Annotated in this window: 91 protein-coding genes (2 of these 91 only partly in view); 39 read left to right on the top strand and 52 right to left on the bottom strand. The window is 71.8% G+C overall.

Translation table 11 applies throughout. From position 1 onward, the window contains the following. The 4 genes in view from J5X86_RS06775 to J5X86_RS06760 are tightly spaced (at most 19 nt apart) and all read left to right on the top strand, a layout consistent with a single transcriptional unit that may run on beyond the window. Positions 1 to 1184, top strand: the final stretch of a protein-coding gene (locus tag J5X86_RS06775; protein ID WP_208515864.1) for a serine/threonine-protein kinase. The gene continues 1372 nt to the left of window position 1, outside the view; only the last 1184 of its 2556 coding nucleotides appear in the window; the start codon falls outside the window, past its left edge; the stop codon is at positions 1182 to 1184. Positions 1185 to 1203: 19 nt separating this feature from the next. After that, positions 1204 to 2688, top strand: coding sequence for a VWA domain-containing protein (locus tag J5X86_RS06770; RefSeq protein WP_208515863.1), 1485 nt, complete (start codon positions 1204 to 1206; stop codon positions 2686 to 2688). Next, on the top strand, positions 2685 to 3617 hold the full coding sequence (locus tag J5X86_RS06765) for a hypothetical protein (RefSeq protein WP_208515862.1): 933 nt from the start codon (positions 2685 to 2687) through the stop codon (positions 3615 to 3617). Before J5X86_RS06770 ends, J5X86_RS06765 begins: the two co-directional genes overlap by 4 nt. After that, positions 3614 to 4900, top strand: coding sequence for an ABC transporter substrate-binding protein (locus tag J5X86_RS06760; protein ID WP_208515861.1), 1287 nt, complete (start codon positions 3614 to 3616; stop codon positions 4898 to 4900). Before J5X86_RS06765 ends, J5X86_RS06760 begins: the two co-directional genes overlap by 4 nt. Before the next feature lie 6 nt (positions 4901 to 4906). On the opposite strand, the gene J5X86_RS06755 is transcribed toward J5X86_RS06760, so the two are convergent. Together J5X86_RS06755 and J5X86_RS06750 are read right to left on the bottom strand one after the other, a co-directional pair. Next, positions 4907 to 6808, bottom strand: coding sequence for an MFS transporter (locus tag J5X86_RS06755; protein WP_208515860.1), 1902 nt, complete (start codon positions 6806 to 6808; stop codon positions 4907 to 4909). Between the two features lie 201 nt (positions 6809 to 7009). Continuing rightward, complete coding sequence (locus J5X86_RS06750; protein WP_208515859.1) at positions 7010 to 9673, bottom strand: D-alanyl-D-alanine carboxypeptidase; 2664 nt, start codon at positions 9671 to 9673, stop codon at positions 7010 to 7012. A 255-nt stretch (positions 9674 to 9928) separates the two neighbouring features. Here J5X86_RS06750 and J5X86_RS06745 point away from each other — a divergent pair, with 255 nt between their 5' ends. From J5X86_RS06745 to J5X86_RS06735, 3 genes are all read left to right on the top strand, one after another. Then, positions 9929 to 10678 (top strand): GPP34 family phosphoprotein, encoded by a 750-nt coding sequence (locus tag J5X86_RS06745; protein ID WP_078643030.1) that lies wholly within the window; start codon positions 9929 to 9931, stop codon positions 10676 to 10678. 386 nt (positions 10679 to 11064) lie between these two features. Next, on the top strand, positions 11065 to 11958 hold the full coding sequence (locus J5X86_RS06740) for a helix-turn-helix transcriptional regulator (protein WP_014054303.1): 894 nt from the start codon (positions 11065 to 11067) through the stop codon (positions 11956 to 11958). A gap of 193 nt (positions 11959 to 12151) precedes the next feature. Continuing rightward, the gene (locus J5X86_RS06735) at positions 12152 to 12361 is read left to right on the top strand and encodes a DUF397 domain-containing protein (protein WP_078643029.1); all 210 of its coding nucleotides are present in this window, start codon (positions 12152 to 12154) and stop codon (positions 12359 to 12361) included. A gap of 133 nt (positions 12362 to 12494) precedes the next feature. On the opposite strand, the gene J5X86_RS06730 is transcribed toward J5X86_RS06735, so the two are convergent. Next, on the bottom strand, positions 12495 to 13322 hold the full coding sequence (locus J5X86_RS06730) for a hypothetical protein (protein WP_208515858.1): 828 nt from the start codon (positions 13320 to 13322) through the stop codon (positions 12495 to 12497). Positions 13323 to 13507: 185 nt separating this feature from the next. Between J5X86_RS06730 and J5X86_RS06725 the strand changes: the two genes are divergently transcribed. Both J5X86_RS06725 and J5X86_RS06720 read left to right on the top strand, forming a co-directional pair. After that, positions 13508 to 14290, top strand: coding sequence for an SDR family oxidoreductase (locus J5X86_RS06725; protein ID WP_208515857.1), 783 nt, complete (start codon positions 13508 to 13510; stop codon positions 14288 to 14290). Between the two features lie 313 nt (positions 14291 to 14603). Next, positions 14604 to 16175, top strand: coding sequence for a sodium:solute symporter family protein (locus J5X86_RS06720; RefSeq protein WP_208515856.1), 1572 nt, complete (start codon positions 14604 to 14606; stop codon positions 16173 to 16175). A 36-nt stretch (positions 16176 to 16211) separates the two neighbouring features. On the opposite strand, the gene J5X86_RS06715 is transcribed toward J5X86_RS06720, so the two are convergent. Then, positions 16212 to 16787: a GNAT family N-acetyltransferase gene (locus J5X86_RS06715; RefSeq protein ID WP_208515855.1), complete on the bottom strand. Its 576-nt coding sequence runs from the start codon at positions 16785 to 16787 to the stop codon at positions 16212 to 16214. A gap of 292 nt (positions 16788 to 17079) precedes the next feature. Here J5X86_RS06715 and J5X86_RS06710 point away from each other — a divergent pair, with 292 nt between their 5' ends. Continuing rightward, entirely contained in the window at positions 17080 to 18504 is a 1425-nt protein-coding gene (locus J5X86_RS06710; protein ID WP_208515854.1) for a glycosyltransferase 87 family protein, read from the top strand. Here the strand turns inward: J5X86_RS06710 and J5X86_RS06705 are convergent. From J5X86_RS06705 to J5X86_RS06695, 3 genes are all read right to left on the bottom strand, one after another. Further along, positions 18489 to 19613: an ADP-ribosylglycohydrolase family protein gene (locus J5X86_RS06705; protein WP_208515853.1), complete on the bottom strand. Its 1125-nt coding sequence runs from the start codon at positions 19611 to 19613 to the stop codon at positions 18489 to 18491. The genes J5X86_RS06710 and J5X86_RS06705 overlap by 16 nt on opposite strands. A 153-nt stretch (positions 19614 to 19766) precedes the next feature. Further along, on the bottom strand, positions 19767 to 22817 hold the full coding sequence (locus J5X86_RS06700; protein WP_208515852.1) for a tetratricopeptide repeat protein: 3051 nt from the start codon (positions 22815 to 22817) through the stop codon (positions 19767 to 19769). A gap of 92 nt (positions 22818 to 22909) precedes the next feature. Beyond that, positions 22910 to 25522 (bottom strand): bifunctional FO biosynthesis protein CofGH, encoded by a 2613-nt coding sequence (locus J5X86_RS06695; protein ID WP_208515851.1) that lies wholly within the window; start codon positions 25520 to 25522, stop codon positions 22910 to 22912. A gap of 325 nt (positions 25523 to 25847) precedes the next feature. Between J5X86_RS06695 and J5X86_RS06690 the strand changes: the two genes are divergently transcribed. Beyond that, on the top strand, positions 25848 to 27368 hold the full coding sequence (locus J5X86_RS06690; RefSeq protein ID WP_208515850.1) for a CehA/McbA family metallohydrolase: 1521 nt from the start codon (positions 25848 to 25850) through the stop codon (positions 27366 to 27368). A 136-nt stretch (positions 27369 to 27504) separates the two neighbouring features. On the opposite strand, the gene J5X86_RS06685 is transcribed toward J5X86_RS06690, so the two are convergent. Then, on the bottom strand, positions 27505 to 28401 hold the full coding sequence (locus J5X86_RS06685; protein WP_208515849.1) for an SDR family oxidoreductase: 897 nt from the start codon (positions 28399 to 28401) through the stop codon (positions 27505 to 27507). 130 nt (positions 28402 to 28531) lie between these two features. Next, positions 28532 to 29191: an O-methyltransferase gene (locus J5X86_RS06680; protein ID WP_208515848.1), complete on the bottom strand. Its 660-nt coding sequence runs from the start codon at positions 29189 to 29191 to the stop codon at positions 28532 to 28534. Positions 29192 to 29277: 86 nt separating this feature from the next. Between J5X86_RS06680 and J5X86_RS06675 the strand changes: the two genes are divergently transcribed. Continuing rightward, on the top strand, positions 29278 to 29928 hold the full coding sequence (locus J5X86_RS06675) for a TetR/AcrR family transcriptional regulator (protein ID WP_208515847.1): 651 nt from the start codon (positions 29278 to 29280) through the stop codon (positions 29926 to 29928). Positions 29929 to 30011: 83 nt separating this feature from the next. Here J5X86_RS06675 and J5X86_RS06670 read toward each other — a convergent pair whose 3' ends face one another. The 5 genes from J5X86_RS06670 to J5X86_RS06650 form a co-directional block, all read right to left on the bottom strand. Next, positions 30012 to 30755, bottom strand: coding sequence for an SDR family oxidoreductase (locus tag J5X86_RS06670; protein ID WP_208515846.1), 744 nt, complete (start codon positions 30753 to 30755; stop codon positions 30012 to 30014). 4 nt (positions 30756 to 30759) lie between these two features. Continuing rightward, complete coding sequence (locus J5X86_RS06665) at positions 30760 to 32502, bottom strand: amidohydrolase family protein (protein ID WP_208515845.1); 1743 nt, start codon at positions 32500 to 32502, stop codon at positions 30760 to 30762. A 141-nt stretch (positions 32503 to 32643) separates the two neighbouring features. After that, the gene (locus J5X86_RS06660) at positions 32644 to 33771 is read right to left on the bottom strand and encodes an LLM class flavin-dependent oxidoreductase (protein ID WP_208515844.1); all 1128 of its coding nucleotides are present in this window, start codon (positions 33769 to 33771) and stop codon (positions 32644 to 32646) included. Between the two features lie 113 nt (positions 33772 to 33884). Beyond that, the gene (locus J5X86_RS06655; protein WP_208515843.1) at positions 33885 to 34667 is read right to left on the bottom strand and encodes an SDR family NAD(P)-dependent oxidoreductase; all 783 of its coding nucleotides are present in this window, start codon (positions 34665 to 34667) and stop codon (positions 33885 to 33887) included. Between the two features lie 10 nt (positions 34668 to 34677). Beyond that, a complete protein-coding gene (locus tag J5X86_RS06650) occupies positions 34678 to 35625 on the bottom strand; it encodes an LLM class F420-dependent oxidoreductase (protein WP_208515842.1) in 948 nt (315 codons plus the stop codon). A 211-nt stretch (positions 35626 to 35836) separates the two neighbouring features. On the opposite strand from J5X86_RS06650, the gene J5X86_RS06645 reads away from it, so the two are divergent. Further along, complete coding sequence (locus J5X86_RS06645; protein ID WP_208515841.1) at positions 35837 to 36883, top strand: AraC family transcriptional regulator; 1047 nt, start codon at positions 35837 to 35839, stop codon at positions 36881 to 36883. A 141-nt stretch (positions 36884 to 37024) separates the two neighbouring features. Here the strand turns inward: J5X86_RS06645 and J5X86_RS06640 are convergent, their stop codons facing one another. After that, positions 37025 to 38254, bottom strand: coding sequence for an amidohydrolase family protein (locus tag J5X86_RS06640; protein WP_208515840.1), 1230 nt, complete (start codon positions 38252 to 38254; stop codon positions 37025 to 37027). A gap of 157 nt (positions 38255 to 38411) precedes the next feature. On the opposite strand from J5X86_RS06640, the gene J5X86_RS06635 reads away from it, so the two are divergent. The 3 genes from J5X86_RS06635 to J5X86_RS06625 all read left to right on the top strand — a co-directional run bounded on the left by J5X86_RS06635 (position 38412) and on the right by J5X86_RS06625 (position 44504). After that, a complete protein-coding gene (locus J5X86_RS06635; RefSeq protein WP_208515839.1) occupies positions 38412 to 40874 on the top strand; it encodes a tetratricopeptide repeat protein in 2463 nt (820 codons plus the stop codon). Positions 40875 to 41002: 128 nt separating this feature from the next. Continuing rightward, complete coding sequence (locus J5X86_RS06630; protein ID WP_208515838.1) at positions 41003 to 43927, top strand: BTAD domain-containing putative transcriptional regulator; 2925 nt, start codon at positions 41003 to 41005, stop codon at positions 43925 to 43927. Positions 43928 to 44141: 214 nt separating this feature from the next. After that, positions 44142 to 44504 (top strand): hypothetical protein, encoded by a 363-nt coding sequence (locus J5X86_RS06625; protein WP_208515837.1) that lies wholly within the window; start codon positions 44142 to 44144, stop codon positions 44502 to 44504. A 586-nt stretch (positions 44505 to 45090) separates the two neighbouring features. Here the strand turns inward: J5X86_RS06625 and J5X86_RS06620 are convergent. Next, entirely contained in the window at positions 45091 to 46701 is a 1611-nt protein-coding gene (locus J5X86_RS06620) for a FadD3 family acyl-CoA ligase (protein WP_208515836.1), read from the bottom strand. A gap of 158 nt (positions 46702 to 46859) precedes the next feature. On the opposite strand from J5X86_RS06620, the gene J5X86_RS06615 reads away from it, so the two are divergent. From J5X86_RS06615 to J5X86_RS06605, 3 genes are read left to right on the top strand one after another with little or no spacing between them, the layout of a single operon-like run. Further along, positions 46860 to 47990 carry a lipid-transfer protein gene (locus J5X86_RS06615; RefSeq protein WP_308124454.1) on the top strand — a complete coding sequence of 377 codons (1131 nt, stop codon included), beginning with the start codon at positions 46860 to 46862 and terminating at the stop codon, positions 47988 to 47990. An 8-nt stretch (positions 47991 to 47998) separates the two neighbouring features. After that, positions 47999 to 48532, top strand: coding sequence for a Zn-ribbon domain-containing OB-fold protein (locus J5X86_RS06610; protein WP_243979628.1), 534 nt, complete (start codon positions 47999 to 48001; stop codon positions 48530 to 48532). Then, positions 48529 to 49296, top strand: a complete 768-nt coding sequence (locus J5X86_RS06605; protein WP_208515834.1) for an enoyl-CoA hydratase/isomerase family protein — start codon at positions 48529 to 48531, stop codon at positions 49294 to 49296. Before J5X86_RS06610 ends, J5X86_RS06605 begins: the two co-directional genes overlap by 4 nt. A gap of 29 nt (positions 49297 to 49325) precedes the next feature. On the opposite strand, the gene J5X86_RS06600 is transcribed toward J5X86_RS06605, so the two are convergent. The 4 genes from J5X86_RS06600 to J5X86_RS06585 form a co-directional block, all read right to left on the bottom strand. Next, positions 49326 to 49874, bottom strand: coding sequence for a hypothetical protein (locus J5X86_RS06600; protein ID WP_243979626.1), 549 nt, complete (start codon positions 49872 to 49874; stop codon positions 49326 to 49328). A 135-nt stretch (positions 49875 to 50009) separates the two neighbouring features. Then, complete coding sequence (locus J5X86_RS06595; RefSeq protein ID WP_208515832.1) at positions 50010 to 50579, bottom strand: hypothetical protein; 570 nt, start codon at positions 50577 to 50579, stop codon at positions 50010 to 50012. Between the two features lie 156 nt (positions 50580 to 50735). After that, a complete protein-coding gene (locus J5X86_RS06590) occupies positions 50736 to 53360 on the bottom strand; it encodes a serine/threonine-protein kinase (protein ID WP_208515831.1) in 2625 nt (874 codons plus the stop codon). 230 nt (positions 53361 to 53590) lie between these two features. Further along, entirely contained in the window at positions 53591 to 54376 is a 786-nt protein-coding gene (locus J5X86_RS06585; RefSeq protein WP_208515830.1) for a VOC family protein, read from the bottom strand. 431 nt (positions 54377 to 54807) lie between these two features. Here J5X86_RS06585 and J5X86_RS06580 point away from each other — a divergent pair, with 431 nt between their 5' ends. After that, positions 54808 to 55455: a TetR family transcriptional regulator gene (locus J5X86_RS06580; protein ID WP_078643001.1), complete on the top strand. Its 648-nt coding sequence runs from the start codon at positions 54808 to 54810 to the stop codon at positions 55453 to 55455. A 154-nt stretch (positions 55456 to 55609) separates the two neighbouring features. Here J5X86_RS06580 and J5X86_RS06575 read toward each other — a convergent pair whose 3' ends face one another. Both J5X86_RS06575 and J5X86_RS06570 read right to left on the bottom strand, forming a co-directional pair. Then, positions 55610 to 56092: a nitroreductase family deazaflavin-dependent oxidoreductase gene (locus J5X86_RS06575; protein WP_208515829.1), complete on the bottom strand. Its 483-nt coding sequence runs from the start codon at positions 56090 to 56092 to the stop codon at positions 55610 to 55612. Beyond that, complete coding sequence (locus J5X86_RS06570; protein WP_208515828.1) at positions 56092 to 57501, bottom strand: acyl-CoA dehydrogenase family protein; 1410 nt, start codon at positions 57499 to 57501, stop codon at positions 56092 to 56094. Before J5X86_RS06570 ends, J5X86_RS06575 begins: the two co-directional genes overlap by 1 nt. Positions 57502 to 57687: 186 nt before the next feature. Here J5X86_RS06570 and J5X86_RS51910 point away from each other — a divergent pair, with 186 nt between their 5' ends. The 3 genes from J5X86_RS51910 to J5X86_RS06560 all read left to right on the top strand — a co-directional run bounded on the left by J5X86_RS51910 (position 57688) and on the right by J5X86_RS06560 (position 60062). After that, entirely contained in the window at positions 57688 to 57816 is a 129-nt protein-coding gene (locus J5X86_RS51910) for a hypothetical protein (protein WP_014054266.1), read from the top strand. A 184-nt stretch (positions 57817 to 58000) separates the two neighbouring features. After that, complete coding sequence (locus J5X86_RS06565; protein ID WP_208515827.1) at positions 58001 to 59179, top strand: acetyl-CoA acetyltransferase; 1179 nt, start codon at positions 58001 to 58003, stop codon at positions 59177 to 59179. 190 nt (positions 59180 to 59369) lie between these two features. Next, positions 59370 to 60062, top strand: coding sequence for a pyridoxal 5'-phosphate synthase (locus J5X86_RS06560; protein WP_208515826.1), 693 nt, complete (start codon positions 59370 to 59372; stop codon positions 60060 to 60062). Between the two features lie 129 nt (positions 60063 to 60191). On the opposite strand, the gene J5X86_RS06555 is transcribed toward J5X86_RS06560, so the two are convergent. Both J5X86_RS06555 and J5X86_RS06550 read right to left on the bottom strand, forming a co-directional pair. Next, positions 60192 to 60635, bottom strand: a complete 444-nt coding sequence (locus tag J5X86_RS06555; RefSeq protein ID WP_374229226.1) for a Zn-ribbon domain-containing OB-fold protein — start codon at positions 60633 to 60635, stop codon at positions 60192 to 60194. Then, positions 60632 to 61084, bottom strand: a complete 453-nt coding sequence (locus J5X86_RS06550) for a DoxX family protein (protein ID WP_208515824.1) — start codon at positions 61082 to 61084, stop codon at positions 60632 to 60634. Before J5X86_RS06550 ends, J5X86_RS06555 begins: the two co-directional genes overlap by 4 nt. A 241-nt stretch (positions 61085 to 61325) precedes the next feature. Here J5X86_RS06550 and J5X86_RS06545 point away from each other — a divergent pair, with 241 nt between their 5' ends. From J5X86_RS06545 to J5X86_RS06530, 4 genes are all read left to right on the top strand, one after another. After that, positions 61326 to 62480, top strand: a complete 1155-nt coding sequence (locus J5X86_RS06545; RefSeq protein ID WP_208515823.1) for an NAD(P)/FAD-dependent oxidoreductase — start codon at positions 61326 to 61328, stop codon at positions 62478 to 62480. Positions 62481 to 62690: 210 nt separating this feature from the next. Further along, positions 62691 to 64940, top strand: coding sequence for an acetate--CoA ligase family protein (locus J5X86_RS06540; protein ID WP_208515822.1), 2250 nt, complete (start codon positions 62691 to 62693; stop codon positions 64938 to 64940). A gap of 16 nt (positions 64941 to 64956) precedes the next feature. Further along, positions 64957 to 65772, top strand: a complete 816-nt coding sequence (locus tag J5X86_RS06535; RefSeq protein WP_208515821.1) for an enoyl-CoA hydratase/isomerase family protein — start codon at positions 64957 to 64959, stop codon at positions 65770 to 65772. 84 nt (positions 65773 to 65856) lie between these two features. Next, on the top strand, positions 65857 to 66492 hold the full coding sequence (locus J5X86_RS06530) for a flavin reductase family protein (protein WP_243979622.1): 636 nt from the start codon (positions 65857 to 65859) through the stop codon (positions 66490 to 66492). An 81-nt stretch (positions 66493 to 66573) separates the two neighbouring features. Here J5X86_RS06530 and J5X86_RS06525 read toward each other — a convergent pair whose 3' ends face one another. Further along, positions 66574 to 67908, bottom strand: coding sequence for an MFS transporter (locus tag J5X86_RS06525; protein ID WP_208515820.1), 1335 nt, complete (start codon positions 67906 to 67908; stop codon positions 66574 to 66576). A 112-nt stretch (positions 67909 to 68020) separates the two neighbouring features. Here J5X86_RS06525 and J5X86_RS06520 point away from each other — a divergent pair, with 112 nt between their 5' ends. Beyond that, entirely contained in the window at positions 68021 to 69052 is a 1032-nt protein-coding gene (locus J5X86_RS06520) for a GlxA family transcriptional regulator (protein ID WP_208515819.1), read from the top strand. A gap of 47 nt (positions 69053 to 69099) precedes the next feature. Here the strand turns inward: J5X86_RS06520 and J5X86_RS06515 are convergent, their stop codons facing one another. The 11 genes from J5X86_RS06515 to J5X86_RS06465 all read right to left on the bottom strand — a co-directional run bounded on the left by J5X86_RS06515 (position 69100) and on the right by J5X86_RS06465 (position 80462). Next, positions 69100 to 69741 (bottom strand): 2'-5' RNA ligase family protein, encoded by a 642-nt coding sequence (locus tag J5X86_RS06515; RefSeq protein ID WP_208515818.1) that lies wholly within the window; start codon positions 69739 to 69741, stop codon positions 69100 to 69102. Further along, positions 69741 to 71123: an ABC transporter substrate-binding protein gene (locus J5X86_RS06510; protein ID WP_208515817.1), complete on the bottom strand. Its 1383-nt coding sequence runs from the start codon at positions 71121 to 71123 to the stop codon at positions 69741 to 69743. The genes J5X86_RS06515 and J5X86_RS06510 overlap by 1 nt, the downstream gene beginning before the upstream one ends. 50 nt (positions 71124 to 71173) lie before the next feature. Then, the gene (locus J5X86_RS06505) at positions 71174 to 72046 is read right to left on the bottom strand and encodes a carbohydrate ABC transporter permease (RefSeq protein WP_208515816.1); all 873 of its coding nucleotides are present in this window, start codon (positions 72044 to 72046) and stop codon (positions 71174 to 71176) included. Continuing rightward, positions 72043 to 72882 (bottom strand): carbohydrate ABC transporter permease, encoded by an 840-nt coding sequence (locus tag J5X86_RS06500; protein ID WP_208515815.1) that lies wholly within the window; start codon positions 72880 to 72882, stop codon positions 72043 to 72045. The genes J5X86_RS06505 and J5X86_RS06500 overlap by 4 nt, the downstream gene beginning before the upstream one ends. A gap of 167 nt (positions 72883 to 73049) precedes the next feature. After that, complete coding sequence (locus J5X86_RS06495; RefSeq protein ID WP_208515814.1) at positions 73050 to 73709, bottom strand: 2'-5' RNA ligase family protein; 660 nt, start codon at positions 73707 to 73709, stop codon at positions 73050 to 73052. Between the two features lie 49 nt (positions 73710 to 73758). Continuing rightward, positions 73759 to 74796: a LacI family DNA-binding transcriptional regulator gene (locus J5X86_RS06490; RefSeq protein ID WP_208515813.1), complete on the bottom strand. Its 1038-nt coding sequence runs from the start codon at positions 74794 to 74796 to the stop codon at positions 73759 to 73761. Further along, positions 74793 to 75488, bottom strand: a complete 696-nt coding sequence (locus tag J5X86_RS06485; RefSeq protein ID WP_208515812.1) for an HAD family phosphatase — start codon at positions 75486 to 75488, stop codon at positions 74793 to 74795. The genes J5X86_RS06490 and J5X86_RS06485 overlap by 4 nt, the downstream gene beginning before the upstream one ends. 104 nt (positions 75489 to 75592) lie before the next feature. After that, complete coding sequence (locus J5X86_RS06480; protein ID WP_078647588.1) at positions 75593 to 76642, bottom strand: Zn-dependent alcohol dehydrogenase; 1050 nt, start codon at positions 76640 to 76642, stop codon at positions 75593 to 75595. A gap of 21 nt (positions 76643 to 76663) precedes the next feature. Beyond that, positions 76664 to 78130, bottom strand: coding sequence for an aldehyde dehydrogenase (locus tag J5X86_RS06475; protein ID WP_208515811.1), 1467 nt, complete (start codon positions 78128 to 78130; stop codon positions 76664 to 76666). Beyond that, a complete protein-coding gene (locus tag J5X86_RS06470; protein WP_208515810.1) occupies positions 78127 to 79494 on the bottom strand; it encodes an acyl-CoA dehydrogenase family protein in 1368 nt (455 codons plus the stop codon). The genes J5X86_RS06475 and J5X86_RS06470 overlap by 4 nt, the downstream gene beginning before the upstream one ends. A gap of 56 nt (positions 79495 to 79550) precedes the next feature. After that, positions 79551 to 80462: an SDR family oxidoreductase gene (locus J5X86_RS06465; protein ID WP_208515809.1), complete on the bottom strand. Its 912-nt coding sequence runs from the start codon at positions 80460 to 80462 to the stop codon at positions 79551 to 79553. A 108-nt stretch (positions 80463 to 80570) separates the two neighbouring features. On the opposite strand from J5X86_RS06465, the gene J5X86_RS06460 reads away from it, so the two are divergent. Then, positions 80571 to 81497 (top strand): cyclase family protein, encoded by a 927-nt coding sequence (locus J5X86_RS06460; RefSeq protein ID WP_208515808.1) that lies wholly within the window; start codon positions 80571 to 80573, stop codon positions 81495 to 81497. 324 nt (positions 81498 to 81821) lie between these two features. On the opposite strand, the gene J5X86_RS50435 is transcribed toward J5X86_RS06460, so the two are convergent. The 3 genes from J5X86_RS50435 to J5X86_RS06445 form a co-directional block, all read right to left on the bottom strand. Beyond that, positions 81822 to 82415 (bottom strand): ATP-binding protein, encoded by a 594-nt coding sequence (locus tag J5X86_RS50435; protein WP_308124453.1) that lies wholly within the window; start codon positions 82413 to 82415, stop codon positions 81822 to 81824. A gap of 465 nt (positions 82416 to 82880) precedes the next feature. Then, the gene (locus J5X86_RS06450) at positions 82881 to 83885 is read right to left on the bottom strand and encodes an acyl-CoA dehydrogenase family protein (protein ID WP_208516121.1); all 1005 of its coding nucleotides are present in this window, start codon (positions 83883 to 83885) and stop codon (positions 82881 to 82883) included. Positions 83886 to 83893: 8 nt separating this feature from the next. Beyond that, positions 83894 to 85057 (bottom strand): acyl-CoA dehydrogenase family protein, encoded by a 1164-nt coding sequence (locus tag J5X86_RS06445; RefSeq protein WP_208515806.1) that lies wholly within the window; start codon positions 85055 to 85057, stop codon positions 83894 to 83896. 228 nt (positions 85058 to 85285) lie between these two features. Between J5X86_RS06445 and J5X86_RS06440 the strand changes: the two genes are divergently transcribed. Further along, complete coding sequence (locus J5X86_RS06440) at positions 85286 to 86959, top strand: AMP-binding protein (protein ID WP_208515805.1); 1674 nt, start codon at positions 85286 to 85288, stop codon at positions 86957 to 86959. On the opposite strand, the gene J5X86_RS06435 is transcribed toward J5X86_RS06440, so the two are convergent. Then, a complete protein-coding gene (locus J5X86_RS06435; protein ID WP_208515804.1) occupies positions 86956 to 89793 on the bottom strand; it encodes a protein kinase in 2838 nt (945 codons plus the stop codon). The genes J5X86_RS06440 and J5X86_RS06435 overlap by 4 nt on opposite strands. A gap of 158 nt (positions 89794 to 89951) precedes the next feature. Next, positions 89952 to 91943 carry a serine/threonine-protein kinase gene (locus J5X86_RS06430; RefSeq protein ID WP_208515803.1) on the bottom strand — a complete coding sequence of 664 codons (1992 nt, stop codon included), beginning with the start codon at positions 91941 to 91943 and terminating at the stop codon, positions 89952 to 89954. A 200-nt stretch (positions 91944 to 92143) separates the two neighbouring features. On the opposite strand from J5X86_RS06430, the gene J5X86_RS06425 reads away from it, so the two are divergent. Next, positions 92144 to 93316 (top strand): serine hydrolase, encoded by a 1173-nt coding sequence (locus J5X86_RS06425; protein WP_243979621.1) that lies wholly within the window; start codon positions 92144 to 92146, stop codon positions 93314 to 93316. 34 nt (positions 93317 to 93350) lie between these two features. Here the strand turns inward: J5X86_RS06425 and J5X86_RS06420 are convergent, their stop codons facing one another. Continuing rightward, a complete protein-coding gene (locus tag J5X86_RS06420) occupies positions 93351 to 95057 on the bottom strand; it encodes a glycerol-3-phosphate dehydrogenase/oxidase (RefSeq protein ID WP_208515801.1) in 1707 nt (568 codons plus the stop codon). 206 nt (positions 95058 to 95263) lie between these two features. Between J5X86_RS06420 and J5X86_RS06415 the strand changes: the two genes are divergently transcribed. Further along, positions 95264 to 96538: a nucleotide sugar dehydrogenase gene (locus J5X86_RS06415; RefSeq protein WP_208515800.1), complete on the top strand. Its 1275-nt coding sequence runs from the start codon at positions 95264 to 95266 to the stop codon at positions 96536 to 96538. 21 nt (positions 96539 to 96559) lie between these two features. Here J5X86_RS06415 and J5X86_RS06410 read toward each other — a convergent pair whose 3' ends face one another. Beyond that, entirely contained in the window at positions 96560 to 98983 is a 2424-nt protein-coding gene (locus tag J5X86_RS06410) for a DUF6049 family protein (protein ID WP_308124452.1), read from the bottom strand. Between the two features lie 581 nt (positions 98984 to 99564). After that, complete coding sequence (locus J5X86_RS06405; protein WP_208515799.1) at positions 99565 to 100722, bottom strand: rod shape-determining protein; 1158 nt, start codon at positions 100720 to 100722, stop codon at positions 99565 to 99567. Positions 100723 to 100811: 89 nt separating this feature from the next. Here J5X86_RS06405 and J5X86_RS06400 point away from each other — a divergent pair, with 89 nt between their 5' ends. Then, the gene (locus tag J5X86_RS06400) at positions 100812 to 101255 is read left to right on the top strand and encodes a hypothetical protein (RefSeq protein WP_208515798.1); all 444 of its coding nucleotides are present in this window, start codon (positions 100812 to 100814) and stop codon (positions 101253 to 101255) included. Positions 101256 to 101465: 210 nt separating this feature from the next. After that, complete coding sequence (locus J5X86_RS06395; RefSeq protein ID WP_208515797.1) at positions 101466 to 102152, top strand: hypothetical protein; 687 nt, start codon at positions 101466 to 101468, stop codon at positions 102150 to 102152. Positions 102153 to 102279: 127 nt separating this feature from the next. Here the strand turns inward: J5X86_RS06395 and J5X86_RS06390 are convergent, their stop codons facing one another. From J5X86_RS06390 to J5X86_RS06375, 4 genes are all read right to left on the bottom strand, one after another. Continuing rightward, positions 102280 to 103407 carry a GuaB3 family IMP dehydrogenase-related protein gene (locus tag J5X86_RS06390; protein WP_208515796.1) on the bottom strand — a complete coding sequence of 376 codons (1128 nt, stop codon included), beginning with the start codon at positions 103405 to 103407 and terminating at the stop codon, positions 102280 to 102282. A gap of 84 nt (positions 103408 to 103491) precedes the next feature. Further along, positions 103492 to 104994, bottom strand: coding sequence for an IMP dehydrogenase (guaB, locus tag J5X86_RS06385; protein ID WP_078642967.1), 1503 nt, complete (start codon positions 104992 to 104994; stop codon positions 103492 to 103494). A 157-nt stretch (positions 104995 to 105151) separates the two neighbouring features. Then, positions 105152 to 105763, bottom strand: a complete 612-nt coding sequence (locus J5X86_RS06380; RefSeq protein ID WP_243979620.1) for a sigma-70 family RNA polymerase sigma factor — start codon at positions 105761 to 105763, stop codon at positions 105152 to 105154. Positions 105764 to 106053: 290 nt separating this feature from the next. Beyond that, on the bottom strand, positions 106054 to 106665 hold the full coding sequence (locus J5X86_RS06375; RefSeq protein WP_003948568.1) for a response regulator transcription factor: 612 nt from the start codon (positions 106663 to 106665) through the stop codon (positions 106054 to 106056). Positions 106666 to 107073: 408 nt separating this feature from the next. Between J5X86_RS06375 and J5X86_RS06370 the strand changes: the two genes are divergently transcribed. Then, a complete protein-coding gene (locus tag J5X86_RS06370) occupies positions 107074 to 107388 on the top strand; it encodes a WhiB family transcriptional regulator (protein ID WP_078642965.1) in 315 nt (104 codons plus the stop codon). A 70-nt stretch (positions 107389 to 107458) separates the two neighbouring features. Here the strand turns inward: J5X86_RS06370 and J5X86_RS06365 are convergent, their stop codons facing one another. Next, entirely contained in the window at positions 107459 to 108367 is a 909-nt protein-coding gene (locus J5X86_RS06365; RefSeq protein ID WP_208515794.1) for a LysR family transcriptional regulator, read from the bottom strand. A gap of 80 nt (positions 108368 to 108447) precedes the next feature. Here J5X86_RS06365 and J5X86_RS06360 point away from each other — a divergent pair, with 80 nt between their 5' ends. Next, entirely contained in the window at positions 108448 to 109116 is a 669-nt protein-coding gene (locus tag J5X86_RS06360) for an MOSC domain-containing protein (RefSeq protein ID WP_208515793.1), read from the top strand. 83 nt (positions 109117 to 109199) lie between these two features. Next, positions 109200 to 109973, top strand: a complete 774-nt coding sequence (locus J5X86_RS06355; protein WP_208515792.1) for an SDR family oxidoreductase — start codon at positions 109200 to 109202, stop codon at positions 109971 to 109973. A 536-nt stretch (positions 109974 to 110509) separates the two neighbouring features. On the opposite strand, the gene groL is transcribed toward J5X86_RS06355, so the two are convergent. From groL to J5X86_RS51900, 3 genes are all read right to left on the bottom strand, one after another. Beyond that, positions 110510 to 112135: a chaperonin GroEL gene (gene groL / locus J5X86_RS06350; protein ID WP_208515791.1), complete on the bottom strand. Its 1626-nt coding sequence runs from the start codon at positions 112133 to 112135 to the stop codon at positions 110510 to 110512. 91 nt (positions 112136 to 112226) lie between these two features. Beyond that, on the bottom strand, positions 112227 to 112535 hold the full coding sequence (groES, locus tag J5X86_RS06345; protein WP_014054228.1) for a co-chaperone GroES: 309 nt from the start codon (positions 112533 to 112535) through the stop codon (positions 112227 to 112229). 315 nt (positions 112536 to 112850) lie between these two features. Further along, positions 112851 to 113921: a polysaccharide deacetylase family protein gene (locus J5X86_RS51900; protein WP_279595159.1), complete on the bottom strand. Its 1071-nt coding sequence runs from the start codon at positions 113919 to 113921 to the stop codon at positions 112851 to 112853. Between the two features lie 77 nt (positions 113922 to 113998). Between J5X86_RS51900 and J5X86_RS06335 the strand changes: the two genes are divergently transcribed. Then, positions 113999 to 115180 carry a methyltransferase domain-containing protein gene (locus J5X86_RS06335; RefSeq protein WP_208515789.1) on the top strand — a complete coding sequence of 394 codons (1182 nt, stop codon included), beginning with the start codon at positions 113999 to 114001 and terminating at the stop codon, positions 115178 to 115180. A 155-nt stretch (positions 115181 to 115335) separates the two neighbouring features. After that, positions 115336 to 115343, top strand: the 5' portion of a protein-coding gene (locus J5X86_RS06330) for an acyltransferase (RefSeq protein ID WP_208515788.1). 1402 nt of this gene lie beyond the right edge of the window; 8 of the gene's 1410 nt are visible here — the first part of the coding sequence; the start codon lies at positions 115336 to 115338; its stop codon lies beyond the right edge, outside the window.

Raw genomic sequence — 115343 nt, 5'->3', positions numbered from 1 at the left:
AGATCCACTCGCTGCGGCTGAGCCGGGAGCAGCCGCAGCCGTCCACACTCTTCGCCCCGACCTCGGCGCTGCTGGACTCCTCGCTGGGCCGGATCCCGGACCTGGAGCGCTGGCTGGACGGGGACCCCCGCCCACTGCTGGCGTCCGGGCTGCCCCGCCCCGAGCAGGTGCCGACCGGGCTGCCGGTGCCGTTCCCGGACGCGGCGGATCCCGGCGCGGCGCTGCTGGGCGTGCCGACCGACAGCGGGCCCCGGCGGCTGATCGAGCAGTTGCACGCCTTCCCCCGCCCCTCCGCCGAGATCCGGCTGCGCACCTGCCGCGCCCATCTGGAGCTGGGCGAACGGGAGGCGGCGGCCCAGGAGTTGGCGATCGCGGTGGAGCTGATCGGCTCGGCCGCCCCGTACGACTGGCGGCTGTCCTGGCACCGCGCCCTGCTGCGGCTGGCGGACGGCGCGGTGGCCGACGCCCGGCAGCAGTTCGACGAGGTCTACAGCGCCCTGCCCGGGGAGTACGCGCCCAAGCTGGCGCTGGGCTACTGCGCCGAGCACCTGGGCGACCACGAGGCCGCGAAGCGGTTCTACGAGGCGGTGTGGCAGCGCAACCGCTCGCAGGGCAGCGCCGCGTTCGGGCTGGCCCGGCTCCGGCTCGCGGCGGGCGACCGGGGCGGCGCGGTGGACATCCTCGGCGGGGTGCCGAAGGTCTCCCGCCACTACGACGCCGCGCGGATCGCCATCGTGCGGGTGCTGTCGGGGCGGCTGGGGCATCCCGACGCCCTGCCGACGGCCGAGGATCTGGCGGAGGTGCGCACCCGGCTGCCGCGGCTGTATCTGGACGAGGGGCGGGAGTCCGGCCCGGCCCGCGACCGGCTGACCGCGGAGTCGCTGGAGGTGACGCTGGACTGGGCGGAGCGGCAGTCCGGCGCCGGGGAGAGGATGGGCGAGCCCGCTGGGCAGGCCCGTTCAAGGCGCTGGGGGCGGAAGGGGCGCGCCGCCGCGGCGACTGCCGCGCCGCGGAGGGGAACCGAACCCCCGTCGCTGGTGTATGGAGAGTGGGAGGACGAAAGCGCGCTGCGCGCCGAATTGGAGCTGACGCTGCGCCGGCTGGCCCGGCAGGCGGACAGCCCCGAGGTGCTCGGTGCGCTGATCGACCACGCGAACGCCATCCGGCCCGTGACCCGCGTCTGACGTCTGACAGGGGGATCAGATGAACGAGGACCGCAGAGAGCGACAACACGTCCCAGGCCCGGAGGGCGCGGACGGGGGTCCGGCCCTCACCCTGCGGGTGCATCAGAACAAGTACCTCCCCGCCTCGGCGGGCCGCACCGAGATGCACGCCATCGTCAGCGTCCGGGCCCGCGGCCTGGGCCCGGCGGCGGCCCGTACCGCCGCTTCGGAGGTCATCGTCATCGACTGCTCGATGTCGATGAGCTGGCCGCCGACGAAGATCGCGGCGGCGCGGCGGGCCACCGCCACCGCGGTCGGCATACTCCGCGACGGCACCCGTTTCGCGATCGTCGAGGGCACCGAACAAGCCCAGGTCGTCTATCCGTTCACCGGCGGCATGGCGGTCGCGGGGCCCGACACAAAGGCCGCCGCCGCCCGGGTCGCGGCGCGGCTGCCCGCGATCGGCGGTACCGCGATCGGCTCCTGGCTGGATCTCGCCCGCCGGCTCCATCAGCGGCAGCCCACCGCGATCCAGCACACCCTGCTGCTCACCGACGGCCGCAACGAACACGACCCGCCCGGCTATCTGGACAAGGTGCTGGACGCGTGTGCCCCGCACTTCACCTGTGACGCACGCGGTATCGGCGACGGCTGGGACGCCACCGAGCTGAAGCGGATCGCGCGCCGGCTGCACGGCAGGGCCGACGCGGTTCTGGAGGACGCCGCGCTGGCCGCCGAGTTCGAGGAGATGGTCTCCGCCTCGATGGCCAAGGCGCTGGCCGGGGTGCGGATCCGGATCCGCACCCGGGCGGGCAGCCGGGTCGGCTTCGTCAAGCAGGTGCACCCCACCCGGGTGGACGTCACCGACGAGGGAGTCCGCCCCGATGAGCGCACCTGGGAGTGGACCACCAAGGCGTGGGGCGACGAGACCCGCGAGTACCAGGTGTCCGTGCTCGCCGATCCGCGGGGCGATCCGACGGGCGACGACGTCGAGCTGGCCACCGTGGAACTGGCGGTGGAGGGCGACACCGCGCTGCCGCCGCCCGAGCCGGAGTCCCTGCTGGTCCAGTGGACGGACGATGTGCTGCTGTCGTCCCGGATCGACCCCCGGCTGGCCCACTACGACGCCGACTCCGAGCTGGGCCACGCCATCACCGCGGGCTGCGACGCGTATGAGGCGGGTGACCGGAAGGGGGCCCACCGCCAGTGGGGGCGCGCCGTCCAGCTCGCCCATCAGCTGGGCAGCGAGAAGATGCTGACCCGGCTGAGCGGGCTGGTCCACATCGTCGACGCCGCCACCGGCGAGGTGCGGATCCGCGAGCCCATCCGGCCGCTGGACCTCAATTCGGCGATCATCGTGTCGGAGGAGAGCGTCCGCTTCGTGGGGGTGGAGCGCCCGAGGGCCGCCGCGCCGCCCGCCGCGGATGTCATCTGCCCGGCCTGCGGGCGCCGGGCGCCCGCCACCGCCGAGTTCTGCCAGCAGTGCGACACTCCGCTGGGCGCCGAACCGAGCGGTGCGACATGAGCGGCACCCGAGCCTTCCTGGTCCGCCGGCTGATCGCCCTGCTGGTGGTCACGGCGCTGGCCGTGATCGCGCTGCTGGCCGCGTACTTCGGCGTCAGCCGCAACTCCGCGGCGGTGACCGACCGGTCCACCCCGGCGATACTGCAGGTCGCCGCCGCCATCGACGCGCTGGACGCCTCCTACGACGAGGCGAAGCGCAGCATCTCGAGCCCCACCGCGGAGTTCGAGGGGCTCAGCGAGGAGTACCGCAACAAGCTGTCGACGGCCAAGCAGAGCCTGGCCCAGGTGTCCAAGAGCACCATCGGGGGCGAGTCGGCGCGCGGGTCGCTGCGCACCACGGCGGCGCTGGTGACGTCCTACGGCGACACCATCGAGCAGGCGTACGCCAGCCGCGACAACCCGACGCTCATGCATGCCTACTTGCGGTATGCCGACTCCATCCTGCGGCATGACCAAAGCGGCATCCTCGACCGCCTGAGGGCGGTGCAGAAGCGGCAGTTCAATGTGCTCGACGACCAGACCTCCTTCGGCTGGCTGCTGTCCTTCGCCTGGTGGCTGCTGGTGCCGGGGCTGTTCCTGACGCTGGCGGCGCTGCTGGTGCACACCCAGCGCTTTCTGCGGCGCCGCTTCCGGCGGCTGGTCAGCCCCTGGCTGGCGGCGGCTACCGCGCTGCTCGTCGCGCTGCTGCCGCTGGCCGTCTTCACCTATCAGACCCAGGACCGGCTGGAGTCGGCCCGGACCAGCCTGACCCGATCGACCATCGGCCGCACCGGCGGCCCCACCGCCAGGGAGGTCGCGAGGACGATGCGGAGCGCGCAGTGGCAGGCCGGTGCGGTCGGCTGGATACCCGTGGGCGGCGCCGTGCTGGCCGCGCTGATCCTGGTCGGTCTGCAGCCGCGCATCGACGAGTACCGGTTCCAGCCCCGATGAGCGCGGCGAAGCGGTCCGGCCAGGCCACGGCCACCGTCCTCGGGCTGTGGATGGTGCTGCTGTGTGTCGTGGGCGCCGGCGATACGAGCGGCTGGCAGTCGCGCGGCAGCGTCAGCGTGCTCGCGTCGTGGACCGGCCCCGAGGGCGAGGCGTTCCGGAACTTGCTGGACACCTTCACCAGGCGCACCGGCGTCCATGTCGACTACCAGGGCACCACCGCGCTGCGCGAGGTGCTGTCCTCGGAGGTCGGCTCCGGAACGCCGCCCGATATCGCCGTGCTGCCGAGCTCCGGCGAGCTGGCCGCCTACGCCAGCCAGCGCCAGCTCACCCCGCTGAACCGAGTGATCCCGAGCCGGGAGCGCACGGCGTACGGACGGCTGTGGACACCCCGACTGAGCGCCAACGGGTCGGTGTACGGCATCGCGGTCAAGGCCGACCTCAAGAGCATCGTGTGGTACGACCATGACCGCCGCCCGGACACACTGCCCGCCCTCGCCGCCGACGGCCGCCAGTGGTGCGTAGGCATGGGCGACGACGCGACCTCCGGCTGGCCGGGCACCGACTGGATCGAGGATCTGCTGCTCCAGCAGCAGGGCAGATCCGTCTACCAGGACTGGGCGACCGGCGGGCTGCCGTGGACGGATCCGCGGGTGAGGCGGGCCTGGGAGAGCTGGGGTTCGCTCTTCGGCAGGGACACCGCACGCACCGCGCTGATCACCGACTTCCGCAAGGCCGGGAGCAAGCTGTTCGACGCCGACCCGCCGTGCGCACTGGAGCACCAGGGGTCGTTCATCCGCAGCGGCTACCCCCACCCGAACAAGGCGGACTTCGCCTTCTCCCCCAGGCTGCTCCCCGATGCCGACCGGCGCTCCACCGCCCGGGAGGTATCAGGGGACTTCGCCGCGATGTTCCGTGACACCCCACAGGCACAGAAGCTGATGCGCTATCTGGTCTCGGCCGACGCCCAGCGGACCTGGGGCCGGCAGACCGCCACCAAGAGCACCCACCCGTTCTTCGCCAACCCCGGCGTCCCGCTCGACGCCCAGGGCGACGACGAGGTGGACCGGAGGATCGCGGAGACCCTCCGGGACTCGGCCTCGCTGTGCCTGGACGCCTCCGACGCCATGCCCACCCGGATGCGGCTCGCCTTCCAGCGCGCCGCGCTGACCTACCTCAGCGACACCACCCGGCAGCCGGACGAGCTGCTGCGCAGCCTGGAGAGGGTCCGCCAGAGCCTGCGCGGCGCCCCCGACCAGCCCTGGCTGTCGACGGTCTGCGGCTGAGCGGGCTCACGGAACCATCTCGTCCGGACAGGGTGTGCCCCGCGGCAGCTGGTACTTGCCCGTTATCCGGTAGACGCCGGGCCGAGGGGCGTGCAGCACCGTCCACTCGTCCTCCGGCTGGCCCTCCTCACCGCCCTCGATCTGCTTGGTGAGGCAGCCCTCGCGGTTGACCGGCAGCTGGTCGTCCTCCCCCTTCGGAGCCCGGACGCTGTGCCCGTCGTTGTCCACCAGGCCCAGCCACGGCGAGTACGGGATGCGGATGAGCACCGGGCCCTTGGCGCGGACCGACAGCACCAGCTGGTCGGCGCCCGCGCGCTGCACGGTGGCGGGCGGATCGGCGATCTGCGTCGGGTCCTTGACCTCGTACAACTTCCAGTTGGCGTCCGACCAGACCTGGCGCAGATACCGCAGCTTGGTGCCGAGCAGCTTGGCCTCCTGCTCCGCCGCGGTGTCCGGGTCGTCCGCGGGCAGCACCACATAGTGCACCGCCCAGCGCTTCAGCCATTCGTGGTAGCTGGCCGGGGTCAGGGTGTCATCGCCGTAGAAGATCGGGTTCCGGTCGAGGTCGCGCTGGCGGTTCCAGCCGCGCGCCAGATTGACGTACGGGGCGAGCGCGGAGGACTCGCGGTGGCTGCGCACCGGAACCACCTCGACCCGGCCCCGGTCGGCCTTCTCCCGCTTGAGCCGGTCGACCAGCGGCGCCAGCTCACGGGCCCAGGACGCCGAGGGGGCGGTGTGGATGACGTCATCGGCGGTCTTGACCCCCTGCCACACCGTGACGGTCGCGAGCGCCAGCACCAGAACGGTCCAGCGACGGCCCGCGGGTGTGGAGCGCAGCTCGGAGCGCGGGGGCTTGCGCAGGGCGGGCAGCGCGGCGATCAGCACCACTCCGCCGAAGATCATGCCGAGGCGGGAGATGTTGGTGCCGACCTGGGAGGGAATCACCCAGGTGAGCACCACCCCGAAGCAGTAGAGCCCGGCCCCGACCCGCACCGTCGACCACGTGCGCGGCACGCACATCAGCACGGCGGCGCCGGTGATGAACGGCAGGATCACCGACCCGATGCCCATCGGCTGCTCACCGGAGAACGGGAACAGCCACGCCGACAGGCCGACCACCAGCGCGGGTGTGATCCCCAGCGCGTACGCGGCGGGGCGCCGCTTGGTCAGCCACAGGCCGGCGGCCACGACGCCCACGAACAGGCCGGCCACCGGGCTGGACATGGTCGACAGCGCGGCCAGCAGGGCGGCCAGTACGAACCGTCCGGTCTTGTGGTGCCAGTGCCGGGACCGCCACCTGCGCGGCCAGGCGAAGATCACGGCCACCGCCGCGAGCCCGAACATCGCGCCGAGCCCGAAGGTCACCCGCCCCGAGATGGCGTTGCAGGCCAGCGCGAACGCGCCGTAGAGGGCGGGCCACAACGGCCGCCGTACGACACGGCTGCGCACCAGCAGCAGCGCGAGCAGCCCGGCGGACAGCGTCCCCGCGACCATCATCGTCGAGCGGACCCCGAGGACCGCCATCAGATAGGGCGAAATGACGCTGTACGAGACCGGGTGCATCCCGCCGTACCAGGCCAGGTTGTACGCCAAGTCCGGATGCTGGAGGGCGAACTCCGCCCAGGCGTCCTGCGCGGCGAGGTCACCGCCGCTGTTCGCGAGCAGCGCCACCCACAGCAGATGCAGCAGCGCGGCGGCGGCCAGGGCGGCGGCAACAGGATGGCGCCGGGCGGCTGCCCGGGCGCGCCCGAGCAGCCCGCCCGAAGCGGCCAGGCCACTCTCCCGCTCCGCCTCGGCCGGGCCCGTCGGCTCGGCCGGCCAGCGCTGCGTGGGCACGCGTATTCGTGCGGCGGTGCTCTCCTCCGAGCCCCCGCTTTCATCGGCCCGTGTCGGATCCACGGTGGTCACTGCGGCTCTCCCCGTCTTCCCCCGAGGTCTGCCCCATCGTCCTCAACCCCGCACCGGATCACTCCGGTTCGCATGCGGCGGGTCCAGGCCGGGGACCCACCGACGCTAGCACGCGCGGGCGGCCCCGAGCCGCGTCGGGCCCCGGCGGCGTTTCGCGCCGGGGCCGCTTCGCTTGTCCCCTTAGCCCACTTCCCCGCTGGGTCAGCCGATACGGGTCAGTTTCGCGCCGAACGACGGCTCGGACAGGTCATCCTTCAGGGCCACCGGCGCCGTGAGCTGTCCGGGGCCCGTGCCCACGGTCACCTCGCCGACGACCGTGCCCGCCTTGGCGGAGTGCGGCACCTTCTTACCGCCGTCGCCGATCTTGATGTCGACCCCCAGACCGGACCAGCCGACCGCTTTCAGATCCTTGGTGGCGACGACCGGCGTGGTGCCGCCGAGCCCGTCGTCGATCTGGCCGACCACATCGCCCTTCTTGATGACGGTGGCCGAGGTGAGAGCGTCCTGCAGGGTGCTGATCAGCTTGTAGCTGTTGGTCTGCGCGAGCTGGAGGCTGGCGTCCAGCGTGGTGGTCGCGCGCTGTTCGAGGACGACACCGAGGATCCGCTGCTTCTTGCCGTCGATCGTCCGCACGGCGCCCCACATCAGCGCACCGCCGGCCGGGGTGGACGAACCGGTCTTGATACCGATCACGCCCGGCTTCACCAGCAGATTGTTGTTGTTGTAGATCCGGTCGTCGAGCCCCGGGATCTCGGTGTTGGGCGTCGCCACGACCGCCCGGAACGCCTCGGACTGCATCGCCGCCTTCGCCAGCTTCAGCTGGTCGGCAGCGGTGGACTTGGTGGACTCCTTCAGACCGCTGGGGTCGGTGTAGGTCGTCTGCTTCATCCCCAGGCCCTCGGCCGCGTCGTTCATCTTCTTCACGAACGCGTCCAGCGACCCGGCGTCCCAGCGGGCGAGCAGCCGGGCGATGTTGTTGCTGGAGTTGATCAGCAGCAGCTGGAGCAGCTGATGCTGGGTGAAGGTCTGCCCCTCCTTGACCTCCGCCCGCGACTCGTCGGCGGACTTGGCCTCCTCGGCCGCCTGCGCGTCGATCGTGATCTTCGGGCCCTCCGCGTCGCCCTTCAGCGGATGGTCCTTGAGCACCACATAGGCCGTCATGACCTTGGTGACGCTGGCGATCGGCACGGGCTTCTGAGCCCCGGAGGTGCCCAGGCTGCCCACGCCCTCGACCTCCGCGGCAGACTGCCCCTGGCCGGGCCACGGCAGGGAGAGCTCGCCGCCGCCGAAGCGGTAGGAGGAGTCGGCGGTGAGCTTCAGCGACGGCTCCGGCAGCGGCCGCAGCGCCTGGACGACGCCCAGGATGATCACGAGCAGCGCGGCCAGCGGCGTCCAGATCTTGACCCGGCGGACCGCCGTCCGCATCGGCGTCTCGGGCTTGGGCGGCGTGTTGGTCAGCTGCGCCAGCAGGTCGAGCGGTTCGGGCTGCTTGCCGTCCGAGGCCAGCGGCGGCAGCGGCTGCTGCTTGGTCCGCTCGGCCTCGGGCACGCCGGTCGGCGGGGCGGCGGGGGCCGACGACGCGGCGGGCGCGGCGGGGGCGGTAGGCGCGGTGGGCGCGGCGGAGGGCTTCGACGGGGCCGGGTCGTCGGGGGACCGCAGCGGTACGAACTTGCTGGTCCGCTCATTGTCCGACTCGGCGGCGGGCTTCTTGCCGGGTGTCTTCTCGGACGCCTTCGCGTCGGACGGCTTCTCGGCGGTCTTGGCGTCGGACGCCTCCTCGGACGCCTCCCCGGACGTCTTCTTGTCAGCCGGGGGGCTGACCGTCTTGAAGGCGGTGGTCGGCTGGTCGACGCCCTTCTTGCCACCCTTTCCGGGCTTCTCCGGGAGCACGCCGAAGGCGGCTGTCGCGCGGTCGACCGGCTTGCCGGAGGCGTCGTCGTCCGCATCGGACGCGGCGGCCTTCTCGGCCTCCCCCTTCTTGGCCCCCTCCTTCTCCTTCTTGTCCCCGTCCTCAGCCTTGGCGTCGCCGTCCGCCTTGGGCTTCACCGTGCGGAAGACGGCCGTGCGCTGATCGACCGACGGCTTCGACGGCTCGTCGCTGTCCTCGTCACCCTCAGCCTCGGCATCAGCCTCGGACGCACCCTCAGCCTTCACGTCGGCGTCCGCCTTGGGCTTGACCGCACGGAAGACGGCGGTTCGCTGATCCACCGACGACTCCGACGGCTCGTCCCCGCCCTCATCCGCCTCGGCTTCGGCCTCGGCCTCGGAGGCACCCTCAGCGTTCACGTCGCCGTCAGCCTTCGGCTTCAGCGCGCGGAAGACGGCCGTGCGCTGATCGACCGACGTCTCCGACGGCTCGCCGCCGTCCTCGTCACCCTCAGCCTCGGCATCAGCCTCGGACGCACCCTCAGCCTTCGCGTCGGCGTCGGCGCCACCCTCCGCGTCCGCTTCCGGCTCCACGTCCGGCTCGGGCGCATCTCCCTTGGGTGATTCGTCCGCCGCACCGGAATCCGCCTCCGGCTCGTCCTTCGCCTCCGACGCCCCGGAACCTTCGCCCTGTTCACCATCGCGAACACCAGAAACCTTTGCATCGTCCCCGTCGGCAGCCGGTGCCTTCGGTTCCGCTTCAGCCTCCGCTTCGGCCCTCGCCTCGGAGGCCGCCTCGGAGGTCACATCGGGCTCGTCGGGAGCCGACTGCGGCTCACCGGAACCCGACCGGAGGTCGTCGGACACGACGGCGACCGCCGTCGAGCCCTGGGCCGCCTCCGCTTCGCGCGAGATCGCGAGCCGCGGATCGCTTTCTCCCCTAGCCGTCTCCCCCGACGACTTCTGCTGATCCGACCTGCCGGGGGACTCGCCCGCCACCGATGCCTCCTCGATATGTGTCGCGGGACGCCCTACGCCCCGTGGCGTCACGTCCCGCAGCCCAAGCTCTACCAGTGTCCTGTGTGTCCGGCATGCGATGGTGCAACGCCACAGCCGGAGAGCGTCCTCAGGTGCCCGCCCACCCGCTAGACGAGAAAGACATACCTACTGGTTCCCACCCAAACCCCCCAGGCACTCTCGACAGACCAATGTGAGAGGGGTCACCCTGTCATTCATCCACGCGGGGAGGCATGGATGGGCAGGAGCCGCAGAACAATTCCGGAGGAGCTTCTGCTGCTCGCTTTGGACCCGACCACGGGTACCACGGCGCAGCCGCAGTCGCTCGACCTGGGTCTTGCCGGGGCACAGCTAGTAGAGCTGGCCCTGGCCGGACGGATAGCCCCTGACGGGGATCGTATCGCCGTGGTGCTGCCACGGCCGACCGGAGATCCGACTCTGGACTCCGCATTGGAGTTGCTGCGCCGACGCGGCAGCCCGGTGCGCGCGGTCCACTGGATCGGCGGGCCCCGACTGGGGCTGCGCCAGACGTACCTCACGCACCTGGAGCGTTGCGGCATGGTGCATGCCGTGGCGGGCCAGATGTGTGGCGTACTGCCGACGACTCGCTACCAGGCGACGGACACGGCGATCAGCCGGGAGATCAAGGCCCGGCTGGACAGCGCGATCCGCACCGGCGTACCGCCGGACCCGCGGACCGCCGCGCTCGCCGCCCTGGCCCACGCGGTCGGGCTCGGCAAGCATCTGTATCCCGGGAACGAGGGGCGCTCCTCGCGCTCCAGGCTCCGGGATCTGATCCGGCACGACCCGATGGGCGGTCTCGTGGCGCACGCCGTGATGGACGTGCAGAACGGTGTCGCGGCGCAGCCACGGCGCGCACCGGCCCCGGGCCGACAGGCGGGAACAGGCGCTGCGGTGGAGCCCGCGGCCGGCGTTCCGGCCCAGCCGTCCCGTCGCGGGAGCATGGCCCGCGTCGGAGCGCGCTGAGGCCCCTTCGGGGCACTACCGCACCACCACGTACAACCAGCCCGTCGAACGCACCAGCAGCCCGTCAGCGGGGCGGCGGAGACCGTTCCCGGCACCGTCCGGGGCGGAGCGCCACCGTCCGGCTCCGGGCAGCACCGAGCACAAGCACCACACACGCTCCACCGACCGCACCGCAGTCCCCACTGACCCGGTTCGGGAGCCGCTGAAGCGCGCGGGGTGGTGGGACGGCCGATTTGGACGACCGGCCGTCCCACCGCCCCGCGCGCGCGTTCGTCCACCGTGGTGCGGCCGCCTTTGTGCGGCCATTTCCCAGCGCGCTCCCGTCCGGTAGTGGCAGGCTGCTGAACAGCAGAAATCAGCAGTACGAAGCCGGAGGTGCACGTCCTGTGACATCGAACGTCGGCCCCACTGTCCGGCGACGCCGGTTGGGCCAGGAGCTGCGCAGACTCCGCCAGGAGAAGGGCATGACGGCGGAGGAGGTGGCGGAGGAGCTGATGGTCTCCCAGTCGAAGATCAGCCGACTGGAGAACGGGCGCCGCAGCATCAGCCAGCGCGATGTGCGCGACCTGTGCCGCACCTACAAGGTGGAGGACAAGGCGCTGGTTGATTCCCTGATGCAAATGGCGAAGGAGTCGCGCCAGCAGGGCTGGTGGAACGCCTTCGGCGATGTGCCGTACAGCGTCTACATCGGTTTCGAGACGGACGCGGCGTCCCTGCGGGTCTATGAACCCCAGGTGCTGCCCGGCCTCTTGCAGACACCGGATTACGCGGAGGCGGTGATCAGCGGCGCCCTCCCGGAGGCCCCGCAGGACCAGATCGCCCAGCGGGTCCAGGTCCGGCTCAGGCGCCAGGAGCGGATCACCGATCCGCTGGCCCCGCTGCGGCTGTGGGCGGTCGTGGACGAGGCGGCGATGCGCCGGGTGGTCGGCAACTCGAAGATCATGAGCGATCAGCTGGACTATCTGGTCCGGATGAGCCACGAGCCCCATGTGACGGTCCAGGCACTTCCGTTCGACATGGGGTCGCATCCGGGGATGAGCGGGCAGTTCACCATCCTGGAGTTCTCGGACGAGTCGGACACCAGCGTCGTCTATCTCGAGGGCGTGACCAGCGACCTGTATTTGGAGAAGCTCAGCGATGTGCAGAGCTACAGCATGATGTACGAGCATCTGCGGGCCCAGGCGCTGAACGCGGATCAGAGCCGCCAGTTCATCACCGAGATGGCCCAGGAACACGCCCGCCGGCACCAGGAGGAGGGCGAGGCGGCCCCGGCGGACTGACGGGGGGCGGAAACGCTCCGGTGCGAACGATGAGGGGCGGAGGCTACACCTCCGCTCCGTGCCGCGGAAGGGGCCACGGGAATATGCCACCCGGTCGAGTGAACGGCCCGCTTTCCGGACGATGTTGCCGAGTAACGTCGGTGACGCCTCCAATCGGGGGCGCCTCTCATCGACAAAAAGCATCGGAGCAATCGTGTCCATTCAGCAGGGAAAGACGAGCATGTGGGTGAAATCCTCGTACTCGGCCGGAAACGGCGCTTGCGTGGAAATCGCCTCCCCGGTCACCAGCGAGATCGCCGTGCGCGATTCCAAGGACCCCCAGGGACCGACGCTCAGCTTCGCCCCCGCATCGTGGTCGGCCTTTGTGTCCGACGTCAGCCGCGGCGCCTTCGACCTCGGCTGATTGACCTGACACCCGGCCGCGGTAGCGCGGTCGGCGGCGCAGGGCCGCAAGCCTGTACCCGAGCCCTCTCGACCGGTCGCCGTCCCTGCCGAGAGGGCTCAAGGCGTTTCCGGCGCATTCCGGTGTCGCCGCTTCAGCGGAGTTCTGCCACGTATTGGTCTGTACCGGGAATCGTCGGAATGAACGGCGCCATGAATTCCACCCGGCCGAGTCCGGCATCGGCCACCTCACCATCGAGACCGGAGAAACAGCGCTCCCAGCATTCCCGGGGATCGGACTGCAGGAACCAGAGCAGGGTCAGCCGGGTGTCGACCCCCTCGACCTGCTTCACATACGCCATCCGGTCCGAGGGCAGCGGGGTCGGCCGGAAGACCGTGACCATCGCGGCGGGCGAGCCCGCGAGCCGGCGCGGCAGATGTCTGGACCGGAGCCAGGTGAGCAGTTCCTCCCGCTGCTCCGGGCCCTCGGTCTCGATCACCTCCAGCGCCAGCCCGGCATAGGGGTGGTCCAGCGCGTGGTGATCGCGCGGACCGGCGGCCCCGTCCCGGTAGACGGTGGCCTCGTGGTCCTGGAAGGCCGTGAAGACATGCGTACGGTCCTGGTAGACCCGCCCGTCCCGGAGCAGCCGCTTGTTGATCCCGACCGTCCACCGCATATGGTCCGCGTAGCGCCCCTCGGTGAGCCAGTAGACGGAGAGGTAGCAGCCGGCGGTCACCGGCCGGGCGATCGCCGACTTCTCCGGATAGCGCAGAAGCTGCAGCTCACGGGTGGCGACCCAGCGGCGGCCCGCGTAGATCCACGGCATGGCCATCGCGCCCGCGATGAAGTGGTCGTCCTCGTACCAGCGGTTGTAGGCGTACTCATGGCCCGGATGCGGCTCGACCATCGTGATCAGGGCATGCCCCGGGCGCACTCCGTACGGGCCGACGGAGGCCAGTTCCGCGTACGCGTCGCTTGTCATGCCCCCCAGGTTTAGCTGACGCGGCGTCAGTTGGGGAGGGGGCTGTCCGTATCAAGTGCGCGGATTCGGACGGCGACAGCATGGCCGGGAGTGGCCTTCCGCCGGAGCCTGGGCGCTGCCGCGCTCTGGCCATCCGAGGGCCGCACCCCTAATCTGACGCGACGCCAGCTACGGGAGGTGCCGCCATGCCGCTGCAGGACAAGACCGTCGTCGTCTCCGGGGTCGGGCCCGGGCTGGGGGCCCGGGTGGTGGCCGCGTGCGTCCGGGACGGGGCCCGGGTGGTGATGGGGGCGCGAACCGAGGAGCGGCTGCCGAAGGTGGCGGAGGAGGTCGATCCGGGCGGTGAGCGCACCGCCTGGCGGCCGACCGACATCGCGGACGAGGAGCAGTGCGAGGCCCTCGCCGCGCTCGCCGTGGACCGCTTCGGCCGGATCGACGCCGTCGTCCATGTGGCCGCGCTGGACAGCCACTTCGGCGGGCTGGAGGACGCCGACTTCACGTCCTGGGCCCGGGTGGTGGACATCAATCTCTTCGGGACGCTACGGATGACCCGCGCCTGTCTGCCCGCGCTCAAACGGAACGGCGGCTCGGTCGTGCTGATCGGCACCCAGTCGTCGTCCGCCGCCCCCACCAAGGTGCGCCAGACCGCGTACGCCGCCTCCAAGGGCGCGCTGACCTCCACCATGTACGCGCTCGCGCGCGAGCTGGGTCCGCACCGGATACGCGTCAACACCGTGCAGCCCGGCTGGATGTGGGGGCCGCCGGTGCGCGCGTATGTGGCCTTCACGGCACAGACCGAGGGGGTGAGCGAGGCCGAGGTGCTGGCCCGGCTCACGGATGGGATGGCCCTGCCCGAGCTGGCGACGGACGGGGATGTGGCGGAGGCCGCGGCGTTCCTGGCCTCCGACCGGGCCCGGGCGATCACTGGACAGTCGTTGCTGGTGAACGCCGGTGAGCTGATGCGTTAGCGCGACTCCTGTCCGGCCTTTCGGGATCCCGCTCCCGTACGACCCATCGTTCGGTGGGCGTGCGTCTGACGAAGTGCCCGCTCATCGTGGGTTCACGAACAGGCGAACGACAACGCCCCGTCAGGTCAAGAAAGAGTAAATTCGTTCTTCTTTCTGACCTGTGTTCACACTCGTGACCCGTAGAACCCTTGACCGGTCACCCGAACGAGCGGTTCAATCCCGGAAGTACCCCGCTCCCGCTCGGGGGAACCGCCCATGACGAACGTCGCGGCGAAGTGCGCTCCCGTTCATATGGCGGACCCCTGGAGGGGACATGAACAGTCTCGACTGGGTTGTACTGATCGGCTACTTCGGTGTCATGGTCGGCATCGGCCTCTGGTCGCACAAGCGCGTGGACAACGTCAGCGACTTCTTCACCGCCGGCGGCAAGATGCCCTGGTGGCTGTCCGGAATCTCGCACCACATGTCCGGCTACAGCGCGGTGATGTTCACGGGATACGCGGCCATCGCCTACCAATACGGCATCACCTCCTATGTCACCTGGTCCTTCCCGATCGCCATCGGCATCGCGATCGGCGCCAACCTCTTCGCTCCGCGCCTCAACCGGGTGCGCAGCAAGCTGAAGGTGGCCTCACCGCTCGAATACCTGAAGAACCGCTACAACCTCCCCACCCAGCAGGCGCTGGCCTGGTCCGGGGTGCTGTTGAAGATCGTCGACGTGGGCGCCAAGTGGGCGGCCATCGCCACCCTGTTGTCCATCTTCACCGGCGTCTCGCTCAACCAGGGCATCCTGATCACGGGCGTGGTCACCGCCATCTACTGCACGGTGGGCGGGCTGTGGGCCGACGCGCTCACCGAACTCGGCCAGTTCATCATCCAGTTCATCGCGGGCATCGCGATGCTGATCGCGGTGCTCAATGAGCTGGACGGCTTCTCCACCCTCTGGACCGTCTGGGACGACCTCCCCGACAGCCACCACGAGCCGACCGTCGGCCCGTACACCTTGATCTTCCTGCTCGCCTACCTCTTCATCAAGACGTTCGAGTACAACGGCGGCATGTGGAACCAGGCGCAGCGCTACATGGCGACCGACAGCGCCCACTCCGCCAAGCGCTCGGCCCGCCTGTCGGCCATCCTGTGGTTCGTGTGGCCGCTGGTCCTGTTCTTCCCCATGTGGGTCGCGCCCCTGATCATCAAGACCGACAAGCCCGCCGACTCCTACGCCGAGATGGCCGAACACCTGCTGCCGCACGGTCTGCTGGGCCTGGTCATCGTCGGCTTCTTCTCGCACACCATGGCGATGTGCTCCTCGGACGCCAACGCGATCGCGGCGGTGGTGACGCGGGACATCATGCCCGCGATCTTCAAGTCCGTCCGGGAATGGTCCTCCCGCACCGGGCTGCTCGCGGCCCGCTACACCACCCTGCTCTTCCTCGCCCTGTCCATGGCCATCGCCACCCAGGTCAACTCGGACTTCTTCGGCGACATCATCACCGTGGTGATCAAATGGGTCGCCGGGCTGATGGGGCCGATCGCGATCCCGCTGATGCTGGGCATGCTGCGCGCCTTCCGCAAGTCGGGGCCGACGGCGGCGCTGGTCAGCTGGGCCATGGGTCTGATCGCCTTCTACCTGGTCAACTACCCGATCAACGACGCGATCGACGGAGGCGTGAACCTGGAGTACCAGATCTCCGTCCCGCTCGCGGTCTCGCTCGTGCTCTTCATCGTCATCGGCTACATCAAGCCGGAGGACACCCCGGAGCGCGATGCCATCCTCGCCTCGCTCAACTCGGATGACGACGGGCCGGGTTCGGCGAGCGCCGCACTGTCGGAGCCCGAGCAGGGCGCGACCGGCCAGAAGTCGGTCGCGGGCGCCACGGACTGACGCCCTCCGCGCGGCGGCCATGATCCGGGCCGCCGGTCACCACCCATCGCGGGGTGACCGGCGGCCCGGTTCCGTCTGCGGGTCCGTGCCGGTCGTCAGATCGCACTGCATGAGGTGGGTGTCGATCCAGCGCCCGTGTTTACGGCCGACACCGGCCAGTTTGCCCGCCGGGGTGAAGCCGAAGCGCCGGTGGAGGGTGGCCGAGGCGTCGCTGCCGGCGTCGGCGATGACCGCGACGACCTGCCGTACGCCCGCCTCGGCACAGCGGGTGAGCAGGGCGCCGAGCAGCGCGGCCCCCAGCCCCGCGCCGGTCCGGCCGGGGGCGAGGTAGATGGCGTCCTCGGCGGTGTGGCGGTACGCGGGCTTGGGGCGCCAGGGCCCGGCGTAGGCGTATCCGGCGACCGTACGGCCGGTGCCTTCGGGAACCTCGGCGACCAGGAACGGCAGGCCCCGGTCGGTCAACTCCGCCAGCCGCCGCGCCCAGTCGTCGACGGTGGGCGGGACCTCCTCGAAGGTGACGACGGTCTCGTTGACGTAGTGGCTGAAGATCGCGGCGATGGCGCCCAGGTCGGTGTGGTTCGCATCACGTATGACGGCGGCGGAGGCAGGCACCGGCCCACCTTACGGCCGGCGGTCCCGGGGGCGGCCACCTTACGGCCAACGGCCCTGGGGGCGGCCGCCTTACGGTCGGCCCGGCCCCGGCGGCGGGGCAGAAGTGGAATGTGGTGCGGGAGTGGCGTTCGGAAGATCCATGCTGTTCAGGCAACCTCTCCTCCACCTGGCATCCACATCCGGAACGTAGGATGGGCGGCCGTCCGAGCCGACCGCCACCGATCGCACCACCCCGGACCCGACTCGCCCCGCCCCGACCGAGCCGCGGTCCCCAGGGACCTCTGGAGCCCCCGTGACCGCCATACAGACGATCACCGACTCCCGGATCCACCGGGCCCGCGCCTTCGTACTGCGCCGGCCGGTGCTGTGTGCGGCGGTCTTCTGCCTGCTCTCCTTCACCGGGTTCTGGATCGCGCAGCGGGCCGCCCAGGTGTCGATGGTCGATCTGCTGGTCTATCGCGCCGAGGGATGGTCCGTACGCAATGCCCAGGATCTGTATGACATGCGGGCGACTCAACACAATCTCCCCAATACCTATCCACCGTTCGCGGCGCTGATCTTCACCCCGCTCACCGTGATGGGCACGGGCGTCCTGCGGACCTTCGGGACGGCCGTCAACCTCGGCCTGATGGTCGCTGTCGCCCATCTGTCGCTGCGGCTGATCGATCTGCCCGCCCGGGTGCCGCGACCGGCCGCCGTCCTGGCCCTGGCCGCCGTCGCGGTGTGGTGTGAGCCGGTGTGGACGACCCTGCGCTACGGGCAGATCAATCTGCTGGTCACGGCGCTGGTGCTGTGGGATCTGACCCGCCGGGCGGGCCACCGCTGGGCGGGGCTCGGGACCGGCATAGCCACTGGGATCAAGCTGACCCCGGGGCTCTTCGTGGTCTTCCTGGGGCTCGCCGGACTGTTCCTCGGCCTCCGCCGGCTGTGGGCGGCCGGGGCGGCCCGGAGGCGAGCCGTGCCCGGCAGCGGGCCGCCGCGACGGCGCTTCCAGAACGACCATCTGCGGCGCGCGGCCGTCGCGACCGCCGCCTTCGCCCTTACGGTCGCGTTCTCGGCTCTGGCGCTGCCGCATGACTCCCGGCGCTTCTGGACCGAGGTCCTCTTCGCGACCGACCGCCCCGGCGATGTCGAGGGCGCGGGCAACCAGAACCTCAAGGGCGCCCTCGCCCGCATCCTGCACACCCCCGACCCGGGCCTGTGGTGGCTCATGGCGGCCGCGCTGGTGGGCTGTGTGGGCCTGGCCACGGCGGTCGCCGCCCAGCTGACCGACGACAGCCGGCTGCCGAACGCCCGCGCCTGGGCCGCCCTGACCTGCGCGGTGACCGCCCTCATGGTCAGCCCGGTCTCCTGGTCGCACCACTGGGTGTGGGCCGTCCCGATGGTCCTGCTGCTCGCGGTGGAGGCGGTGCGGCGGCGTACCGCGGGCTGGACGGCCTGGACGGTGGTGACCGGGCTGCTGTTCTACTCCTTCATGGTCTGGTACGCGCCCCACAGCAGGCCGACCCGGGTGGAACTCCACCAGAACCCCGCCCAGATGCTCCTCACCGCCGTCTATCCGCTGATCGGCATCGCCTTCCTGGGCGTGGCCGCGTATCTGACCCTGCGCGCCGTAAGGCGTCCCTGGGAGGGGAGCGGGACCGTAGGGCGGCAGATGGCCACCGCCGGTACGGATGCGGCGCCGCGGCGGCCGGAGCGGACCTACGCGCGCGGGTAGCGGGTGAGCCAGGCCGGGGAGGAGCTGCCCGGGCCGTGGAGCGCGGGGCCCTGGGTCATCTCCATGGCGAAGTCGTCGGCCAGCTCCAGGATCGTGCCGCGCCCCTCGACCTCCGCCAGCCAGGCGGGCGGCAGCGCCGTCTCGCCGTGCAGCGCGCCCAGCAGATTGCCGCAGATGGCCGCCGTGGAGTCGCTGTCCCCACCGTGGTTGACCGCGAGCAGCAGCCCGTGGCGGACGTCCTCGGCGACCAGGGCGCAGTACAGGCCCATCGCCAGGGCCTCCTCACCGGTCCAGCCCTGGCCCAGGGACGCGACGCGCTCGGGGGTCGGCAGGCCCTGCCGTACGGCGCCCAGCGCGTACCGCAGCGCGTTGGTGGTCTCCTCGTGGCCGGGGCGGGTGGCCAGATGGGCGAGGGCACGCTGGACGGCTCCGTCCAGCGCCTCGCCGCGCGCGAGGCCGTGCACGATGAGGGCGAAGGCACCGGCCGCGAGATAGCCGGTGGGGTGGCCGTGGGTCTGCGCCGCGCACTCGATGGCCAGCTGGAAGACAAGCTGCGGCTCCCAGCCCACCAGCAGTCCGAAGGGCGCGGAGCGCATCACGGCGCCGCATCCCTTGGAGTCGGGGTTCTTGGGCGCCTCCAGGGTGCCCATGGTCTCGTCGGCGAGCGCGGTGATACAGGCCCGGCCCGGGGAGCGCTGGGCGTACAACCACTCCTCGCGGGCCAGCCAGCCGGCGTCCTTACGGCGCTCATCGGGGCCCCAGTCGCGCTGCGTGGAGTACCAGCGGCGGTGTGCGGAGTGGATGTCGGTGGGCGGATGCCAGGCCCCCGTGTCACGGCGCACCTGCGCCCGTATCAGCCCGTCCACCGTGAACAGGGTCATCTGGGTGTCGTCGGTGACCCGTCCGCGACCGCCATAGGCGGGCAGGAAGTCCGTCACGCCCTCGGCTCCGTGCGCCGCCCTGATCTCGTCCAGCGAGGCGAACTCGACGGCCGCCCCCAGCGCGTCCCCGATGGCCCCGCCGAGCAGACAGCCGCGCACCCGGCTGCGGAAGTCCTGCTGTTCGGCGCGGCCCCATACGCCGGTCGCTGCGCTGGCGGTTGCGGTCACGACCTATGCCTCTTTTCTTCGCTGCGTGAATGGCCCTGAACTGTCTTTGAACTGTAATGGACACCGAATGATCGCCTCTTGGCCGCCGAGGATTGTGAAGGCGTCATCACCGAGAAGACGACGGATGGACGCATTCCGAAAATGCGAATTCCCTCACCGAATGTCGTGTGCGCCCTGAGCGCTTATCCGAGCGCCCTCCGGGCCGGGGTCCAGGGCCGCGCGGAGCTCGGCGAGCGGCGCGCGGAGGGTGGCGAGCAGGGCGGGGTCGACCCCGGGACACTGGGCGAGGTCGTCCAGGTCCCCAACCGCTTCGTCCACGGTCTCCCAGCACGGCTGCGTGGCGGACAGCTCCGCCAGCGATCGCTCGGCCCCGGCCCGGTCACCGAGGGCGGCTCTACTGATGACCGTGGCGGCCACCACGGTCTCGGTATCCCACTCGTCGCCGTTCTCCGCCAGCAGCCTCTCGAAGGCGGTCCACCGCTCCCGAGCTTCGGTGAGCCCGGCCACCTGGCTCACCAGAACCGTGTATTCGAAGGCCAGTTCGAGGTCGTCACCTTCCAGGGCCCACGCCCGTTCGAGGTCCGCGAGCGCCTCGGCGCGGCGGCCTGCCCGGCGGTGGCACTCGGCCCTGGCCCACAGGACCGACGGCTGGTCCGGGAGGAGCACGAGGGCCCGGTCCAGATCGGCAAGGGCGGCCTCGTCGTTGCCGAGGCGCAGATGCAAGGTCCCTCGATGATCCAGGGCATAGAAAAAGTGGGGGTCGCTCGCGATCGCGGTGCCGAAGTCGGCCAGCGCCTCGTCCGGCCGGTCGGCGTCCTCATGGATCAGCCCCCGGCTGTCCAGCGCGAAGACATAGGACGGATCCATGTCCAGGACCCGGTTGAAGTCCGTCAGCGCCTCCTCGACGCGGTCCGTCATCCGGTACAGCTCACCGCGCTCGGCGAGCATCCTCTTGTCGTCGGGGGCGGAGGCCAGACACCGGTCGACCGCGATCAGGGCCTCGTCGAAGCGCCCCAGGAGGCGGAGAGCCTGTACGTGGTCGAACGCCGCGTAGTCGGCGCCGAGTTCGATGGCCCGCTCGGCATCTGCGAGCGACTCCTCATGTCTCCCCAGCAGCCGATAGGCCTTGGCACGCTCCTGATGAGCCCAGGCCGACTCGGGTCTGATCTCCAGCGCTCGGGTGAAATCCGCCAACGCCCCCTCGAAGTCCCCCAAGGCATAGTGGACCAGGGCACGGGTGGTTACGGCTTGCGCATTCCCATCGTTCAGCTCCAAGGAACGGCGGAGGTCGGCCAACGCCTCCTCGAACCGCCCGAGGAGGGCATATGCCTCACCCCGCCGGGCGAGGACCCAGGCGTATTCGGGGTCCACCCGCAGGGCCCGGTCATAACTCTCCACCGCCCGGTCGTAACTCCCCATGTGGCAGTACACCTCACCGCGGACCGCGTGAGCACGAGCGCAGTCGGCGTCCAGCTCCAGCGCCCGCTCCGCGTCCGCCAGTGCCTCCTCCCACTCGTTCATCTCCGCGCGGATCAAGCCGCGGCGCGCGAAGGCCATGGCCCGGGCCTGATCATCCGGCCCGACCTCATCGATCAGCAGCGTCATGCTCCGCGCCAGGTCCCTCATCGAGGATTGCGCGAGCAGACGTTCGCCCCATATGCGGACCGCCTCGCTGCCCGTGTCCTGCCCCGCCTCGACGAGCATCCGCTTCCAGCGGCGTTCCCAGGACACCGGCGACCAGCTCAGATACGCGCGCGCATAAGCCCGCAGCTCATCCCGCAGGGCTCCCTCCGGAGTCGCGCACAGCCTGTGGTAAGCCTCCTCGAGCCGATAGTCCAGCCATCGCTCGTGCTCCCACTTCTGGTCGCCCTCCAGCGTCTCCTCGATCTGCCGCTGCCACCCCGCGAAGGCATCGGCCAGCCGGAGATGACGGGTGCGCCACGCCTGCGGGGACTGGTTGCGCTGGAGCCGCAGCATGGCCGTGCGGACGACCTGGTGGTAGCCGCAGCGGCCGGAGCCGTCGGCCACGAACGGGAGTGAGCGGAGCCAGCCGTAGAGCTCGGCCGCCTCCTCCCCCACCGCGGCTGCGAAGACGTCCTCGTCCAGGCGCCGGGGCAGGGCCGCGGCCAGGGCGGCCGAGCGGTGGGTCTCGTCGCTCACCCACTTCAGGAAGCGCTCGACGGCGGTGCCGGAGGGGTCGCCCACGGCCTCGGGGGTGGTCGGCCGGGTCTCGGCCAGCATGGACACCAGCACGGGCAGCCCTCCGGTGAGACGGAGGACGACCTCGACCACCTGCTCGTCGACCACGCCCTTGGCGGTCAGGAGCTGCCGGGCCTCCGTCTCGGTGAAGGGGACCAGGGGGAGGTCGGCGACGAGGTCGGCGTAGTCGGCCCAGCACCGCGGGGCGAGCGTGCCCTGTCCGGCCAGCGTCACCACCGCATTGGCCGGGAGCGAGCCGTAGCGGCCCTCGAACATCACATCGCGCAGCCACAGGTCCAGCAGCGGACTGGTGCGCTCATAGGTGTCGAAGAACCACGCCATCCAGGGCACGGACGCGGCCACCTCGCCCACGTCCTTCAGGAACGCGGGGGTGAGGGCGTCCAGGGGCGACATCACCAGGTCCACGTCGTCATGGCTGCGCAAGCGGGCGCTGAGCTTGGCCCGCGCGCGGTCGGCGGCCTGGGCGACCCGGTCCGGTTCCGCCGCCCCGGCCAACGCCCCGACGCCCGGCACCATGCCGAGCCCGACCAGCCCCGCCCGGACGGCGAACGCGCTCGACGGCGACGGCCGGGGCTCGCCCGCCGCCGCCTCCTCCGAAGGCCGCGGCGCGGGCTGCTGCGCCGCCGCATCGGCCTCGTGGCGCCGCCGCCGGTAGGTCGCCAGCAGCCTGTCGAAGGACTTCAGCGGATGGCCCTGCTCGGCTAACTGGGCGCTGATGGCCGCCATCACCTCGGGGACGCTGTTCACGGACTCGTCCACGGAGGCGGTGAGCGCCCGGTGCTCCCGCGCGGTGTTCTCGAGCTGCCGCAGCAGCGTCGTCTTGCCCACCCCGGCGTCGCCGCGCACATGGAACAGGAAGTGGTGTGCGGCATCCTCGGGCGGCACCGCGAAGTTCTCCCGGAACGCGGCCAGCTCCTGCCGCCGCCCCACGAACCGGCGCCGCTGCCGGATCAGCTCCCGAATCGTCGGACGCCGCTCTGCCATGGGTGCCCCCTTCCCCCCGCTTCCCATGGCAGCGTATCCGCGCGGCGCGCCCCCGAACCCTGAGCCGGGCTCGGTCCGACCGTGAGCCGGGGTCAGTCCCCCAGCACCGGGAGCAGCTCCGGCAGATGGCCGTCCGAGGCGAGGGCCGCGGCCTGACGGTCCTCGGGGACGGCGCCGTAGGTGGTGGTGCGGGGGCGGGCGGGGCGTCCGGCCAGCTCGGCGATGGCCACCAGGTCCTGGATGGAGCGGTAGGAGCCGTAGGAGGAGCCCGCCATACGGGAGATGGTCTCCTCCATAAGGGTGCCGCCCAGGTCGTTGGCGCCGGAGCGGAGCATCTCGGCGGCGCCCTCCGCGCCCAGCTTCACCCAGCTGGTCTGGATGTTGGGGATATGGGGGTGGAGCAGGATCCGCGCCATGGCCGTGACGGCGCGGTTGTCGCGGCTGGTGGGGCCGGGGCGGGCGATACCGGCGAGGTAGACGGGGGCGTTGGTGTGGATGAAGGGGAGGGTGACGAATTCGGTGAAGCCGCCCGTCTCCTGCTGGATCTCGGCGAGCAGCCGCAGATGGGCCAGCCAGTGGCGGGGCTGGTCCACATGGCCGTACATCATCGTGGACGAGGACCGCACCCCCAGCTCATGCGCCGTCTTGACGACCTCGACCCAGGTGGCGGTCGGCAGCTTGCCCTTGGTGAGGACCCAGCGCACCTCGTCGTCCAGGATCTCGGCCGCCGTGCCGGGAATGGTGTCCAGGCCCGCCTCGCGCGCCGCCGTCAGCCATTCGCGGATGGACATCCCGGTGCGGGTCGCGCCGTTGACGACCTCCATCGGGGAGAAGGCGTGGACATGCATCCCGGGCACGCGCTCCTTGACGGCGCGGGCGATGTCGAAGTACGCGGTGCCGGGCAGATCGGGGTGGATGCCGCCCTGCATGCAGACCTCCACCGCGCCCACGTCCCATGCCTGCTGGGCACGGTCGGCGACCTGGTCCAGGGAGAGGGTGTAGGCGTCGGCGTCCGTACGGCGCTGGGCGAAGGCGCAGAAGCGGCAGCCGGTGTAGCAGACATTGGTGAAGTTGATGTTCCGCGTGACGATGTAGGTGACGTCGTCGCCGACGGCCGCCCGGCGCAGATCGTCGGCGATGCGGCACAGGGCGTCGAGCGCCGGGCCGTCGGCGTGGAACAGGGCCAGCGCCTCGGGGTCGGTCAGCTTGGTCGGGTCGTCGGCGGCCTGGGCCAGCGCGGCCTTGATGTCGCCGTCGATGCGGGAGGGGACCATCCCGGGGGCCGCGGCCTCGCGCAGCGCCTCCCAGTCGCCGTAGACCTCGTCGAAGTCCTTACGGCGGTCACCGGTGCGGCCCTCGGTGTCGATGGTGTGGTGCAGATCGGTGCGGCCGGAGGCGCTGAACGCCTCCTCCGGCTCCTGCCAGGGCAGTCCGGTGGGGGTCGCGTCCTCGCGGGCCAGGCCGGTCCCGGGGTCGGCGAGGGCGGTCACATGCGGCAGCAGCCGGGGGTCCAGCCAGGGCTCGCCGCGCTGGATGTACTCGGGGTAGACCGCGAGCCGTTCGCGCAGGCTGAAGCCGGCGGCGGCGGAGCGCTCGGCCAGCTCGTCCACCTGGGGCCAGGGACGCTCGGGGTTGACATGGTCCGGGGTGAGCGGGGAGACGCCGCCCCAGTCGTCGATACCGGCGCCGATGAGCTGCTCGTACTCCGCGTCGACCAGGTTGGGCGGAGCCTGGATGCAGGCGGACGGGCCCAGGATGTGGCGGGCGACGGCGACGGTGGCCACCAGGTCGTCCAGCTCCGCGTCCGGCATCCCCCGCATCGCGGTGTCCGGTTTGGCGCGGAAGTTCTGGATGATGACTTCCTGGATGCCGTGGTACGAGCGGGAGACGCGGCGCAGCGCGAACAGCGACTCCGCCCGCTCCTCCTGCGTCTCGCCGATCCCGATCAGCAGCCCGCTGGTGAACGGGACGGAGCTGCGCCCGGCGTCCTCCAGAACGCGCAGCCTTACCGCCGGCTCCTTGTCGGGCGAACCGTAGTGGGGGCCGCCGGGCTCGCTCCACAGCCGCTCGGCGGTGGTCTCCAGCATCATGCCCATGGAAGGGGCGACCGGCTTGAGCCGCTGGAAGTCGGTCCAGGTCATCGCGCCGGGGTTGAGGTGCGGCAGGAGGCCGGTCTCCTCCAGGATGCGGATCGCCATGGCCCGTACGTACGCGATGGTGTCGTCGTACCCCTCGGCCTCCAGCCATGCGCGCGCCTCGGGCCAGCGGTCCTCGGGGCGGTCGCCGAGGGTGATCAGCGCTTCCTTGCAGCCCATTTCGGCGCCCCGGCGGGCGATGGCGAGGACCTCGTCGGGCGACATGAACATCCCGTGGCCCGCGCGGCGCAGCTTGCCGGGCACGGTCGCGAAGGTGCAGTAGTGACACTTGTCCCGGCACAGCCGGGTGAGCGGGATGAAGACGCTGCGCGAGTAGGTGATGACCCCGGGGCGGCCGGCCGCCTCCAGGCCCGCGTCGCGGACCCGGGCGGCGGAGGCCATCAGATCCTTCAGGTCGTCACCGCGCGCCTGGAGCAGCACCGCCGCCTCGGCGGTGTCCAGCGCCACGCCGTCGCGGGCGCGCTTGAGTGCACGGCGCATCGCGTTGGCTGTGGGGGCGGCGGAGCCAGTCGGGGCAGCCGGTTCGTTTCCCTGCGCGCTCGTGGTCATCCTCCGAGCATACGAGCGGTGTGTGACACCGCCAGACGGCCCGGGCCTGCGGTTTTGTGGGTCTGATCACGGCTGCCGCGGGCCGTGGGCGGGAATAGGACACCGTGAAACGTGCGGGCTGCACGCGGCGGGTGCCGACGGCCGTTGCCCGGACGGGACTTGGCGTGGTGCGGAGCGCCGCGCGAGAGGGACGGAGGCGGTGCGGGGGGATGTACGTTCCCTCGTGGCCATGGAGTTATCCACAGGGCTTTCCGCGCGTGTCACCCACGCGTACAACGGTGTCACGCGGGTGTCGGACGGCACTCTCGACTCTGGGGGGTCCCTCATGCAGCGACGCGATGTACTCAGGCTCTCCGCGCTTGCGGGCGCGGCGGGTGTGCTGACACTCGATCCCATGACCTTCACCCACGCCGAAGCGGCCGGCCCGGCCGACGACCCTGAGCAGACGAAGACCCTCAGCGGCCATCTGCCCACCGGCGCGCCGGACTTCGTCTATGTGCCCGTCGAGGTGCCGCGCGGGGTGCGCGAGATCGCCGTGTCGTACACGTACGACAAGCCGACCGTCCCGGCCGGCACGCAGGGGAACGCCTGCGATATCGGCATCTTCGACGAGCGCGGCACGGAGCTGGGCGGGCGCGGCTTCCGCGGCTGGTCCGGCGGGGCCCGTGCGGAGTTCGCCATCAGCGCCGAGGAGGCGACGCCCGGCTATCTGGCGGGGCCCGTGAAGGCGGGCACCTGGCATGTCGTGCTGGGGCCGTACACGGTCGCCCCCCAGGGCCTGGACTACACGGTCACCGTCACCCTGCGGTACGGCGCGCCCGGCACCACCCCGAAGCCGGTGTACCCGCCGCAGCGGGCGAAGGGCCGGGGCCGCGCCTGGTACCGGGGCGACTCGCATCTGCACACCGTGCACTCCGACGGCAAGCGCACCCCGGCCGAGCTGGTCGCCGCCGCCCGTGCCGCGGGGCTGGACTTCATCACCACCACCGAGCACAACACCACGTCGGCGCATGCCGCGTTCGAGGGTCTGTGGGGCGATGACCTGCTGATCCTCACCGGTGAGGAGATCACCACGCGTAACGGCCATGTGGTCGCCCTCGGCACCGACCCCGGCACCTTCATCGACTGGCGCTACCGCGCCCGGGACAACCGCTTCGGCCAGTTCGCCCGCAAGGTCCGGCAGGCCGGCGGCCTGGTGATCCCGGCCCATCCGCACGGCACCTGTGTCGGCTGCAACTGGAAGTTCGGCTTCAACGAGGCCGACGCGGTCGAGGTGTGGAACGCGGACTTCACCCCGGACGACGAGGTCACCATCTCCGAGTGGGACAACACCCTGGTCGCCGCCTCCCGGGGCGAGGGCCGCTGGCTGCCCGCCGTCGGCCACAGCGACGCCCACCGCGAGCCCCAGGTCGTGGGCCTGCCGCAGACGGTGGTGCTGGCCGACGACCTGTCCCGCACCGCCCTCCAGGAAGGCATCCGGGCCGGCCGGAGCTGGATCGCCGAGTCCTCGAAGATCGACCTCACCTTCGAGGCGGTCGGCGGGCGCGGTAAGCACGCCGGTATCGGCGAGCGCCTGAAGGTCGGCGGCGCGGAGGAGGTGACGGTCCGGCTGAAGGTCTCCGGCGTGGGCCCGGGCTGCTCGGTGCGGTTCATCACCGACCAGGGCCAGCTCTACGGGACGGCGGTCCCCGACTCCGGGACGCTCACGGCCGAATGGCGTACGACGGCGTCCTACGCGGCCTATGTGCGCGCCGAGGTGCGCCACGCCCCGGCGGACGGCGGGGCGTCGGGGATACCGGGCCCGATGGCGGCGATGACGAACCCGATCTGGCTCGGCGACCACTGACGGTTTCAGCGGGCGCTGACGGCTTCGGCGAGCACGGACGGCTTCGGCGAGCAGTGACAGCTTCGGCGACCACTGACGGCTCTCCGGCCGCCGGAGCCGTCCGGGCGCACGCGCCACACCGTCCGCCGCCGCTCGGTCAGCGGTAGTAGCAGCCGCTGTCGAGGTCCTCGGCGAGGGTGCGGCCGCCGGGTGCCCAGCCGAGCAGCGCGCGGGTGGCGTCACTGCTCGCGGCCATGTCCGCTCCGAAGAACTTGTTCAGCCAGCCGAAGTGCTCACCAGCGCCATCGGCCGGGACGGAGACGACCGGCAGGCCGAGTCCGCGCCCGATGGCCCCGGCAATGTCGCGGGCCGGGATGCCGGTCTCGGCCGTGGCGTGCAGGATGGTGCCGGCCGGGGCCCGCTTGTCGAGGGCGAGTTGCACGATGCGCCCGGCGTCACCGCGGTGGATCGCCGCCCAGCGGTTGCCCCCGTCCTCGATATAGGCCGAGACGGCCTTGGCGCGTGCCGTCGCCACCAGCCCGGCCATGAATCCCCGGTCACCATCGCCGTGCACGGTGGGGGCGAAGCGCACGACGACCGTGTTGACGCCTTGCTCCACGAACTCCAGCGCGAGGTTCTCGCCGCCGGCGCGCATCGAATCGATGCCGTGGAACGGGGAGCGGTCCTCCTCGGTGGCCACGCGGCCGGGAGCGAGGGAGGCCAGGCCGGCGGCGAGAATGAACGGCCGGTGAGAGCCCGCGAGGGCCTCGCCGATGGTCTGTACGGCACCGCGCTCGGCCTGGTTGTTCACCGCCGGGTTGGCGAAGTCGTGCTTGTTGGCGAGGTGGACGACGGCATCGGCGGCGTCGGCGCCGGAGCGGATGCCGTCGAGATCGTCGAGGTCGCCGCGGAGCACCCGGGCGCCCTTGGCCTCGAGCGCGGCGGCGGAGGCGTCCGAGCGGGCGAGGCCGGTGACCTCGTGCCCGGCGTCGAGCATGTGGTCGACCACGGCCGAGCCGATCCACCCGGTCGCTCCGGTGATGAATACCTGCATGTCAGTGCTCTTTCGGAGAGGTCCGCGACGGCCTGCCGCGGACGGATCGTGCCGGCGGCCCGAGCGGGCCGCCGGCGGTCTTCGGGGTCGGCCGGTGATCGCCCACCGGCCGACGGGCCGGTCCCCCGGCTCAGAGGCGGCAGCTGATCTCCATGCCGTCCTCGATGGGGAAGGTGACGTTCTGGTAGCCGTTCGCCGGGTCGCGTACGTAGTCGAGATACGACCGCAGGAGGCCCTCGCCCTGGTCGACGTCGTCGGCCACGACGAGGGTGCCGGGCCGCAGACGCGGTTCGAGCATCCGCAGCACGGGCAGGCACAGGTCCTTCCAGCCGTCGAGCAGCAGGAGATCCACGGAGCCATCGAGGTCGGCGAGGGTCTCCCGGGCGTCCCCCTCCAGCACGGTGATCACGTCGTCCAGCCCGGTCTCGGCGAAGGTGCGGCGGGCCGCGGCGATCTTCTCCTTGCTCATCTCCGTGGTGATGACGCGCCCGGTGCCGTTGTCCCGCACGGCGGCGGCCAGATGGAGCGTGGAGATCCCGAAGGACATGCCGAACTCGACCACCGTGGCCGGGCGGATGGCGCGGATCAGGTTGTAGAGCAGCTTCCCGCCCTCGGCGGAGATCGGCATGTAGATCCTGGCCGCGGCGTCGGCCAGCTCCTGCGGGGCCAGCGATTCCACTGCGCCGGGCGGCAGCTCCGCCTGGGCGGTCCCGTCCTGCTCGGCCAGCTCGAACATCCGGCTGATGGCGGTCTCGACCCGGGGGTCGGCAAGCGTGTGAGTGACTGTCATGGGTTTAGAGTAGACGCGACGTTGCGTCTTGTCTAGAAGGGATGGCGCGAGGGAGGGTGGTTATCCTGAGATCTCGGGGAGGCGAGATGGCACGCGCGACACAGACCGCCGGGACGAGCGGCACCGGCCGACCGGCACCACGCCACCACGGCAACCGGCACGGACGCAGCGAACAGGCCCGGCTGGCGGTGCTGAACGCGGCCGACGACCTGCTGGCCGAGAGGGGTTTCGCGGGCGTCACGATGGAGGGGATCGCCACCCGGGCCGGGGTCGCCAAGCAGACGATCTACCGCTGGTGGAGCACCAAGACCGACATCCTCATGGACGCCTTCCTCCAGGACGTGGCCGAGGACCTGCCCGTGCGCGACCGCGGTGATCTCGCCCTGGATCTGCGCGGCTATCTGCGCGACCTGGCCGGGTTCCTCAGCGCGTCCGACTCCGGCGCCGTCTTCAAGGCCCTGGTCGCCCAGGCGCAGCACGATCCGGCGTTCGCCCGGGACTTCCGGTCCCGGTACCTCGACGACCAGCGCCGCCGCGACCGCCTCCCGCTGGAACGGGCCATGGAGCGCGGGGAGTTGCCGCCCGGCCTGGACCTGACGGCCGAGACCGACCAGCTCCTGGGCCCCGTCTACTACCGGGTGCTGGTGACCGACGAAGCCGTCGGCCAGGAGTTCACCGACCGACTCGTGGACGCCTTCCTCCACCGCCACGGACTGACGCCACCGGCGAACGACTGACACCCGGTCCAGGGACAGGAAGGGGCTGACCCCCGGTCCAGGGACAGGGGCCGCTCCCCTGCCGTGCCAGCAGAGGGACCCCGTCAGCCGATAGGCCGCGCCGCGCGGACCCGGCGGCCGCCGTCGACCACCAGGTCCGTGCCGGTGATCCAGGACGCCTCGTCCGAGACCAGCCAGCGGACCGCGCGCGCCACGTCCTCCGGTTCGCCGATCCGGGCCAGCGGAAGCGCCGCGGCGATCTCCCGCTCGCCGGGCTCCCAGACGAAGCGGGCCATCTCGGTGCGGACCAGCCCCGGGGAGACGGCGTTGACGCGGACCGACGGGGCCAGTTCGGCGGCGAGCTGGCGGGTGAGGCGGAGGAGGGCGGTCTTGGCGGTGCCGTAGGCGCCGACGCCCGGGCCGACGCCGTGGGTGCCTTCGGTGCAGATGTTGACGATCGCGCCGCCGTGGTCGCGCATCCAGCCGCGCCATGCTGCCTGGATCAGCCGCAACGGGGCCTCCACGTTGACCGTGAAGGCCATGCGCCAGGCGAGCGGGTCCACGGTCATCAGCGGGCCCAGCGGGGCGTTGGTGGCCGCGTTGTTGACCAGGATGTCGAGGCGGCCGAACTCCTCGAGGGTGCGGGCCACGGCCGCCTCCAGGTGCGCCGGGTCCGCCACGTCCCCGGGGCAGGCGATGGCGCGCGGACCGAGGCGGCGTACGGCCTCGGCCAGCTCCTTCGGGTTCCGCGCCGTGAGGCACACCGCGGCGCCGTCCGCCGTCAGCGCCTTCGCCACCGCCAGGCCGATACCGCGTGAGGCGCCCGTGATCAGGGCCGCGCGTGCCATCGGCTCAACCCCTCGTGCTCACCGTCTCCGTGTCCCGGCCCGACCGCAGCACCCGTCCCGGCACCGCGCCGGTGATCTCGTCGTCCCGGATGGTCTCGGTGCCGCCCACCCGGACGCTCACGATCCCCATCGCCCGCGAGTCCAGCCGCGGGCTGTCGCCCGGCAGGTCGTGTACCAGCCGCGCCTGGCCCGCGTCGATCCGCTCGGGGTCGAAGAGGACCAGGTCGGCGTGGTAGCCCTCGGCGATCCGGCCGCGTTCGCGCAGCCCGAGCAGCCGCGCCGGATCGTCCGTCAGCATCCGTACCGCCCGCTCCAGGCCGACCAATTTCCGCCCGCGCAGACAGTCGCCGATGAACCGGGTGGTGTACGGGGCGCCGCACATCCGGTCCAGATGGGCCCCCGCGTCCGAGCCGCCGAGCATGACGTCCTCGTGTTCCCAGGTGCGCTGTCGCAGCTCCCAGCTCGCCGGGTCGTTGTCGGTCGGCATGGGCCACAGCACCGTGCGCATCTCGTCGGCGGCGCAGATCTCCACCAGTGCGGCGAAGTCCTCCTGGCCGCGCTCGGCGGCGATGTCGCGGACGACCCGGCCGGTCAGCCCGGCGTTGGCCGCGCTGTAGGTGTCGCCGATGACGTACCGCCCGAAGTGGGTGAGCCGGCGGAAGACCCCGGCTTCGGGGCTGCTCGCGCGGCGCAGCATCTCCGCCCGTACGTCCGGGTCGCGGAGCTTCGCGATCCGCTCCGGGATCGGCAGCCCCAGGATGTCGCCCCAGCCCGGGATGAGGTTCAGCGCGCAGAAGGTGCCGAGCGACATGTTCATGGGGGTGAGGATCGGCATGGTGAGCGCGACGATCCTGCCGCCCGCCTTACGGGCCCGTTCGCTGGCCTGGAGCTGGCGCGGCACCCGCTCGGGGACGGCCGCGTCGACGGTCAGGACGTTCCAGTTGAGCGGGCGGCCGGCGGCCGCGCTCATCTCCACCAGCAGATCGATCTCCTCGTCGGCGAACTGGTCGAGACAGCCCGCCACGATCGCCTCGATCTGCGTCCCCTCGTGTTCGCCGACGGCCCGGGAGAGCGCCAGGAGCTCCTCGGGCCCCGCGTGACGGGAGGCGACCGGCTGTCCGTCCCCGTCCGAGTGGGTCGAGGACTGGGTGGTGGACAGCCCCCACGCCCCCGCGTCCATCGCCTCGTGGAAGAGGAGCAGCATCTCCTCCAACTGCGCGGGCGTGGGCTGTCCGCCGATCGCGTCCTCGCCCATCACATGGCGGCGCAGCGCGCAGTGCCCCACCATGAAGCCCGCGTTGACGGCGATCCGGCCCTCCAGCGCGTCCAGGTACTCGCCGAAGCCGTGCCAGTTCCAGGGCGCGCCCTGCTCCAGCGCCACCAGCGACATGCCCTCGACCCGGCTCATCATCCGCCGGGTGTAGTCGGCGTCGCCGGGCCGGTCGGGGTTGAGCGGGGCGAGGGTGAAGCCGCAGTTGCCGCCCGCGACGGTGGTCACGCCGTGGTTCATGGAGGGGGTGGCGTACGGATCCCAGAAAAGCTGGGCGTCGTAGTGGGTGTGCGGGTCGACGAACCCGGGTGCGAGGACGAGCCCGGTGGCGTCCTCGGCGGACCGCGCCGGTTCGGTGACGGTCCCGGGCTCGGCGATGGCCACGATCCGGCCGTCCCGGATGCCGACGTCGGCGACGTAGGAGGGCGCGCCGGTGCCGTCCGCCACGGTGGCGCCCTTGATCAGGTGGTCGAGCACGGGTGGATCCCTTCTCGCGTCTGCGGCTGCTGGGTCTCGGCTCGCACGTCTGCGGCTGCTGGGGCTCTGCTCTCGCTCTGCGGCTGCTGGGGCTCTGCTCTCGCCTCCGCGGCTACGGAGTCTCTGCTCTCGCGTCCGCGGCTACCGGGTCCCGGCGTGGCGGAAGCGGGTCGTGCGGTGCACCGGATCGGTGTCGATCTTCGGGATGACGTGCTCGCCGATGAGCTTGACCGTGTTCATCGTGTCCTCGTAGCCGATCCCGATCGGCAGCCCGAACGACAGCTGGTCGGCCCCGGCCTGTTCCCACCGCTTGCACTGGCGGAAGACCTCGTCCGGGTCGCCGCAGATCATCAGCTCCTCGGCGATGAGGAGTTCGATGATCTCCTCGGTGTACTCCGGCAGCAGCTCCGGCCACTCCGGGATGCCCTCGGGGCGGGGGAAGGTGTCGTGGTAGCGGAAGAGCAGCGACTGCAGATAGTTGAGCCCGCCGCCGACCGCGATCTCGACGGCCTTGGCATGGGTCTCCGCGCAGATCGCGGTGGAGGTGACCATCACGTTGTCGTTGACGAAGCCACCGACCGGCTCGGCCTCCTTGATCGCGTTCTTGTAGGAGTCGAGGACCCACTCCATGTCGGAGACCTTCTGGATGGAGAAGCCGAGCACGCCGAGGCCCTTCTTGCCGGCCATCGCGTACGAGGGCGGCGACCCGGCCGCGTACCACATCGCCGGGTGGGAGCCCCCGTACGGCTTGGGCAGCACCTTGCGCGGCGGCAGCGACCAGTGCTTGCCCGCGAAGCCCTGGTACTCGTCCTGCAGCCACATCTTGGGGAACTCGGCGATCGTCTCTTCCCAGATCTCCTTGGTGGCGTTCATGTCGGTGATCCCCGGGAGGAAGCCGAGGATCTCGTGGCTGCCCGCGCCCCGGCCCGAGCCGAACTCGAACCGGCCGCCGGAGAGGTGGTCGAGCATCGCGACCTTCTCGGCGACCTTGACCGGGTGGTTGACCTGCGGCAGCGGGTTGAAGATGCCGGAGCCCAGGTGGATGCGCTCGGTGGCGTGGGCGAGATAGCCGAGGTAGACATCGTTCGCGGAGAGGTGGGAGTACTCCTCCAGGAAGTGGTGCTCGGAGGCCCATGCGTACTTGAAGCCGGACCGGTCGGCCTGGATGACGTACTCGGTCTCCTCGACGAGCGCGTGGTGCTCGGCCTCGGGGTCGGTTCGGCGTCGGCTTTCGGGGACGTATCCCTGCACAAAGAGTCCGAATTCCATGGAGGTTCACCGCCTCAGACGACTAGATCTGACGCATCGTCAGATTTTGATTGACTCTGACACCGCGGACAGGGACCGTCAAGGGCCGCGGCCGCGCCGGACCCGGAGGGGTCCTAGAAGACCGAGACGCCGGTCAGCCAGCCGCCGTCGACGACGAACGGCTGGCCCGTCACATACGACGAGTCCTCCGACGAAAGGAAGAGCGCCAGCCGCGCCACCTCCTCCGGGCGGCCGATCCGGCCCAGCGGCACCAGCTTGCGGTACAGCTCGTCGACCGCCGCCGACGCCTCCGCGGTGTCGGCGCCCGGGTCGAGCTGGGCCGGGTTGGTCATGGGGGTGTCGATCGCGCCCGGGCATATCGCGTTGACCCGGATGCCCTTGTCCGCGAGCTCCATCGCGGCCACCCGCGTCATCCCCACGACGGCCGCCTTCGTCGCGGCGTACGAGGTGAGGAAGGGCATACCGGACAGGGCGACGTACGAGGCGGTGTTCACGATCGTCCCACCGCCCGCCGCCGCCAGCTCCGGCGCGAGGGTCCGCATCCCCAGGAACGCCCCGACCTGGTTGACCTGGACCACCTCCAGATACTCCGTGAGCGGGGTGCTGACCAGCTCGTTGAAGCGGAGGATCCCGGCGTTGTTGACCAGGCCGTCCACCGCGCCGAAGGCGTCCTTGGCGGCCTCGACGGCGGCGTTCCAGTCGTCCTCCCGGCCCACGTCCAGATGGACGAAGCGGGCGCTCTCGCCCAGCTCCTTGGCCAGCGCCTCGCCCGGCTCGTCCAGCACGTCACAGAGGACCACCCGCGCGCCCTCCGCCACGAACAGCCGCGCCTCGTGCTCACCTTGTCCGCGCGCCGCCCCGGTGATGACGACGACCCGCCCGTCCAGCTTGCCCATTCCGTTCTCCCTAGTCATCGAGGTGCGGAGCGACATCGGCGGCGAAGGCCGCCATCTGGTCGGTCAGTTCGGTGTGGTCCCGGCAGCGGAACCGCACCTGGATCTGGTCCACCCCCATCGCGGCGTACGCGCGCAGGCTCTCGGCCAGCGACTCCGGCGCGCCGGTCAGGGTGCGGCGCCCCACGTCCCAGCCGGGCTCGCCCACGTACAGCGGTTCGGTGATCGCGCCGATCTCGGCGGGCTCGTCGATCCCCGCTTCTTTCCGCAGGGCGCGCAGCCGGGCGATCTGGCCGGGCAGCCGGTCCCGTGGATCGCCCTGGGGCAGCCAGCCGTCGCCCCGGATCGCCGCCCGGCGCACCGCCGCGGGCGAGGAGCCGCCGATCCACAGCGGGGGCCGCGGCGTCTGGGCGGGGCGCGGGGCCTGCCCCAGACCGCTGAACGCGAACCGCTCCCCTCGGAAGTCGGGGAACTCCTCGGGCCCCAGCGCCGCCTTCAGCGCGTCGACCGTCTCGTCCAGCAGCGCCCCGCGCCGGGCGAAGTCCACCCCGAGCGCCTCGAACTCCTCCCGCACATGCCCGGCCCCGACCCCGAGGATCAGCCGGCCGCCGGAGAGGTGGTCGAGCGTCGCGTACTGCTTGGCGGTCAGCAGCGGATGCCGCAGCGCGGCGACCGCCACATGGCTGAGCAGCCGCACCCGCTCGGTGGCCGCGGCGAGCCAGCCGAGGGTGGCCACCGGGTCGTACCAGACGGTGCCCATGGCGGCGGCCAGCCGCCGCGGGATCGCGACATGGTCGCAGACGGCGAGGTAGGCGAAGCCGAGCCGGTCGGCGGCGCGGGCGACCGCGAGCAGCTCGGCCGGGCCGGCCTCCGCCTCCCATGGCTCGGCGTAGAGGGTGGACTGCGACTGGACGGGCAACTGCATGCCGTAGCTCAACCGGCCCCGGGGCAGGACGCGCATGCCGGGCCTCCTCGTCGGTGGACCGCCATCGTCGTATCGGACGTCGGCCATGGTGGTATCTGACGGTCCATCAGACAAGGGGTACGGCGGCCTCGTCCCGCATTGGGAGGCCCTGCTAGCGTACGAACGTTCGGACCTCGGGCCCATCGCCCGCCGCCCCGCTCAGGGGCCACCACGGGGGCACAGTAAGGGGCACACAGAGGGGCACGTGATGATCGAGACGGTCTTCCGCTGCGAGGATCTGCCCAGAGCGGATCGGTTCGACTTCTGGCGCGAGCAGATGGCACAACTCCTGGCGCCGATGGAGATGAGCAGCGACCACACCGGTGACTTCCGGGGAGAGGTGCGCATCCTCGAATTCGGCGCCGCCTCCGTGTGGCCCACGAAGTTCCGTGAGATGAACTTCCGGCGGACGCCCAAACTCATCCGGCAGTCCGACCCCGAGCTGTACCACTTCTCGTTCATCCAGGAGGGAAACCTCCAGGTCTCCCAGTCCCGCCAGGAGGCCGCGCACAGCGCGCAGGGGCTCTACGTCGTCGACACCTCACGCCCCTTCGACTGTCTGGCCTTCGGCGGCCCTCCCGGAGGCGTGGGCCTGGAGATCCCCAAGGCCCTGATCCCGGTCCCGCACGACCGGATCGACCGGCTGCTCGCCCAGCCCATCCCGGCGCGCGAGGGCGTCGGCGCCCTGCTGACCGGGTTCCTCGCCCGGCTGGCCGCGGACCGCGACTCCTACGGCCCCTCCGACGGCCCGCGCCTGGGGACCGTACTGATCGACCTGGCGGCGGCGCTGCTCGCCCAGGCCGTCGAGGCCGACGACGCCCTGCCGCCCGAGACCCGCCGGCACACCCTGGCCTTACGGCTGCAGAGCTTCATCCAGCGGAACCTGTCCGACCCGGAGCTGTCACCGGCCACCATCGCCGCCGCGCACCACATCTCCGTCGGCTATCTGCACCGTCTCTTCCGCGCCCGCGACACCACGGTCTCCGCATGGATCCGGCAGCAGCGGCTGGACCGCGTCCGGCGCGACCTCACCGACCCGGGCCTGTACACCGTCCCCATCCACGAACTCGCCGCCCGCTGGGGCTTCGCCCACCCCGCCGTCTTCAGCCGCGCCTTCCGCGCCGCGTACGGCATGCCGCCCAGCGACTACCGCCACCTGGCGCTGGTGTCCAGCGCGCCGGGCGCAACCCCGCGGCGCCCGGTGCGCACGGACTCCCGGCCCTCCGCACCACCCACGACCCCTGTCACTTCGTAAGGGGTGGGTGACGGCGTTGGGAGGGGGAGGGCCGGTATGCCCCACAGCCTGCCGGAGCACCCGGAGGATGTCATTGACCGGCAGTGACCGCTTTCTTGCTCCTCCGTGACCAAGGCGCCACCGAAGCCTGGCGGCCCGGCGCTACACCCCCGGCGCCCCCGCCCAGAGCCCCTCCGCCGTGAGCCCCAGCAGCTCGATCGCGTTGCCGCGCACGATCCGCTCCACGACGTCCGGCGCCAGATGCCCCATCTGCGCCTCGCCGACCTCGCGCGACTTGGGCCAGGTGGAGTCGGAGTGCGGATAGTCCGTCTCGTACAGCACGTTGCCGACCCCGATCGCGTCGAGGTTGCGCAGCCCGAAGGCGTCGTCGAAGAAGCATCCGTACACATGCTCCGCGAACAGCTCGGACGGCGGGCGCAGCACCTTGTCGGCCACTCCGCCCCAGCCCCGGTTCTCCTCCCACACCACATCGGCGCGCTCGAGGATGTAGGGGATCCAGCCGATCTGGCCCTCCGCGTACATCACCTTGAGGTCGGGGAAGCGCTCGAACTTCCCGCTCATCAGCCAGTCGACCATCGAGAAGCAGCAGTTGGCGAAGGTGATCGTGGAGCCGACCGCGGGGGGCGCGTCCGCGGAGGTCGAGGGCATCCGGGAGGAGGAGCCGATGTGCATCGCGATGACCGTGCCGGTCTCGTCGCACGCGGCGAGGAACGGGTCCCAGTCGTCGGTGTGGATCGACGGCAGCCCCAGGTTCGGCGGGATCTCCGAGAAGCAGACGGCCCGCACCCCGCGCGCCGCGTTCCGCCGCACCTCGGCGGCGGCCAGCTCGGCGTCCCACAGCGGGACGATGATCAGCGGGATCAGCCTGCCCCGGGCCTCGGGGCCGCACCACTCCTCCACCATCCAGTCGTTGTACGCCCGGACCCCGAGCAGCCCCAGCTCGCGGTCGGCGGCCTCGGTGAAGGTCTGCCCGCAGAAGCGGGGGAAGGTCGGGAAGCAGAGCGCCGACTGGACGTGGTTGACGTCCATGTCCGCGAGCCGGTCGGGCACCGAGAAGGAGCCGGGCCGCATCTGCTCGTAGGTGATGGCCTCGAGTTTGACCTCGTCCCGGTCGTATCCGACGGCGGTGTCCAGCCGGGTCAGCGGCCGGTGCAGCTCCTCGTACACCCACCAGTCCGCGAGCGGCCCGTCGTCCCCGGGCGCGCCCATCTTCGGGGCGAACCGGCCGCCGATGAAGGTCATCTCCTTCAGCGGCGCCCGGACGATGCGCGGCCCGGTGTCGCGGTACCTCGACGGGAGGCGGTCCCGCCAGACGTGAGGGGGCTCAACCGTGTGGTCGTCCACCGAGATTATCTTCGGGAAGCTCTCCATGACTGCACGGTAGCGCCGATCTGACGGATCGTCAGCTCACTGGACGCCTCCCGCGAGGATCGGGGGATGCCACGGACACGTCGAACTCTTTACTGACGTACGGCCCACAGGCACGGCAGACTGGCCGTACAGCGAGGAAGCGTGTGCGGGGGGCACCATGGTCGGCGACGAGCGCCTGGGGCGGCAGGAAGGCTCCACCGGATCCGTACCGGACCGGTGGTGGCGCGGTGACGAGGCGAACCTCGCCCTCGGCGAGGACCCGGACCCCGCCCTCGACCGGACACGGATCGGGCTGGAGTGGGAGAGCGGCTACCGCGCCGAGGTCGTCCCCGAGCTCCGGCCGCACGCCGCTCCACGGCCCGCCGCCGCGTTCTCCCGGCCCACCGCCGTGGGCCGCCCGCAACGCCCCCTGGCCACCGGCACCACCGCCGTCCGCCCCGCGCAACTGCCCGCGGCGGTCGCCGACTTCACCGGCCGCGAGGACCTCGTACGAGAGCTGAACGACCGGCTCGCACCCCCCTCCGACCGGCCGGCCGCCATCGCCATCGCCGGTATCGGAGGCATCGGCAAGACCGCCCTGGCCGTCCATCTCGCGCACACCGCCCGCCACCACTTCCCCGACGGCCAGCTCTACGTCGACCTCGGCGGTGCGGGCTCCTCCCCCGCCGACCCCGAAACGGTGCTCGGCGCCTTCCTGCGCTCGCTCGGCACCCCCGACGCCGCCATCCCGGACGGCACCGAGGAGCGCGCCGCCCTCTACCGCGCCTCTCTCGAGGGCCGCCGGGTCCTCGTCCTGCTGGACAACGCCCGCGACGCCGCCCAGGTCCGGCCGCTGCTCCCGGGCGAGGGCGCACCGGACTGCGTGGCGCTGATCACCAGCCGCGCCCATATGGCCGACCTGGACCGCGCCCACCCGGTCGACCTGGACGCGATGAGCCCGACGGAGGCGTTCGCCCTCTTCGCGCTGATCGTGGGCGAGGAGCGGGCGATGGTCGAGCGCGCGGCGGTCATGGAGGTGGTGGCGTCCTGCTCCTACCTTCCGCTCGCCATCCGCATCGCGGCCTGCCGGCTCGCCTCCCGCCGCACCTGGACCGTCTCCGTTCTCGCCAGCAAACTCGCCGACGAGCGCCGGCGGCTGGACGAACTGCGGGCCGGGGATCTGGCCGTCAAGGCGACCTTCGGACTCGGCTACGGACAGCTCGACCCGGCCCAGGCCCGCGCCTTCCGCCTGCTCGGCCTGGTCGGCGGCCCGGACATCTCGCTGCCGGCCGCGGGCGCGGTGCTCGGACTCGACGTCGAGGAGACCGCCCGGCTCCTCACCTCCCTCGTGGACATCTCGCTGCTGGAGTCCGCCGTACCGGGGCGCTACCGCTTCCATGACCTCGTACGGCTCTACGCGCGGGCCTGCGCCGAGCGGGAGTCGCAGGCGGCGGCGGAGCGCGAGGAGGCGCTGTCGCGGCTGCTGGACTTCTACCTCGCCACGGCGGCGCGGGTGTACGCCATGGAGCGGCCCGGCGACCGTATGGTCGAGCACTTGGAGCCCACCGGCCATCCCGGGCTGTGCTTCGAGACCTCCAAAGCCGCCCTGGACTGGCTCTTCGCGGAGGGCGACTGCCTGCTCGACTGCGTGCCCAGGTGCAGCGGGGAGACCACCCGCCGCCGCGCCGGGGATCTGCTGCTGGGCGCGCTGGACCTCGCCGAGTCCGGGGCCCGGCCGCGGCAGTACGAAACGGTGGCGCGGGCGGCCGGCGACGCGGCCCACGCCGCCGGGGACTCCCGCACCGAGGCCCGCGCCCGCTCGGCGCTGGGGCATCTGTACAGCTTCACGGGCCGGTACGCCCAGGCCGAGCGCGAGCTTCGGCGCGCGCTGGAGCTGGACGGCGAGGATCCGGTGATCGCCAGCCGCGCCTCCAATCAGCTCGGCATCGTCACCAACGGTCTGGGGCGGTACGACGACGCGGAGAGGTTCCTCGGACAGGCCCTCGACGCGTTCCGCGCCGATGCCAACGAGGCCGGTGAGGCGAGCGCCCTGGCCAATCTCTCCCGGATCCATGTGAGCCGGGGCCGCACCGGGACCGGTGTGGAACTGGCCGAGCAGGGGCTCGCCATCTACCGCAGGCTCGGCGCCCCGCTGCGGCTCGCCAACGGGATGTACACCCTCGGCATCGCGCTGACGCGTGCCCACCGCCTGGAAGAGGCGTCCGTTCACCTCACCGAGGCGCTCGACCTGTTCCGCGAAGCCCGTCAGCCGCTGTGGGAAGGCATGGCCCATTTCCGGCTGGCCGAAATGCATCTGGCAGCGCATCGCCCCGCCGAGGCGGTGGCGCACGCCGAACAGTCCCTCGCCCTGGGCGGTCTCGGCGGCGAGTGGCGGCGCTTCTCCTTTCTCACCGTTTTATCGAAGGCCCTGATGGCGGCCGGGCAGCGCGGCCGGGCCGAGGACTGCTGGAGCCAGGCGGAGGCCCTTCGCGAACGACTGGGCTCACCCGAGCCCGAGGAGGTGCGCCAACTGCTGGCGACCTCCGCGCCGGACCTCCCGGCGTTGACGGATCCGAATCCCGGCCATCGGGAAGCCTTCGGAGTCGGCCCCCCGGTGTCCGAAAGCGAGCCCTGGAGCTGACGATCCGTCGGTATAACGAGGTCTCGAAGTCGGGCGGGCCTTGTGGAGAGGTCCGGCCCCTACTGACGTGAGGGGTATCGGCAAGGCAAACTGGCCCGTGCAACTCGGAGCAGAGGCAGGGGGAGACCATGACCGGCGAGAAGGAGCGGGCGCAGGAGCAGTCCTTGCGCTTCACCGTGCTCGGACCGGTACGGGCCTTTCGGGGCGAGGAGCAGCTCAGCACCGGATCACCGCAGCAAAGAGCCCTGCTCGCCGCTCTGCTGCTGCGCGGCGGGCGCACCGCCACCGCCCCCGAACTCGTCGACGCCCTGTGGGGCGACGATCCGCCGGACGCCGCGATCGCGGCGCTGCGCACCTACGCCTCCCGGCTGCGCAAGGCGTTCACCCCGCATTCGGACATCCTGGTCAGCGAATCGGGCGGCTATGCGGTCCAAGTGGGCCTCGGGGCCCTGGACATCGAGGTGGCCGAGAGCCTGGCGGCGGAGGCGGAGAAGGCCCGGCACTCGGGCGACCGGCTGCGCGCCCATGAGCTCATCGGCCGGGCGCTGGACCTGTGGGACGGTGAGGCCCTGGCCGGACTGTCGGGGCCCTACGCCACGACCCAGCGCACCCGGCTGTCGGAGTGGCAGCTCGTGCTCACCGAGACCAGGCTCGATCTCGACCTGGAGCTGGGCCACCACACCGAGGCGGTCTCCGAGCTCACCGCGCTCACCGCCGCCCATCCGCTCCGGGAGCGGCTGCGCGAGCTGCTGATGCTGGCGCTCTACCGCAGCGGCCGGCAGGCCGAGGCCCTGGCGGTGTACAACGACACCCGGCGGCTGCTCGCCGAGGATCTCGGCGTGGACCCCTGCGCGGAGCTGTCCGACCTGCATCAGCGCATTCTGCAGGCGGATGCCGAGCTGGCGGTCCCGGTGGACGACCGCACGCACGCCGGGCCCAGCTTCGTACGCCCGGCCCAGCTCCCCGCGACGGTCGCGGACTTCACCGGCCGGGTCGCCTTCGTCGAGGAGCTGAGCGATGAGCTCGCCACCGCCGAGGGGCGTGTCATGGCCGTGTCAGCAGTGGCCGGAATCGGTGGGGTCGGCAAGACGACGCTCGCCGTGCACGTCGCCCACGCGGCCCGCGCCCACTTCCCCGACGGCCAGCTCTACGTCGACCTCCAGGGCGCCGGCCCGGTGCCCGCCGAGCCCAACGCGATCCTGGGCGCCTTCCTGCGCGCCCTCGGCACCCCGGACAGCGCGATCCCCGAGGGCGTCCACGAGCGTGCCGCGCTCTACCGCTCGATGCTGGACGGCCGCCGGGTGCTCACGCTGCTCGACAACGCACGCGACGCCGCGCAGGTCAGGCCGCTGCTGCCCGGTACGCCGGGCTGCGCCGCGCTGATCACGAGCCGGACCCGGATGGTCGACCTGGAGGGTGCCCACCTGGTCGACCTGGATGTGATGAGCCCCGAGGAGGCGCTGGTCCTCTTCACCCGCATCGTGGGCGCGGAGCGGGTCAGTTCGGAGCGCGACGCGGCCATGGACGTGGTGGCGGCCTGCGGCTTCCTGCCGCTGGCCATCCGGATCGCCGCCTCCCGGCTGGCCTCGCGCCGCACCTGGACCGTCTCCACGCTGGCGCGCAAGCTCGCCAACCAGCGCCGGCGGCTGGACGAGCTGCGGGCGGGCGACCTGGCCGTACGGGCCACCTTCGAGCTGGGCTACGGCCAGCTCGAGCCGCCGCAGGCCCGGGCGTTCCGGCTGCTCGGGCTGGCGGACGGCCCCGACATCTCGCTCGCCGCGGCGGCCGTCGCCCTGGAGCTGGACACCTTCGACACCGAGGAGCTCCTGGAGTCCCTGGTCGACGCCTCCCTGCTGGAGTCCGCGGCGCCGGGCCGCTACCGCTACCACGACCTCGTACGGCTCTACGCGCGTGACCGCGCGGAGCGGCACCAGTCGGCCGCGGAACGCGAGGCGGCCCTCTCCCGGCTGCTGAGCTTCTACCTCGCCACGGCGGCGCGGGTGTACGCCATGGAGCGGCCCGGCGACCGGCTGGGCGACCACCTGGCCCCCGCCGACCACCCCGGCCTGGTCTTTCCGCATCAGGACGCCGCCTTGGACTGGCTGTTCACCGAGGCCGACTGCCTGCTGGCCTGCGCCCAGCAGGCCGCCTCGGGCACCACCCTGGGCCGGGCGGCGGATCTGCTGCTCGCCGCCATGGACCTGGCCGAATCCGGTGCCAACGCCCCGCGCTACGAGGCCGTCGCCCGCGTCGTCAGCGAAACGGCACACACGGTCGGCGACACCCGGGCCGAGGGCCGGGCCCGCACCTGCCTCGCCAAGGTGCGCAACCTCACCGGCCGGCTGGAAGAAGCCGACGCGGAGGCGGAGCGCGCCCTGGCCCTGGGCGCCACGGTCGAGGACCACGTGACCATGGGGCGCGCCCTCACCGAGCGCGGCATCATCGCGCACCTCAGCCGTACCCGCTGGGACGACGCGGAGCGGCATTTCCTCCGTGCCATCGACGCCTACCGGGCCGTGGACGACCAGCCCGGCGAGGCCAGCGCGCTGTGCAACCTGTCCCGTGCGTATGTGGAGATGGGCCGCATCGACAGCGCCGTGGACCTGGCCCGGCAGGGCGTGCGGATCTACGGGAGCCTGGGGCGCACCCTGCGCCTGGCCAACGGTAAGTACGCGCTCGGCATCGCCCTGACCGGGGCCGGAAGCCTGGCGCACGCACTGGAGCAGCTCACCGAGGCCCTCGGCCTCTTCCGTGAGCACCGCCAGCCGCTCTGGGAGGGCATGACCCACCAGCGGATGGCCGAGGCGCATCTGTCCATCGGGCGCCCGGCGGAGGCCGCCACCCACGCCGAACAGGCCCTCGCCCTGCGGGGCATCGGCGGCGAGTGGCGCCGGGCCATCGTGCTGACGCTGCTCGGCAAGGCGCTGCTGGAGCTCGGTCAGAACGAGCGCGCGGACGCCTGCTGGCGTGAGGCGCTGGCGATCCACGAGCGGCTCGGGGCACCCGAGGCGGAGGACGTCCGCGGGCTTCTGACCCCCGCGACCGCGGCATAGTCGCGCGTCTCGCCGACCGTTCATCAATCGTTTATCGCTGTCCGGGAGTCTTAGTACCGGTCGACCCGTCCCCGCGGGGGGCAGACGGGTCGGTTGCGAGGTCACACCGTAAGGTGGGCGGCCCTTTTGAGACACCTGTCCGGCGACCCACGGGGGAGTCGCCGGGCGGGTGTCAACGGGCCTCTACCGACCAGAGCATCCGAGGGAGTTGATCGTGACAAGCACGGACAAGAAGCCCCAGTCCGACACCTACCGGCCACTGGAGGCCGACCCGGCGACCCTCACTCCGCAGGACGAGGGCCACACGCCGCCGCCGCCGCAGGTGGCCACCCAGGGCGAAGGCCACACGCCCGCGCCACCGCAGCTGATCACGCAGGGGGAGGGCCACACGCCCGCGCCGCCGCAGCTCAGCACCATGGACGAGGGTCACACCCCGGCGCCGCCGCAGCTCAGCACGCAGGGGGAGGGCCACACGCCCGCGCCTCCGCAGCTCAGCACCAAGGGCGAGGGTCACACCCCGGCGCCGCCGCAGTTGAGCGCCGAGGGCGAAGGCCACACTCCCTCGGCACCCCAGTAGGAACACCACGGAACGTCGTTCGTATCCAACAGGTAACCGCGGGGCCGATGTCGATGACGCGGAGGGGACGTCATCGGCGTCGGCCCCTCTGTGCGGGCGCCTCCGGAAGAGCGGCTCCACGCACCACCCGGGCGGGCCCCCTTTCCGCCAAGCTTCGACCACTTCCGGCCAGATGGCCGAACACACGTACCCCTCTTTGTTAATTTGCAGTACAAAATAGATAATCACCCCCCGTATCGGAGGAACCGGAATGACTCGTGCCACAAAGGGCATTGCGACCTTGATTATCGCGATAGGTGCCGCGGTCGGAGCCACAAGCCAGACAGCAGCATTCGCAGCTGCAAGCGATAGTCACACCCCTATCGTCGGCGTGGACAGTAGCGAATACGCCACTGCTGCCGCCCCGGTCCCGCAGGGCGAGGGCCATGCCCCCACCAGCCCGCAGTAGGCGCGGCGAGAAGACTTACGAAGGCCGAAGGGGCCGGGCGAACCTGCCCGGCCCCTTGGTGATGCCCCGCCCGCGCACGCCTTGACCCCGCCATGGCCGGGCCACCGCCCGGAGGGTTTCGGGTGGCGGCCGAGGGCTTTACGAAAGTGACCGGCCCGCGCGCAGCTCGGCCTTGAGGACCTTGCCGCTGGCGTTGCGCGGCAGCTCGGCCAGGAACACCACCTGCCGTGGCACCTTGTAGTTGGCCATCTCCCGGCGCGACCAGGCGATCAGGTCGTCCGCGGTCAGCGTCGAATCCGGGCGCCGGACCGCGTACGCCTTGGCCACCTCGCCCAGGCGCGCGTCCGGGATGCCGACGACGGCGACGTCGGCCACATCGGGGTGGCGGGCGATGAGTTGCTCGATTTCGGCGGGATAGGCGTTGAAGCCGCCGACGATGAACATGTCCTTGATGCGGTCGGTGATGCGCAGATTGCCCTGCTCGTCCATCACCCCGACATCGCCGGTCCGCAGCCAGCCGTCGGGGGTGATGGTGCGGGACGTGGCGATCGGATCCTCGAAGTAGCCGGGGGTGATGTGGTAGCCGCGGACCCAGACCTCGCCCGGCCGCCCCGGGGGGAGTTCGCGTCCGGTGGGGTGGGCGATCTTGACCTCGGTGTCCGGGATCGCGCGGCCCGCCGTGCCCGCGATGACCTCGGGCGGATCGCCACGGCGGCACATCGTGACGGTGCCGGACGCCTCCGTCAGGCCGTACGCCGTCAGGACGGTGGCGACCCCGAGCTCCGAGCGCAGCCGTTCCACCAGCTCCAGCGGGACCACGGCGGCGCCGGTGACGACCAGGCGCAGCGTGGACAGGTCGTGGGCGGCGCGGGACGGGTGGTCGAGGAGCGACTGGTGGAGGGTGGGCGGGCCGGGGAGGACGGTGATGCGCTCGGCGGCGATATTGGCCAGGGCCGTCTCCACACTGAAGACCGGCTGCGGCACCATCGTGGCGCCTCGGCTCAGACAGGCGATGATGCCCGCCTTGTAGCCGAAGGTGTGGAAGAACGGGTTCACGATCAGATAGCGATCGCCCGCCGCCAGCCCCGTGATCTCGCTCCAGGTGTCGAAGACGCGCACGGTCTGGGAGTGCGTGATCACCACGCCCTTGGGCCGGCCGGTGGTGCCGGAGGTGAAGGTGATGTCGGAGGGGTCCGTGGGGCGCACCGCCTCCGCCCGGGACCGGACCTCCTCCGGCGGTACCGCGTCGCCCATCGCCAGGAAGTCCTTCCAGGTGCGGAAGTCCTCCGGGCCGTTGTCGGCGAGGACGACCACCTCCCGCAGGTACGGCAGGCGCGGCAGGGGGCCATGGCCCGCCCCCTCCCCCGCCGCCCGGCGCAGCGACGCCACATACGAGGTGCCCAGGAAGGTGCCGGTGATGAACAGGTGCGAGGCCCGGGTGCGGCGCAGCACATACGCCGCCTCGGCGCCCTTGAAGCGGGTGTTGACCGGGACCAGCACGCCGCCCGCGGTGACCGCGCCGAGCGCCGCCACGATCCAGTCGGTGGTGTTGGGCGCCCAGATCGCGGCGCGGTCGCCCGGTTCGAGACCCGAGGCGACGCACGCGGCCGCGGCGCGTTCGACCCGCGCGCCGAGTTCGGCGTACGAGATCCGGGCGCGGCCCTCGACCACGGCCTCGGCCGGGCCGTACCGCTCGACCGCCGCCCGGATCAGGGCCGGGACGGTGTTCCCCTGTGCCATCCGTTGCATCGGACCGCTCCCCTCCCCGGAACCCGGGACGGACGACCCCGCTAGCTGACTACCCGTCAGATTAGCGGTAGCCTTCCCCGCTGTCAGCACCGGTGAACGCGACCACGGAGGCGGCCATGGGGGCGACGAGGACGACGACGGGGGCGACCTTGAAGGACGTGACGGCGATAGCGGGCATCGGGCAGACCCCCTTCGCCAAACACCTCCCCGAATCCGAGAAGGCCCTGGCCTGCCGGGCGATCCTGGCCGCGCTCGACGACGCCGGTATCGCCCCGTCCGAGGTGGACGCCTTCGCCTCGTACACCATGGAGGAGACCGACGAGGTCGAGGTCGCCAAGGCCATCGGCGCCGGGGATGTGACCTTCTTCAGCAAGGTCGGCTACGGGGGCGGCGGTTCCTGCGCGACCGTCGCGCATCTGGCCGCCGCGATCGCCACCGGACAGGCGAGCGTCGGAGTGGCCTGGCGGTCGCGCAAACGCGGCAGCGGACCGCGCCCCTGGACCAACACCCGGGCGCAGCTGCCCACCCCGGCCCAGTGGACCCGGCCGTACGGACTGCTGCGCCCGGCCGATGAGATCGGGCTGCTGGCCCGGCGCTATATGCATGAGTACGGCGCGACCCGCGATCACTTCTTCAATGTGGCGCTGGCCTGCCGCAACCGGGCCAATCAGAACCCCGCCGCGATCATGTACGACCGCCCGCTGACCCGCGAGATGTATATGACCGCACGCTGGATCAGCGAACCGCTCTGCCTCTTCGACAACTGCCTGGAGACCGATGGCGCGCTGGCCTGTGTGGTGGTGTCGGCCGAGCGGGCGCGCGACTGCCGGCAACGGCCCGTGTACGTACACTCCGCCGCCCAGGGGCTGCCCGCCCAGCACCACGGGATGGTCAACTACTGGAACGACGACCCGCTCACCGGCCCCTCCTGGACCGCCGCCCGCCGGCTGTGGAAAACCGCCGACTTCGGGCCGCAGGATGTGGATGTCGCGCAGATCTACGACGCGTTCACCCCGCTGATCCCGCTCTCCCTGGAGGGCTACGGCTTCTGCGCCCGCGGCGAGGGCGCCGCCTTCACCGAGGGGGGCGCGCTGGAGATCGGCGGACGGCTGCCGCTCAACACCGGCGGAGGCGGCCTCAGCGAGGCGTACGTCCATGGCTTCAACCTCATCACCGAAGGGGTCAGACAGCTGCGCGGCACCGGCACCGCCCAGGTCCCCGGCGCCACGACCTGCCTGGTCACGGCGGGTGAAGGGGTTCCCACATCGGCCCTGCTGCTGAGGAGTTGACCGACGCCATGACACAGATGGACACGACGGCTGACGCGACAACGGACACGACGGCTGAGACGACGGCTGACACGGCGACGGCCGCGAGCGGCGGAAGCGAGGGGTCCGGCGGGCTGCTGGCACCCGTGCCCGACGAGGACGGGGCGCCCTTCTTCGCCTACGCGGCGCGCGGCGAGCTGCGCGTCCAGAGCTGCGCCGACTGCGGCGAACCGCGCTTTCCGCCCCGGCCCTGCTGCCCCCACTGCCAGTCCTTCGACTGCCTGTGGAAAAAGGTGAGCGGCCGTGGCCGGATCTGGTCGTACGTTCTGCCCCATCCCCCGCTGTTGCCCGCCTATGCGGCACAGGCGCCGTACAACGTCGTCCTCGTGGAGCTCACGGACGCCCCGCGCATCCGGCTGGTGGGCAATCTGGTCGCCGCCGCGGACGCCGCGCTGAACTCGGTTCCACCGGAGCGGATCCGTATCGGCGCGCCCGTGAAGGCCGCCTTCCACGCGACGGACGGCGGGCTCACGGTGGTGCGCTGGCTGCTGGAGCGGCCATGACGGTCCGCACCCGGGTGGAGGAGAGCGGGGTCGCGGTCGTCACCCTCGACCGGCCCGAGCGGCACAACGCCATCGACCTGGAGACGGCCGGCGAACTGACGGCCGTATGGCGGCGCTTCCGCCACGACGACGCGGTCCGGGCCGTCGTCCTCACCGGCGCGGGCGGCCGGGCCTTCAGCACCGGCATCGACCGCTCGGTGGAGGTCGCGCAGCCGCCGTCGCCCTACGCGATGGACGATCCGCTGCGCACCGTCGGGCCCAAGGCGAACGACCTGTGGAAGCCGGTGGTCGCGGCGGTGGCCGGGATGGCGTGCGGCGGGGCGTTCTATCTGCTGGGCGAGGCCGAGTTCATCGTCGCCGACGAGACGGCGGCCTTCTTCGATCCGCACACCAGCTATGGGATGGTCAGCGCCTACGAGGCCGTCTATATGGCGCAGCGGATGCCGATGGGCGAGGTCGCGCGGATGGCGCTGATGGGGACGGCGGAGCGGCTCTCGGCCCGGCGGGCGTATGAGACGGGCCTGGTCAGCGAGGTCGCCCCGGCCGGTGAGGCCCTTACGGCGGCCATGCGCGCCGCGTCGGTCATCGCGTCGTACCCGACGGAGGCGGTGCAGGGGACCGTAAGGGCGCTATGGGCGGCGAAGGAGGCGGCGCTGGCCCAGGCGCTCGCCCAGGCCCCGCAGTTGATCGCGCTGGGCAATCTGCCGCCGGGGCGCCAGGCCGCGCTCTTCGCGGCCCGTACGCCCGGCTTCCGTACGCGGTGAGGCCGCCGGCCCCGGATCGGCTCGGGGCCTCAGGTGGAGCTCGGGTACTTGAGCGCCGAGGTGACCTTGCAGGTGAAGGAGGTCTGCTCGGTGAGGTAGCGGTAGGAGGTGGCGTTGAGGGTCTGGCTGCTGCCGGACGCCACGGTGACGGACTTGTAGTCGGATCCCAGCAGGCTGCCGCCGCTCCGGTTTTCCCACTCGATGGTGATCGAGTAGTGCATGGACTGCGTCTCGGGGTTCCTCAGGTTGAGGGTGTACTGGAACGAGTGGGTCGACTCGTCGTAGTCGCAGCCGGTGGCGGTGATGTCGTTCGTGCCGTTCGAGTTGTAGGTGGGCGGCGCGGAGTAGGTGTAGGAGGGCGAGGGGGCCTCGTACGACGGCACGTCGAGGTCGGAGGGGACGCCGCTGGGCACGCCGGTGGGCAGCCCGGTGGGGAGGTCGGTCGGACCGGACGCCGGGTTGTCGCCGCCGCTCCCGCCCGAGGCGAACCCGCCGAGGCCGCCGTCGTGGCTTCGGCCCTTCTTTCCGCAGCCGGTCAGCGCGATGAGTCCGACCAGGGCGACGGCGAATATACGCATGGAGCGGCGTTGCATGGCATTACCCCCGTTGAAAAGACACATTCAAGCCAGCCAGGGCTGGTTGACAAGTGCACGCCACCCTAGCAACGGGTTTTGCTACCCCAAAGTCACCTACAGGCGCGCCTGGCCCGGCTCTCAGAGGACGGAGACGACCTCACACCGCACCACGGTTCCCGACACCGAGGGATCATCGAGCGGCACCCGTACGGTCCTCGACTTCCCCGCGGGGACCCGCACATCGGCGCGCCCGGAGGTCAGGGTGGAGCCGTCCCGGTCCTGGAAGCTCATGTCGACGAGGTAGGTATCGGCCGCGCCCGAGCGGTTGCGCACCTTCACGGTCGCCGCCGGACGGCCGCTCTTGTCCTGGCTCGCCTTGCCCGCGCAGCTGACGACGGTCGTCTGGGGCTCGTTGGACGACGCGGTGCCGCCCGAGGAGCCGCTGGACGCGCTGTCTCCGTAGTCGTCATCGTCGTAGTCGCGGTAGCGCGAGCCGCCGGAGCCCGAACCGGTGGTGGAACTCTCGTCGTCGGAGTCCGAGTAACCACCGGAACTGGAACCAGAACCGGAGCCCGACCCCGAGTGGTGCGAGGAGGAGCTGGAACAGCCGCCTCCGCCACCCCCGTGGCCATGGCCACGCCCCTTGAACCCGGTCAGCGCCACCAGCACCACGGTGAGCACGGCCGCCAGCCGTAGACCACGCCGCATCACAAACCCCGTCCCCCGACGACCGCGCAGAGAGTTACCCATCGACCTCCCGGCTCCCAGGAGGTCGATGAACGCCCGCAACCGTAGCAGGAATTGTCAGGGACACAGCCCGCGACCAGCCGCCCCGGCGCGTCACCGCGTCGCCCCTGGGGTGGGTCAGGCCCGGCCGCCCGACGGCCGGGACTGGCCCGTGCCCTTGACCGCGTCCAGCGCGTAGACGCACCGGTCCTTGCTGCACGCGTACACCACGCCCCCGGCGGCCACCGGGGACCCGGTGATCTCGCCGCCGGTCGCCAGCTTCCAGCGAAGCTGTCCGCCCGCCGCGTCCACCGTATAGAGGCAGTGGTCGGCCGAGCCGAAGTGGACCCGGCCGTCGGCGACCACCGGCGAGCCGATGACCTCGCCGCCCGCCGCGAACCGCCACTTGGGCGTGCCGGTGACCGCGTCGAGCGTGTAGAGCGCGCTGCCGCTGCCCAGATGGACCGAGCCGTCGGCCACCAGCACCGGCTCGATCGACTGCCGGGCCTCGGTGGCGATACGCCAGCGGTCGCGGCCGTTCGCCGCGTCCAGCGCGTACACCGTGCCCAGATAGTCGGCGATGTAGATGCCGCCGCCGGTCACCGCGGGCCCCGGCGCGTACGCGGGGGCGCACAGGAAGACGGCGGGCGCCTCGAAACGCCACCGCACATCCCCGCGGGCGGCGTCGAGCGCGAGCACCCGCGTCCCCGCCGAGACATAGACCACCCCATCGGGCGCCGCCAGCAGACGCAGCGGCACACCGCCGCACGACGCCGCGTCGCCCACCGGATACGACCAGCGCTCCGCGCCGGTGCGCGCCTCCAGGGCACGCAGCCGCGCGTCCGCCCACACATACACCGTGCCGTCGTGGACGGCCGGGCCGGACTCGGGCGTCTCGAAGTCGGTCTGGAGGCCCTGCATCTCCCACAGCAGCTCGCCGTTGGCCGCCTCCCACGCCTGGACGCCACCGCCGCGCGTCCCGGTGACGACCGTGCCGCGGTCGACCTTGAGGGAGTAGACCCAGCCGTCGGTCGACAGCCGCCAGCGCTCCGCGCCGTCCTCCGCGTCCAGCGCGTACAGCGTGGGGCCGTCGGAGGCATGGATCCGGCCGTTCTCCACGGCCATCGCCCACGCCACGTCGCGGGTCTTGAACTGGCGCCGACCGGTGGCCACATCCAGCGCGTGCACCTCGAACGAGGTCACATACAGCAGATCGCCGGCCACCGCCGGGGTGCCCCAGACGTCGTTGGACATCCGGAACCGCCACGGACGCCAGCGGCCGTGCCCGGCGCCCGCGGCATGCGGCTCGGGCGGCTCGGCCGGCGGGGAGTGGGTCGGCGGCGGGACGGCGGCCGTGCCGTCGCCTCCGTTCAGCCCTCCGGTGGTCACCCCGGCCGGCGGGCGCACCCAGCCGGTCGCGGGCCCGGTGCCGTGCTGCGGCTGCGGGTCCCGCGCCTGGTCGGCCCGGAGCCCCGGGCCGATCGGCACCTGCGAACCGGGCAGCCGCACCGACCCGTCGGCCCCGGCGGGCGCCGGGGCGGGCGCGGCGGCGGCGGACGGGGCGGCGTGCCGCCCGGGCCCGATGGAGCCCAGCGCGCTCGGCGGGCTCGCGGCCTCCGGCGCGCGCAGGCCCCCGCGCGGATCGCCCACGCCCACGGGCTCCCAGCCGCCCGCACCGGCGGGTCCGGCCGCGCCGTGCCGCCCGCCATGGCCCTCCGCGGGGCCTCCCGTGGCGGGGGCGTACGAGGGCGGCGGCGTGGGCGGACGCTCCGGCGGAAGCGGCGCGGACGGCCGGCTGCCGTCGCTCGCGGCGTGCCCGGGACGGCCGCCGCCGGCCGCGGGCCGGGTGGCGCCGCGCACCTGGTTGCGGCCGCTGCGCTTGCGCTCGATCAGCGCGACGGCGCCGGGCGGCAGCCAGGCCGAGGCCGTACCGCTGTCGTCGGCGTTGGAGGCGAACAGATGCGGGGCAAGCTGGGACTGCAGATCGGCCGGGGACGGCCGCCGCTCGGGCTCCATCTGCATGCACGACTCGATGAGCGGCCGCAGCTCGTCGGGCAGCCCGGCCAGGTCGGGGCCCTCGCGCAGCAGCATGAACACGGTCTCCACCGGGTTGGCGCCGTGGAAGGGCGCGTGCCCGGTGGCCGCGAAGGTCAGGGTCGAGCCGAGCGAGAAGATGTCGCTCGCGCCGGTCACGCTGCGTGAGTCGCGCGCCTGCTCGGGCGACATATAGGCGGGGGTGCCGACCGCGACGTTGGTCATCGTCAGCCGGGTGTTCGAAACACCGGAGGCGATACCGAAGTCGATCACGCGCGGGCCGTCCTCGACGACCAGCACATTGGACGGCTTCAGATCCCGGTGGACCAGGCCCGCGCCATGGATGGACTGCAGCGCCTCGGCGACCCCGGCCGCCAGCCACCGCACCGCCTGGGCCGGCATCGGCCCGCACTCGTTGACGATCTCCTCGAGGGAGGGAGCGGGCACATAGGCCGTGGCCAGCCATGGCACCGCGGCACGCGGATCGGCGTCCACGACGGCGGCCGTATAGAAGCCGCTGACCGCGCGGGCCGCCTCCACCTCACGGGTGAACCGGACACGGAACAGCTGGTCCTCAGCGAGCTCGGTCCGGACCGTCTTGATCGCGACCCGTCGGCCCGATGCCGAGCGGGCCAGATAGACCAGCCCCATGCCGCCCGCGCCGAGACGGCCGAGCACCTCGAAAGGGCCGATCCGCCTCGGATCGTGCTGCGTCAGCTGCTCCACCACTTGCCTGCCACCTCCCCGTGGGGGCTTGAAAAAATACAGCCCCGTGCAGCGTCTCACCGACAAACCAACCGGCGGCACGCATCCTGCATTCTCTCTGGCGAAGGCGGCGGTTGCGAACCCGGGGGCGAATCGTCGTGTCATCGGGCGATACGGAGCCGGGGACCGTCCGGTTCGACCAAGGATCATCTAAGTGCCCTCAGGCCCGTATCGCCCAGTGCTCCGGCCGGGGTTCAGCCTGCCGTCGAGGTGTCGATGACGCCGAAGGCCGCGCCCTGATTGTCCGCAAGGACCGCGAAACGCCCGTACGGCGTATCTTCGGCGGTCTTGAGAACCCGCCCGCCCAGCCTGTGGGCCGTGCGCAGCGTCCGATCGCAATCCGCCACCACAAAGTACGTCAGGAAGTGGGCGGGCAGAACGGCCGGGTACTCCTCGCCGATCACGACGCGTCCGCCGATCGCGTGACGGGGGTCCGGGGGCTCTCCGCGCGGCGTCCACAGGACCAGGTCGGCCGACGCGCCCTCGGCGGGGGGCTCCATCCCGTATCCGAAGACCGCCCGGTAGAAGGCGTCCACGGCGCGCGGCTGACGGGTGTGGACCTCGGTCCAGCCGTACGAACCGGGCCCGCCGCGCCGCCCGAAGCCGGTGTGGCTGCCCGCCTGCCAGATCCCGAAGACGGCGCCCCCCGGGTCGGCGGCCGTCGCCATGACGCAGAACCGGTCGATCCACACCGGCGGGGTGATCACCCGGCCGCCGGCCTCGCGGATCCGGGCGGCGGTCGCGGCGGCGTCCTGGGCGGCGAAGTAGATGTTCCAGACGGTGGGCATCCGGCCGTCCGGCTTGGGGACCAGCCCCGCGACCTCCTTACCGCCGAGGAGGGCACGGGTGTACGAGCCGTAGTCCGTGGCGATCTCCTCAAAGGCCCAGCCGAACAGCTCACCGTAGAAGCGCCGGCCCGCCGCGAGGTCGGACAGCAGCACATCCGCCCAGCAGGGCACGCCTTCCGCGAATGCCGCCATGGCCCGGGTCCTCTCGCGTCCCTCGGCCCTGGAGCTCAGCCCTCGGTCCTGGAGCTCGGCCCTCGGAGCTTGCTCACAGCCCGTTTGGAGATGCTTGGCACGTATTTGGAGCAACTTGGCTCGTTTACCTCACTTGCCACGCTAACGGGGGATCGCCCGGTCTGCTCGCCCCGGAACTCGAAATATTTGGCCAATCCTTTTCGTGCCAAGACGGATCCGACCCCGTCATCCACCGTTGTTATCCACAGCCTGTTGATAACACAATTCACCCGTGTGGGTGAGCGGTGATTGAGGGCTTGACGACGGCGGACAGGGGTCGGAATCAGCCATTCCAGCCTGCTCAGCGAGGCCCACAAACCCTCTCATCTCGCCCTAACCCCATTTGCACGCAGCCGAATCGCGCTCCGATCACCCCTCGGTAAGCTGACGGCATGACAGGACAAGTACGCACAGTCGACGGGCGGGTGGCCGGTCGTCGCGGGCAGGCGACGCGGCAGAAGCTGCTCGACTGCCTCGGCGAGATGCTCAGCACATCCCCGTATCGAGACGTCAAGGTCATCGATGTCGCACGTAAGGCAGGGACCTCGCCTGCGACGTTCTACCAGTACTTCCCCGATGTGGAGGGCGCCGTCCTCGAGCTCGCCGAGGAGATGGCGAAGGAGGGTGCGAACCTCACCGATCTGGTCGCCGACCGCTCATGGGCGGGCAAGTCCGGCGCGGCGGCGTCGGAGGACCTGGTCGAGGGGTTCCTCTCCTTCTGGCGCAAACATGACGCCATCCTGAGGGTGGTCGACCTGGGCGCCGCCGAGGGCGACAAGCGGTTCTACAAGATCCGCATGAAGATCCTCAACTCTGTCACCAACTCCCTTACGGACGCCGTCAAGGAGCAGCAGGCCAAGGGCCGGATCGACGAGGACCTCAACCCCGGGGCCATCGCGGGCTCGCTGGTCGCGATGCTGGCCGCGGTCGCGGCGCACCAGAAGGGCTTCCAGAGCTGGGGCGTCAAGCAGGCCGACCTCAGGCCGAGCCTGACCTGGCTCGTCCACCTCGGCGTCACGGGGCGGAAACCGCCGAAGTAACGAATCCGCACCCGTCCCCTGCCCCCTCCCTCGGCCTCTCCCTGCCGGCCTCTTGATGCCGGTCGCCCGGCCGAGCCCGCACGTCCTGTCACGCCGCGGCGGATCACTCCCGAGTGATCCGCCGCGGCCTTTTTGCGCCCCTCGACGGACCGGCTCAGGGCTCCTCGGCGCGGTGGAGGCGGAAGAGGCGGATCTCGCGCTCCACTCGCGACTGATAGCTCGCGTACGGCGGCCAGAAGGCGAGGGCCGCCGCCCAGGCCGCCTCGCGCTCGGCGCCCGCCAGCAGCCGTGCCCGGACGGCGATGTCCCGGCCCCGCCAGCTGATCTCCGCTTCCGGGTGCTTCAGGAGGTTCCCGGTCCAGGCCGGATGGCCCGGGCGGCCGAAGTTGCTGCCGATCAGAAGCCAGGTGCCGCCGTCCTCCGGCATACAGGCCAGCGGCGTACGGCGGGGAAGCCCCGACCTCGCGCCGCGCGCGGTAAGGATCACGCCGGGCAGCATCCGCGCGCTCGGCAGCACCTTGCCGCGGGTCAGCCGGTGGACGGCGCGGTCGAAGGCGGGGATGACATGGGGTGCGACCTTGGCGAAGGCGCGGGTCGAGGACACCTTCCGGACCAGCTTCACGCCGTAACCGGCCATCAGACCGTCACCGCCTTCCGCGGCCCATCGCGCCCGTCACGCCCGTCATGCCCGTCACGCCCATCGCGGCCGTCCCCCTGGCGCCTGTCAGGCCCATCGTGCCGACTGTGCCCGCCGTGGCCACCGCTCCCCCCGCGCCCGTCATGGCCGCCGTAAGGAGCGCGATCGGCCGCACCGAAGAGTCCTTCCCGTTCCGCGGCCCGGGCCCGCAGCCGGTGGACGGGGCCGAAGAGCAGCTCGTCGGAGGCGGCCCGCTTGAAGTGGAGATGCGCCTCATGCTCCCAGGTGAAGCCGATGCCGCCATGCAACTGCACCGCCTCGGCCGCCGCCATGCGCTGCGCCTCCAGCGCCTGCGCGAGCGCGAGCCCGCCCGCGACCGCGGCTTCCGTGCCTTCCGCACCGCCCTGGGCCGCGCCCGTGCCCTCCGCACCACCCTGGGCCGCGGCCCAAGCGGCGTAGTACGCCGCCGAACGGGCCGCCTGGACCGCGACGTACACATCCGCCAGCCGGTGCTTGACCGCCTGGAACGAACCGATCGGGCGGCCGAACTGCTCACGCGCCCGCACATAACCGACCGTCCGCGCGAGGGCCGCGTCCGCCGCTCCCACGGCCTCGGCGGCGAGCACGGCCGCCGCCGCCGTACCCACTGCCGCCAGCGCCTCCGACACCCTGTCCCCGCTCCCGCCGTCATCCACCCCCAGCAGTTCGGCGGGTACGTTCCGCAGCTCGATGCGGGCCTGCGGGCGCGTCGCGTCGAGCGCGGTCAGCCGGGTGCGGACCAGCCCGTCCGCCTGCGCCGGGACGAGGAACAGCAGTGTCCGCCCGCGCGCGTAGCCCCCGGCGCGGGCGGCGACCAGCAGCAGTTCGGCGCTGTGCCCGCCCAGCACCTGCTCCACCTGTCCATACAGCCGCCACCCCGCTTCGCCGCCGCTGTCCGGGCGCGCCTGGACACCCCCCGCGCGCCCCCCACCGGCCCACGCGCCGTCCCGCGCTCCTACGAGCCCGAGCGCCTCCGGCAGCGCGCGCCCCGGCACCGCGAGCGCCGCCGTAAGGGCGCCCTCCGCGATACGCGGCAGCAGCTCGGCGCGCTGCGCCTCCGTCCCGACCGCGGCGACCAGGGGCGCCGCGAACACGGCGGTAGCCAGGAGCGGCGAGGGCAGCAGCACGCGCCCCGTCTCCTCACAGGCCAGCGCCAGCTCGGTGACTCCGCAGCCGACGCCCCCGTACGCCGACGGAAGGGCGAGGCCCGGCAGCCCGAGCGTCCGGGCGAGCTGCCGCCACAGGGCCTCGTCGTAGCCGGGCGCGGTCTGGACCGCCGCCTTGACCTCGTCCGGCCCGCACCGCTCCCGCAGGAGTGTGCGCAGCGTACGGCGGATCTCGTCCTGTTCCTCGGTGAACGCGGCGTCCATCGGCGAGCACCTCCGCTTTCTGACGGACCGTCATACTAGGGACGGGCTCCGGACTTTCCCACCCCTCCGCCCCCTCCACGGCTAAACTGCCGGCACCTCACCACGTTCCTCCCCACTGGCTCCGCCGGAGCGCAGACCGGCGGTGGCCCTGTCCTCCGGGGCCTATCGGAGGAGCGAGGAGGGGTAATGGACGATCGGAGCACGCAGGAGACGAGCGACGACCGATGGACCGGCCCTGACAAGTGGCAGGTCATCATCGGAGTGCTGAGCCTTCTGGTGGCGATCGCCGCTTGTGTGGGGCAGTTCCTGCAGTAGCCGGGCGCCTCACGCGTGGTCCGGACGGGGCTTGTGCTCGAGGCGCGAGCACGGCCATACGGGAGAGCGTCCGGACCACCCCCTTCCCCCGGCATGCTCGCGCGCAGCGCCCTCGCCCACTCCCCTTTCCGCTCCCTCCTCCACCCCTCTTCCACTCCCTCGAATCTGATGTACCGTCAGATTCATGTCGCCCGCAGCGCAGCGCGCCCGTAAGGTCGCCGTCGTCGGCGTCTCCCTCTCCGACTGCGGCCGCGTCGACACGGCCACCCCCTACGCCCTCCACGCCCAGGCCGCCCGCCGGGCCCTCGCCGACTCCGGTCTGGACCGGTCGGTCGTCGACGGCCTCGCCTCGGCGGGGCTCGGCACCCTCGCGCCGGTCGAGGTGGCCGAGTATCTGGGGCTGCGGCCGACCTGGACCGACTCGACGGCCGTCGGCGGCTCCACCTGGGAGGTCATGGCGGCGCACGCGGCGGACGCGATCGCCGCCGGGCACGCCCGCGCCGTCCTGCTCGTCTACGGCTCCACCGCCCGCGCCGACATCCGCGCGGGCCGCCGCACCGCGAACCTCTCCTTCGGGGCGCGGGGACCGCTGCAGTTCGAGGTCCCGTACGGGCATACGTTGGTCGCCAAGTACGCGATGGCCGCGCGCCGCCATATGCATGAGTACGGCACCACGCTCGAACAGTTAGCGGACATCGCCGTTCAGGCGCGTATCAATGCCGGGCACAATCCGGACGCGATGTTTCGCGAACCGATCACGGTCGATGACGTCCTGAGCGGCCCGATGATCGCCGACCCCTTCACCAAACTGCACTGCTGCATCCGCTCGGACGGCGGCTGCGCGGTGCTGCTCGCGGCCGAGGAGTACGTACCGGACACCGCGAAACCCCCGGTGTGGGTGATGGGTTCGGGCACGGCCGTCTCGCATACCACCATGTCCGAATGGGAGGACTTCACGGTCTCCCCGGCCGCCGCCTCGGGGCGGGCGGCCTTCGCACGGGCGGGCGTCCGGCCGTCGGATATCGATGTGGCCGAGCTCTATGACGCCTTCACCTATATGACCCTGGTGACCCTCGAAGACCTGGGCTTCTGCGCCAAGGGCGAGGGCGGGGCATTCGCGGCGAAGGGGCGGCTGACACGGGACGGCGAGCTGCCGACCAACACCGACGGCGGTGGTCTCTCCGCCTGCCACCCGGGGATGCGCGGGCTGTTCCTGCTGGTCGAGGCGGTACGGCAGCTGCGCGGCGAGGCCGGGGAGCGACAGGTGCACAAGGCGGGCGGACGGCTGCCGGAGCTGGCCGTGGCGTCGGGGACGGGGGGCTGGTTCTGCTCAGCGGGCACGGTCGTCCTGGGCCGCGGCTGACCGGGCCCACGCGGGGGCTGGGGACGGTTCGACGGCTGGGCCCGCTCGACGGCCGGGAACGGCTCGGAGGCTCGGTGGCTCGGTGGCTGGGCCGCTCGACGGCCAGGCCCGCGCCGGTCCCGGCTCGGCCCGCCCCGGCCGTGCGCCCCCGCTTGCCCCGGCCCGTCGCGGGTGATCGGATGGGGAGCCGATGAGCGATGACCAGAATGAGGCTGAGGCATTCCGCGCGCTGCTGCGCGGCCTGCGCGTACCCCATGCGGGCGATCTGCCGGTCTTCGACCCGGACACGGCCCCGGACGCACCGCTTCCACTCTTCCGGCGGTGGCTGCGGGAGGTCGCCGAGGCGGGGGAACCCGGCCCGCACACCATGACCCTGGCCACCGCGGACGCCGACCGCCGCCCGTCCCAGCGCACGGTGATGCTCCACGACGCCGATGAGCGCGGCTGGCACTTCGGCACCCATCGCACCAGCCGTAAGGGCCGGGAGCTGGCCGAGAACCCGTACGCCTCGCTCGCGTTCCACTGGATGCGGGCGGGCCGTCAGGTGCGCGTCAGCGGGCGGGTCGTCGAGGCCGGAGCGGAGGAGAGCGCGGCCGATCTGCGCGGCCGGTCCCCCGCGGCGCTCGCGGCGGCACTGGCCGGGAGCGGACGGCAGAGCGAGGTGCTCGGCTCGTACGAGGAGCTGCTACGGGCCTTCGAGACGGCCTACGAGCGGGCCGGACGCGAACCGGACGCGACCGCCCCCACCTGGACCCTGTACGTCCTGGAGGCGGACGAGGTCGAGTTCTACCAGGAGGAGGCGCGGCGACGGCACGTACGGCTCCGCTACCGCCGCGACCCCGGCGAGCGCGGCGGCTGGCGGCGGGAGCTGCTGTGGCCATAGGGGCGGTGCGGCCGTATGGCGACGACCGTAAGGGTGCGACGAGATGGCGAACGCGACCGTAAGGCGTGCACCGTTGAGCTGTGCGGCCGTAAGGCGGTCACGCCGTAACGCCAGGCAAGCAACGACCGACTAGGCGAGCAGCGGCCGGAAGACGGGAACGGCAGGAGCGTCCCCCTCAGCGGCATCGGCCGCCCGGAACGCCACCCGGAGCCGCATCCCGACGCGCGGGCCGCTCGCCGGGGCCTCGATGAGTTCGGTCATCATCCGCGGCCCCTCGGCGAGGTCGACGACGGCGGCGGTGTACGGGACGCGGGCGCCGAACGGCGGCAGGTCATTGCGGTGCACCACGGACCACGTGTAGAGCGTCGCGGCGCCGCTCGCCTCCTCCCAGATGACGTCCTCGCTCCAGCAGTACGGGCAGAATTCGCGCGGGTAGTGGTGGGCCCGGCCGCAGTCGGCGCACCGCCGGATCAGCAGCCGGCCCTCGGCCGCGGCGTCCCAGTAGGGGCGGGTGAAGGCGTCGATCTCGGGCAGGTCGAAGCGCGGGGCGCCCGCGGGCGGCGCCGGGCTCACAGGAACAGCCCCCATGCCTCGTCGAGCGACCAGGTCTGCCAGCTCATGCCGAAGAGCCCGACCACGGAGATCAGCACCATCATCGAGTTCTGCCCCTGCTCCGCCCAGTCGTGGATCATGAGCAGGAAATAGAGGAGATTGAGCACGATCGCCCCGACCAGGGCGATGGGGGTCAGAAAGCCGAGCGTCAGACCGAGGCCGAGGGCGAGTTCGGCGTAGACGACGACATACGCCATGACCTTGGGACGGGGTGTGACCACCGCGCCGAAGCCGCTGCGGACGAAAGCCCAGCGGTGCTTGGCGGCCACGCCCACCGCCCAGCCGATACCGGTGCCGCGCTCGAACCAGTCCTTCTTGTTCTTGTGCCGCCAGCTCTCGAGCCACCACAGGCCGAGCCCGATGCGCAGTACGGCGAGCCATTCGGCCCCGCTGAGCCCGATCGTCCGCATCGTTCCCCACCTCTCCCATTCCAGCGAATCTGACGGTACGTCAGTTTCACGGGCCGAGCGCGGCCCGCGCAAGGGGTCGCACCAGCGGAACGCGGAACAGGGACCGGCGGGTCGCCGGACCGACTGGACGCCGAAGCAGCGACCGACAGACCGGCCGTGACCTGTCCGCAATCCATTCGGAATCACTTTGGCCGGATCGCTTTGACCGAAACCCGTCAAATACCCGGCTACGCTCACCCACATGGCCGACAGCTCCCCCGAGAAGTCCTCACCCGTTTATGTGATCGGCGGTGGACCGGGCGGACTCGCCGCCGCTGCCGCGCTCAGCCACCGCGGGATCCGCGCCGTCGTCCTGGAGAAGTCCGAGGCGGTCGCCGCGTCCTGGCGCAACCACTACGACCGGCTGCATCTGCACACCACGCGCCGGCTGTCCGCGCTCCCCGGCCTGCCGATCCCCCGGTCCTACGGGCGCTGGGTCGGGCGCGACGACGTGGTGCGCTATCTGGAGCGCTACACCGAGCACCACCGGCTGGAGATCGTCACGGGGGTCGAGGTATCCCGCATCGACCGGTCGTCCGACAACACGGAGTGGATACTGCGCGCCACGGGCGGCCGTGCGCTGTCCTCGCCCGTAGCCGTCGTCGCGACGGGCTTCAACCACACCCCACGGGTGCCGGACTGGCCGGGCCGCGCCGCCTACACCGGTGAGCTGCTGCACGCCGCCCACTACCGCAACGCCCGCCCCTTCGAGGGCCGCGACGTGCTCGTGGTCGGCGTCGGCAACACGGGCGCGGAGATCGCGGTCGACCTGATCGAGGGCGGCGCGGCCCGGGTGCGGCTGGCGATTCGTACCGTGCCGCACATCCTGCGCCGCTCGACGGCAGGCTGGCCCGCGCAGGCGACCGGCATCCTGGTGCGCAGGCTGCCGCGGCGCGCGGTGGACCGGGCGGCGCGGGCGATGTGCCGGCTGAGCATGCCGGACCTGACCGAGCACGGTCTGCCCTGGCCCGACACCGGGCTCTACACCCGCGTACGGGAGGGCGCGATCCCGGTCCAGGACGCGGGGCTGGTCGACGCGGTACGGACGGGGCGGGTGGAGGTGGTCTCGGCGGTCGACTCCTTCGACCTGGACAAGGTGATCCTCGCCGACGGCTCACGGATCAGCCCCGAGGTGGTGATCGCCGCGACCGGCTACCGGCGCGGCCTTGAGGAGTTGGTCGGCCATCTGGGCGTGCTCGACGACCGCGGCCGCCCCCTCCCCCACGGTCGGCGGACCCTGAAGTCCGCCCCGGGACTGCACTTCACGGGCTATACGAACCCGATCAGCGGGATGCTGCGCGAGCTGGCCATCGACGCTCGGAAGATCGCCAAGACGGTCGCCCGCACGACGGCATGACCGCTGAGCAGGCACCGGGGGCGCGCGGCCAGGCGCGAATTCCGCCACCCCCGCCGTCACCCTGCGTGTTCCCCCCGCCCCGAGCATTCCTGACAGGCCGTCAGTTCAGTAACCTGACTACTGGGTAATGTGACTTGGCGTCAGTTTTGCCGCCGAACCACCCGGTCACCTGCCCGGTTATTGGCCAACGAGCAGGAGTGGCGGATACCGATGCTTGGATCGACCTACGGCACCCTGACCACCAACTCCCGTCATGCCCGCGCCGTCGCCTGCGGGCGGGCCCCCGGCCCCGCCGTGCACGCCTCCAGCAGGGAGGCGGCGGGCGGGACCGTCGAAGGCGCGGACGACGTGGACGTCAGCGGGCGCCCGCTGCACTCCGCCGTCCCCGATCTGGACCGCTTCTTCCATCCCGAGTCGGTGGCCCTCATCGGCGCCTCCGACGCGGACGGCCGTCCCAACACCGGTATCACCCGCCAGCTCCTGGCCTGGGCCGAACGCGTCGGCGCCCGGCTGCACCCGGTGCATCCCTCCCGTCCCGCCGTCTTCGGCATTCCGTGCGTACCGTCCGTGGCCGCGCTGCCCGAACCCGTCGACCTCGCCGTCCTCCTCGTCCGTGACCCGCTCCCGGTCATCGAGGAACTCGACGGGAGCAAGGTGAAGTTCGCCGTCGCCTTCGCCTCCGGCTTCGCCGAGACCGGCCCCGAGGGCGCCGCCGCGCAGGCCCGGCTGGCCGCCGCGGCCCGCGGCGCCGGGCTGCGGCTGCTCGGCCCCAACACCAACCTCAACGCCTTCGAGAAGTTCCGCGACGACCTCGACGGGCCCGCCATCGCCCTCATCACCCAGTCAGGCCACCAGGGCCGCCCGGTCTTCACCCTCCAGGAACTCGGTATCCGGCTCAGCCACTGGGCCCCGACCGGCAATGAGGCCGATCTGGAGACCGCCGACTTCGTCTCCTACTTCGCCGACCGGCCCGAGGTCGGCGCCATCGCCCTGTACGCGGAGGGACTGAAGGACGGCCGCAGCTTCCTCCTCGCCGCCGACCGGGCCGCCCGCGCCAAGGTGCCCGTCGTCGCCGTGAAGGTCGGCCGCACCGAGACCGGCGCTCGCACGGCCGCCTCCCACACCGGCAAGCTGACCGGCTCGGACGCGGTGGTGGACGCGGCCATGCGGCAGTTCGGCGTGATCCGCGTGGACGGCCTGGACGAGCTGCAGGACACGGCGGCGCTGCTCGCCCGCGCCCGCCCGCCGCTCGCCGAGGGCGTCGTGGTGTATTCGATCTCCGGGGGCACCGGGGCCCACTTCTCCGACCTCGCCACCGCGGCGGGCCTCACCCTGCCCACCCTCTCCACCGAGAAGCAGGCCGAGCTCCACCAGTGGATACCCGGCGATCTCAGCGTCGCCAACCCGGTGGACAACGGCGGCCACCCGGTCGGCGACTGGCGCGGCCGCAAGATCATCGACGCGATCCTGGCCGATCCCGCCGTGGGCGTGCTGATCTGCCCGATCACCGGCCCCTTTCCGCCCATGAGCGACAAGCTGGCGCAGGATCTGGTGGAGGCGGCGGAGCAGACGGACAAGCTGGTGTGCGTGGTGTGGGGCTCGCCGGTCGGCACCGAGGACGCCTACCGCACCACCCTGCTGGGCTCCTCGCGCGTGGCCACCTTCCGTACGTTCGCCAACTGCATCACCGCCGTGCGCGCCTATCTGGGACACCACCGCTTCACCGCCTCCTACCGCTCCCCCTTCGACGACGCCCCGCGCACCCCGTCCCCGTCCCTGCGCAAGGTGCGCGATCTGCTGCGCCCAGGAGGCCGCCTGAGCGAACACGCGGCGAAACAGCTGCTGCGGGCGTACGGCATCCGGGTGCCGCGCGAGCAGCTGGTGACCAGCGCCGCCGCGGCCGTCCGCGCCGCCGGGCTCGTGGGCTATCCCGTCGTCATGAAGGCATCCGCGCCGCAGCTCGCCCACAAGACCGAGCTGGGGCTGGTCCGGCTGGGGCTGACCTCGGCCAGCCAGGTCCGCGACACCTATCGGGAGCTCACCGACATCGCCCGCTGCGAAGGCGTCGAACTGGACGGGGTGCTGGTCTGCCAGATGGTCCAGCGCGGGGTGGAGATGGTCGTCGGCATGAGCCATGACACCCTCTTCGGCCCGACCGTGACCGTGGGTATAGGGGGTGTGCTCGTCGAGGTGTTCCGTGACGCCGCCGTACGCGTCCCCCCGTTCGGCGAGGACCAGGCCCGCGCGATGCTCGCCGAACTGCGCGGCCGCGCCCTCCTCGACGGTGTGCGCGGCGCTCCCCCGGCCGATGTGGACGCGCTCGTGGAGGTCGTGCTGCGTGTCCAGCGCATGGCCCTGGAGCTCGGGGACCACCTCGCCGAACTCGACGTCAATCCGCTGATGGTGCTGGAACGCGGCCAAGGCGCCGTGGCACTGGACGCGCTGGCGATCTGCCGCTGACCGATGGAGCGTTCCCATGACCTCTCCCTCCCCCGAAGAAGCGCTTGACTCCGTTGTACGGCACACCACTGACAACGGCGTCTCGTGGATCACGCTCAACCGCCCCGCCGCGATGAACGCCATCACCCCCGACCAGCGAGAACACCTGATTTCGCTGCTGGACCACACCTCCGCGGACCCGGCCGTCCGGGCCGTCGTGCTGACCGCCACCGGCAAGGGCTTCTGCGCGGGAGCGGATCTGCGCGGCGCACCGGCCGCGGCGGAACGCGTCGCGGGCGATGTCGCCCGGCTGATCCGCGGCGGAGCGCAGCGGCTCATCTCCGCCGTCCTCGACTGCGAGAAGCCGGTGATCGCCGCGGTGAACGGCACCGCGGCCGGGCTCGGCGCCCATCTCGCCCTCGCCTGCGATCTGGTGCTGGCCGCCGAATCGGCCGTCTTCATCGAGGTGTTCATCCGCCGCGGTCTGGTCCCCGACGGGGGCGGTGCGTATCTCCTGCCCCGGCTGACCGGCCCGCAGCGCGCGAAGGAGCTGATGTTCTTCGGCGACGCGCTGCCCGCCGCCGAGGCCGAGCGGCTGGGCCTGGTCAACCGGGTCGTCCCGGACGACGACCTGGCCAAGACCGCCCGCGCCTGGGCCGAGCGCCTCGCGGCCGGCCCCACCCGCGCCCTCGCCCTCACCAAGGCGCTGGTGAACGCCTCCCTGGAGTCCGGCCGCCCGGCCGCGTTCGCCGCCGAGGCGGCGGCGCAGGAGACCAACATGACCACGGCCGACGCTCAGGAGGGCGTGAGCGCGTTCGTCGAGCGCCGACCCCCCGTCTACCGAGGCCGCTGAGAGACCCACGCCGTCATAAAAGCCAGGAATGCCATCTCAAAAGCCAGGAAAGCCGTCGGGCAAGCCAAGAAAGGGGGACGGGCCATGATGGGACACGCAGGTATGGCCGCCACCGCCGTCCGCTACCTCCGGGCGGTCGGCTCGCCGACCGCCTCCGTACGACCGGTCGAACCGCTGCCCCCGCCGGAGCTGCGCTGTGTGCGCGACGATGAGCGGCCCCCGGTCGACCCCGCCGAATTCCGCCGCGTGCTGGGCCACTTCGCGAGCGGCGTCACCGTGATCGCCACCGTCGACGGGACCGGCCCGACCGGCTTCGCCTGCCAGTCCTTCGCCTCGCTGTCCCTGGACCCGCCGCTGGTCGCCTTCATGGTCGCCCGCACCTCCACGACCTGGCCGCGCATCGCCCGCGCGGGCATCTTCTGCGTCAACGTCCTGGGCGCCCACCAGGGCGAGCTGTGCCGCGCCTTCGCGGTCAGCGGCTCCCGGCGCCCCGACAAATTCGCGGGCATCCGCTACGAACCGTCCCCCGTCACCGGCTCACCGCGTCTCGCGGACGTCCCGGCGTGGATCGACTGCGCGGTCCACGCCGTACACACGGGCGGCGACCATCTGGTCGTGGTGGGCCGCGTCCGGGCCCTGGGAACGGACGAGTCCGCGGCGCGATCGGGGCCGCTGCTCTTCCACCGCGGCTCCTTCGGGGAGTTCACGGCGCTTCCGTGAGCCCGCGCGGCCTTTCCGTAAGGCGCCGCCTTCCGTAAGGCGCCGTACGGCCTTCCGTAGGCCCCGTAAGGCCGCGCGGCCCTAGACCGTCGCCGCCGCGGCCTGCGCGTTCGGGCCGCGCTGGATCACCAGCGACATCAGCGCGGCGATCGCGCACAGCGCCCCCGCGCCGTACCAGACCAGGTTGTACGAGCCGAAGGCGTCCCGCGCCAAACCGCCCACGAAGGCCACGACCCCGGCTCCCACCTGGTGGGAGGCGAGCACCCAGCCGAAGACGATCGCGCTGTCCTCCCCGTACTGTTCCCGGCACAGCGCCATGGTCGGCGGCACGGTGGCGACCCAGTCCAGACCGTAGAAGACGATGAAGAAGATCATCGGCGGATGCACCGCGTCGTCCAGCAGGATCGGCAGGAACATCAGGGAGAGGCCGCGCAGCGCGTAGTACATGGCCAGCAGCCGTCGCGCGTCGAAGCGGTCGGTGAACCAGCCGGAGGCCACCGTCCCGATGATGTCGAAGACGCCGATGACGGCGAGCAGGCTCGCGGCGGCCGTCACCGGCATGCCGTGGTCGTGCGCGGCGGGCACGAAGTGGGTCTTGACGAGGCCGTTCGTCGAGGCGCCGCAGATCGCGAAGGTGCCCGCGAGCAGCCAGAAGGTGCCGGTGCGCGAGGCCGAGGCGAGGGCTTTGACGGCCCGCCGGGCCGCGCCGCGCCGGGGTGCGGGCCGCGGGGCGGGCGGCCCGTCGGCGCCGTACGGGGCGAGCCCCACGTCCGAGGGGTAGTCGCGCAGCAGCAGCCAGACCAGGGGGACGATCGCCAGGGCGGCGATCGCGACGGTCAGCGCGGCGGGCCGCCAGTCGTGCCGTTCGACGATCCAGGAGAGCAGCGGCAGAAAGATCAGCTGCCCGGAGGCCCCGCCCGCCGTGAGGACGCCGGTGACCAGACCGCGCTGGGCGACGAACCACCGGTTGGTCACGGTGGCGGCGAAGGCAAGCGCCATGGAGCCGCTGCCGAGACCGACCAGCACGCCCCAGCAGAGGATGAGCTGCCAGGGCTCGGTCATGAAGACCGTAAGGCCGCCACCGGTCGCGATGACGGCGAGCGCGGCCGCGATGACCTTACGGATGCCGAAGCGATCCATCAGAGCGGCGGCGAAGGGGGCGGTGAGCCCATAGAGGGCGAGGTTGACGGAGACCGCGAACCCGATCGTGCCGCGCGACCAGCCGAACTCGTCGTGGAGTGGATCGATGAGCAGACCGGGCAGGGAGGCGAATCCGGCGGCGCCGATGATCGTCACGAAGGCGACGGCGGCGACCGACCAGGCGCGGTGCGGAAGGCGTGGGAGGGCCCGTCGTGGGGGCCGGTCGGGCTGCTCGCCCTGTTCGGGAACTCCGGAAAGTTCGGTTGTCTGCGTCACCGGACCAGCATTGAACAGCGGTTCCGTCACGACGAGTGGCCCGTGGGACAGTATTCGCTAGGATCGGGCCACACCCCTTGAGGGGCCATGTCCGAACGACGGGAGGCCGGAAGTGCCGCAATCCCCGCCCGGTAACGCCAACGGGCGCCATCGCGTCGTCGTCCTCGCCCTCCCCGGTGTGATCCCCTTCGAGCTGGGCATTCCGTACCGGATCTTCGGCAAGGCCCGCTCCGCCGACGGCCGACGGCTGTACGAGGTGGTCACCTGCACCGTCGAGCCCGGTCTGGTGCCCACGGACGCCGACTTCCCGATCGCCGTGGAACTCGGCCCGGAGGCCCTCGCCGAGGCCGACACCATCCTGGTGCCCGCCTCGTACGCACTCGGCCCGGTCCGCGAGGAGGGCCGCATGACCGAGCCGCTCGCCGCCGCGCTCGCCCATGCCCGGCCGGGCGCGCGCTGGGTGTCCATCTGCACCGGTTCGTTCGTGCTCGCCGCCGCCGGTCTTCTCGACGGCCGCCCGGCCACCACCCATTGGGCCAGCGTCGGCCAATTCCAGCGGCTCTTCCCGACGATCAAAGTCGATCCGAATGTGCTGTTCGTGGACGACGGCGATGTGCTCACCTCGGCCGGTGTCGCCTCGGGGATCGACCTGTGTCTGCATCTGGTGCGGCGCGACCACGGCACGGCCGTCGCCAACGACGTCGCCCGGCACAGCCTGGTGCCGCCCCACCGCGACGGTGGCCAGGCCCAGTACATCCCGCGCCCGCTGCCCGAGCCACAGCAGGCCACCACGACGACGGCGCGCGCCTGGGCGCTCGGCCGGCTGGACCGGCCCATCTCGCTGAGGGAGCTGGCCGCCCAGGAGTCGATGAGCGTACGGACGTTCACCCGCCGCTTCCGTGAGGAGGTCGGTGTCAGCCCGGGCCAGTGGCTGACCCGGCAGCGGGTCGAGCGGTCCCGTCATCTCCTGGAGGACACCGATCTGTCGGTCGACCAGGTGGCGCGTGAGGCGGGTTTCGGCTCCCCCGCGTCCCTGCGCCAGCACTTCCAGGCGGCCGTGGGCGTCAGCCCGACCGCCTACCGCCGCACCTTCCGCGCGGGCGCCGAGGCCGGTATGGCTTCCGGCGCCGACGCCCGCGCCTAGGGTCTGTCCGGCGGGTCTTCGCGGGAGCGGGACAGGGCCTGGGCCGCTCAGCCCGTCACGGCCGCTTCCGCGCCCCCGAGCCGCCAACTGCGGACGTGCACCCAGGTCATGTCCCGCCACCACTGTGCGTTCCAGTCGTCGCTGTGGAAACGGAACAGCGAGATGGTGTCGGCGGTGAACCGCTTGGGCGGATCCGCGTCGAGAGTGTCCAGGAACTCCCCGATCTCCTCATAGAGGTCGGGCCGCAGGGTCAGTTCATGGGAGGCCACGGACAGATGCGCCCGGAATTCCGCCGGGTCGAAAGGTTTGAAGAGAAAGTCCGGCTGAATGGTCGACACCGGCGCCAGCGCGGTGTTCACCGAGAGCACCAGGTCGACCATCTCGGGGTTGGGCGTCCCGTCCGGCAGATGGTGCACGTTGTACGCGAACCCCTTGCCGTGCCGTTCGATGCCGGAGTTGTACGTGGTGAACGCCGTGGCCTGGGACAGCAGCGGATCCAGCACCGCGATCAGCTCCTCCTCGGTGACCGTGGCGTGCACATTGCCCGCGAGGGTCGCGTGGGGTGGGAACGCGGCGCACGAGACAAGGCCGTACTGCTGCTTCATGAGCAGATGCAGCCGGGCGAGCACCGCGCAGGTGCGCGGGTCGGGGCGGAGGAAGACTCCGTAGCGGTGGGGGTTCTCTCGCATCACTGACCTGCCTGCTCTCGGTAGCGCTCGATGTCGCGGTTGGCGGCGGATTCGGCGTTCTTCAGCGCGGCGTCCAGCGGCGTCTTCCCGGCGAAGGCGGACTGGATCGGGCTGAGCACATCGGCGCGCACGGTGGGCATCGCGCCGGTGAGGCACCCTGCCGTCGCCGTGGTGGCGGGCGTCCTGTTGAACTGGTCGATGACGGCCTTCAGATCGGGCCGGGCGGCGAGCGTCTTCTTCTGCTCGGGCAGAGCGTCCACCTTCTTGTTGATGGGCGCGTAGCCGGTCGCGCGGCTGAACTCCTCCTGGGACGCGGGCGAGGCCAGGAAGGCGGCCACCTGCCAGGAGGCGGCCTGCTCGGCGGCGCTGTGGCCGGGACCGTTCACCCACATCGCGGCGCCGCCGACGACGGATCCGGAGGTCGCGGCCGGACCGGACAGCGGATAGGGCAGGGCGCGGTAGCGGAAGTCGGCGCCTTCCTTGACCTTCCCGGCGGCCCCGCTGCTGTTGAACATCATCGCGACCTTGCCCTGCTGGAAAGCGGTCACGGCGTTGGAACCGTCCTCGCCCGTGTCCAGTCCGGCACCACTGGTGTAGAGATCGCTCACGGCGCCGATGGCCTTGCGCTGCTGCGGACTGGTGAGCTTCACACTGGACGCGGTGCTCCCCTTACGGCCGTTGTCGGGTCCGCAGTAGGGCACCCCCGCGGCGGCGGTCAACTGCTCGATCCACCAGGTGTCGAAGGGCTGGACCAGGCCCCCGACCCTCGGTACCTCACGGTGGACGGTCTTCGCGGCGGCGACCACCTGGTCCAGGGTGTTCAGGGGCGTGTTCGCGGGCAGCCCCGCCTTCTTCAGCAGGTCGTCGTTCACATAGAGCATCGGCATCGACGTGTTGAAGGGGACGGCCATCAGCTTGCCCTGGGCGCTGTAGTAGTTGCGCGCGGCGGGCCGGATGTCGTCCAGGGACAGCGTGCCGGGGTTGGCCTCGGCCAGGTCCTGAGCGGGCACGGTCTGGCCCGCGTCATGCAGGAAGCCGGTGCTGATGTCGTAGGAGAGCAGCAGGCTCGGTGTGCTCTTGTCGCGGATGGCGGCGGTGTACTTGGCGAGTACGTCGGGGTATTGGCCCTGGTAGACGGCCTTGACCTTGATCTTGCCGCGGTGCTGGTCGTTGAACCGGTCGACGAGCTTCTGGAGCGCGACGGCATTGGTGTCGCCGAGGCCGTGCCACAGGGTGACGGTGACGGGCCCCTTGGCGTCCTTGAGGGCCTCGGGGCCCGGGGCCCGGCCGGCATTGCCGGTGTCGTTCTTACCGTTGCCGCCGCAGCCGCTGAGGGCGGTCAGCGCCACGAGGGCGGCGAGGACGGACGCGCTTCTGCGCATGGTGATCTTCCTCCGGGAAGGGGGTGTGGGAAGGCGAGGGGGAGCGGAGGTCAGCGCGGGGAGGTGCGGGCGAGGCCACGCAGCAGAAAGCGCTGGCCCACGATGACGAGCAGCAGGGTGGGAAGGAGGACGAGGGTGGTGCCGGCGTAGATCACGCCGGGGCTGGTCGACTCGGCGTTGACCAGTTGGGAGATGCCCACCTGGACGGTGCGCCGGTCCGGGGAGTCGGTGATCAGCAGGGGCCAGAAGTAGCCGTTCCAGGCGGCAAGCGCGCTCCACAGGGTGGCCGCGGTGACCTGGGGCCTGGCCATCGGCAGGACGACGAGGAAGAGGCAGCGCAGATCGCCGCAGCCGTCCAGCCGCGCCGCCTCCCAGACCTCCCGGGGGAGGGTGAGAAACGCCTGCCGCAGCAGGAAGACCGGATAGCCGGCGGCGAGGAACGGCAGGGTGATCCCGAGGAGGGAGTCGCGCAGCCCGAGGCCGGTGACGAGGTCGTAGTTCGGGATGACCAGGCTCTCACCGGGGATCGCCAGGGTGGCGACGATCACGGCGAACGCGGCCGCGCGCCCCCTCCAGCGCGGGAACACCAGGGCGTATGCGGCCAGTGAGGAGGTCAGCAGCTGGCCACCCGTCTGCAGGGCCGTGACCAGCACGCTGACGACGTACTGCTGTCCGAAGGGCACATTGCGCAGCGCCTCACGGAAGTTGTCCAGGGTCAGCCGGGTGGGCAGCAGCGCTCCGTGCGCCACGTCCTGCGGCGGCAGCAGCCCGGTCAGCAGGGTGACGTAGACCGGGAAACCGACGACGACCGTAAGGACGACGAGCCACAGCCAGCGCAGCATGTCACGTGCGCGCAGCGGAGGGCGCGACCTGCGGGCGGCCGCGATGGTGGCGGTGGCCGTGGGGGTCGTGGTGACGGTCATGAAGTGGTCACCCGGCGATTGAGCACGAGGAACTGCACGGCGGTGACGAGCAGGACGAGCGCCAGGAGGACGACCGCGATGGCCGAAGCCCGCCCGTAGTCGGGCACCCCGCCGCCGAAGGCCCGCTGATACAACTCAACGACCAGGGTGGTCGTCGCGTCGGAGGGACCGCCCCGGGTGAGCACCTGGACCTGCGTGAAGATCTGCAGTCCGCTGATCGTCTGGGTGACGGCGAGGAAGAACAGGCTGGGCGAGATCAGCGGCACGATCATGCTGCGCACCAGGCGCAGCCCACTCGCGCCGTCCAGCTCCGCGGCCTCCATCACCTCCGAGGGCAGATTCCGGACAGCGGCCGTCAGCACCAGGACGGCGAACCCGAACTCGTACCAGGCGGTCGCCAGGGCCACACACAGCATCGCCCACCCCGGGGACTGCAGCCACGGCGGACCCTCGTACCCCAGGTTCGCCAGGACATGGTTGAGCGTGCCGACCGAGGGCGCGAAGAGCCCGGCGAAGCAGGCCGAGGCCGAGGCGGCGGAGTAGGCGAAGGGAAGGGAGAAGACGAGCTGGAAGAGACGGCGTCCGACGATGCGGCGGCGCAGCGGCAGCACGGCCGCCAGCGCCCCTGCCGTGGCCAGGGCCACGCTGGCGACCGTAAGGGTGAGCGTGGTGAGCAGCACGCGCCGGCTCGCCGGGTCGGTCAGCAGCTGGGTGTAGTTGTCGAACCCGACCGAACGGGTCGGATTGCCGAGCAGATCGGTCCCCCGGGTGCTCAGCCAAATGCCGCGCCCCAGGGGCCAGTAGAGGAAGACAGCGATCAACAGCAGGGTCGGCACGGTCAGCCAGGGACCGAGCCGGGGGCGACCAGGGCCCGCGCGCTTGACTGGTGGAACGTTCCCGCACATGGCTGAGAAGCTATGCGGCACCGACGGCTTGGGGGCGGCCGAAAGGTTACGGCCCGACGAACGTCTTCAGGGACGCGACGCGCGCCGGGGCGGGGACATCACGCGGCATCGAGGTTTACCGCTGCCGTCGGCCAAAGGCGCCAGCTACGGACATGGTCCCAGGTCATGTGCCGCCACCACTGCGCATGCCAGTCCGGGCTCCGGAAGCGGAACAGCGAGACGGTACCGGCCGTGAAGCTGTGCGGCGGATCCCAAGCCAGGCCACGCACGAAATCGAGGATCTCCGGCCGGAGTTCGGGGCGCAGCAGCAGCTCATGGGAGGCGATGGACAGATGCGCGCGGAAGCGGCCGGGATCCAGCGGGTTGGCGCGATAGTGGTCCATCGGCTTGGCCACGGGCGCCATCGCCCGGCGCACCACGTCGAGCAGGTTCGTGATCCCGGGGTTCGGAGAGCCGTCGGGCAGATCGTGCAGATTGAACCCGATGCCGCCTCCGCCCTTCTCGATGCCCGTGTTGTACGCCGTGAAAGCGCTGGTGTCCGACAGGGCCGCGCCGATCCGGTCGGCCAGCTCGTCCTCGGGCGCGTCGGTGGGCACATTGCCCGCGAGGGTGGCGTGAGGCGGGTAGGCGGCGCAGGAGACCAGTCCGTACTGCTGCCTGAGCAGCAGATGGAGATCGGTCAGCAGGGCGCAGGTGCGGGGGTCGGGGCGGAGGAAGACCCCGTAGCGGACAGACGAGGCGGCCGTTTGCACGGACATGGTTTCTCCGGACGTCAGGGGCGCGGCTCCGGCGGGCGGACCCCCGAATTCAGCGCCGGGTGGGGGCGAGTGGGGGCGCGGCGGTGGTGGTTCCGGCCACCACCGCCCCGCGCAGGGGGATATGGCGCGTGGACATGGAGCGGTCGGCGCGCAGCTCCAGCAGCAGGTCGATGGCGCGCCGGCCGATCTCGTCCAACGGCTGGCGCAGCGTGGTCAGTCCGAGGAGTGGGGTGGTGAGCGGCCCGATGCCGTCGAAGCCGGTCACCGATATGTCGTCGGGCACCCGCACTCCGGCTCGGCGGAGCCGTTCGAGGACACCGACCATGGCATCGTCCTGGGGACACATGATCGCTGTGATCCCGCGGTCCTCGAGAAGTGCGGGCACCGCCTCCGCGGCGGCTTCCGGGCCGTCGTCCAGTTCGGTGACCACGGTGTCGACACCGCGTTCGCGCAGGCCGCTCACCATGGCGGCGGTACGGGCGTACTGAGTGAGGGACAGCCCTTCCGGTACGAGCAGCACGGCGACCCGGCGGTGTCCGAGGGACACCAGGTGGTCCACGAGCTGCTCGGCGCCGTCCTCCTCGTCGCAGTAGACGCTGTTGATCTCCGGATGCGGCTCCGGCCGTCCGGCCACGACCGTCGGGACCCGTTCGACGAAGGGAGCGATGTCCCGGGCCGGAAGCAGACCGCTGCACACCACGAGCCCTTCGACCCTCAGGGAGAGGAGCGTCTGCAGGGCACGGCGCTCCTCGGCGAGGGCGAAGTCCCGTACACCGGTCGCGGTGACGACCCTGTAGCCGCCTTCGATGGCGCGTCCCTGGAGCGCCGCATGGAGTTGCCCGTAGAAGGGGCGCACGGCGTCACGGACGAGCACCCCCAGGGTGTGCGTGCGCTGCGCGACCAGCCCCTGGGCCATGGCGTTCTTGACATAGCCGAGGCGCTGGGCGGCGTCGAGGACGCGCGAGCGGACCTCCTCGCTGATGCGCCCCTGCCCCAGCAGGGCCCGGGAGACCGCGGACTTCGACACTCCCGCTTCCCGGGCGATATCAATGATCGTGGGCGCCTTGTTGGCCTTTTCCTCCGTCACCGGCTACGAGTATCACAGCTCATGGGGCCGTCCGGCGTCGGTCCCCGGGGCAGCAGGCCACGGTCGGCGAGGACCGCGCGGGCGGCCGCGACCCCGGTCCACAGATGGGCGTCCCAGCCATGCTCCCTGGCCGCGTCGATGTTCTTACCGCGGTCATCGAAGAAGACGACACGCTCCGGCCGGGTGCCGAGCAGGGCGGTCATCCGCTGGTAGACGGCGGGGTCCGGCTTGGCGAGCCCGTGGTCGGCCGAGAACATCAGCTGGTCGAAGTACGCGGACCAGTCGCTGCGCTCGGCGGTCCGGGCCAGTGCGTGGGGGGCGTTCGACAGCAGCGCGAGGTGGGTACCGCGGCGCCGCAGGTCTTCCACCAGGATCCGGGAGGCGTCGTCGAGCCGCGTCCAGATGTCGACTTCGGCTCCCACCAGCGCGTCGACCGCGCCGGGGGGCAGTGGGACGCCGAGCGCATCCGCCACGGCCGACCAGTACGCGAGGTCGGAGCTGCCGAGGTCGTAAGCGTCGCGATGCGCCCAGTACGCCTCGGCGAACGCCGATTCCTCGACCCCGAGCAGCCCGGCCAACCGCCCCTCCAGGCCGGACCGGCCGCGCGGCCTCGTCAGCACCTCACCGAGGTCGAAGACCACGCCGAGAGGGGTGTCCATATCGGCTGCGCCATCCAGGCGGGAACGTTCCACCTGGGCAACGTAACCAGCGGCGCCCACAAGCGGGGGAACGGCGATCGGAAGGCGGGTGAACAGCCCCCGTCGTCAAGACGCCGCCGGAAGTGGTCGGAAGCCCGTCAGAAGGTGAGCACGGCGCGCGCCACCCGGCCGTGGTGGGCGTCGTCGGCCGCCTTGGCGAAGTCCTCCAAGGGGTAGGTCCTGCTGACCAGTTCGTCCAGCAGCAGCAACCCCTGCCGGTAGAGGTCGGCGTACAGGGCGATATCGGCTTGCGGACGTGAGGAGCCGTAGCGGCAGCCCAGGATGGACTTGTCCAGGTACATGGAGGAGACGCGGAAGGCCGCCTCGGCGTCGGCGGGCGGCACGCCGAGCAGCACCGCCTGGCCGTGCCGGTCGAGCAGATCGACGGCCTGACGGATGAGCCGGGTGGAGCCGACGCATTCGAAGGCGTGGTCGGCGCCGGTCGGCAGGATCTCCCGTACGGCGTCGGTGGAGGGGACGAAGTGGGTCGCGCCGAAGCGCCGGGCCAGCGGCTCCTTGGCGGGGTTGGAGTCGACGGCGACGACGGGGAACGCCCCGGCGATCCGGGCCCCTTGCAGCACATTGAGCCCGATACCGCCGCTGCCGATGACGACGACCGACTCACCACGGTCCACCTTGGCGCGGTTGAGCACGGCGCCGACGCCGGTCAGGACGGCACAGCCGATGAGGGCGGCGGAGACGAGCGGGATCTCCTCGGGGATCCGCACCACTTGGACGGCGGTGACGAGGGTGCGCTCGGCGAAGGCGGAGTTCGAGGCGAAGTTGTACAGCCGCTCGTCGCCGCGGCGGAAGGGCCGGGTCGGCCGGCCGATCGCAGCACGGCACATGGTGGGGCGGCCCCGGGCACAGTCGGCGCAGGTCCCGCAGTTGGCGAGGGTGGACAGCGCCACATGATCGCCGGGAGCGACATGGGTGACGCCCGGCCCGACCTCCTCGACCACGCCCGCGCCCTCGTGGCCGAGAACGGCGGGGAGGGGGAAGGGGATGGTGCCGTCGACGACCGACAGATCGCTGTGGCACAGCCCCGCGGCGGCGATGCGCACCAGCACCTCGCCGGGGCCGGGGTCGCGCACCTCCAGGTCCTCGACCACGCGCGGCGCCGTGCCGTCGAAGATGACGCCTCTCATCCTCATCACCCTTCCGGTGCCTCAGGAGACCCAGACCAGCGACTGGAGTTCGCTGTACGCGTGCAGGCCGAACGAGCCGCCGTCGCGGCCGACTCCGCTTTCCTTGAATCCGCCGAACGGCGTCTCGGGGTGACGCTGGGCGGTGTTGATGCCGACGTTTCCGCTGCGCAGACGGGCGGCGAGGGTCCAGGCGCGGCCCGCGTCGGCGCTGAAGACGTAGTCGTAGAGGCCGTAGGGGGTGGCGTCGGCGATCCGCACCGCCTCGTCCTCGTCGTCGAAGGGCAGGGCCACGACGACCGGTCCGAACAGTTCCTCCCGCGCGACGGTCATCGCGGGGTCGGCGTCGGCGATGAGGGTGGGGGCGACGTAGAAGCCGGACTTGCGGGCGGGGCGTTCGCCGCCCACGACGATCCGGGCGCCCTGCTCACGGGCGCCGGAGACATACGCCTCGACTCGATCGCGCTGCGCGGCGGAGATCAACGGACCGACGATCGTGGAGTTATCCACAGGGTCCCCGATCTTCAGTGACTCTGCGTAATGTGTGAGTGCGGCGATGACCTTCTCGTACAGCGATCGATGGACGAGCACACGGGTCGGCGCCGTGCAGATCTGCCCGCTGTGAAAGGAGAAGGTCGAACCGACCGCCCCGACCGCCGACGCGATCGCTCGCTCGTCGGCGTCCCCCAGGACGATGGCCGCGCCCTTGCCCCCCAGTTCCATCAGGGTGCGCTTCATCGACCTCCCCGCGGATTCGGCGATCTTCTTACCCACTGCGGTGGATCCGGTGAAGCTGACCATGTCGACACCGGGGTGCGCGACCAGCGCCTCGCCGGCGGCCGCGCGCGAGCCGGTGACGACATTGAAGGCACCGTCCGGGAGCCCGGCCTCCTTGAGCAGGGGGCCGAGTTCCAAACAGCACAGCGGGTCCTGCGGCGCGGGTTTGGCCACGACCGTATTGCCCATGGCCAGGGCCGGGGCGACCTTGCCCGCGAGATTCGTCAGAGGAAAGTTGTAGGAGGTGATGCAACCGACAACACCGAGAGGACGGCGGACCGCTGCCGCTCCGATCAGCCCGCCGGGCGCCAGCGGGGTGGCGGCCATGGGCAGCGGGGCGAGCGGCACCGTGTCCGGTTCGAGGGCGCCGCGCGCATAGCGGCGGAAGCGGTCGATCGCCGGGGGCACCTGGAGGGAGGAGGTGACGCGCAGCGTCGCCCCGGTCTCCGCCTGGACGAGGGGCACCAGGTCCGGGGTGTGCTCGGCGAGCAGATCGGCGGCCCTGTCGAGTACGGCGGCGCGCTCCCGGGGGGCGGTGCGCGACCAGCCGTCGTACGCGGCGCGGGCGGCCCGGACGGCGGCGTCCACATCGGCCGGGTCGGCCTCGGGGGCATGGCCGACGGTCTCCTCGGTGGCGGGGTTGATGACGGGGTAGTGCCCGTTCCCGGGATCCCGCCACGAGCCGCCGATCCAGTGCGCATAGGTCTTCGTCATCGGCGTGATTCCTTGGGGAGGTGAAGTACGCGCTCGGCGATGATGGTGCGCTGGATCTCGTCCGAGCCGCCGTAGATGGTGTCGGCGCGGGAGAAGAGGAAGAGACGCTGGAAGGCGTCGAGTTCGTACGGCCGGCCGGCGGTCCAGCGCGCCGGGCCGAGTGCGGCCGCGGCGCCTCTCACCTGCACGGCCAGCTCGCCGAGCCGCTGATGCCAGCCGCCCCACAGCAGCTTGGCGACGCTGGGCGCGCCTTGGTCCTGCGGGCCGGGATCCCGTGGGCCGGGGGCCTGGGGGTCCGCGCTCCCCGGGGGGAGGTCATGGGCGGCACCCTTCCGCGAGGCGGGGTCCCGGGCATCGTTCGGGGCATCGTTCGGGGCGGGGTCCCGGGCGGGGTTGGGGTTCGGGTTGGGCTTCTGTGCGGCGCCCAGGGTGCGCAGGGCGTTCCAGCGCATGGCCTTGAGCTCGGCCCACTGCCGGATGAGCCGATCACGCAGGACGGGCTCCTCCGCGGCGCCGGTCTCCAGCGCCAGCCGCACCACCCGGCTCAGCTCCTGGGCGAAGCCGATCTGCTGGACCAGAGTGGAGACCCCGCGCTCCACCGCGAGCAGACTCATGGCCACGTGCCAGCCGTGGCCAGCGCCGCCGACGAGGTCTTCGGCGCGGGCCACGGCCCCGTCGAAGAACACCTCGTTGAACTCCGCGGTCCCGGTCAGCTGCCGGATCGGCCGCACCTCGATCCGTCCCGGCTGGTCCATCGGCACCAGCAGAAAGGAGAGTCCATGATGGCGCTGTGAGCCCTCCTCGGTGCGCGCCAGCACAAAGCACCAGTCGGCTTCATGGGCGAGGGAGGTCCAGATCTTCTGCCCGGTGATGCGATAGGTGCCCTCGCCCGGGTCGCGGACGGCGCGGGTCCGCAGCCCGGCGAGGTCCGAGCCCGCGTCGGGTTCGCTGTAGCCCTGGCACCACAGCTCCTCAGCACGGGCGATGGGCGGCAGAAAGCGGGCGCGCTGTGCGGAGTCGCCGTGCGCGAGCAGGGTGGGCGCGAGGAGGTTCTCGCCGATATGGCCCAGTCGGCCGGGCGCCCCGGCGCGGGCGTACTCCTCGGCCCAGACGACCTGTTGGGTCAGCGTCGCGGCGCGGTTGCCGTACGCCCCGTCCGTAGGGTCCCAGCCCAGGCCGATCCAGCCGCCCGTGCCCAGCTCGCGTTCCCAGGCGCGGCGGGCGGTCATATCGCCGCGCGCCTCGCCGGGATGGCCGCCGGGCTCCTGCTTGAGAGCGGCGAACGGTCCGATGAAGTGCTCGGCCAGCCAGTCGCGCGCCTCGGCGCGGAACCGCTCGTCCTCCGGTCCGAAAGCGAAGTCCACAGCCTCTCCCCTCGTCGGCGCTGCGGTGTTCCCTGCAAGCCCTGCTGTTGTCGCGGTCAGGCGTTGGGGCGTTGGCCGGTGGCGGCCGCCTGGGCCATGGCCTCCAGCTGGGCCAGCATCGGCATGGGGTCGGTGCCGACCGTGCCCGGGAGGAAGTCGGCGATCTTGTCCGGGGTCCAGGCGCCCTCGGTGTATCCGGCGCGCAGCTCACGAGGTTGAGCCCAAACTGCGATCTTGGGGCCCGCGATCGTATAGACCTGCCCGGTGATCCGCTCCGCGCGGGCACGTTCGCTCAGCAGATAGACGACCAGGGCCGCCACGTCCTCCGGCTCGCCGATCTCCTTGAGCTCCATCGGCACGTTGGCGGACATCCGGGTGCGGGCGACCGGTGCGACACAGTTCGCCGTGACGCCGTACTTGTGCAGCCCCAGCGCGGCGCTGCGCACCAGGGAGATGATCCCGCCCTTGGCGGAGGCGTAGTTGGCCTGGGCGACGCTGCCCTGGTGGTTGCCGCTGGTGAAGCCGATCAGGGTGCCGGAGCGCTGGCGGCGCATCACCGCCGACGCCGCCCGGAAGACCGTGAAGGTGCCCTTGAGATGGGTGGCGACGACCGGGTCCCACTCCTCCTCGGACATGTTGAAGAGCATCCGCTCGCGCAGAATCCCCGCGACGCAGACGACCCCGTCCAGCCGTCCGTACTGGTCGAGTGCGGTGTCCACGATCCGCTGGCCACCGGCCATGGTCGAGACGTCGTCGGCGACCGCGACCGCCTCACCGCCCGATGCCACGATCTCCTTGACCACGGCCTCGGCGACCTCGCTGCTCGGTTCGCCGCCCTCCATCGAGACCCCGTAGTCGTTGACGACGACCCGTGCCCCTTCGGCCGCGCAGGCGAGGGCCACCGCTCGCCCGATACCGCGTCCGGCCCCGGTGACGGCGACCACCTTGCCGTCCAAGAAGTTGCCCACGTCGCATCCCTCCCGGAGTTTCTGACGGTCCGTTAGATTTTTGAGCAGACGCGGCCCGAGTACAAGCCCTCGCGCACAAACGTCGACGGGAACGACGAAGGAGACGCCATGCCGCTGCCAGCCGAGTTCCACGAGATCGCCAAGCGCGTCAACAACTGGGGCCGCTGGGGGACGGCCGACGAGATCGGCACGCTCAACCTGATCACCGATGCCGTGATCCGGGAGGCCGCCGCGACGATACGGACCGGACGTCGCATCCCGCTCGCGGTGCCGCTGCGGCAGGACGGCATCCAGACCGGAGTGATCCCCGGGCGGATCAACCCGCTGCATACGATGATCGCCGTCAACTTCGAGATGTTCGGCCCCGGCTCCGTGGCGACCAGCGATGACGCCGTGACGATGGGGCTCCAGGCCGGTACCCACTGGGACGGGCTGGCCCATGTCTCGCACTCCGGCAGGATCTACAACGGCCGCCCCGCCGACTCCATCACCCCCCATGACCGCGCCGCCTTCAGCGGTATCGAGAAGGCGGGACCTCTCGTCTCGCGCGGGGTGCTCCTCGATGTGGCGCGGGCCCGGGCCGCCGAGCGGCTGCCCGAGGGGCATACGGTCACCCCCGAAGACCTCGACGCCGCCGAGGAACTGGCCGGGACGACGGTGCGCCCCGGCGATATCATCCTCGTCCGCACCGGGCAGATCCAGCGGTATCTGGCGGGCGAGAAGGAGGCATACGCCTACCCCTCACCGGGCCTCTCCCTGCGCACACCGGAGTGGTTCCATGCCCGCGATGTGGCGGCGGTCGCCAATGACACCTTGACCTTCGAGGTCTTCCCACCGGAGATCGAGGACCTCTGGATGCCGGTCCACGCCCTCGACCTGGTCGAGATGGGCATGCTCCAGGGCCAGAACTGGAATCTGGAGGAACTCTCCGATGCCTGCGCCGAGGAGGGGCGTTACGCCTTTCTGCTGTCGGCCCCGCCCGAGCCGTTCGTCGGCGGCACGGGCGCACCCGTCGCCCCCGTGGCGATCCTCTGACGCCCATTCTCCTGGCGCCCGACCCCTCCGACGCCTTGACGCCCTCGACGCCTTGGCGTCTCCAACGCGCGCAATAGACGGCGCGCGTCACCCAGGAGGGGACGGCGGGTCGATGTTCTCGGGCGGCGGTGCGCTCATGCGCGCCCCGAGCACGGCACCGCGCACCGCCACCCGGCTCCCGACGCTGAGCCCTGGTTCAGCAGCGGGGGCGCGACCCGCACTCGCCAAGGAACGTCACCGTGAACACAGGGCTCACAGAGACACCACAGCCCTCGGCGTCCCCTCGCGACGAATCGCTGATCCTAGAGTGATCAACCGAACACGTCACGTCAACACCTGGTCTGGACTTTGCCTGGTTCGCCCCATGTGTGACGGCGCATGAGAGGCCGCTCGCCTCATGGAAAGCGGCTCCTCGCCCTTCGCACGGTCGATTTCACACCAGATCCGCTTGCCGGAGCCCTCCGGCTGCCAGCCCCATCGGTCGGCGAGACCATCGACCAGCTCCAGACCGCGCCCATGAGTGTCCTCCTCATCGGCACAGCGCTGGCGCGGCGCGCGGTCACTGACATCGGCGACCTCGACCCGGACCGTTCCCAGACCCGCGCCCCGGCTCACGAACGGCCCCGGGACCCCGCCCCCGCCGGCACCGCCACCGTTCCCGCCGACACCACCACCGTTCCCGCCGCCGCCCCCGCCGCCCATCGACTGGGCGGGGAAGAGCATCCGCAGCACGGCCGGACAGCCGGTGTGCACCACGGCGTTGGTGACGAGTTCGGAAATGAGCAGAATCAACGTCTCAGCGAGCGGCTCGTCGGCTCCGATCCCTGATCCGACGAGCCGCGAACGGGCCCACCTACGGGCACGGCTCACCTCCGCCGGATCGGGCCGGACCTCCATCTGCGCCTGAAGCACCTGCACTGCTCACACCATCCGAACCGGCACACACATCGCCTTGTACCTCCAAGAGGTCACGGACCGTGACGTTCCCCCAGCTACCGCTGGGAGACTTGCGCGACAGCATGGTTGACGTACAGTCACCCCAACAAGCGCTTCGGTCATATTCCAGCGCCAAGGAGTATGCGTGGGGCATACTGTGCGACACACGTCCTGAGGACTCGAACACCGAAGCTCAGGCGTCGCATACCCTGTGCGAGCGGGGCGCGTCGGCATGCCCGGAATCGCCCCATGGGCAACGCCGGGCTTCTTGCACCCCATAAGCGCTCGCACCCCACGGAGAGTACCCGAGCCCGGGCCCGACTCCCCCCTGTGACGAGTCACGCCTAGGAAACAACCTGGTATCAACGCTCGGTCACCTCAGACACTCTGGGGATCTCCCCAGAGAATGCGACATCCCAACAATTCAGGCGTATCCATCGAGCTCGGCTACAAACATGTTTCAACGGTCGACACGAGCCCGGCCGCAAGTTCCTCCTCCGCCGCCGCCGCGCACTGCCACTGACCTGCCCGCACCCAGGCCCGCTTGAGATGCAGATGGACATCCGCCTCCCAGGTGAAGCCCATCCCGCCATGAACTTGTAGACAATCGCGGGCATTGTGGACAGCGGCCTCATCGGCGAGCAGCTTGGCGGCCGCGATGTCACCCGGGTCTTCTGTGACCGCCGCCGCATACACCACACTTCTGGATGATTCCGCGCGTACCAGCATCTGGGCGCACAGATGCTGTACGGCCTGGAAGGCGCCGATCGGCCGACCGAACTGGGTGCGCCGCTTGGCGTGGTCCACCGCGAGTTCGACCGTTCGGGAGGCGCTGCCGAGCTGTTGTGCCGCGGTCAGCAGCGCCGCCTCGCGGCGCAGCCGGGCGGCGATCCCCGAACGGCTCGGCCCCGCCTGGTCCTGCCGGGTTCGGGGCGGGGCGGTCCGGTGCAGCGGGGTGGCCGGGTCAACGGACCGTATCGGCTCCGCCGCACGCGCCACCTCCGCCGCCGGGATCAGCTCGACCGCCGTCGGCCCCAGCGCCAGCACCGCGTCGGCGGAGGCCAGATGCTCCACCGGCGCCTGCCCACCCTCCTCGTCCAGCGCCGTCACCACCGTCTCGCCCTGAACAGCTCCCGCCACCAAAGCCCCCGAAAGCCCCGCCGCCAGTTCCGTCGCGACCAGCGGCCCCGGCAGCAGCGCCCGGCCCGCCTCCTCGAAGGCCAGCACCGCCTCCGGCAGCCCCAGCCCCACCCCGCCCGCCGACTCCGGCACCCGCAGCGCGAAAAGACCCGCCGCGCCCAGCTCCCGCCACAGGGCCCGGTCCAACTCCGCACCCCGCTCCGCGTCCCCGTCCACCACCGCCCGCAGCCGGGTCCGCGGAAAGCGCCGTTCCAGCAGCTCGCGCATCCCCGCCCGCAGCGCCCGCTGGTCGTCCGTGAGCTGGAAGTCCACGGCCCCGCTCACCGTCCCTTCGGCAGGCCGAGGATCCGCTCGGCCACGATGTTCCGCTGAATCTGCGAGGTCCCCGCCGCGATCGTGTACGAGAGCGACGAGAGCCGGTCCGCGACCCACTCCTGACCGGCGTCCAGCGCGTCCGGCCCCAGCACCTCGGCGGCCGCCTCGTACAGCTCCTGCCGCACCTGTGAGAAGCGCAGTTTGAAGACCGAGCCGCCGACGCCCGGCACCCCGCCGGTGCGCTGCGCCTCGCTCACATTCCACTGGGTGAGCCGCCACAGCGCCGCGCATTCCGCCGCGAGCCGCCCCAACCGGCGCCGCAGCACCGCGTCGTCCCAGCGTCCGTTGGCCTTCGCCGTCCGGGCCAGCGCCTCCAGCACCCGCCTGCAGGCGACCACTTCACCCACGAAGGCCGTACCGCGCTCGAAGGAGAGGGTCACCATGGTCACCCGCCAGCCGTCGTTCTCCTCCCCGACCCGGTGGGTGACCGGCACCCGCACCTCGTCCAGGAACATCTCGGCGAACTCCGCCGTCCCGGCAAGGGTCCGCAGCGGCCGCACCGTCACCCCGGGCGCGTCCATCGGCATCGCAAGCCAGGTGATGCCCCGGTGCTTCGGCGTGTCGGCGTTTACCGGCACGGTGCGCACCAATAGTTCGCACCAGTCGGCGATCTCGGCGTGCGAGGTCCAGATCTTGCTTCCGCTGACGACATACGTATCGCCGTCCCGTACCGCCCGGGTGCGCAGCGACGCCAGGTCGGAGCCGGCGTCCGGTTCGGAGAACCCCTGGCACCACACCTCGTCCCCGCGCAGGATCGGCGGCAGCCAGCGGGCCCGCTGCTCGGGGGTGCCCTCGGCGGCGATGGTGGGGCCCGCGTGCAGCAGTCCGACGAAACCCGCGCCCACATAGGGCGCGCCGGCCCGCTCGGTCTCCTCCAGGAAGATCAGATGCTGGGTGGGCGTCGCGCCCTGGCCGCCCGCGCCCTTGGGCCAGTGCAGCCCGGCGTACCCCGCGTCGTGGAGCATGCGCTGCCAGCCGCAGTCGTAGGCGCGGCGGCCGGGCCAGTCGGCCGGATGCGGGCGGTCCGGCAGCATGGGCAGGGTGTCGGCGAGCCAGGCGCGCAGCCGGTGCCGGAAGTCCTCCTCGTCCTCCGTGAAGGCGAGATCCATCAGCGGCCGACCTCCCTTTCTGATGGCCCGTCAGGCAAGGCGGGCATCCGCAGGCTAGTCCGCACCCCCTGGACCGACAAGGCGCGTGGCCTTACGCTTCCAGCACTATCTGATGGTCCGTCAGTTATCGTCCGGGCCGGGTCGGGTCGGCGCGGCGCGGTTCAGCTCCCGCGCCACGAGCACGCGATCGCCTCGAACGGTTCCGGAAGCGTTCCACGGGAGGCCGGGATGACCGACGTCGCGCAAGACGCGCAAGAGCTCGGCAGCTCGGCGACGCTGTGGGAACTGCTCGAACGGCGCGCCGCGCTCACCCCCGACGCCCCCGCCCTGCTGCAGGCCGGCGCCTCCGCCCGCCATGACCGGCGGCTGACCTTCGGCGCCCTGCGCACCCGCGCCGAGCGGACCGCCGCCGGGCTGTACCGGATGGGGATAGGCCCCGGCAGCCGGGTCGCCTGGCAGCTGCCCACCCGGATCGAGACGGTCGTGCTGACCATGGCGCTCGCCCGCCTCGGCGCCGTGCAGACCCCGCTGATTCCCTACTACCGCGACCGCGAGGTGCGGTTCGCGCTCCGCGAGTCCGGGGCGCGCTTCTTCGCCGTGCCCGGCCCCTGGCGCGGCTTCGACCACACCGCGATGGCCCGGCGCCTGGCCGCCGAACTGCCCGAACCGCCACTGGTCTTCGAGGCGTACGACACCCTGCCGGTGGCCGACCCCAAGGCCCTGCGGCTGCCGCCGCCGCCCACCGACGGGCGGGACGTCCGCTGGATCTACTGGACCTCGGGCACCACCTCCGACCCCAAGGGCGTGCTGCACACCGACCGCAGCCTCATCGCCGCCGGTGCCTGCCTCGCCCACGCGCTGCGGCCCGGCCCGGCCGACGTGGGGTCCATGGCCTTCCCGTACGCCCATGTCGCCGGGCCGGACTACACCGTGATGCTGCTGCTGTACGGCTTCCCGGCCGTGCTGCTTGAGCACTTCTCCCTTCCCGAGTCGCTGCCCGCGTACCGGCGGCACGGGGTGACGGTCGCGGGCGGCAGCACCGCCTTCTACTCGATGTTCCTGGCCGAACAGCGCAAGGACCCCTCGCGCAGGCTCATCCCCACCCTGCGGCTCCTCGCGGGCGGCGGCGCGCCCAAACCGCCCGAGCTCTACTACGAGGTCGTACGGGAGCTGGGCTGCACGCTCACCCACGGCTACGGGATGACCGAAGTCCCCATGATCACCATGGGTGCGCCGGACGACACGGACGAGAACCTCGCCACCACCGAGGGCCGGCCGCCCCGGGAGATGGAGATCCGGGTGGTGGACGGACAGGTGGGGCTGCGCGGCGAGGCGGTCTGCGCCGGATATCTGGACCACGCCGAGACCCGTAAGGCGTTCGACGCGGACGGCTTCTTCCTTACCGGCGACCTCGGCCATCTCACGGAGAGCGGCCATCTGGTGCTGACCGGCCGCGCCAAGGACATCATCATCCGTAAGGGCGAGAACATCTCGGCCAAGGAGATCGAGCAGCTGCTCTACCAGCACCCGGACGTGGGTGATGTGGCGGTGATCGGCCTGCCCGACCCGGACCGGGGCGAGCTGGTCTGCGCCGTCGTGGAGCAGCCGGCGGGGGCGGGGGCGCTGACGCTCGGCCGGGCGGTGTCGTATCTGCGCACGGCGGGGCTGTCGGTGCACAAGCTGCCGGAGCGGCTCGAAGTGGTGGACGCCCTGCCCCGCAATGAGACGCTCCGTAAGGTGCTCAAGTACCGGCTGCGGGAGCGGTTCGCGGAGCACGGCGCCCCAGCGGCACGGGACGACGCCCAGGCGGCACGCGAAGAGGCCCGGGCCCGGCCCGGCGGATCGTCGTCGCGGGACGGCGCCCAGGCCCGGTCCGATCCGGCGGATTCTCCTGAGCCCTAGCCGTTGGTCGTGCTGTACGTGGCCGTGGCCTGCTCGAAGTAGCGGTTGACCGCGCTGCGCTCGTCGGACGGGCCGATGACCAGGACCACGTGGTAGCGGCCGTCGATCAGCATCGCGAGATTGCGCGCGTACACGTTCCGCCCGCTGCTGTCGCGCCAGCGGAACGAGCCCTCCGCCATCGCCGTCCGGCCGACGTCGATCCGCCGCAGCCCCGAGGACGAGGCCCAGGAGGAGCCGCGGAAGGCGGACAGTTCGGCCTCGCGGTCCTGCTGGTACGCCATCGGGTCGCCGCCGAACTCGGACATCTTGTCCCGTCCGGCCACGACCACCAGCTCGAAGTCGCCGCCGATGTAGCGGATCTGGCCGCGGCCGTTCTCGCCCCGGCGGGTCCAGTCCTCGTGGACGGCGACCTTGAAGCCCTTGGGGTCCTTGCGGACCGCGAAGCCCTTCGCCAGCCCGGCCGGGTCGGTGGACTGCGGCTCCTGGTCGCCGGGATCGGCCGGCTTTCCGGCCTCCCCCTCGTTGCCGTCGCCGTCTCCGGGGTCGTTCGGCGCCGCGCTCGGCGTACCGGCCGAACCCGTACGGCCCTGGCCGTCGTCGTCCTTGGCGCGCGGCATGAACATCATCGCGTAGACCACCGCCGCCGCCAGCGCCAGGAAGATCAGCAGCAACAGCATCCGCCCCAGCCTGCGCGGCTTGCGCTGGGCGGGCGCCGACGCCTGCCGGGTCTCCCGGGCCTCCCGAGGCTCTGTCTTCTCCCGGGGCGTCCGAGGTACCCGAGTCTCCCGGGGCGCCCGAGCCTCCCGGGCCTCCCTCTTCTCCCGCTTGTCGCGCCGGTGCCGGGCGTGCCCGGCCGCCGCGTCGGCCGCCGCCGCGGGGCGGCGGCCCCGGCCCCTGCGCACCAGCCAGCCCCGCCGGCGGACGATCGGCAGCCGCCGGGGGTCGGACGCCCCGCCCGCGCCGAGCGACGGCACCGTGACCGTACTGCTGCCGACGTCCGGCTCGGGCGCCGACCGGATCAGGGACCGCAGCCAGCCGCGCAGCTCCTCGAAGTCCGGGCGCTCGGTGGGGTCCTGGCGCATCAGCGACTCGACGACGGGGCGCAGCGGACCGCATTCCTCCGCGTACGCGGGCGCCTCCCCGCAGACCATCTGCACCAGCTCGGCGGCGCTCTCCTCCGGGTACGGGGCATGGCCCTGCACCGCGCGGAACAGCAGCGCGCCGAGCGCCCAGAGATCGGCGGCGGGGCCGACCGGGGGCGCCAGCCGCCAGTTCTCATGGACCGGTCCGGCCTGCTCGGGTGCCCACCGCTCGGTGACGGCGCCGACCACGACGATGCGGGCCTGGCGGGCCCGTTCGGCGGCGAGCGCGGTGGCGGGGCCGCCGGCGGCGGCTCCGCCGGTGTCCCAGGAGCCGCCGCTTTCGGAGGCGGCCGGCTGGGCGCTCTCCGCACGGTTTGGCTGACCGGGCCATTGGGCGCCGCCGGGCTCCGGCTCGGGCTCGGGCATGGCTGCGGGGGCGGGCTCGGGGGCCTGCGGGGAGCGGGTGGCCGCCTCGACGTTGGCCCGCGCGGCGGCTCGCGCGCCCGCCGCGTAGGCGGCGATGGCGCTGGCCCGCGCGGCCCGGGCGGCCGCGCTCGGCGCGTCGGCACCGGCGCCGCCCGGTTCGCCCTCCCTGCTTCCCGGCTGCCCCGCCCGGCGCGGCCCGGGCAGTCCGCCGGCGGCCCCCTTGTCCCGGTAGGGGGCCATGGGCCCGCCGGTCCCCGGACCGAACGTCACCTGATCCCGGTACACCGGGCCGCCGAGGCCGGGCCCCGAACTCGTCTCCGCCGCCCCGTGGTCGCCGTAAGGCGTCCGTGGCTCGGGCAGGCCCGTCTCCGTGCCGTGGCCACTGTGTTCCCGGCCCTCGGCGTCGGGCCGCGAACCGGCCTCCGCCGGTTCATGGCCGCCGTAAGGACCGCCCGGGGGCAGGAAACCTCCGGTGGCGCCCTGGTCGCGGTAGCGCGGGCCGCCGTTCAGCCGCGCCTCGCCGCCCTCTCCCGTTCGGGCCCCGGGGATGGCGGCGCGCCCTTCGTCTCCTCGCCCGGCCTGGCCCTGGGGCCGGTCCGGCTCACCGTCGGAGCCCGCCGGGCCCTGCGGCAAGGCGGCCGGGGGCTCATCCGGCCGGGGCTCCTCCACGGCGGGGTCGCCGGTCGAGGTCGAGGGCAAGGACGCGGGCGCCGGAACGGGGTCGTAGCCGCACAGCGCCTCTTCCGCCGCGCCCGCCGCCAGCCCCATGAGCATCGCGCGGCCGTCGTCGCACAACAGCACCGTACGGGCGGTGATGTTGCGGTGGACCCAGCCATGGGCGTGCAGGGCGCCCAGCGCCGTAAGGACGTCGTTGGCGACCTCGGCGGCGCGGTGCGGGGACAGCGTGCCCTCGGCGAGCAGCGCGGCCAGCGGGCGGCCGGAGACCAGTTCGCTGACGATCCACAGGCTTCCGGTCTCCGCGAAGACATGGAAGACCTGGCCGAGTCGCGGATGGTCGGGGATCTGCGCGGCGGACGTCGCCGCCGCGATGGCGCGCCGGACGGCCGGATCACCGCCGCCCCGGGCCGTACGCCCGGCACCGGCGAACGTGCCGTTCCGCCCCGCGGACCCAGCGCCGCCGCCCCACCGCGCGTCCTCGTCGACGACTTCGGCGTCGACGACCTCCGGCAGCGGTATCTGCCGCAGATGGACTTCCTGTCCGCTGTAGGTGTCGAAGGCGCGGGTCTCGATGAGTTCGTACTCATCGGCGGGGGGAAGGGGCAGGCGATAGCGGTCGGCCAGCACCCGGCCCGCGTACTCCTCCACGACGCCTCCCCAAGCGCGCGATCAACGCCGCCCTCATCAGCGATCAGCGCAGCGTGAAACCGTCAAATGTGGTCGATTTTGGGCGGGTTCCAGCGGCTGCGCACAGTCTAGGGCCTCTCACAATACGTGCCCGAACGACGCTTCGCCGACAGGAGTGTTCAGTCCGTAATCTTGAAGGTGTTAAAGGCGGTCTCGCGGAGGGTGGCGCACTCCTTGTCGTCCCACTTGCTCGCCTCGCAGGTGATCAGTATGGCGAAACCATGGCTGCCGTCCGCCTTGAAGCCGCGGTTGAGCACCCGGACCCGCTTGCCGTCCTGATCGCGCTCGAACTCCCAGTCCGCGACGGTCGGATAGCCGTGCCAGTCGATCGACTTGATGCCGAGGCCCTTGTAGCCGGCCATGGTGCGCCGGGCGTTGTCCTCGCCCTTGCGCCAGTCCGCCTCCGCGTCCGACCTCGGCGCGTTGGTGAAGTCGATCTGAATACGCGGAATGCTGGACCCGCCGTAGTACTTACGGCTTCCGGCATAGCTTCCGGAGTGGACCGACCAGCCCTCCGGCATGGCCATGCTGAACGGGAAGTCGGCGGACTTCACGGTCTGGTAGCCGTCGGGCAGGCCGCCCTTACCGCCGCCGCCCTTGCCCTTACCGCTGTCGTCGCCGCTTCCGCCACGGCCCTTGCCCGAGCTGTCGTCCGAGCTCTCGGAGGCGTCCGTGTCCGGCTGCGAACCCGACTTTCCGCCGGAGTTCCCCGCCTTCGGCGACTCGCCCTCCGACTGGCCGGCCTTGTCGGCGCCCTGGTCGTCCTTGGCGCCGCCCGAGGCCCCCGCGGAGGTGGACTTGTCGCCGCCCGAGGCGCCCTTGGCCTTGTCGCCACCGTCCCCGCCGTCGCTCAGGACGACGGCGAGCACGGTGCCCACGATGGCGAGCACCACGACCACCGCGATGATGATCAGCGTGCGCCTGGGGACCACATCGGTGATCGAGGCGCGCTGCGGTGCGGCGGGCCGGGGGGCGGGCGCGCCCGCGGGCGTCGCGGCGGCCGGCTCGGCCTTCGCCGCCGCGCCGGACTTCGCCGCTCCGGCCTTCGCGGCCCCGGAGGCCCCGGACTTCTCCGCCGGCTCCGCCGCGCTCCCGGTGTCCGCCTTCTTCGTGGCCGCCGCGGCCGCCGCGTTGCGCACGGACTTCAGCGCACCGCGCCTGCGCTCCGAGACGACCGACTTCTTGGCCTCGGCGGCGGCCTCGTCCTCCGCCGACGGGGCGGGCGGCAGGCTCATCGTGCGGGTGGCGTCGGCGGGGACCTTGGTCTCCTCGGGGGCGCTCACCGCGTGTTCCAGCAGCGCCCGCGCCCCGGCGTCGTCGAGCCGCAGGGCCGGGTCCTTGGTGAGCAGGCCGTAGATGACCTCCTCCAGCGGGCCCGCGTTCTTCGGCGGCTCCACCGGCTCGGTCATCACGGCGGTCAATGTCGCTATGGCCGTGCTCTTGTCGTACGGCGGCACACCCTCCACCGCCGCGTACAGCAGCCCGCCCAGCGACCACAGGTCGGCCGGCGGGCCGGGCTTCTGGCCGCGGGCCCGCTCCGGGGAGATGTAGGAGGGCGCGCCGACGAGCATGCCGGTCGAGGTCACCGACGGGTCGCCCTCGACCTGGGCGATGCCGAAGTCGGTGAGGACGACCCGGCCGTCGTCCGAGATCAGCACGTTGGAGGGCTTCACATCGCGGTGCAGGATGCCCGCCTGGTGGGCGGCGCGCAGCACATCGAGGACGGCGAGCCCGACCTCGGCGGCGCGCCGCGGGGTCAGCGGGCCGTCGTCGCGGACGACATCGGCGAGCGAACGCCCCTCGATGAGCTCCATGACGATCCACGGGCGGTCGTCCTCGTCGACCACGTCATAGACGGTGACGGCGCCGTTGCTGCGGATCCGGGCGATCGCCTTCGCCTCGCGCAGCGTGCGGGTGATGAGCCGTCTCTTCTCGTCCTCCTCCACGCTGGACGGGAAGCGCAGCTCCTTGACCGCGACCGTACGGCCGAGGGTCTGGTCACTCGCACGCCAGACCGTGCCCATGCCGCCCTGACCGAGGATCTCTCCGAGCCGGTACCGCCCGGCGAGGAGGCGCCCAGTCGAACCCTGCGTCTTCTCAGCCTCCGACATGCGACCCCTCTGCGAATCTACCCACCCTGAACCCACCCTGGGAGAGCGTCCATTGTCTCTCATCCGCGGACCCGGAACCGCCCGGGGTCCGGGGCGCGGCGTGGCGGCCACCGCGGTACCTGCGACCATCTGGAGGTACGCAGGAAACGGAGGTCCGTGTCATGCCCATCTCCGCCATACGATGGCACAGGCGGAGCCGTATGCCGACCGCTGTGGCGCTTACGGCCGCCCTCGGACTCGCCCTGTCCGGCTGCGGAACGGCGGCCACGGAAACGGGCCGGGACGGGGACCCGCGGGCGAATGCGGGCGCGGGCGGTGGTCATGGCGGCGCCGTGCGCACCGCCGTACGACGCTTGGCGGCGCAGGCCGACGCGCCGGGGGCGGGGGTGCTCATCCGCCGGGAGGGCGGGGGCACGCGGTTCATCGCGTCGGGGGTCGCGGACGTCCGCACCGGGCGCCGGATCCACCGGAGTGACCACTTCCGAGCGGGCAGCCTCACCAAGACCGTCATCGCGGCGTTGACCCTGCGGCTGGCCGCACAGGGGCGGCTCGGCCTGGACGACACGGTGGAGAAGCACCTTCCGGGACTGGTGCGCGGCCACGGCAACGACGGCCGGAACATCACGATTCGTCAGCTTCTGAACCACACCAGCGGGCTGTTCGACTACACCGAGGACCCGGTACTGGCGCGTCAGCTCTCCACCGCGGCCGACCGCACCCGCACCCCCGCCTCCCTGGTGCGGACGGCCCTCACCCACCGCCCGTACTTCGCCCCCGGGGCCAAATGGCGCTATGCCAACACCAACTACGTCCTGCTGGGCATGGTCGTCCGGCGGGTCACCGGCCGCTCCTACGCGGCCGAGGCCCGGCGCGAGGTGCTCGGCCCGCTGCGCCTGCACGACACCTCCTTCCCCGGCACCCGCACCGCCCTCCCGGCCCCGCACGGCCGCGCGTACACGCGGGACAGCGGGGCCCGGGACAGCGGGGCCCGGAGCGACGGCGCCCGCCGCGATGTCACCGACCTCAACCCCTCCTTCGCGGGGGCCGCGGGGGAACTGGTCTCCACGCTCGACGATCTGAGCCGCCTCCTGTCCGGGCTGCTGCGCGGCACGGTCGTGCCCCGGGCCGAGCTGCGGCAGATGCGGAACACCTCCGCCTCCGACGGCCAGTACGGCATGGGTCTTTTCCCGGTACGGCTGCCGTGCGGGGTGACGCTGTGGGGCCACAACGGCGAGATCAACGGCTCCTACGCACTGGCCGTGGCCACCTCCGACGGCCGCCACACCCTCGCCTACCGGCTCAACAGCACGGCCCGTTCCGGGCTGACCGCCGAAACGTCTCTCCTCGAGGCCGAGTTCTGCCCTCGCCGGTAAGACACCGACCTCCCACAGCGAGATCACGCACCTCCTACAGCGGAATGATGTCCGGCGCGCCCAGCCTCGCCGCGTCCGCCGTCAGATCGTCCGGCTGCCGCTGGGACTCGCGCTCGGCCTCCACCCGCTTCTCGTAGTGCTGGACCTCCCGGTCGGTCTGGTCCTCGCCCCAGCCCAGCACGGGCGCCATCAGCTCGGCCGCCTCGCGGGCGCAGCGCGTACCGCGGTCGAAGGTCTCGATCGAGATGCGGGTGCGGCGGGTGAGGACGTCGTCCAGATGGCGGGCCCCCTCGTGCGAGACGCCGTAGACGATCTCGGCGCGCAGATAGTCCTCCGCCCCGGCGAGCGGCTTCCCCAGCGACGGGTCGGCCGCGATCAGGTCCAGCACCTCCTGCGCCGCCGAGCCGTAGCGGTTGAGCAGATGCTCGATCCGCGCCACATGCAGCCCGACCTGCCGGCCGATCCGCTCCCGGGCGTTCCACAGCGCCTTGTAGCCGACGGCGCCGACCAGCGGGATCTCCTCGGTGACGCAGGGCCCGACCCGGCGGTCGAGGCCGTGCACCGCCTCGTCCACGGCGTCCTTGGCCATCACCCGGTACGTGGTGTATTTGCCGCCCGCGACCACCACCAGGCCCGGCACCGGATGGGCCACCGTGTGCTCGCGCGAGAGCTTGCTGGTGGCGTCCGACTCCCCGGCCAGCAGCGGGCGCAGCCCGGCGTAGACGCCCTCCACGTCGTCGCGGGTCAGCGGCACCGCGAGGACCTCGTTGACATGCTCCAGCAGATAGTCGATATCGGCGCTGGAGGCGGCCGGATGGGCCTTGTCCAGGTCCCAGTCGGTGTCCGTGGTGCCGACGATCCAGTGCCTGCCCCAGGGGATCACGAACAGCACGCTCTTCTCGGTGCGCAGGATCAGCCCGGTCGTGGAGTGGATGCGGTCCTTGGGGACGACCAGGTGGATGCCCTTGGAAGCCCGGACATGGAACTGGCCGCGCTCCCCGATCAGCGCCTGCGTCTCGTCCGTCCACACCCCCGTGGCGTTGACCACCTGCCGGGCGCGGACCTCGAACTCACCCCCCTGCTCCAGGTCGTGCACCCGGGCGCCGACCACGCGCTCGCCCTCCCGCAGGAAGCCGACCACCCGCGCGCGGTTGGCCACCTGCGCGCCGTATTTCGCCGCGGTGCGCACGAGCGTGGCGACATAGCGCGCGTCGTCCATCTGGGCGTCGTAGTACTGCAGCGCCCCGACCAGCGCGTCCTTCTTGAGGCAGGGTGCGACCTGCAGCGCCCGCCGACGGGACAGATGGCGGTGGGCGGGCAGCCCGCGGCCGTGCCCGGAGGAGATCGACATGGCGTCGTAGAGCGCGACGCCCGATCCCGCGTAGAGCCGCTCCCAGGCCCGGTGTTGCAGCGGATACAGGAACGGCACCGGTTTGACCAGGTGCGGTGCGATCCGCTCCAGCAGCAGCCCGCGCTCCTTCAGCGCCTCGCGCACCAGTGCGAAGTCGAGCATCTCCAGATAGCGCAGTCCGCCGTGGATCAGCTTGCTGGACCTGCTGGAGGTCCCGCAGGCCCAGTCCCGTGACTCGACCAGAGCGGTCTCCAGGCCGCGCGTGGCGGCGTCCAGCGCGGTGCCCGCGCCGACCACCCCGCCGCCCACGACCAGCACATCGAGCTCACGGTCCGCCATCCGAGCCAGCGCCTCGCCGCGCTCGGCCGGTCCCAGTGCCGGTGTCTTCACCGCTGCCTCCCGTTGCGATCGACGTCCCGCCGCCCTGCCGATTTTCCTGGCTTTCGCTCCTCCGTGCCATGCCGCTGCCGCGCCCACCGCCGCGACACCGCGTCAACACCTCCCATCAATACTGAATACGAGTCATATTTCCGCTTAGTCTGTCTGTGGGGGGTTTGCGCCATCCGACATCGTCCCGGGAAGGACGACACGACGTCATGCCCGCAGATCTCGCCGTCATCGGACTCGGTCATCTCGGTATTCCTCTCGCCCAGGCCGCCACCGCCGCCGGCGTCCGTACCGTCGGCTACGACCCCGATCCGCGCCTCGCCGCCGACCTCCGGTCCGGACGGCTGCCCTCCGGCTCGGGCGGCGAGGGCCGGCTGTCCGCCGCCGAACTGCGCCGGATGGCCGCCCAGGGCTTCCGGATCACCGCCGACCCCGCCGAGCTCGGCCGCGTCCGCACCGCCGTGATCTGCGCACCGACCCCGCTCGGGGACGACCGCAGACTGGATCTGTCGGCGGTCGGCGAGGCGGCCCGTACGCTCGCGGCGCGGCTGCGTCCGCACACCACCGTTCTGCTGGAATCGACCGTGTACCCCGGCACCACCGAGGAATTCCTCCGTCCGCTTCTCGAGGAGGGATCCGGGCTGCGAGCCGGGCGCGACTTCCACCTCGCCTACTCCCCCTGCCGCCACGACCCGGGCAACCGCGCCCACGGCCCCGCCAACACCCCCAAGGTCATCGGCGGCCTCACCCCCGCCTGCACCGAGGCGGCCGCCGCCTTCTACGGCCGCTTCACCGAAAAGATCGTCCGGGCCCGCGGCACCCGCGAGGCCGAGACCGTCAAGGTCCTGGAGACCAATTACCGGCACGTCAACATCGCCCTGGTCAACGAGATGGCGGTGTACTGCCATGACCTCGGCGTCGATGTGTGGGACGTGGTCCGCTGCGCCGAGACCAAGCCGTTCGGCTTCCAGTCCTTCCGCCCGGGCCCCGGCGTCGGCGGCCACGGCGTGCCGGTCGACCACGGCCATATGGCCGACCAGCAGCGCGGCCTCGGCCTCCCGCTGCGCATGGTGGAACTCGCGCAGCAGGTCAACGGGCGGATGCCGGGCTATGTCACCCGCCGCTGCACGGCCCTGCTCAACGAGTACGGGAAGTCGGCGCGCGGCGCGCACGTCCTGCTGCTGGGCGTCGGCTACAAGGCCGACGTCGCCGACGCCGAGGGCTCGCCCGCCCGGGAGATCGCCTCCCGGCTGATCGAGCTGGGCGCCCGGCTCAGCTACCACGACCCGTACGTCGCGCGATGGCGGGTGCTGGGGCGCGAGGTGGAGCGCGCCGACTCGGTGTACGAGGCGGCGGCCGACGCCGACCTGACCGTCCTGCTACAGCCCCACCGCACCTACGACCTGCAGGGACTCGCGGTGAAGGCCCAGCTACTGCTGGACACGCGAGGGGCGGGACCGGCGGGGACGGCGCACCGGCTCTGACCAGCCCTGACCCTCGCTTCGTCAACGCCGCCGCATACGCCGCGGCCGGAACGCGGCCGCCAGCACGATCAGCGCCGTCCCGCCCAGTACGAAGATCACCGCGCCCGACGGCACCGACCGCACATCCGCCGTGAACGTCATCGGCGCACCCCAGGGCAGTCCGTCGGCGGTGGTGTAGAGCTGGGCGGTCAGCCGTACCGGGCCGTTCGCGTACGCCTTCACCCGGATCCGCACCGTACGGCTCACCGCCCGTGACGCCCGGACCGGCATCGCGCGGTCCCGGGCGTTCAGCCGCTCGGGACGGCTGGAGAGGACCCGCAGTTCCACTCCGGTGAGGTCCTGCTGCAGCCCGTTGTCGACGGTGACCGGGATGGTCGCCGAGCCCCCGGCCACCACCACCATGGACTTCGGCACCAGCCGCACCGACGCGATCGAGGCGGTCAGATAGCGGGACACCCCCCGCTGGTACGAGGCCGCGCCCGACGGGTCGGCGCGCCAGGCGGTCGCGACGGAGCGGGCCAGCGCGGCCCGGACGGACGCGGCGGTGGCCCGCGCGTCCGACAGCACCTTGGCAAGGGCGCGCATCCGCCGCCGGTCCCGGACCACCGCCGCGAGCCGGGCGGGCGGCAGCTCGGAGGCGTGCCGGGCGAGCGGATAGCCGTCGAAGCCCCGCAACCGCCCCGCCGTGGGCTTGCGCAGCGCGGCCGCGAATCCGGCCGGTTCCAGCCACCCCGCCTTCCGGCCCTCGGCCACCACCGTGAGCAGCACCCGGGCGACCGCGAGCGGCATCCGGCGCGGGGGCACCATCACCAGCTCGCGCCGGGCGTACGGCAGCTCCCGCGCGGCCGTCAGCGTCTCGGCCAGCAACCGCTGCCGCAGCAGCAGCCGGGCAGGCTCGCCGGAGGCGCCCGCGGCCGGATGGCTCGCGAAGAGCTGGGCGGCGATCGCCGCGTCGTAGCGCAGCGCGGTCGTCCCGCCCTCGAGCGAGACGGCGCCGTCGTCGGTGGCCCCTTCGGAGACCAGCTCGCCCTCGGAGGCCACCCCGGCGCCGGAGGCGAGCACCGTGTCCAGGCCGAGCTCCTTGGCGTACCGGGCGATCCCGTCGTCCAGCTCACCGCCCGCGGGCCAGCCCACACCGGTGCGCGCGTGAACGCCCAGCGCCCGGTCCACCACGCTGCGGCCGGTGCGGGAGGCCCGGCGCAGCAGACTCGCGAGCGGGGCGCCGCCGCCGCGGGCGAGCGAGGCCAGATCCGGGTCCGCGTACGGCAGCGCGATCACCTCCCGGCCCCGCACCGCCCTGCGGAGCGCGGCCAGCCAGTCCGCCGCCGCCTCGCCGCCCTCACCCTCGGTGGCCTCCTGCGGATCGCTGTCGCCGGGCGTACGGGCCACCCGGTACCCGGCCGCCATGGCCCGCGCCTGGACGATCAGATCCGGATCGAGGACCCAGGTGACCGGCTGCCCCTTGCCCATCTCGACCAGCCGCCGCAACCGGCCGCCCGGCCCGAAGGCGGCGGTCAGCTCGTCATCGCGGAAGACCGGCAGCACGCTGTCCTGGGTGCGCAGGGTCAGCGCCTCCATTCGCGGGGTGTCGAGGACCGGCCACAGCACGGTGGTGCGCAGCGGCTCCAGCCGCATGGCGTCGGGGTACGCGGACAGATGGGTGCGGGTCAGCCCGAGCACCGTCCCGGCGGCGGCGCCGCCCTCGCGGACGACATCTACGGTGAGCGCGTACGACCCGGCGTCGTCCAGCTCCAGGTCGGGGACGGGCACGGTGAGCCGGAAGCCGCGCTCGGCGCCGGTCGGCAGCGCGGCGAGGCGGGCCGTGCGGCCGGGCACTTCGGGGCCGTCGGCCCGGGTCAGCGGCGCGCGGCGGGCCACGGCGGAGAGCCCGCCGCGGGTGTCGATCGCGCCGGACGCACCGATCCGCACCCCGATATGCGCGGGCCCGAGACGCCGCCCGGAGGTATTGGTGACCCGCCCGGTGATCCTCAGGTCGCCACCCTGGCGGATCACCGCGGGGGTCAGGGAGGCCAGTTCGACGGACACGGGGTACGACCGCGAGGGGCTCTGCGCCGGGGTGGAGCCGTACGACGGCGAGCGGCTCTGAGCGGTGGTGACGCCGTACGAACGCGACGGGCTCTGAGCCGCGGTGACGCCGTACGAACACGACGGACCCTGCCCCGCGGTGACGCCGTACGAACACGACGGACCCTGCGCCGCGGTGGTGCCGTACGCCCGCCACGGGCCCTGAGCTGTCGTGGCGCCGTACGTCTCGCGGCCGGGCGCCGGGCCCACGGCCTCGGCGGGCCCGGTGGGCGTCACCGGTACGGAAGTGATCGCGACCAGGATCGTGGTGACGGTCGCGACGACCGCCCGCCCGTACGTCCCGCCGCACCCCACGACCACCACCTCGACGCCCGCGTCTGTCGTCCGCCCGCGCCGCACGGGACCGACGCGGTGTCACCAGCCCACCACGCCGAGGACGATGCCGCACGCTCAAGACCCCCACCCCGGGGAGGGCCTGGGGAGGCCCCGGCCCCGGGAGACCCTGCGGGGCCCGCTCGGGGCGTCACTCCGGCACGGCGCGGCCCGAGGCGTCACTCCGGCACAGCGCAGCCCGAGGCGTCCCGCCCGCACAGCGCGATCCCGGGGCTGTGGCCCCGAGGCATCCCCCCAGCACGGCGTAGCCCGAGGCTGTAGCCCCGAGGCATCATGCCCGCACAGCGCGGCCCGAGACGTCCCGCCCGCACAGCGCGGCCCGAGACGTCCCGCCCGCACAGCGCGGCCCGAGACGTCACACCCGCACGAGGTGGCCCCGGGGCATCGCACCCGTACGGTGCGATCCCGAGACTGCGGCCGCGAGACGTCCCGCCCGCACAGTGCGATCCCAAGGCTGTGGCCCCGAGGCATCACGCCCGCACGACGCGGCCCCGGGGCGTCAGCCGCACCCTGTCCGGCACGCGGAGGGTCACACCCGCAGGGCGCGGCCCCGAACCCTCACACCCCCACGGCCCGCCCCCGAAGCATCACACCCGCACCGTGTCCGGCCGACGAGGCCGTGCGTCCATCGCGGTGCGCAGTGAGGCGAAGTCCTCCACACAGCGGCCGGTGCCGATGGCGACACAGTCCAGCGGGTCGTCGGCCACCAGCACCGGGATGTTCAGCTCGCGCCCCAGCCGTACGTCGAGACCGCGCAGCAGGGCACCGCCGCCGGTCAGCACGATGCCGCGGTCCATGATGTCGCCCGCCAGCTCGGGCGGGGTTTCGTCGAGCGTGGACCGGACCGCCGCGACGATGCTGTCCACCGGCTCGGCGAGGGCGTGCCGTACCTCGTCCGCGGTCAGTTCGAGCACCTTGGGCAGCCCGGTCGCCTGGTCGCGGCCGCGGATGGTGCAGCGGTCCGGCGGCAGCAGCGCCTGGGTGTCCTCGGGGTCCTCGCTTTGGCCCGGGATGAACACCTCGACATTCCGCTCGGGCCGCCGGACGGCCTCCGACACCCGGGGCACGGACAGCGACCCGGCGGGCGAGGCGGATCCGATGGAGACCTTGATCTCCTCGGCGGTCCGCTCACCGATCGCCAGCGCGTACTGCTTCTTCACATAGGAGGTGATCGCCACGTCCATGGAGTCGCCCGCGGTACGCACCGACCGGGCGGTGACGATGCCGCCCAGCGAGACCACGGCGACCTCCGTCGTACCGCCGCCGATGTCGACGACCATGCAGCCGGTCGGCTCGCTCACCGGCAGCCCCGCCCCGATCGCCGCCGCGATGGGCTCCTCGACCAGATGCACCTGACGGGCCCCGGCCTGGGTGGCCGCCTCCATCACCGCGCGCCGCTCAACGCCCGTGATCCCGGAGGGCACGCAGACGACCACACGGGGACGGGCGAGCCGGCGGCTGCCCATCACCTTCTTGATGAAGTACCGCAGCATGCGCTCGGCGATCTCGAAATCGGCGATCACGCCATCGCGCAGCGGTCGCACGGCGACGATGTTCGTCGGCGTCCGCCCCATGGTCTCCTTGGCCGCCGAGCCCACCGACAGCACACTGCCGTCGGCTGTGTTCACTGCCACAACCGACGGCTCATTGAGCACGATGCCCCTGCCCCGTACGTACACCAGTGTGTTGGCGGTGCCGAGGTCGATACCCATGTCACGCCCATTGAACGACTTGTTCTGCGCCATAAGTTGACATTATTGCTTATGCCGGATTCTGTCCCGGCACTGATGTCATTCGCACCACCGTACGGCTAGGCCACTGCTACCTTGCGGTCATGATCGCGTCCGGACCCTCCGCAGCTCAGGCCCCACGACCGGCCCGTGGTCTCGCGGCGGGCATCGCGGCGGCGCTGCTCGGGGCGCTGGTCTTCGGCTTCATCCAGGGGAAAATCGGTCACCGCGGCCAGGAGGTCGGCTACTGGGCGCTGTGCATCGGGCTGTTGACCGGCGCCGCGCTGGGCAAGCTGGGCGGCCGCGCGCCGCTGCTGGCACTCATCGGCATACCGCTCGCGGTGGTCGGCGTCTCGCTGGCGCAACTGCTCGGCGTCGCGGTGCTGATGGGGGACGAGAGCTCCTGGCCCACCACGGACACCCTGATCGGGCACTTCGGCCTGGTCATGGACCACTGGCGGGATGACATCCTGGGGCGCAACGACATCACCTTCTACGCCGTGGCCGGCGCGGAGAGTTACCTCGTCGCGAAGCGGATCACCGAGTAGCGGCCGACGAAATCCGCATAAGCCGGGCCAGCGTGTCTCCGTCCGGTCCCAGCCATGTCACGGACGTCAGACACGACTTGTCTGGTTGTCATGCCTGCCTGTTACTTTTATGGCTCGATAGTTTCCATCCGCGTTCCCAGCCCGCAGCCGCTCATCAGCTCAGCTGTCCCCGGAACGCGGTCTCAACACCTTCATCCCCGGGGGAATTCCATGAGCCAGAACTGGCAGCAGCCACAGCAGCCGGGTGGCTACCCACAGCAGCCCGGCGGTTACCCGCAGCAGCCCGGCCCGCCCCAGCAGGCCGGTGGCTACGGCACCCCGCAGCCGGGCTACGGCTACCCGCAGGGGCAGCCCCAGCAGCCACAGCAGCCCCAGCCGCAGTACGGCGGCGGCTTCCCGCCGCCCGCGCCGCCGGTCGGCCGTCCGGGCAACCCCATGCTGGCGGTGGGTGCCGCCATCGTGGCCACTCTCGTCGGCGCGTTCCTCTACGCGTTCCTGCTGAGCGCGATGGCGGACACGGACAAGACCCCGCCGGAGGTCACGCAGTTCGCCTACGCCGGTGTGGTCGTCGGTGCGCTCATCGGTCTGGCGATCGCCAAGCTGGGCGGTCGCAACACGGGGCTGTGGGTGGTCGGCGCGGTGCTGGCCCTGGCCGCGGTGTTCCTCGGTGAGCTCTACGGCTACGCGATGATCCTGCACGATGTGATGAGCAACTACGCCGACAAGATCGGCGGCGGCGCCAGCAGCCAGGTGCTCTCCTCGAACGAGATCTTCTTCGACCACTTCAGCGACCTGTGGAAGTCGTGGAAGGAAGACTCGGACGCGCTGACCTACATCTTCATGGCGCTCGCGCCGGTCGCCGCGGTCAGCACCGCCTACCGGATCAGCAACCGCTGACCCACGCGCGACGCGCACAGCGACACAAGAGAGACAAAGGACGGCCCCGACCGCGATGCGGTCGGGGCCGTCCCCTTGCTGAAGAACCTGAAGAACGTCCAGCCGTGCGGAACGCTCAGAAGCAGGCTCAGCTCTTGTCGCGGGCCGACGGGGTGACCGTGACCTCGACCCGCTGGAACTCCTTCAACTCCGAGTAGCCGGTCGTGGCCATGGCCCGGCGCAGCGCCCCGAAGAAGTTCATCGAACCGTCGGGGATGGAGGAGGGGCCGAGGAGGATCTCCTCGGTGGAGCCCACCGTGCCCAGGTTCATCCGCTTGCCGCGCGGCACCTCGTCGTGCACGGCCTCCATGCCCCAGTGGTGACCGCGGCCCGGTGCGTCCGTGGCCCGCGCCAGCGGGGAGCCCATCATCACCGCGTCCGCGCCGCAGGCGACGGCCTTGGGCAGATCGCCGCTCCAGCCGACGCCGCCATCGGCGATCACATGCACATAGCGGCCGCCGGACTCGTCCATGTAGTCCCGGCGGGCGGCGGCGACATCGGCGACCGCCGTCGCCATCGGCACCTGGATGCCCAGCACATTGCGGGTGGTGTGCGCGGCGCCGCCGCCGAAGCCCACCAGCACACCGGCGGCGCCGGTGCGCATCAGATGCAGCGCGGCCGTGTAGGTGGCGCAGCCGCCCACGATGACCGGGACGTCCAGCTCATAGATGAACTGCTTGAGGTTGAGCGGCTCGGCGGCGCCGGAGACATGCTCCGCGGAGACCGTGGTCCCGCGGATCACGAAGATGTCGACGCCCGCGTCCACCACGGCCTTGGAGAACTGCGCCGTGCGCTGCGGGGACAGGGCGGCGGCGGTCACCACGCCCGCGTCCCGCACCTCCTTCAGGCGCTGGCCGATCAGCTCTTCCTTGATCGGCTCGGCGTAGATCTCCTGCATCCGGGTGGTCGCGGTGCCCTCGTCCAGCTCGGCGATCTCCGCCAGCAGCGGCTCCGGGTCCTCGTAACGGGTCCAGAGCCCTTCCAGGTTCAGCACCCCGAGGCCGCCGAGCTCACCGATGCGGATCGCGGTGCGGGGCGAGACCACCGAGTCCATCGGCGCGGCCAGGAACGGCAGCTCGAAGCGGTAGGCGTCGATCTGCCAGGCGATCGAGACCTCCTTGGGGTCCCGGGTGCGACGACTCGGCACAACGGCGATGTCATCGAACGCGTACGCCCTGCGGCCGCGCTTGCCGCGCCCGATCTCGATCTCAGTCACGTGGGTGCCTTTCCCTGTTCACGAACAGCCGTCCCAGTATCCCTGCCCGGACCTGCGCAGGGTCGCCCGGGTGAACGGCGCGGGTCAACGGCCGGAGTAGTTCGGCGCCTCGGTGGTCATCTGGATGTCGTGCGGGTGGCTCTCCTTGAGGCCCGCCGAGGTGATCCGCACGAAGCGGCCCTTCTCCTTCAGCTCCGCCACATTGGCCGAGCCGACATAGCCCATCGACGCCCGCAGACCGCCCACCAGCTGGTGCGCGACCGAGGCCAGCGGACCGCGGTAGGGCACCTGGCCCTCGATGCCCTCGGGGACCAGCTTGTCCTCGGAGAGCACGTTGTCCTGGAAGTAGCGGTCCTTGGAGAACGAGCGGGCCTGGCCGCGCGTCTGCATCGCACCCAGCGAACCCATGCCCCGGTAGGACTTGAACTGCTTGCCGCTGATGAAGACCATCTCGCCCGGCGACTCCTCGCAGCCGGCCAGCAGGCTGCCGAGCATCACCGTGTCGGCACCGGCGGCGATCGCCTTGGCGATATCGCCCGAGTACTGCAGACCGCCGTCGCCGATCAGCGGCACCCCGGCCGCGTGGCAGGCCCGCGCGGCCTCATAGATCGCCGTCACCTGCGGCACACCGATGCCCGCGACCACGCGCGTGGTGCAGATGGAGCCCGGGCCGACGCCGACCTTCACTCCGTCCACCCCCGCATCGATCAGCGCCTGGGCGCCGTCCCGGGTGGCGACATTGCCGCCCACCACATCGACCGAGACATTCGACTTGACCTTGGCGATCATGTCGAGGATGCCCCGGCTGTGGCCGTGTGCGCTGTCCACGACCAGGAAGTCGGCGCCGGCCTCGACCAGCGCCTGCGCCCGCTCGTACGCCTCGTCGCCGACGCCGACGGCGGCGCCCACGACCAGCCGGCCGCCCGCGTCCTTCGCCGCGTGGGGATACTTCTCGGCCTTCACGAAGTCCTTGACCGTGATCAGGCCCTTGAGTAGGCCCGCGTCATCGACCAGCGGCAGCTTCTCGATCTTGTGGCGGCGCAGCAGCTGCATCGCGTCCTCGCCGGAGATCCCCACCTTGCCGGTGACCAGCGGCATCGGGGTCATGACCTCGCGGACCTGGCGGCCCCGGTCGACCTCGAAGGCCATGTCACGGTTGGTGACGATGCCGAGCAGCTTGCCCACCGCGTCCGTGACCGGCACACCGCTGATGCGGAACTTCGCGCACAGCGCGTCCGCCTCGTGCAGCGTGGCGTCCGGCCGGACCGTGATCGGGTCGGTGACCATGCCGGATTCGGAGCGCTTGACGAGGTCGACCTGGTTGGCCTGGTCCTCGATGGACAGATTGCGGTGGAGCACGCCCACCCCGCCCTGCCGGGCCATGGCGATGGCCATCCGGGACTCGGTGACCTTGTCCATGGCGGCGGACAGCAGGGGCACATTCACCCGGACATTCCGAGAGACCCTGGACGAGGTGTCGACCGCGTTCGGCAGCACCTCGGAGGCGCCCGGCAGCAGCAGCACGTCGTCGTACGTCAGCCCGAGCATGGCGAACTTCTCAGGCACTCCGTCGACGTTGTCAGTCATGACACCCTTCCAAATGGTCTTGCCCCAGCGCGGACTCCCATGCTAACGGGCTCCCCGAGTGCCTCATTCCGCCCTGTGGATAACTTCTCAGTGAGCTGCTAAATACGGAAGGCACAACGAGGTAACGAGCGCGACCGCGGACCGGCAGGCCCTCGGCTCACTGCTCGGCGAGCGCGCGCAGCCTGCTCAGGGCCCGGTGCTGGGCGACCCGCACCGCTCCGGGGGACATGCCGAGCATCTGCCCGGTCTCCTCCGCCGTCAGCCCGACCGCGACCCTCAGCAGCACCAGCTCGCGCTGGTTCTCCGGAAGGTTGGCCAGGAGCTTCTTGGCCCATTCCGCGTCGCTGCTGAGCAGCGCCCGCTCCTCGGGCCCCAGCGAATCGTCCGGCTGCTCCGGCATCTCGTCCGAGGGGACGGCCGTGGAGCCCGGGTGGCGCATGGCGGCCCGCTGCAGATCGGCGACCTTGTGGGAGGCGATGGCCACGACGAACGCCTCGAAGGGCTTTCCGGTGTCGCGGTAGCGCGGCAGCGCGCACAGCACCGCGAGACAGACCTCCTGCGCGAGGTCGTCCACGAAGTGGCGGGCATCACCCGGAAGTCGGGACAGCCTCGTGCGGCAATACCGCAGGGCCAGCGGATGGACCAGGGCCAGCAGGTCATGAGTGGCCTGCTCGTCCCCTTCGACGGCGCGCCCGACGAGGGCGCCGATCGGCCCCGTGCCCCCGGGAGCGCCCTTGGCGGCTCCTGGGTTCTCGTCGTCGCGCGGCATCCATCCATGGTGCCTCGGGCCCGGTGGCTCCGTGGCACCGCGTCCGTAGTTGTGCGCTGAAGCGTTATGAGCAGGTGCGCCGGCTGTCGTCACGTCCTGCGCTCTCCCCTCACGCCCGACCGACTCGTCCCCGAGGAACTCCACACCTTCAAGGATGCGGCATAGCGCGGGGAACTGGTACAGGCCACCGCGACAGGGCCCGCCGCGCACGCTCTCGCCCCGCCCGCCACCCGGCGGGCGGGGACCATAGCGCCCCCGCTGCGCAGCACGTCAGAACGGTCGTGGCCGAGTCAGCGGACCAGACCCCAGCGGAACCCGAGGGCCACCGCATGGGCCCGGTCGGACGCGCCGAGCTTCTTGAACAGCCGGCGTGCGTGCGTCTTGACCGTGTCCTCGGACAGGAACAGCTCACGGCCGATCTCCGCATTGGAGCGGCCGTGGCTCATGCCCTCGAGCACCTGGATCTCCCGCGCGGTGAGGGTGGGCGCGGCGCCCATCTCGGCCGAGCGCAGCCGGCGCGGGGCCAGCCGCCAGGTGGGGTCGGCGAGCGCCTGTGTCACGGTGGCACGCAGCTCGGCGCGCGAGGCGTCCTTGTGCAGATAGCCACGGGCGCCGGCGGCCACGGCCAGCGCGACGCCGTCGAGGTCCTCGGCGACCGTGAGCATGATGATCCGGGCGCCCGGGTCGGCGGAGAGCAGCCGCCGCACGGTCTCGACTCCGCCGAGACCGGGCATCCGTACGTCCATCAGAATCAGATCCGAGCGGTCGGCGCCCCAGCGGCGGAGGACTTCCTCGCCGTTGGCTGCCGTCGTCACACGCTCGACGCCGGGCACGGTCGCCACCGCACGGCGCAGCGCCTCTCGGGCAAGCGGGGAGTCGTCGCAGACGAGGACGGATGTCATGGCCGTCCTCCGCAGCTGATGCGCGTCACCTTGAGCCTCCAGGCTGGTACATATCGTCACCTGAGCGATTGACAGCCCCGGATATCTGTCCGAGAGCTTTACCCATCAACCGCCTCCGCACTCTCAACGACGGTCACCCGAAAGAGTTACGGGGTTCGGCGGCCACCTTCGACACTCTACGTGAGGGCGCGGACACGGAGCAGCTTCGTCGCACAGGTCGCGCCCTTCGCGTCTCCCCCATAGGGCAGCCCCCGAGGCAGTCCCTTCGGTGGCATTTGGCGACCTTGCTTCCAATTTGGTGGTCTGTGTGGCTAGATTCGCAATGAGTCATATTTACATCTACTTACACCGTAGGTGTACGACCCGGGACGCAGCGTCCGCAGCCGATCGCATCGAGGAGATAAGGCAATGGCAGATTTCTCCCGTCTTCCCGGCCCGAATGCCGACCTGTGGGACTGGCAGCTCCTGGCCGCGTGTCGCGGGGTCGACAGCTCGCTCTTCTTCCACCCGGAGGGGGAGCGCGGCGCTGCCCGCAGCGCACGCGAGATGTCGGCGAAAGAGGTGTGCATGCGCTGCCCGGTACGAGCGCAGTGCGCCGCGCACGCCCTCGCCGTACGCGAGCCTTACGGAGTGTGGGGCGGACTGACCGAGGACGAGCGCGAGGAGCTCATGGGGCGGGCACGCCACCGAGCGGTCGCCGGCACCGGGGCCCCCGGAGCCTGATCGGAGCCCGGTCGCAGCCAATCGAAGAAACGTTCCTTCTGCCACCACCCGGTGCGCGAACGCCCGCCGCTCACCTGTGGGCCGCCTGCTGCAGCCGGTCCAGCGTCGCCGCCACCGCCGGGACGCGGGCGAGGTCGGGCAGGGTCAGCGCCACCACTTCCCGGCGCACCGCAGGTTCCACCTCCAGCGTCGTGGCGCCCTTGGCCCGTACGGACTCCAGCGCCAGCTCGGGCAGCACCGCGACCCCCAGCCCGGCCCCGACCAGGCCGACGACCGTCGGATAGTCGTCCGTCGCGAAGTCGATCCGCGGCGTGAACCCCTCGGATTCGCACACCTCCACCAGATGCCCCCGGCAGCGCGGACAGCCCGCGATCCACGGCTCCCCGGCCAGCTCGGCGATCCCCACCGCCCCGGCGCCCGCGAGCTTGTGCCCCTCCGGCACCACGCCCACCAGCCGGTCGTTCAGCAGCGGCCGCAGGACCAGGTCGTCCCACTCGGCACCGCCCGAAGCCTCCTCGCTCATCTGCGGATACCGGAAGGCCAGCGCGATCTCGCAGTCGCCCGCGCGCAGCATCTCCACCGAGCCCGGCGGCTCGGCCTCCACCAGCGAGACCCGGGTCCCCGGGTGCGCCGCGCGCATCTCGGCGAGCGCCATGGGCACCAGGGTCGAGCTGCCGCTGGGGAAGGACACCAGCCGCACCCGGCCCGCCCGCAGCCCGGCGATCGCCGCGACCTCCTCCTCGGCGGCGGTCAGCCCGGCCAGGATCCCGGCGGCATGCCGCACCAGCGCCCGGCCCGCCTCGGTCAGCCGCATCTCCCGCCCGCTGCGGATCAGCAACGGGGTGCCCGCGGCGCCCTCCAGGGCCTTCATCTGCTGGCTGACGGCAGGCTGGGTGCAGCCCAGCTCGCGGGCGGCGGCGGAGAAGGAACCGGTGGCGGCCACCGCGCGCAGCACCCTGAGATGGCGGGCCTCGATCATGCCTCCGAGCATAAGCGACCCTTGGGAATGGGCCGGGATATTACGTCGACGCTTTGACCGCCCTGCCCTACCGTGCGGTCATGCTGCAAACTCCAGCCGTTCTCACGGTGAATCTGGGCCGCGCGACGCCGACCGACTACAGCGACTGCCCCACCGGCACCGGTATCGACAAGCGTCCCGTCGAGCGCCCGGTACGGGTCGCGGCCCCGGGGCCGAAGGGCCAGGGTGGCAGCGGTCTGTCCGGTGACGCGGTCTGCGACACCCGCCACCACGGCGGCGACGACCAGGCCGTCTACGCCTACGCCCGCGAGGACCTCGACGTCTGGGAACAGGAGCTGGGCCGCGAGCTGGCCAACGGCGTCTTCGGTGAGAACCTCACCACCAGCGGCATCGACGTCAGCGGCGCCCTCATCGGCGAGCGCTGGCGGGTGGGGAGCGAGCTGCTCCTGGAGGTGACCTCACCGCGCATCCCCTGCCGTACGTTCGCGGGGTGGCTGGGCGAGCGGGGATGGGTCAAGCGGTTCACCCAGGCCGCCGTCCCCGGGGCGTATCTGCGGGTGCTCGAACCCGGCGAGGTCCGCTCGGGCGACCCCGTCGAGATCGTGCACCGGCCCGACCACGAGGTGACGGTCGCCTTCCTCTTCCGCGCCGAGACCACGGAGCGGGAACTGCTGCCGAGGGTGCTGGTGGCGGGCGACGCACTCCATCCGGAGGCGCGGGAGGCCGCCCTCAAGTACCGGTCCAGCTGACGGAAGTGTTCATTCCGGCCCAGATCGCTCACGGTCCCGCTCGGCGGTCCGCCGGGGCCTGCCGCGGCCGATAACGTGCGCGTATGACGACTGCATTGATTACCGGAACCACCGCGGGCATCGGGGCCGCCTTCGCGGGCCGGCTCGCCGCCGACGGGCACAATCTGGTGCTCGTCGCACGCGACGAGAAGCGGCTGCGGGAGCAGGCGGCGGATCTGCACGACCGGCACGGCGTGGAGGCCGACGTGCTGGTGGCGGACCTGTCCGAGGATGACGGGATCGCCGCGGTCGAGACCCGCCTCAGGGACCGCACCCACCCGGTCGATCTGCTCGTCAACAACGCCGGTTTCGGCAACCGCGACCGCTATCTGGAGGTGCCGATCACCGATGAGCTGCGGATGTTGAAGCTGCACTGCGAGGCGGTGCTGCGACTGACCAGCGCGGGCGCCGAAACGATGCGCGGCCGCGGGCGCGGCGGGGTGATCAACGTGGCCTCGATCGCGGCCTTCTTCCCGCGCGGCACCTACGGGGCGAGCAAGGCGTGGGTCGTGCAGTTCACACAGGGCGCGGCAAAGGACCTGGCGAGCGCGGGCGTACGGCTGATGGCGCTGTGCCCGGGGTTCGTCCGTACGGAGTTCCACGCGCGAGCGGGAATCAAGCGGGAGAGCGTGCCGAGCTGGATGTGGCTGGACGCGGACCGGCTGGTCACGGCGGCCCTGAAGGATTTCGCCCGGGGCAAGTCACTGTCCATCCCGGACCCGCGCTACAAGGCGATGACAAGCCTGGCGAAGCTGGCCCCGCGCTCGGCCCTCTCCACCCTCTCCTCCAAGGTCGGCCGGCCCCCGGCGAAGGCATAGCCCTCCCGGGATTGCCCGGCCCGGGGCCGCACCCACGCAACACCCGGCCCCGGGGCCGAACACCGAGTGCGGACCGTGGGCGCCTCCGGCGGAAAGTCCCCCACCCCGCCCCTTCCCGAAACGAGGGGCTCCGCCCCTCGCCCCCGCCGGGGCTCCGCCCCGAACCCCGCTCCTCAAACGCCGGAGGGGCTGAAATCACGAACGCGGGACGGACAGGCGCCCGGTGCCACCGGCGGGGAGCCGCCGACGAGACGGGAGGGGGCGGGGTCGCAGGGGTGGTGTCCTGGACGCTTTCGCATATTTGTGGCGCCAATCTCCGGCCCACTCCACGCTCCCGGGCACCGGCGCCGTAAATATGCGGTCCAGGGCACCGCACCGGAGGCCCCGCCCCCGGCACCCACCACAAACAGCAGGCGCACCCCCCACACACCCGCACCCAGCGGAACCCTCACCCGCCGCGGGACAAACAACGAAGGCGCGGCCGCCCCCAGGGCGGCCGCGCCTTCGCACAGCAGCAACGTGCAAACGCAAGTGCGTCAGTGCGCGTGACCGTGACCGTGGCCCCCGGCGTCAGCCTCTTCCTCGGCCGGCTTCTCAACCACGAGCGTCTCGGTGGTGAGCAGCAGCGAGGCGATCGACGCCGCGTTCTCCAGCGCGGAGCGGGTGACCTTGACCGGGTCGATGACGCCGGCCTTCACCAGGTCGCCGTACTCCTCGGTGGCCGCGTTGTAGCCGTAGCCCTTCTCGAGCTCGGCGACCTTCGAGGTGATGACGTAGCCCTCGAGACCGGCGTTCTCGGCGATCCAGCGCAGCGGCTCGACCACGGCGCGGCGGACGACCGCGACACCGGTGGCCTCGTCGCCCTCCAGGCCCAGGCTGTTCTCCAGCACCTTCGCGGCGTGGACCAGCGCGGAGCCACCACCGGAGACGATGCCCTCCTCGACCGCGGCGCGGGTCGCGGAGATGGCGTCCTCCAGGCGGTGCTTCTTCTCCTTGAGCTCGACCTCGGTGGCCGCGCCCACGCGGATCACGCACACGCCGCCGGCCAGCTTCGCGAGCCGCTCCTGCAGCTTCTCGCGGTCCCAGTCGGAGTCCGTGGCCTCGATCTCGGCCTTGATCTGGTTGACGCGGCCGGTGACCTCGTCGCTCTTGCCGCCACCGTCGACGATCGTGGTGTCGTCCTTGGTGACGGTCACGCGGCGGGCGGTGCCCAGCACGTCCAGACCGACCTGGTCGAGCTTGAGGCCGACCTCTTCGGCGATGACGGTGCCGCCCGTAAGGGTGGCGATGTCGCCGAGCATGGCCTTACGGCGGTCACCGAAGCCCGGGGCCTTCACCGCGACGGCGTTGAAGGTGCCGCGGATCTTGTTGACGACGAGGGTCGAGAGGGCCTCGCCCTCCACGTCCTCGGCGATGATCAGCAGCGGCTTGCTGGCGTTGGCCTGGATGATCTTCTCCAGGAGCGGCAGCAGGTCCTGGATCGAGGCGATCTTGCCCTGGTGGATCAGGATGTACGGGTCCTCGAGGACGGCCTCCATCCGCTCCTGGTCGGTGACCATGTACGGCGAGAGGTAGCCCTTGTCGAAGGCCATGCCCTCGGTGAAGTCGAGCTCCAGACCGAAGGTGTTGGACTCCTCGACGGTGATGACACCGTCCTTGCCGACCTTGTCCATCGCCTCGGCGATCAGCTCGCCGACCTGCTTGTCCTGCGCGGACAGCGCGGCCACGGCGGCGATGTCGGACTTCTCGTCGATCGGGCGGGCGGTGGCCAGCAGGTCGTCCGAGACGGCCTTGACCGCCGCGTCGATGCCCTTCTTGAGGGCGGCCGGGGAGGCGCCCGCGGCCACGTTCTTCAGGCCCTCGCGGACCAGGGCCTGGGCCAGCACGGTCGCGGTGGTGGTGCCGTCACCCGCGATGTCGTTGGTCTTGGTCGCCACCTCCTTGACGAGCTGGGCGCCCAGGTTCTCGTACGGGTCCTCGACCTCGACCTCGCGGGCGATCGTGACACCGTCGTTGGTGATGGTCGGAGCACCGAACTTCTTGTCGATGACGACGTTGCGGCCACGGGGGCCGATCGTCACCTTGACGGTGTCCGCAAGCTTGTTGACGCCGCGCTCGAGGGCGCGACGGGCGTCCTCGTCGAACTTCAGGATCTTCGCCATGAGTTGCGTATGTCCTCTCAAACGAACCGCGCCCCGACCCCGGTTTCAGACGCGGGCACCGGGGCACGGCTCATAGGCAAAACTTCGGTGATTACTTCTCGACGATCGCGAGGACGTCGCGAGCCGAGAGGACGAGGTACTCCTCGCCGCTGTACTTCACCTCGGTGCCGCCGTACTTGCTGTAGAGCACGACGTCACCGACGGAGACGTCGAGCGGAAGGCGCTTGCCGTCCTCGAAGCGGCCCGGGCCCACGGCCAGGACGACGCCCTCCTGGGGCTTTTCCTTGGCGGTGTCCGGAATGACCAGGCCTGAGGCCGTGGTCTGTTCGGCGTCGAGCGGCTGGACCACAATGCGGTCCTCGAGCGGCTTGATGGCAACCTTGGAGCTGGTGGTCGTCACGATCCGACCTCCCCCTTCGGAGATCTCACGGGGTCAACTGTCTGAGGTGGCGACCAGGTGGATCCGTCGTCGCGGGTGCCGGACCTGCCCGTCGCTGTATCTCTTGGCACTCATCGGTCCCGAGTGCCAGCCTCGACATTATGACGCGGTTAGCACTCAGTCAACTAGAGTGCCAAGCGACGTGGTGGCGGGCCCCCGCTCGCCACCTCATCACCGCCTTACGGCCGCCACGCTCCAGGGCCGCGGGCACTCCGCGCGGCCCCACCCCGCTCCAGAGCCCCAGGCCGTCTGCGCAGCCCCTCCCCCCGGGCGCCGTCACACATAGTCCTCCAGCCGCCCGATCGTGAACCCCTGGGCCTGGATCGCCCGCACCAGCCCCGTGATCATGTCGGTCATCGACTGCCCCTCAAGCTGCTCCGGCCCCCGGAAGTGCGCGAGGATGATGTCCCCCGGCAGCAGATGGTCGCCGGAGCGGTAGGCCAGCCCGTGGGTCTCCATCTCGGCGCGCCACAGCACCACGGTCTGCGCGCCGCAGAAGCCCGCCGCCCGCAGCGTCGTCTCGTCGTACTCCCCGAAAGGGGGACGGAAGAGGCGCGGCTGTTGACCGAAGCGGTTCCACAGGATGTCCCGCTGACCGCAGATCTCCCGCACCTGGTCGTCGTAGGCCATACCGGCCAGGCTGGGGTGGGTGAGGGTGTGGTTCTCCATGGGATTGCCGAGCCGGCGTAGCTGGTCGAAGTAGTCGTAGTGGTCCCCGATCACGTTGTCGGTAAGGAACGCGGTGAACGGCAGCCCGAGCTCGCGGGCCTGCTCCACGAAGCGCGGATCCTTCTCGATCCCGTCGTCGATCGTCACGAAGACCACCCGCTGGTCGGTCGGCACCTGCCGCACGATCGGCGGCAGCCCCCACGCTTGCGGCCCCGACCGGCCGAGCGCGGGCTTGACGGCGGGCGGGGCCGGAGGCCGCTCCAGCGGCCGGTCCAGCCCCCAGCGGCGGTAGGCGTCGGAGGCGCCCACCAGGGCCGAGCGCGGCAGCGCGGAGCCCGTGCCGGACGGCCCCGCGGCCGGGGGCGCGGCGGACGCCGAGGCGTCACCGGAGCGCGGCGGCACGTCCGGGAACGCGCCGTCCCGGGCCTCACCCTCGTACCCCTCGTACCCCGGCCCGGACGACGCCGGAGGCCGCCGCTCCGGCTCCCGTCCGGACGGCGGCTGCGAGGGCGACGGCGGGTCGTCCAGCCGGGAGGCGAGGGAGGCCGGCGGCATGGGAGCGCCGTGACGGGAGCCGGTGTGCGGCTCGGTGGCGGCGCCGAGGGATCCGCAGGCCGTGAGCACGGCTGCCGCGCCGACGAGAACCAGACAGCGAGGAAAACCAGTCTTGATCATCATCACATAAGTGATCTTCGGTCCAGGGGCGTGCATCTGCGCGCCCTACGCGGGCGAATGCGCTCGCGGGAGCGGGGAGAATGGGCCATGTGGACGTTGACGCCTTCGACTCACTGCTCGGCGACGAGGGGCAGGCGCTGCTCTCCGGGCTCCGCGACTACGACCCGGCGAAGGAGCTCGCCACCGCGACGCGGCTGCGCCGGGACCACCCCCCGGCGCTGGTCTCGGCGGCCCTGACCCAGGCCACGCTGCGGCAGCGGGCGGTGGCCAAATTCGGCCCCGAGGACGCGCACCGCATGTACTTCACGCCGAACGGCGTCGAGCAGTCCACCCGCACCTCCGTCGCCGCGTACCGCGCCGCCCGCTTCGCGGAGTTCGGCGTCCGCCGCATGGCCGATCTGTGCTGCGGCATCGGCGGCGACGCGATCGCGCTCGCCCGCACCGGGATCTCCGTACTCGCCGTCGACCGCGACCCGCTGACCTGCGCCGTCGCCCGCGCCAACGCCCAGGCGCTCGGCCTGGCCGAACTCATCGAGATCCGCTGCGCCGATGTCGCCGACATCGACACCCGGCCCTTCGACGCGGTCTTCGTCGACCCGGCCCGGCGCGGCGGCCGGGGCCGCGTCTTCGACCCCGAGGCGTACTCCCCGCCCCTCTCCTGGGCCATCGAGGCCGCCCGCACCACCCCGCGCGCCGCCCTCAAGATCGCCCCCGGCGTGCCGCACGAGGCGGTCCCCGAGGACGCGGAGGCCGAGTGGATCTCGGACCACGGCCAGGTGAAGGAGGCCGTCCTGTGGTTCGGCACCGCCCGCCCCGGGCTGCGCCGCGCCACCCTTCTGCCGAGCGCCCACTCCCTCGTCGGCACCCCGCACCTTCCCGCCCCCGAGCCCGGCCCGGTCGGCCGCTGGCTCTACGAGCCGGACGGGGCCGTCATCCGCGCCCATCTCGTCGCCGATGTCGCGGCCCGCGTCGGCGGCCGGCTGATCGACCCGACCATCGCCTACATCACGACGGACGAGCTGCGCCCGACGCCGTTCGCCACCGCGTACGAGATCACGGATGTGCTGCCGTTCAACCTGAAGAGGCTCAAGGCGCTGCTGCGGGAGCGGGAGGTCGGCATCGCCACCATCAAGAAGCGCGGTTCGGCGGTCGAGCCGGAGCAGCTCCGCAAGAAGCTCCGGCTCGAGGGCGGGAACGCCTGCACCATCGTGCTGACGCGCTCGAAGGGCTCCCCCACGATGCTCCTGGGGCACCCGGCCTAACACGGCCACGACCGCCGAGAAAGATCGAGGCCGGACGGAAGTTGCGGAATTTCCCTAAACCCGGCTCCAGTTCATGAGGCCGCTCGCGACCGGAGAGTTAGGGTCAACGCGTCGACGCGACAGCGTGTTCGGTCCCGACGAAAGAGCGTGTGAGTATGACGGC

This window comes from Streptomyces sp. NEAU-YJ-81 (assembly GCF_017592595.1).
GTDB classification, from domain to species: Bacteria; Actinomycetota; Actinomycetes; order Streptomycetales; family Streptomycetaceae; genus Streptomyces; species Streptomyces hygroscopicus_B.
The sequence above is the reverse complement of the archived record's forward strand: the minus strand, read 5'-3'. Positions and strand labels throughout refer to the sequence as shown.

Bases quoted from the DNA above. Each gene is read 5' to 3' on its own strand.
- J5X86_RS06770 (WP_208515863.1), top strand. From the start codon at position 1,204: ATGAACGAGGACCGCAGAGAGCGACAACACGTCCCAGGCCCGGAGGGC.
- J5X86_RS06695 (WP_208515851.1), bottom strand. From the start codon at position 25,522: ATGACCACGAGCGCGCAGGGAAACGAACCGGCTGCCCCGACTGGCTCC.
- J5X86_RS06360 (WP_208515793.1), top strand. From the start codon at position 108,448: ATGCTGCAAACTCCAGCCGTTCTCACGGTGAATCTGGGCCGCGCGACG.
- J5X86_RS06475 (WP_208515811.1), bottom strand. From the start codon at position 78,130: ATGACGAAGACCTATGCGCACTGGATCGGCGGCTCGTGGCGGGATCCC.
- J5X86_RS06545 (WP_208515823.1), top strand. From the start codon at position 61,326: ATGGCCGACAGCTCCCCCGAGAAGTCCTCACCCGTTTATGTGATCGGC.
- guaB (WP_078642967.1), bottom strand. From the start codon at position 104,994: ATGACTGACAACGTCGACGGAGTGCCTGAGAAGTTCGCCATGCTCGGG.
- J5X86_RS06380 (WP_243979620.1), bottom strand. From the start codon at position 105,763: ATGCCGCGCGACGACGAGAACCCAGGAGCCGCCAAGGGCGCTCCCGGG.
- J5X86_RS06690 (WP_208515850.1), top strand. From the start codon at position 25,848: ATGCAGCGACGCGATGTACTCAGGCTCTCCGCGCTTGCGGGCGCGGCG.
- J5X86_RS06425 (WP_243979621.1), top strand. From the start codon at position 92,144: ATGCCGACCGCTGTGGCGCTTACGGCCGCCCTCGGACTCGCCCTGTCC.
- J5X86_RS06670 (WP_208515846.1), bottom strand. From the start codon at position 30,755: ATGGCACGCGCGGCCCTGATCACGGGCGCCTCACGCGGTATCGGCCTG.
- J5X86_RS06505 (WP_208515816.1), bottom strand. From the start codon at position 72,046: ATGACCGTCACCACGACCCCCACGGCCACCGCCACCATCGCGGCCGCC.
- J5X86_RS06720 (WP_208515856.1), top strand. From the start codon at position 14,604: ATGAACAGTCTCGACTGGGTTGTACTGATCGGCTACTTCGGTGTCATG.
- J5X86_RS06640 (WP_208515840.1), bottom strand. From the start codon at position 38,254: ATGGAGAGCTTCCCGAAGATAATCTCGGTGGACGACCACACGGTTGAG.
- J5X86_RS06565 (WP_208515827.1), top strand. From the start codon at position 58,001: ATGTCGCCCGCAGCGCAGCGCGCCCGTAAGGTCGCCGTCGTCGGCGTC.
- J5X86_RS06480 (WP_078647588.1), bottom strand. From the start codon at position 76,642: ATGAGAGGCGTCATCTTCGACGGCACGGCGCCGCGCGTGGTCGAGGAC.
- J5X86_RS06395 (WP_208515797.1), top strand. From the start codon at position 101,466: ATGAGCCAGAACTGGCAGCAGCCACAGCAGCCGGGTGGCTACCCACAG.
- J5X86_RS06400 (WP_208515798.1), top strand. From the start codon at position 100,812: ATGATCGCGTCCGGACCCTCCGCAGCTCAGGCCCCACGACCGGCCCGT.
- J5X86_RS06550 (WP_208515824.1), bottom strand. From the start codon at position 61,084: ATGCGGACGATCGGGCTCAGCGGGGCCGAATGGCTCGCCGTACTGCGC.
- J5X86_RS06540 (WP_208515822.1), top strand. From the start codon at position 62,691: ATGCTTGGATCGACCTACGGCACCCTGACCACCAACTCCCGTCATGCC.
- J5X86_RS06620 (WP_208515836.1), bottom strand. From the start codon at position 46,701: ATGCAACGGATGGCACAGGGGAACACCGTCCCGGCCCTGATCCGGGCG.
- J5X86_RS06460 (WP_208515808.1), top strand. From the start codon at position 80,571: ATGCCGCTGCCAGCCGAGTTCCACGAGATCGCCAAGCGCGTCAACAAC.
- groL (WP_208515791.1), bottom strand. From the start codon at position 112,135: ATGGCGAAGATCCTGAAGTTCGACGAGGACGCCCGTCGCGCCCTCGAG.
- J5X86_RS06725 (WP_208515857.1), top strand. From the start codon at position 13,508: ATGCCGCTGCAGGACAAGACCGTCGTCGTCTCCGGGGTCGGGCCCGGG.
- J5X86_RS06575 (WP_208515829.1), bottom strand. From the start codon at position 56,092: ATGGCCGGTTACGGCGTGAAGCTGGTCCGGAAGGTGTCCTCGACCCGC.
- J5X86_RS06600 (WP_243979626.1), bottom strand. From the start codon at position 49,874: ATGCGTATATTCGCCGTCGCCCTGGTCGGACTCATCGCGCTGACCGGC.
- J5X86_RS06445 (WP_208515806.1), bottom strand. From the start codon at position 85,057: ATGGATCTCGCCTTCACGGAGGACGAGGAGGACTTCCGGCACCGGCTG.
- J5X86_RS06660 (WP_208515844.1), bottom strand. From the start codon at position 33,771: ATGGAATTCGGACTCTTTGTGCAGGGATACGTCCCCGAAAGCCGACGC.
- J5X86_RS51900 (WP_279595159.1), bottom strand. From the start codon at position 113,921: ATGATGATCAAGACTGGTTTTCCTCGCTGTCTGGTTCTCGTCGGCGCG.
- J5X86_RS06650 (WP_208515842.1), bottom strand. From the start codon at position 35,625: ATGCGCGTCCTGCCCCGGGGCCGGTTGAGCTACGGCATGCAGTTGCCC.
- J5X86_RS06510 (WP_208515817.1), bottom strand. From the start codon at position 71,123: ATGCGCAGAAGCGCGTCCGTCCTCGCCGCCCTCGTGGCGCTGACCGCC.
- J5X86_RS06530 (WP_243979622.1), top strand. From the start codon at position 65,857: ATGATGGGACACGCAGGTATGGCCGCCACCGCCGTCCGCTACCTCCGG.
- J5X86_RS06630 (WP_208515838.1), top strand. From the start codon at position 41,003: ATGACCGGCGAGAAGGAGCGGGCGCAGGAGCAGTCCTTGCGCTTCACC.
- J5X86_RS51910 (WP_014054266.1), top strand. From the start codon at position 57,688: ATGGACGATCGGAGCACGCAGGAGACGAGCGACGACCGATGGACCGGC.
- J5X86_RS06655 (WP_208515843.1), bottom strand. From the start codon at position 34,667: ATGGGCAAGCTGGACGGGCGGGTCGTCGTCATCACCGGGGCGGCGCGC.
- J5X86_RS06560 (WP_208515826.1), top strand. From the start codon at position 59,370: ATGAGCGATGACCAGAATGAGGCTGAGGCATTCCGCGCGCTGCTGCGC.
- J5X86_RS06535 (WP_208515821.1), top strand. From the start codon at position 64,957: ATGACCTCTCCCTCCCCCGAAGAAGCGCTTGACTCCGTTGTACGGCAC.
- J5X86_RS06680 (WP_208515848.1), bottom strand. From the start codon at position 29,191: ATGACAGTCACTCACACGCTTGCCGACCCCCGGGTCGAGACCGCCATC.
- J5X86_RS06370 (WP_078642965.1), top strand. From the start codon at position 107,074: ATGGCAGATTTCTCCCGTCTTCCCGGCCCGAATGCCGACCTGTGGGAC.
- J5X86_RS06610 (WP_243979628.1), top strand. From the start codon at position 47,999: ATGACACAGATGGACACGACGGCTGACGCGACAACGGACACGACGGCT.
- J5X86_RS06760 (WP_208515861.1), top strand. From the start codon at position 3,614: ATGAGCGCGGCGAAGCGGTCCGGCCAGGCCACGGCCACCGTCCTCGGG.
- J5X86_RS06585 (WP_208515830.1), bottom strand. From the start codon at position 54,376: ATGGCGGCATTCGCGGAAGGCGTGCCCTGCTGGGCGGATGTGCTGCTG.
- J5X86_RS06375 (WP_003948568.1), bottom strand. From the start codon at position 106,665: ATGACATCCGTCCTCGTCTGCGACGACTCCCCGCTTGCCCGAGAGGCG.
- J5X86_RS06430 (WP_208515803.1), bottom strand. From the start codon at position 91,943: ATGTCGGAGGCTGAGAAGACGCAGGGTTCGACTGGGCGCCTCCTCGCC.
- J5X86_RS06515 (WP_208515818.1), bottom strand. From the start codon at position 69,741: ATGCGAGAGAACCCCCACCGCTACGGAGTCTTCCTCCGCCCCGACCCG.
- J5X86_RS06415 (WP_208515800.1), top strand. From the start codon at position 95,264: ATGCCCGCAGATCTCGCCGTCATCGGACTCGGTCATCTCGGTATTCCT.
- J5X86_RS06580 (WP_078643001.1), top strand. From the start codon at position 54,808: ATGACAGGACAAGTACGCACAGTCGACGGGCGGGTGGCCGGTCGTCGC.
- J5X86_RS06745 (WP_078643030.1), top strand. From the start codon at position 9,929: ATGGGCAGGAGCCGCAGAACAATTCCGGAGGAGCTTCTGCTGCTCGCT.
- J5X86_RS06405 (WP_208515799.1), bottom strand. From the start codon at position 100,722: ATGGCGCAGAACAAGTCGTTCAATGGGCGTGACATGGGTATCGACCTC.
- J5X86_RS06645 (WP_208515841.1), top strand. From the start codon at position 35,837: ATGATCGAGACGGTCTTCCGCTGCGAGGATCTGCCCAGAGCGGATCGG.
- J5X86_RS06700 (WP_208515852.1), bottom strand. From the start codon at position 22,817: ATGGCAGAGCGGCGTCCGACGATTCGGGAGCTGATCCGGCAGCGGCGC.
- J5X86_RS06605 (WP_208515834.1), top strand. From the start codon at position 48,529: ATGACGGTCCGCACCCGGGTGGAGGAGAGCGGGGTCGCGGTCGTCACC.
- J5X86_RS06730 (WP_208515858.1), bottom strand. From the start codon at position 13,322: ATGACAAGCGACGCGTACGCGGAACTGGCCTCCGTCGGCCCGTACGGA.
- J5X86_RS06685 (WP_208515849.1), bottom strand. From the start codon at position 28,401: ATGCAGGTATTCATCACCGGAGCGACCGGGTGGATCGGCTCGGCCGTG.
- J5X86_RS06355 (WP_208515792.1), top strand. From the start codon at position 109,200: ATGACGACTGCATTGATTACCGGAACCACCGCGGGCATCGGGGCCGCC.
- J5X86_RS06365 (WP_208515794.1), bottom strand. From the start codon at position 108,367: ATGATCGAGGCCCGCCATCTCAGGGTGCTGCGCGCGGTGGCCGCCACC.
- J5X86_RS06595 (WP_208515832.1), bottom strand. From the start codon at position 50,579: ATGCGGCGTGGTCTACGGCTGGCGGCCGTGCTCACCGTGGTGCTGGTG.
- J5X86_RS06765 (WP_208515862.1), top strand. From the start codon at position 2,685: ATGAGCGGCACCCGAGCCTTCCTGGTCCGCCGGCTGATCGCCCTGCTG.
- J5X86_RS06495 (WP_208515814.1), bottom strand. From the start codon at position 73,709: ATGTCCGTGCAAACGGCCGCCTCGTCTGTCCGCTACGGGGTCTTCCTC.
- J5X86_RS06675 (WP_208515847.1), top strand. From the start codon at position 29,278: ATGGCACGCGCGACACAGACCGCCGGGACGAGCGGCACCGGCCGACCG.
- J5X86_RS06635 (WP_208515839.1), top strand. From the start codon at position 38,412: ATGGTCGGCGACGAGCGCCTGGGGCGGCAGGAAGGCTCCACCGGATCC.
- J5X86_RS06335 (WP_208515789.1), top strand. From the start codon at position 113,999: ATGGGCCATGTGGACGTTGACGCCTTCGACTCACTGCTCGGCGACGAG.
- J5X86_RS06570 (WP_208515828.1), bottom strand. From the start codon at position 57,501: ATGGACGCCGCGTTCACCGAGGAACAGGACGAGATCCGCCGTACGCTG.
- J5X86_RS06440 (WP_208515805.1), top strand. From the start codon at position 85,286: ATGACCGACGTCGCGCAAGACGCGCAAGAGCTCGGCAGCTCGGCGACG.